Consider the following 115343-nt stretch of genomic DNA (forward strand, 5'->3'; position numbering starts at 1 on the left):
GCCACGGTCAGGCGCCCGCTCGTGGCGTCGAACCACGAGCCGCCGTAGGAGGAGCCGGCGGCCCGGCGTGCCTTCGGCGCCAGCGCGGTGGCGCTGTGTTCGGCGCTCAGCCGGGCTTCGGCCTGGGCCTTCGTGAGGCCGAAGTCGCGCTGCATGGCCTGGAGCAGGCCGGCCGAGGCGGGCGCGGGCGAGCCGGAGGCGGGGGAGGAGGCGTGCGCCGAGGCCGGAAGGGATCCCGCCCCGGCCCAACTGCCGAGGACGAGCAGCGCGGTGAGGCCTGCATGCCTGAGTCTGTTGCGTCTCATGGGGAGTTGTCCTTCGTCGTTCCAGTGAAGTGGAGGTGGAACAACCACGGTGTGAGAGCGCTCTCACGGGTCGTGCGGAGCTTAGCGGCGTCCGGTCAATCAGGTCCATGCCAAGTATGAAAAGTAGGGTTGTCCCCATAAAGAAGGCCGGTGTGGGGAGCATGCCCACGCCGGTGAGCCCGCCGGCCGCTCGACGGCCTCCAGCCGGGCCCGGTTGACCGCGATGCCGGTGTCGAAGCGGTCCGGCATGAACGTCGGGCGGTGGGTGGTGATCTCCCGCCCCTTGCGGACCGCGCCCGACGGCCAGCCCGGGGCCAGCGGGCTCCGCGCCAGCACACCCGGCCCGTACCGCTCGGTCACGGGCGGGACGTGGGCCTCGTCCCGGGTGGTGCGTCCGGCCCTGCCGAAGTCCATCGCGCCGAGCGCGAGCGAGCCGACCTGTACACCGGTGCGGCCCAGGGTGCGGTACTGCACGGCCGTGTTCCTCATCGCGGGACCGCGCCGACCGCACCGACCGCCGCACCGCTCCCGGGGCGCGCGGCCGGGGCCGGCCGCGCGCCCGGTCCCCCCGGGCGGGGCGATCCGCGCACGGCGGACCTCCCGGACGCGGTGGGCACGCCCCTTCCACCGGTGATCACCGGCAGGACGCGCGGCGCGCCCTCGGCGACCGCGGCCGGCCACGGCTGGATCCGTTCCGCGTCCGTGCCGTGGCGGTACGCGCCGGAAGCCGGACACGCCTGACCCCGGTGCGCCCCGCCCCGTCGTGTGACTCCGCCGGCCAGGGGTACCCCGCACTGAGCACGGGGAGGTACGGCGCACACCGCCGCGGACGGCGGGAGGTGCCCGGCCCAGGCGAGAGGCGGTGACCCGATGCCCGGTACGACGGACGACGCGGTCGATCTCCACTTCATCGGCAACGCGACCGTTCTGCTGCGTTACGGGCCGCTGACGCTGCTCACCGATCCGAACTTCCTGCACCGCGGCCAGTTCGCCCACCTCGGCTACGGGCTGGCCAGCCGGCGCCTGACCGAGCCGGCCGTCGACCCCCGGGAACTGCCCCGGCTGGACGGCGTCGTCCTGTCGCACCTGCACGGCGACCACTGGGACCGGCGGGCCCGCCGCCACCTGGACCACACGGTCCCGGTGGTGACGACACCGCACGCCGCGCGCCGCCTCAGGGTGTTCCAGGGCTTCCCCCGGACGGCGGGTCTGCGCACCTGGGAGGGGTTCAGCCTGCGGCGCGGCGGGGCGCAGGTCACCGTCACCGCGCTGCCCGGCCGGCACGCCGGCCACCCGGTGCTGCGCGGTCTCCTGCCGCCCGTGATGGGCAGCATGCTGGAGTTCGGCCCGGTCGGGCGGCCGCCCCGGCTGCGGCTGTACGTCTCGGGCGACACGCTCCTGTACGACGGTCTCGACGAGATCGCCGAACGCTTCCCCGCGGCCGACCTGGCCGTGCTGCACCTGGGCGGCACCCGGCTCCCCGGCGGATTCGTGGTCACCATGGACGGCGCGCAGGGGGCGGAACTCGCCCGGCGCCTCGATCCCCGTACCGTCCTGCCGGTGCACTACCACGACTACACGGTGATGCGCTCGCCGCTGTCCGCCTTCCTGGCCGAGGCCGGGAGGCTGGGACTCGGCGACCGGATCGTCCACTGCGGTCACGGCGGACGTGTCCGCCTGTCGGCCGCCCCCGGAGCGGTCCCCGTGGTCCTGTGACCCGGACCCGCACCGGCCGTGGCTCGTGCACGTGGCGGGCGCGGCGCCGCCGGACGGGCGGGCGCGGGCGTGGTCCCGGACCGCCGAGGCAGGAGAATGCCCCTGTCCCACCCGTTCGCCCAGTCGCAGGAGAGCAGAACGCATGACGACGCACGAACCGCCGCCCGGCCCCCCGGTGGCGCTCGGTACCTGGCCGACGCCGGTGGAACCGCTGCCCCGGCTGGCCGCCGCGCTCGGCCTCGGCGAAGCGGACCTGGTCGTCAAGCGTGACGACCTGACCGGCCTGGGCGGTGGCGGGAACAAGGTGCGCAAGCTGGAGTGGACGGTGGGCGCGGCCCTGGCGGAGGGCGCCGACACACTGGTGACCACCGGGGCACCGCAGAGCAACCACGCCCGGCTGACCGCAGCCGCCGCCGCACGGCTCGGCCTGCGCTGCACCCTCGTACTGCCCGGGGCAGCCGATTCCCCGCCCTCGGGCAACCTGCTGCTCGACGGCCTGCTCGGAGCCCGTCTCGTCTGGTCCGGCGCCCGGGGACGGGGGGAACTCGACGCCGCCGCCTCCGACGTGTGCACCCGTCTGCGGGAACGGGGGGCCAGGCCCGCGCTGATTCCGTTCGGCGGGTCCAGCGCGCTGGGGGCCCGCGGCTACGTCCGCTGCGGTGAGGAGTTGCGCCGGCAGGTCCCGGACCTGGACACCGTGGTCGTCGCCCTGGGATCGGGCGGGACGATGGCCGGTCTGGTCGCCGCGCTGGGGGCCGAACGCGTCCTCGGTGTGGACACCGGCGCACTGGACGACCCCGTCGCGGCCGTGCGGGCGTTCACCCCCGCCCTCGCCGGCGGAGGGGCCACCCGCGCTCCTCTGCGCGTCCGCCGGGACCAGGTCGGCGCCGGGTACGGCACGTTGACCGGACCCGTGAAAGCCGCGCTGACGCTGGCGGCCCGTACGGAAGGCGTCGTCCTGGACCCGACCTACACCGGACGGGCCATGGCCGGGCTGATCGCCGCGGCGCGCGATGGCTCCCTGCGGCCCGGCCGCAGGACCGTCTTCCTCCACACCGGAGGGCTTCCCGGCCTGTTCGGCCACAAGGAGGCGGCCGCCTGGGCGGGGACCGGAGTCTTCCCCGACCGGCCGTAGGGGCCGCCGGACCGGGTGACCGCGGGGCGTGGGGGAGCGGGGTGTGGGGGAGGGGGGCGCCCGCCGCACGCGGGCGGATGCGCACCGCTCCCTCTGCGCGCGGCGGGCGCACCGCGCGGGTGACGCCCGTCAGACGCGTACCGCGCGTCGGGCGGCCCGCACGATCAGGGCGGTGATCCCCGCGACCGCCGCGGCGCCGGAGAGGACCAGGGCGATCCGGCGGGCGGCGGGACCGGTGCCCGGGGCGAGGTCGCGCAGGCGGTCGAAGAGGCTGAGGGGCACGCCGCGCAGGGCGTTGCCCGGCGGACGGCGGGGCACGCCCGGGTGGGGACGGGTGGGAGCGGTCGCGCGCACGGCCTCCCAGGCCGCACCGATCCGCCGCAGCTGACGGTCGCTGAGGGCTTCCCGCATGCGGGGCAGGACTTCGTCCTCCTCGTCGCGGATGTCCTGGCGGATGAGCGAGAACGCCTCCTCGATCCACGCGGCGCGGCGGGGATCGTCGGGGTGCTTCTCGACCTCGGCGATCAGGTCGTTGATCGCCTGGTGCTCGTCCTCGACCCGGCCGGTGAGGTCCTCGCCGTCGGGGGCGAGGCGGCGCACGATCGGCCACAGGACGGTCTCCTCGGCGAAGGCGTGGCTGAACACCAGTTGCACGATGTCCTGCCACAGCTCCTCCCGCTCGCCGTCCTGGACGCCGGCGGCGGGATAGCGGTTCATCATCGCGTCCAGCCGCGCGTGGTCGCGGCGCTGGCGCAACAGGATGCTGCCGGCGCCTCCGAGCACGTCGGCGTCCCGGCGGGCGATCGAGGTCGTCACGATTCCACCTCCTCCGCGGAGGTGCCCCCGGCGTCGTCCCCGGTGTCGTCCTCGTCGTCGGGGGCGTCGGCGGTGGTTCCGGGCTGCGCGCCCTCCTCCTCGGGGTGGACGTCCTTCTCGCCGGTGACCTGCTCCAGCGGATGGGACAGTTCGTTCTCCTGCGGGTTGCTCATGTCGACTCCTTGCACGGCTGTGCGGCACCGGGTTCCCAGGATGGGGGACCCAAGACGCCAATCGTCCCTTTTGTCGCACCGGACCTTTCGCCGTGCACCGGACCTTTCGCCGTGCACGGGACGAATGCCGGGTCCCCGGGGACGTCACCCCCTCCTCGTGGGGACTCCTCGCGTCGAGCGGGCCGTCGGTGCGGCGGAGTCGTTCGCGGTCCGGCCCGCAGCTCCGTGTGGCGGGGGAGCGGTCACCCCATGGGGTAGAGTCCGCGCCCGAACGGCAGCATCGTAGGCGCGCCAACGGAGTGTCCGGTCGAGGGCCGGGTACGCGCACGACCGAGAAACGCCGGACACCGGCGAACACGACGAAAGATCCCCACATGGTCATCCCGCTTAGGAATCAGGCGGCAGATGAGCAGGGCACGGAGAAACACACCGCGTTGCGCTACGGCGCGGTGTGGGATTCCGGCGCGGCCCGTGCCGCGGACGCACGCCAGGCCCTGCGCGCCTTTCTCGCCTACGCCCCGCGAACCGGTCGCGATCCCCTGCCGGGCCCCCTGGCCCTGGACGCCGAGCTCGCCGTCAGCGAGCTGGTCACCAACGCCGTCCGGCACGCCCCGGGCCCCTGCGGGATGACCCTGAGGCTGTCCGGTGAGGAACTGGCCATCACCGTGTGGGACACCTCCGCCGAGGAGCCGGTGGCGAGGGGCGCCGACCCGCGCCGCGTCGGCGGTCACGGGCTGCACCTGGTGCACGCGGTCAGCGACAGGGTCGTCGTCGCACCCCACCCCACGGGGAAGCAGGTCACCGCCCATCTGCGTCTGGCGCCGGGCCACCGCCCGGGCGCCCCGGCCGAGCCGTTCTCCCGGTCCCCCGCACCGCGGATCGCGGCGGGCAGCGTGGCCCCGTGACCCGGGGCGCCCGGTGCGGGGACCACCGCTCCCGAAGCGACCGCCGTCCCCGCGGGTCCGGTGACGGGCGTGCCACGGATGTCCGGAAACGGCAACACCCACCCCGGGCCGTACATCCCCCCGGGTCGTCGGCCGGTCTGCTCCGGTGACCGATGCGCCGTGGACACCGTCCCGCGGCCGCACGACGACAGGAAACGGGGTCATCATGTTCCGTACCACCCGTACCAGCCGCGCGACCAGTGCCCCCCGCTCGTCCCGCCGCCTGACGCTCGCCGCCGCAGGAGCGGCCGCGGCCTTCGGCCTCTCCCTGGCCGTGGCCGCTCCCGCCACCGCCGCGGACACCGCCGACCGGTACACCGCCGACGAGATCCACACCTACCTGGAGGACTTCTACGGCGAGCACGGACCCGACGCGTTCGCCCGCAAGTACGGCGTCTCCTCCTACCTGAAGGAGAGGATGGCCGACAACGACACGGGCTACGACCTGCTGGTCTGTGCGCAGAACGACCCGCTGTCCATCGACGTCGGCCCCGTCGTCACGGCCCAGTCCGCCGGCGTCGGCTGGGCCACCGTGACGACCCACTGGGGCAGCACCGGCGAGGACACGGCGACGTTCACCGCGTACGTCATGCTCGACGCCACCCGGCCCATCCTGCTGCAGGACGTCGACTGCGGTTTCGGCGGCTGACCGGGACCCGCAGGGACACGCCGCCGCAGGCCGGTGCGGGGGAGGGGGAACCGCGTGACTCCCTTCGTACCGCGCGTGGCGCATCAGTCCGCCGGCCCCGGGTAGCCGGTCGCCCAGCACCGCTCACCACCACTTCGGAGACGTCATGGAGCAGAAGGACCCGGACCGGCCGGTCAATCGTTACTGCAAGGCCTGCGGGACACCCGCCGGTGACGCCGTGGTGTGCCGGCGCTGCGGGAGCGTCCTGACCCTGCCCGACGATGCGGGACTGGTGGAGGACGAGGGCGCCGCCGTACGGCGGGACTTCGAGGGGCGTGGCGAGTAGCGGGCGCGGACCGTGCCCCCGGTGACCGGCGGGGGTGCCGCCCGGCCCGGGAACCACCCGGCTCGGCAGGGTGAAGGTGCCGGTCATGACGGGCGCGCACCGGGGTAGACGCGCCGCATGACCCACCAGACCGATCACTCCCTGGCACCGAGGGCCGTGCAGCAGTTGCGCCGGGTCCGCGCCTTCTACCTGGCAGCCGCTCTCCTGTGGGCGGTGTCGGCCTTCTGGGAGGGATGGTGGCATCCCGGTGGCCGGCAGATGTGGGTGTCCGTGGCCTTCCTGGTGATCTTCACCGCCCTGCTGGCCATGACCTCCTTCTGGCTGCGGGGCCGGCCGGTCGCCACCCCCCGGCCGGGCGGAGTCCGCCCGGCCGACTACGCCGCCTAGTAGCACCGCGACGGTGCTTGTGCCGGGGCCGGCCGGTTCGGGGACCGCGCCCGCGTCGCCTGCGGCGACCGATGCGGGCCCGGTACTGCCGGCGTCGCCGGTGCGACCAGTGCAGGACGTGGTCGACGGGTGCGGGCCGGCGGTCGGTGTGCCGGGTGGTCAGCCGTCCGATCCCGGCCGGGTGGTGGGGGATGAGCGGGAAGGATCCGTTTCCGCCTTCCCGCCGTCCGGCCGGCGAGCGTGCCGTCCGGCCGGCGCCTGGCCGTTCCTGCACCGGAGCGCAGCGATCAGCCCCCGCACGCAGGCCGGCGCCGACCCACGCGGCTCCGTCCGGTTGCACCGGCGCGCCCACCGCTCGCGCACCGCGTCCGGTCCACGCGTCCACGCGCTGGCATCCGCGAGGCCCCCGCCGACAACCGCCCCCGGTCCGTCCAGGTCGCCCAGGACGTGATCAGCCGACGGTGGGACACCGTCGAGGCGGATCCCTGACCACCCGTCACCATCGACCCGGCGCGTATCGGGCCGTTGTCCGACTCGGAGACTCATCCGTGGGAACCCGGTGCCCCGCTGAGGCACCGTCTGCTGCACCTCCGTCAGCGTAATCGACGATATCCTCTGCGTGAGGAGCACATCGCCGCTCACGAAGCATGACGTTCCGCGCAGCCAGTGCTGCAAGGCTCCCAACAATCAGGACGGGAATCATGACAATCACTGTGGGAATCAACGGCTTCGGCCGCATCGGCCGTAGCTACTTCCGCGCCCTGCTCACCTCCGGCGCCGACATCCGCGTGGCCGCGGTCAACGACCTGACCAATGCGCAGACCCTGGCGAACCTGCTGAAGTACGACAGCGTGTACGGGCCGCTGCCGCAGCAGGTCGTGGCGGAAGGCTCATCGATCAGGGTCGGGGACACCGTGGTCGAGGTCCTCAGCGAACGCGACCCGGCGCAGTTGCCCTGGCGCCGCCTCGGAGTCGACGTCGTCATCGAGTCGACAGGCGTGTTCAACGACGCCGCCAAGGCCCGGGCGCACATCGACGCCGGGGCCTCGAAGGTGGTCGTCTCCGCTGCGGCGAAGAACGCGGACCTCACCCTCGTCATGGGTGTCAACGACAACCTGTACGACCCGGAGAGGCACACGATCGTCTCCAACGCCTCGTGCACGACGAACTGCCTGGCTCCCATGGCCCGGGTGCTCGATGACGCGCTCGGCATCGAGTGCGGCACCATGACCACGATCCACGCCTACACGCAGGACCAGAACCTGCAGGACGGCCCGCACCCCGACCCCCGGCGCGCCCGTGCGGCCGGCCTCAGCACCATCCCGACCACCACCAACGCCGCCAGCGCGATCGGCCTCGTGCTCCCCAGCCTGAAGGGCAAGCTCGACGGGTACTCGGTGCGGGTTCCCGTCCCCGTCGGCTCGCTGACCGACCTGACCGTCCGGGTGGCCCGCGAGACGACGGTGGAGGAGGTCAACTCGCTGTTCCGCAAGGCCGCGGACGGCGAACTCGCACGGATCCTGCGCTACACCGCGGACCCGGTCGTCTCGGCGGACATCGTCAGGGACCCGGCGTCGTGCATCTTCGACTCCCTGCTCACGCAGGTTGTCGAGGGGCGCCACGTACACGTCTTCGGCTGGTACGACAACGAGTGGGGATTCTCCAACCGCCTCATCGACACGACCCAGTTGGTCGGCGGCGCGACTGTGTGACGACCCCGCCGAGCTCGCCACGGCGAGGGAGGCGGCAGGCGTGCGGTCGGCCGCGCCCCACGGCGACGGCAGGATGCCCGCGGCCAGGGTCCGTGCCCGCCCCGCCGGGGAGGAGGACTTCCCCGCGCCGGACGCCGTCTTCGACGAGACGTTCAAGACGCCGTTCCCCGCCCGGACGACCGTGCGGGTGCGTCTTCCCGGCCGGTTGTCCATCGAGGCCGACCTGCTCGCCGTCGCCGGCTGGAAGCCGATGAAGATGTGGGGTGCCGGCCCTGCCGCGTGAGCGGCGGGGCCGGATTCGTGGTGGGGCGAGCGGGGCGGTGGGACCGCCGGGCCGGACGTGGGGGAGGGATGCCGGGAGTTGATCCCGGCCGGGAGTGCGTTCGCTTTCCCGGCCGGGCGTCGGGGCCGGCTGTTTCCGGCGGGGAGGTTCGCGGCCATGTGTCCCTCGGTTGTCCCCCGGCGAACGGGCGGCCCGGCACGGCCCCGCCGGCTCGCACGGCGGGGCCGGGGAGGCGGCGCGCGGGTGACCGGCGCGAGAAGGCGGTGGAGGCACTGGCCGTGGAGCCCGTGCGTCCCGTGGTGGCCCGTGTGGTCCGTGTGGTCCGTCCCCGGTGACGGCTACTGGGGACGGCAGCGCATGTGCCCGTCTTCGAGCGCATCCGCACCTGGCGTGATGGACGCGGCTTTCTCCTCGTGCGAGTCGTGCGGCCCTGCCGTGCCGGGGGCCGCCGGGCTGGATCCGTATTCGGGTCGGCTTGGAAGGAAGCTCATCGCTGGAAACCGCTGCCGTGCCCGTTCTTCGTCGCCGGCTCGCTCGACCGCATCGGACGACGGTCCCGGGCGAACGGTTCAGGCATCGGATTCGCATGCGAAGAATTACGGCTTACAGTGGCTTTTCCGATTTTTCATGCATCGCTCTGTAACGTACGAGTACGCTCAAATTACGATGGGTGGCAGAGGGCGTCCCATGGAAAGTGCCAGGGGAATGGGCTACACTGACGCCAGTCCGGCTGCCGTCCTCTCTCTGGCGCACGCCGGACAGGGCAGTATCTGTTACCGCTTCGCCAGCAAGACGGAGCTGATGGCCAAAGCCGTCCTCAGGTCCGTGACCCAGTTGCGCAGTCGACCCCGCCGCTGACGGGCGTGTGGAAGTGAATTTTTCGTAGTTCCTCGGAAACTGTGTTGGAGCGATTCTCCAGCATGAGATGAGCGGGGATTCAACTGATGACCGACCAGACAGTCGACCCTGTTGCAGTCACCAGTGAGGTGGCCGACTCCATTCCTGGCTGATCACGGCCCCGTAGCCGGGCAGCTGCTCGCGGCGGTGCTCACGGAACCCGGTGGGATCGGTCCCGCGGCGTCCGTGGGGAGCCGTCGACCAGTCCGTACACGACCTGTTCACCGCGCGACGGTGGCGGTTCCGCGCATCGTGCCGGAGGGCGACCGCACGACATTCTTTCCGCGTTTTCCATGTCCGGCGTGCTTGCTTGCGATGAGTGCGTTCCGGGATCGCCGCCTCCTGGATCGGGCATTCATTCCGGGAATGCAGGGTTGTCTTGTCAAGGAAGGTAAACCGTATAAGTCCGCAGGCAAGAGGAATCGGTGAGTAATTTCCCCGGGGTTAGTGGACTGTTCTTCCCGCCGCTCTCGGAGAATGGCTCCGGCATTCCCCCGGACGTCGCGCACACGCGTGCCGGCCGTAACAATCAACCTGTATCGACTCGACCGGTTAAATGCTTGACTGAAGCTTATTGACATAAAAATTTATGCATGTGAACATGACAGCATGAAGGAACTTCTGAGCTTACCGTTCGAAAATCCGGACATCATCGGCATCGCGCCCCAGATGCTCGCCTTGCAGAAGGAGGGGCCGATCGCCAAGGTGCGGACCGCCGGTGAAGACGCCTGGCTGGTCACCCGCTACGACGAGGTGAGGACGCTGCTCGCCGACCGCCGGCTCCGTCTCAGTGACCCCAAGCCGCAGCCGTCGGCCAAGAGCGCGGCCAGGAACTTCATGGTCGCGCTGATGGCCGGGGACGACCACGAGACCGAGCCCACCAGACATGCGCAGATGCGTGCGCTGCTCGTGCCCCGGTTCTCCACGCGCCGGATGCGCCTGATGAAGACCCGGATCGAGCACCACGTGGACGAGCTGCTCGACCAGTTGGCCGCCAGCACTCCGCCGGCCGACCTGCACCACGCGCTGTCGTTTCCGTTGCCGACCATGGTGGTCTGCGATCTGCTCGGCGTGCCGTTGGCCGACCGGGAGCGGTTCGGACAGTGGGCGAGAGGCACATTCGACCAGAGCGACAACCAGCACTCGGCGAACACCTTCCAGCAGGTTGTCGATTACATGATGGAACTGGTGGCGCGCAAGCGAACCGAGCCGGGCGACGACCTCCTGTCCGAACTGATCGCCGAGAAGGGCAGCGCACTGTCCGACGCGGACATCGCCCACTTGGGCAACGCCGTGCTGTTGTTCGGCTACGAGACCACCATCGCGCGCATCGACCTGGGCGTCCTGCTGCTGCTGCGCAACCCGGCCCAGCGTGCCCTGCTGGTCGAAAAGCCCGAACTCGCACCGGCTGCGGTCGAGGAGATCCTGCGCCTGGGCGTCGGCGGCAACGGATCCAACGCGCTGATACCCCGCTACGCGCACGGCGACATCACCGTCGGCGAGACGGTGATCCGGACCGGGGACGCGGTGATGCTGGCCATCGGCGCGGCCAACTACGACGACCGGGCGTACCCCGGTGGCGAGCTGTTCGACGTGACCCGGCACAAGCCCAAGTCGCACCTGGCGTTCGGGCACGGCGCCCGGCACTGCATCGGCCGCACACTGGCCCGGATCGAACTGACCGCGGTGTTCGAGCGGCTGTTCCGTAAACTGCCCGACCTGCGGCTCGCGGTACCCGAGGAGTCGGTGCGCTGGCAGGAGCACCGGATCACCGGCGGGTTCGACGAACTCCCCGTCACCTTCTGAATGGCATTGCACGAGCGGAAACACAACTGTCCACCGTTCACGGCCATGGGCGGCACGTATCGCGAGACCGGTTCGAAGCTCACGAATTGGCCGTGGTGGTCCTTCCCGCACGTTCAGTGCTCCAGCCGTCGATCATGATCGGGCGTGGTGAGGTGCTGCCCTTCGTGATCGCCGAGCCGCAGCACGGGGTGGTGGACCGTGCCGATGCCGTCGAGCCCTCCTGGTTCCACCAGCCGTCTCCCGGCGGCGCAGTGAACAGCGCAATCCGCGGTGGTCGCCCGGCGCGGGCTGGGCGATGCTCCACACCGGCGCCGGGTTCGTGCCGGCCTCCCGGCGCGTCCGGGACCGTCGGCCGCCGCGGTGGCCGGACTCCCTCGACCCCCAGCGGTTCCGCCCCGACCCGGGGGGCAAGGACCTGCGACGGGCCCGGGAAGACGGCCTCGAGCGGGGCGCCGCACTGTTCGACGGGGGTGACGGAAAGCGGAGCCGGTGCGTCTGTGCGGATCCGGCGGGACACCCGTCCCGTCTCGTCCGCGCTGTGTGCGTTACCGCTGTGCGGCCTCGCCGTTCCCGAGTTCCGCCAGCCGGGTCAGGGCCGGGAGGGCCGCCGCGATCGCCTGGCGTTCCTCGGGCGTCAGCTGGACGACGAGGCGGTGCAGATGGCGGCTGCGGTCCTCGTGCCGGGCCTCGCCGATCCTGCGGCCGGCCTCGGTGATGTGGACCAGGGCGGCCCGGCCGTCCGCCGGGTCCGGGCGGCGTTCCACGAGTCCGTCGCGTTCGAGGCGGGTGACCAGCTGGGTGAGCCCCGGCTGGCTCATCTGTTCGGTTCTGACCAGTTCGGTCAGCCGTCTCGGGCCACCGACGGCCAGGGTGTCCAGCACGGAGAGCGTCGTGAACGACAGCTTCTGCACGGCGGGAAGCCGGATGTAGTAGCGGTTGAAGCTTTCGATCGCCCGGGTGAGGCCACCGATGTCCAAGTCGGTGTCGTGCGCGGTGCGCTTTGCAGGAGTCACCCTAGAAATGTATCGCAAGATTATATAAGCTCTTGATCGATCGATTTGCTAGAACATTGTCTGGCGCGTGGTCTGTGACGGATCACAACGCGCCGGCACATCATCGACCTCAGGAGCGACGGCGCTCCAGTGCCACTGGACCGTCCGGTGAGGGACACACCCATGACTGTGCGTGTCGGTATCAACGGTTGCGGAGAGGTGCGCACGACGGCCCATTCGCCCGCCTACCCCTCCCCGCTCACCCAACCGCCCCTCTGATCGGTCCAGCCCCCACCATCCTGAACGCCGGCACCGGCCGTCCCCCGTCACCTCCGTCTCACCCGGCGCCATCGAAGTCGTCGGCCCACCCGGATGTTTGACGCTCCTTCCCCCACGCACAGACGTCACGAGGACAAGGAACCATGACGGACACCTTCAGCGACTACGTCGACTGCACGCCCCTTCTCGACGACCGTGAGGCCCTCGACCGGTTCTACGACGAGCACGGCTACCTCTATCTGCGCGGGGTCCTGGACGGCGAACTCGTGCGGACCGCCGCCGAGCAGATGCTCGAGGGCCTGATCGCACTCGGCCACGCCGCCCCCGGCACCACGCTCGAGACCCTCACCATCGATTCCTTCGAGGCGGTCGACGAGGTGGCGATGCACGACTACGTCAAGTACGACGACCTGTGGAACCACCCCTCGACCCTCAAGGTCTGGGAGAAGGCATTCGGCGAGCCCGTCTTCGTCTTCAAGTCGACGACGATCCGCTACTATCCCTCCGCCGCGGGCTCCGAGGAGCCGAGCTTCCTGACGCCACTGCACCAGGACGGCTTCTACATCGGCCCGAACAAGGACTTTCGTACCGCCTGGATACCGCTGCTCGCGACGGCCCGCGGCATAGGCGGCGTCGCCGTCGCCGACGGCAGCCACAAGAAGGGCCCGCGCGAGCACGTCGTCACCGAGAACTTCCGCCGCTTCGGCCATGCCGTGCGCGGCATACCGCAGGAGGAGTTGGACGCGGACGAGCAGCTTCTGTTCTCGCCCATGGAACCGGGTGACGTGCTCCTCTTCCACGCCTTCATGTGCCACAAGTCCATCCCGAACGTCTCGGTGGACCCGGCCGGCATGCGGATGTCGATGGACACCCGCATCCAGCCCGCCTCCTCGCACCGAGGGTTCAACGCCCTGACCCCCTGGCCGGAGTCCGCGAAGGACTCCTCCAAGGGAATCATGTCCAAGATCACCGGAACTCCCACCACCATCGAGTGACATTGTTACCTCCACACCCGCCTCAACCGTCCCCCCACAAACGCCTGGGTAGGCAGCGCATGACGAAACGCGAGGGCCTCTCCCCTCTGAAGGAGCCCAACGCGACACCGGAGTCCCCGGCCGGCACACAACCGGTCGCCGCGGGGCTCAGTGGCATCGCCCTCGTGGTGGTGCTCACCGGATACGCCCTGTCCATCGTGGACGCCTCCATTGTCAACGTGGCGCTGACCTCGATCAGCGACGACCTGCACGGAGGCCCCGCCGCACTGGAGCTGGTGGTGTCCGGCTACGGCCTCACCTACGCCCTCGGCCTGGTGCTGGGCGGACGGCTGGGCGACGCCTTCGGCAGACGGCGCCTGTACGCCTGGGGACTCGCGGCGTTCACCGTGACCTCGGCGCTGTGCGGACTCGCCCCGACCATCGAGTTCCTCGTCGCGGCCCGGCTGCTGCAGGGCGCCGCCGCCGCCATGCTCGTACCGCAGGTGCTGGCGACGATCCAGGCGGCCACCAAGGGCCAGGCGCGCGCCCGTGCGATCGGCATGTACGGCGCGACCGCGGCCCTCGGCATGGTCGTCGGGCAGATCCTGGGCGGACTGCTGGTCTCGCTGGACGTCGCCGGGATCGGCTGGCGGTCCGTCTTCGCGATCAACGTGCCGATCGGAGTGGCCGCGCTGCTGGCCGTCCGGCGCGTCCCCGCGACCAAGGCCGACGCGAAGCCGGGCTTCGACCTGGTGGGCACCGTGCTGTTCGGCGTCACCATGGTCTGTGTCCTGGCCCTGGTCGTGGCGGGCCCCGACCTGGGCTGGCCGCTGTGGCTGTGGTCGCTGCTCGTGGTCGCCGCGGTGGGGGTGCTGGCGCTGGTGCGGGCCGAACGCGGGCTGGAGGCACGGGGCGGCTCACCGCTGCTGTCGCCGTCGGTGCTGTCCCATCCGGGGATGCGCAGAGGGCTGGCGGCGATGGTGCCGTTCTCGGCCGGCTTCGGCGCCTTCCTGTTCGTCTACGCGCTGATCGCACAGGGGCACTTCGGCCTCGACGGGCTCGCCTCCGGCGGGGTGCTGACGCCGTTCGCCGCGGCGTTCTTCGTGGTGACGCTGTTCACCCCCAGGATCGCTGCGGCCATGGGCGGCCGGATCGTCACCCTGGGCGCCCTGATCCAGGGCACGGGCCTGCTGCTGCTGGCGCTGGTGATCCGGCTGGGCTGGCCGCACCCCTCCCTGGCGCTCGTGCTCGTCGGGATCGGCCTCTTCGGCGTGGGCGCGGCGCTGATCGGTCCGACGCTGTTCCGGACGATCCTCGCCGATGTACCCCCCGCGCAGGCCGGCATGGGCAGTGGTGTGCTGGTGACCAGCCAGCAGATGGCGACCGCGCTGGGCGCGACCGTCGGTGGAACCCTCTACGTCTCCCTGGCCGGCTGGCTGTCGACGGCGTCGGCGGTCGTGCTCGTTCTCGCCCTGTTGGCGTGTTTCTCGGTGACCGTTTTCGTGATCAGTCTGAAGCTTCCCGACCCCAGCTGACGCCCACTCCTCGAACGGCGCGATCTGATCCAGACCTTCTCGTCGGCAACGGCGCGCCGTCCTCCGGCGCGCCCGCGCGCAGAAGCGGAGACAGCCAAGTGCACTTACAGACAAGGACGGCCGTGGTGACCGGCGCGGCCAGCGGCATCGGCCTCGCCCTCAGCGCCCGCTTCGCACGGGCCGGCGCCGGCGTGGTCATGGCGGACGTCGAAGGCGACGCACTGCACCGCCGGGCCGCCGAACTCATCGAACAGGGCGCTCAGGTCACCGCGGTGACCGCCGACCTGACCGATCCGGACGCCGTCGAGCGGCTCGCGGACACGGCGTTCGACCTGCTCGGCGACATCGACGCGGTGTGCAACAACGCCGGGGTCCTCGGCCCCGTGGGGCAGCCCCTGTGGGAGGTGCCGCTGGAGCGGATGCGGCAGGTCTTCGAGGTGAACCACTGGGCGCACGTCCTGGTGGCCCGCGCCTTCGTCCCCCGGCTGCTGGAACGCGGCCGGCCCGCCCACCTGATCCACACCGCCTCGATGTCCGCCTTCGTCGTCGGCGCCGGCAGCGCCGCCTACGCCGCCTCCAAGCACGCCGACCTCGCGGTCGCCCGCAGCCTGCGCGCCGATCTGCGGGGCACCGGGATCCGGGTGTCGGTGCTGTGTCCCGGCCGGGTCGACACCCCCATGGTCCAAGGCCTGACGGCCCCGCGCGGCGCGGGCGGCGACACCTCGGTGAGCGCCGAGGACGTCGCCGGACTCGTGTGGGAGGCCCTCGGCTCCGACCGCTTCTACCTCTTCAGCAATCCCGACGCCCCGCTGCGGCTACGCGATCAGTTCGACGACGTATGGCGTCATGTTTCCCTTCCACCCCCTTCCCCCGAGGAGGAGCTGTGGCCCGCGCCGAAAGCGACGACCGTAGCGATGAAACACTGACCATCGACCTGGAGGCGGTCAGGGAGAAATACCGGCAAGAACGCGACAAACGCAGCGTCGGCCGCACCTACCAGTTCGCGCGCGGTGACTTCAGCCGCTACGCGCGGGACCCCTACACCGAGCGGCGGGAGCGCGAGCCGCTCACCGACGAGGTGGACGTCGCCGTCATCGGCGCCGGCATCGGCGGCCTGCTGACCGGCGCCCACCTGCGCAAGGAGACCGGCCTGGAGCGCATCCGGCTGATCGACGAAGCCGGTGACGTCGGCGGCACCTGGTACTGGAACCGCTTCCCCGGCGTCCGCTGCGACGTCGAGAGCTACATCTACATGCCGCTGCTCGAAGAGATCGGCACGATACCCACCGAGAAGTACTCCACCGGGCCCGAGATCTTCGCCCACCTCCAACGGATCGCCCACAAGTACGACCTCTACCGCGACGCCCTCTTCCAGACCACCGTCACCGAGCTGCGCTGGGACGAGGCCGCCGGGAGGTGGCTGGTGAGCACCGACCGCGGGGATCTGATCCGGGCCCGGTACGTGGCCATGTCGATCGGTCTGATGCACCGTCCCAAACTCCCCGGGCTGCCGGGCCTGGAGACGTTCGCCGGGCACTCCTTCCACACCAGCCGCTGGGACTTCGACTACACCGGCGGTGACAGCACCGGCGGCCTGACCAAGCTGAGGGACAAGAAGGTCGGCGTCATCGGCACCGGCTCGACGACCATCCAGCTCGCCCCGCACCTCGCCGAGTGGGCCGAACAACTCGTCGTCTTCCAGCGCACCCCGGCCGCGGTCGACGTCCGCGGCAACCGGCCCACCCCGCCCGACTGGGCGGACAGCCTCGAACCGGGCTGGCAGCAGCGCCGGATGGAGAACTTCCACGCGCTGACCTCCGGCGTCCCGCAGGACGAGGACCTGGTCCAGGACCGCTGGACGCAGACCACGGCCAAGCTGGCCGCCGCGATCCTGCCCACCGGCGACACCGGGGGCGACCCGAAGGAGCGGGCGCTCGCGGCCGAGCGGGCGGACTTCCTCAAGATGGAGGAGCTGCGCGCCCGCATCGACAGCGTCGTCACCGACCCCGCGACCGCCGCCGCCCTCAAGCCGTACTACCGCGTGTACTGCAAGCGGCCCTGCTTCCACGACGGCTACCTCCAGACCTTCAACCGGCCCAACGTGACCCTGGTCGACACCCAGGGGCGGGGCGTGGAACGGCTCACCCCGGCCGGGGTGGTCGCGAACGGCCGGGAGTACCCGGTCGACTGCCTGATCTTCGCCACCGGCTACGAGCACGAGTTCGCCGTCCCGTACACCGACCGCGCCGGCTACGACATCGTCGGCCGCGACGGCGTGAAGCTGTCGGAGAAGTGGGCGGACGGGGCACGCACCCTGCACGGACTCCAGGTGAACGGCTTCCCCAACTGCTTCATCCTGTCCAAGGTCCAGGCCGGCCGCCACGTCAACATCGCCTACATGCTGGGCGAGCAGACCCGGCACCTCGCGCACATCGTCAAGTGCGTCGAGGAGCGCGGCCACCGGGTCGTGGAGGCCTCCGAGGCCGGTGAGAAGGAATGGGTCGAGGAGATCCTCCGGCTCGCCACCAACGACATCGACTTCCTCGAGAACTGCACGCCCGGCCTCTACAACAACGAGGGCGACCCGAGCGGACTGCCCCTGCTCAACTCCAGCTACGGCGGCGGCTCGGTGGAATTCGTGAACATCCTCAGGCGCTGGCGCGAGGCGGGTGACCTCGCCGGCCTCGAACTGCGCTGACCACTCCCCCTTTTGCGAAAGGCGGCAACGCCCATGGACGTAACGCCGATACCCGGCGCCGCTCTCGGCGCCGTCGTGCACGGCGCCCGTGTCGCCGGCGACATGGACCAGACCCAGTTCGAGGAGATCTGGGCGGCGCTCGACGCACACCTCGTACTCGTCTTTCGCGGCCACGAGACCCCCTCCTACGAGGAGTTCCTGGCCTTCGGCCGCCGCTTCGGGTACATCCCGAAGACCGGTCTGACCAGCGGTGCCCACCCCGACCACAACGAGATCCTGATCGTCTCCAACCTGGTGGAGGACGGCCGCAAGATCGGCGTCGGCGACGCCGAGTGGATGGGCTGGCACACCGACTACTCCTTCCGCCCCCGCGTCTCCCAGGTCGGCTTCCTGGAGGCCGTGGAAGTGCCGTCGTCCGGCGGCGGGGAGACCCTCTTCACCGACATGTACGCCCTGTACGAGTCGCTGTCGCCCGAAGAGCGCCGGCGCCTGCACTCCTACCGGGTCCGCCACGCCCTGCGCACCGGGTACGAGGAGACCATCGAGGAGGAACTCCAGGGCGAGGTGTCCCTCGGCGAGAACACCGAACGGATCCAGCCCGAGGACGGCACCTCCACCATCCACCCGCTGATCGCCCGCAATCCGCGCACCGGCCGCCAGTCGGTCTACATCAGCACCCTGAACACCAAGCGGATCGTGGACCTCGCCCCCGACGACAGCCGCAAGCTGCTCGACGAACTGCTGTCGCACGCGGGCAAGCCCCAGTACACCTACGCCCACACCTGGCAACCCGGGGACATCGTCATGTGGGACCAGCTCGGCACCATCCACGCCAAGCAGGCCTTCGACCCGGCCGAACGGCGCATCATGCGCCAGGTCGTCAGCATCTTCGACGACCCGACCGACCCCTGGCGCGCGGAGGTCGCCGCATGAGCACCGCTCCCGCCTGCCTCAGCCACAGCCGGACCACGATCACCCCGGCGCTGCGGGCCGCCGTCGACCGGCTCGACCACCGCTCACGTCACCAGGCGGCCTACCACTTCGGCTGGATCACCGCCGGTGGTGCGCCCACCAGAGCCGACGCCGGCAAGGCCGTACGGCCGGCGCTCGCGCTGCTGTCGGCCGAGGCGGTCGGCGCACCCCCGGAGGTCGCCCTTCCCGGCGCCGTCGCCGTGGAGCTCGTGCACAACTTCTCCCTGGTGCACGACGACCTGATGGACGGCGACGAGGAGCGCCGCCACCGGCGCACGGTGTGGAAGCTGTGGGGCCCCTCCAGCGCCATCCTGACCGGTGACGCGATGCTGGCGCTCGCCCAGGAGGTGCTGCTGGACACCGGGCTGCCGACGGCGGCACCCGCCGCCCGCCTGCTGGCGCGCACCACCCGGCACCTGATCCGCGGCCAGGTCCAGGACCTGTCCTTCGAACAGCGCTCGCACGTCACGGTCGAGGAGTGCGTCGACATGGCCGCCGGCAAGACCGGCGCGCTGCTGTCGGCGAGCGCCGCGATCGGCGCCGTCCTCGCCGGGGCACCGGAGACGACGGTGGACGCGCTGGCGCTCTACGGCGACCAGGTCGGCGTCGCCTTCCAGCTCGTCGACGACGTTCTCGGCATCTGGGGCGACCCGGCCGTCACCGGCAAGTCGGTCCACTCCGATCTGCGCTCCCGCAAGAAGTCCCTGCCGGTGAGCCACGTACTGAACCAGGACGGTCCGCTCAGCGACGAGCTGGCCGCCTGGCTCACCACCCCCGGCGAACCCGACGAGGAGGAACTGCGGCGCGTGGCCGGCCTGATCGAGGGCGCCGGCGGCCGGGACTGGGCGCTGGCCGAGGCCGCCCGGCGGATGGCGCTGGCCGAGGACGCGCTGCGCAGCGTCGAGCTGGACGCCGGCGCGCGGGAGGAACTCCTCGCGCTCGGGCGGTTCGTCGTCGACCGCGAGGCCTGAGACCGGGCCGGCCCCGTACCCGCGTGCCCCTTTCCGACTCCTGACCCTCCGACCAGCGCAGCACCCCCGCCAGGGCACCACCATGCCCGCTGCCACCCCCGCAACCCACCCCCAAGGATTCCCCCCATGCCCCAGGACGTCGACTTCCACATACCCCTGCCGGGCCGGCAGAGCCCGGACTACGCGCGGGCCGACGCCGAGCAGCTCGCCTGGCCGCGGTCGCTCGGGCTGATCAAGTCCGAGGCTGCGGCGGCGCGTCACCTGCGCGGCGGCTACGCCGACCTGGCTTCCCGCTTCTACCCGCACGCCACCGGCGCGGACCTGGACCTGGGCGTCGACCTGATGTCGTGGTTCTTCCTCTTCGACGACCTCTTCGACGGGCCGCGCGGCGAGAACCCGCAGGAGACCAAACAGCTCACCGACGCGGTCGCGGCGGCGCTGGACGGTCCCCTCCCCGACACCGCGCCCCCCATCGCCCACGGCTTCGCCGACATCTGGCGCCGCACCTGCGAGGGCATGACACCCGCCTGGTGCGCGCGCAGCGCCCGGCACTGGCGCAGCTACTTCGACGGCTACGTCGACGAGGCGGAGAGCCGCTTCTGGGACACGCCGTACAACTCCGCGGCCCAGTACCTGGCCGTGCGCCGGCAGACCATCGGGGTGCAGCCGACGGTCGACCTCGCCGAGCGCGCGGGCCGCTTCGAGGTGCCGCACCGGGTCTTCGACAGTGCCGTGCTCTCCGCGATGCTCCAGATCGCCGTCGACGTCAACCTGCTGCTCAACGACATCGCCTCGCTGGAGAAGGAGGAGGCCCGCGGCGAGCAGAACAACATGGTCATGATCCTGCGCCGGGAGCACGGCTGGTCCAAGGACCGCAGCGTCGCCCACATCCAGAACGAGGTGCGCGCCCGCCTTGAGCAGTACCTCCTGCTGGAGTCCTGCCTGCCGCAGGTCGGCGACATCTACCGGCTCGACGAGGCCGAGCGCGAGGCCCTGGAGCGCTACCGCAACGACGCCGTGCGCACCGTGATCCGCGGTTCCTACGACTGGCACCGCTCCTCGGGCCGCTACGACGCCGAGTTCGCGCTCGCCGCCGGTGCCCAGGGCTACCTCGAGGAGCTCGGCAGCACCACGCACAAGCACCACGCACCCTCGCCCGGCCGTCGCGGCGGCACCGCCCTGTCAACGGATCAGTGAAGACCGGAAGTTGAGGACCGAATGACTGAGCAGACCACCTTCTCGGCGGGAGCGGCGCCCGGGGCGCTCCCTGTCGTGGGACACGCCCTCCAGATGATGCGTCACCCGGTGAACTTCATGACGTCGCTGTCGGCCCACGGCGACCTGGTCGAAATCAAGATCGGCCCCACCACGGCCTACGTCCCGACCCACCCCGAACTGCTGCGGCACGTCCTGACCAACGACCGCATCTTCGACAAGGGCGGCGTCTTCTACGACCGAGCCCGTGACATCGCCGGCAACGGCCTGGTCACCTGCCCGTTCGCCGACCACCGCCGCCAGCGCCGGCTGATGCAGTCGGCGTTCACCCGCGGCCAGCTCAAGCGTTACGCCGAGGCCATGCACGCCGAGATCGAGGACACGACGTCGCGCTGGCAGGACGGCATGGTCGTCGACGCCTTCCCGGAGATGTACGGCATGGCCCTGCGCACGGTCGGCCGCACCCTGTACTCCACCCCCGTCAGCCCCGAGATGGCGGCGCAGGTGGAACGTTCCTTCGACGTCGTGCTCAACGGCCTGTTCCGGCAGATGTTCCTGCCGGCCTCGATCCGCCGGCTGCCCCTACCGTCCCAGCGCCGCTACCGGAGCAACCTGGACTTCCTGCACGAGACCACCCAGCGGCTCATCGACGACTACCGCAGCTCCGACACCGAGCGCGACGACCTGCTCGCCGCCCTGCTCGCCTCCCGCGACGACGACGGCGGCCGGCTCGGCGACAAGGAGATCCACGACCAGGTCATCACCGTCATGGCGGCCGGCACCGAGACCGTCGCCGGTACCCTCACCTGGGTCTTCTACCTCCTCTCCCAGCACCCGGAGATCGAGGCCGCGCTCTACGACGAGATCGACACCGTCCTCGACGGCCGCGCACCTCAGTGGGACGACCTGCCGAACCTCTCCCTGGTCGACCGGATCATCTCCGAGACGCTGCGCCTGCACCCGCCGGCCTGGCTGTTCACCCGCCTCACCGCCTCCCCGACCGAACTCGCGGGCCGCCGGCTGCCCGCCGGCTCCACCGTCGTCTTCAGCCCCGCCGCGGTCGCCCAGTACGAGGACGCCTTCGACAACCCCAAGAAGTTCGACCCCGACCGCTGGCTCCCCGACCGCATCGCGCCGGCCGCCCGCCACGCCTACGTGCCGTTCGGCACCGGTGCCCGCAAGTGCATCGGCGACCTCTACGCACGCACCGAGGCCACCTTGGGGCTCGCCACCATCCTCGGCCGCTGGCGGGTCACCTGCGAGCCCGGCATGGACATCCGCCCGGTCCCGCTGGCCACCGTCTACCACCCGCGCCGGCTGCGGCTGAGGCTGGACGCGCGCACCCCGCGCCGGACGGCCTCCGCCGTCCCCGCACCGGCCGGGGGTGACGCGGCGTGAGCGCGGGGAACGTCGTCCTGGCCCAGCCGCGCGGCTTCTGCGCGGGCGTACGGCGCGCCATCGGCATCGTCGAGCGGGCGCTGGACCTGCACGGGGCACCGGTGTACGTGCGCAAGGAGATCGTGCACAACCACTACATCGTCTCGGAGCTGCAAAAGCGCGGCGCGGTCTTCGTCGACAGCGAGGAGGAGGTCCCGCAGGGCGCGGTCTGCGTCTTCTCCGCGCACGGCGTCTCCCCCGGAGTGCGCTCCGCCGCCGCCGGCCGGCAGCTCGAAGTCATCGACGCCACCTGCCCGCTGGTCTCCAAGGTCCACCAGGAAGCGGTGCGCTTCGCCCGCGACGGGCGCACCATCCTCCTCGTCGGGCACGAGGGCCACGAGGAGGTCGAGGGCGTCCTCGGCGAGGCCCCCGACCGGATCGTCGTCATCGAGACCGAGGACGACGTACGACGCCTCGGCCTGCCCGACGACACCCCGGTCGCCGTCCTCACCCAGACCACCCTCTCGTTCGACGAGACCGAGCGCGTCGTCGAGGCCCTGCGCGCCCGCTTCACCGACCTGATCACCCCCGGCGACGACATCTGCTACGCCAGCCAGAACAGGCAGAACGCCGTCAAGGACCTCGCACGCGACAACGACCTGGTCCTGATCGTCGGCTCGCACAACTCCAGCAACTCGCTGCGCATGGTCGAGGTGGCCCGCGATCACGGCGCCGCCGCCCATCTGGTGCCCGACGAACAGCACCTCGACGCGGCCTGGCTGGAGGACGTGTCGTCGGTCGGCATCAGTGCCGGGGCCAGTGCCCCGGAGATCCTCGTCGACGGGCTCGTCGCCCGGCTCGCCGAACTCGGCTTCGACCGGGTCGAGCTCCAGCGGGGCATCGCCGAGGACGTCGTGTTCTCCATGCCCGGCCGGCTGGCCGACCCGGTCACCGGCCGCGTCCCGCAGACACCGCTGGCCGGCGAGGTCTCGCCCGCACCCGGTGGGGCGCGATGAATCCACCACTGGAGAAAGAGGACTGCGCCATGCCACGCCTGGAGGAAATCCGAGGGCCGGAGGACGTGCGTGCCCTGTCCCCGCAGGCGGCCCGCGAACTGGCGCCGCAGATCCGGCGGCTGCTGGTGGACACCTGCACCGCCAACGGCGGCCACCTCGGCCCCAACCTCGGGGTCGTCGAACTGTCCATCGCCCTGCACCGCGTCTTCGACTCCCCCCGCGACAAGATCCTGTGGGACACCGGCCACCAGTCCTACGTCCACAAGATCCTCACCGGCCGCGCCGAAGCCCTCGCCACGCTCCGCCGCACCGGCGGCATGTCGGGCTACCCCTGCCGCGCCGAGTCCGAGCACGACGTCATCGAGAACTCGCACGCCTCGACCTCCCTGTCCTGGGCGGACGGCCTCGCCCGCGCCAACGCCCTGCTCGGGCGGGGCGACCGCGCCGTGGTCGCCGTGGTCGGTGACGGCGCGCTCACCGGGGGCATGGCCTGGGAAGCCCTCAACAACATCGCGGCGGCCCCCGAACGCCCCGTCGTCGTGGTCCTCAACGACAACGGCCGCTCCTACGCCCCCACCGCCGGCGCCGTCGCCGGACACCTCGCCGACCTGCGCGCGGGCGACGCCCCGCAAGCCCTGTTCGAGAACCTGGGGCTCGCCTACGTCGGCCCGGTGGACGGCCACGACATCGAGGCGGTGGAGACGGTGCTGCGCGAGGCCGTCGCCCTGCGCAAGCCCGTGGTGGTGCACTGCGTCACCGAGAAGGGCCGCGGCCACCTGCCCGCCGAGCAGGACGACACGGACCGCTTCCACGCCGTGCGCGCCGCCTCCGCCCGGAAACCGGGGGGCGCACCCAGCTGGACGTCCGTGTTCGGCAGCGAACTGGCCGACCTCGCCGCCGACCGGCCGGACGTGGTCGCCATCACCGCGGCCATGCTCGACCCGACCGGGCTCAGCGAGTTCGCCCGCCGCCACCCCGAGCGGGTCATCGACGTCGGCATCGCCGAACAGCACGCCGTCACCGCCGCCGCGGGCCTCGCCCTCGGCGGGGTGCACCCGGTCGTCGCGCTGTACGCCACCTTCCTCAACCGGGCCTTCGACCAGCTCCTGATGGACGTGGCCCTGCACCGCGCCCCGGTCACCTTCGTCCTGGACCGGGCCGGTGTGACCGGCGACGACGGCCCTTCGCACAACGGCATGTGGGACCTGTCGCTGCTGAACCTGGTGCCCGGCCTGCGACTGGCCGCCCCACGCGACGCCGCCACCCTGCGCCGCGCCCTGCGGGAGGCCGTGGCCTGCGACGACGGCCCCACCGCCCTGCGCTTTCCCAAGGGCTCCCGCGGAGCGGACATCCCGGCCGTGGACGTCTATGCCGAGCTGGACGTCCTGCACCGCGGCGAGCGTCCCGACATCCTCCTGGTCTCCGTCGGCGCCATGGCCGCCACCTGCCTCGACGTCGCCGAACGGCTGGCCGAACGGGGCGTCGGCGTCACCGTCGTGGACCCCCGCTGGATCAAGCCGGTGCCGCCCGAGCTGACCGTGCTCGCCCTCGACCACCTGCTGGTCGCCACGGTCGAGGACAACGGCCGGGTCGGCGGCGTCGGGGCGGGCGTCGCCCAGGCGCTGAGCGACGCCAAGCCGGGCCTGCCGGTGCACGTCTTCGGCATCCCGCAGCGCTTCCTCGACCACGGCTCACGGGCCGACGTCCTGGAGGCCAGCGGCCTCACCCCCCGCCATCTCACCCACGCGCTGCTGGAGGCCCTGCCCTCCGGACGGCAGGCCCGGCAGGGAGCCCCCGCCTCCCTCGCCGTCGGCTGACGCCGGGCACCCCGACGGGCGGTCGGCGCCCACCCGCACGGTGACGATCCCGCCGGCCGCCCGTGACCCGGCTGCCCGCGGGGCGCGCCCGCTCCCGCCGCCGCGCCTTTCTCCAGCACTTCCACAGCCCTCAACGGCACACAGTCATCAGCCACCACCCGGTCCGTCCGGACCGGCCGACCATCTTGGGGAACTGTCATGCCTGTCGCTCTTGGAGTGCCGACGGTGCCGCCGAGGCTGGCCCGACGACGTACCAGCCGTCAGATCCACGTAGGGACCGTACCCGTGGGCGGCGACGCCCCGGTCTCGGTCCAGTCGATGACCACGACCCGCACGTCCGACATCGGTGCGACCCTCCAGCAGATCGCCGAGCTGACCGCCTCCGGCTGCCAGATCGTCCGCGTCGCCTGCCCCACCCAGGACGACGCCGACGCCCTCGCGACCATCGCCCGCAAGTCGCAGATCCCGGTCATCGCGGACATCCACTTCCAGCCGAAGTACGTCTTCGCCGCCATCGAGGCCGGCTGCGCGGCCGTGCGCGTCAACCCGGGCAACATCAAGCAGTTCGACGACAAGGTCAAGGAGATCGCCCAGGCCGCCAAGGACCACGGCACCCCGATCCGCATCGGCGTCAACGCCGGTTCGCTGGACAAGCGCCTGCTGCAGAAGTACGGCAGGGCCACCCCGGAGGCGCTGGTCGAGTCGGCCCTGTGGGAGGCGTCCCTGTTCGAGGAGCACGGCTTCCGGGACATCAAGATCTCCGTCAAGCACAACGACCCGGTCGTGATGATCGAGGCCTACCGGCAGCTCGCCGAGCAGTGCGACTACCCGCTGCACCTGGGCGTCACCGAGGCCGGCCCCGCCTTCCAGGGCACGATCAAGTCGGCCGTCGCCTTCGGCGCCCTGCTCTCCCAGGGCATCGGCGACACCATCCGCGTCTCCCTGTCGGCCCCGCCCGCCGAGGAGGTCAAGGTCGGCCTGCAGATCCTGCAGTCGCTGGGCCTGCGCCAGCGCGGCCTGGAGATCGTCTCCTGCCCCTCCTGCGGCCGGGCCCAGGTCGACGTCTACAAGCTCGCCGAAGAGGTCACCGCGGGCCTGACCGGCATGGACATCCCGCTGCGCGTGGCCGTCATGGGCTGCGTCGTCAACGGCCCCGGCGAGGCCCGCGAGGCCGACCTCGGCGTCGCCTCCGGCAACGGCAAGGGCCAGATCTTCGTCAAGGGCGAGGTCATCAGGACCGTCCCCGAGTCGAAGATCGTCGAGACGCTCATCGAGGAGGCGTTCAAGCTCGCCGAGCTGATGCGGCAGGACGAGGACGACGACTCCTCCGGGGCCGCCCCCTCCGCCGTTCGGGAGAGCGCCAAGTGAGCACACCGGCCACCGTCAAACAGCTCGACCGGGTCGTGATCCGCTTCGCCGGTGACTCCGGCGACGGTATGCAGCTGACCGGCGACCGGTTCACGGCGGAGACGGCCGGCTTCGGCAACGACCTGTCGACGCTGCCGAACTTCCCCGCCGAGATCCGCGCCCCCGCAGGCACCCTGCCCGGCGTCTCCTCGTTCCAGGTGCACTTCGCCGACCACGACGTCATCACCCCGGGCGACGCCCCGGACGTCCTGGTCGCCATGAACCCGGCCGCGCTCAGGGCCAACCTGGCCGACCTGCCGCGCGGTGCCGAAATCATCGTCAACACCGACGAGTTCACCCGGCGCGCCCTCGCGAAGGTGGGCTGGAGCACCAGCCCGCTGGACGACGCCACGCTGGAGGGGTACCGGGTGCACCCGGTGGCGCTGACCACGCTGACCGTCGAGGCGCTCAAGGACTCGGGACTCGCCCGCAAGGACGCGGAGCGGGCGAAGAACATGTTCGCGCTGGGCCTGCTGTCCTGGATGTACCACCGGCCCACCGAGGGCACCGAGAAGTTCCTGCGCACCAAGTTCGCCGGGAAGCCGGAGCTGGCCGAGGCCAACGTGACCGCCTTCCGGGCGGGCTGGAACTACGGCGAGACCACCGAGTCGTTCGCCGTCTCCTACGAGGTCGCCCCGGCGAAGCACGCCTTCACCCCGGGCCGCCACCGCAACATCTCCGGCAACCTGGCCCTCGCCCTGGGCCTGGTGGCCGCCGCCGAGCGCGCGGAGCTGCCGCTGTTCCTCGGCTCGTACCCGATCACCCCGGCCTCGGACATCCTGCACGAGCTGAGCCGGCACAAGAACTTCGGCGTGCGCACCTTCCAGGCCGAGGACGAGATCGCCGGCATCGGCGCGGCCCTCGGCGCCGCCTTCGGCGGCTCGCTGGCGGTGACGACGACGTCCGGGCCGGGCGTGGCCCTCAAGTCGGAGACCATCGGTCTCGCCGTCTCCCTCGAACTCCCCCTCCTGGTGGTCGACATCCAGCGCGGCGGACCCTCGACCGGTCTGCCGACCAAGACCGAGCAGGCGGACCTGCTGCAGGCGATGTACGGCCGCAACGGAGAGGCCCCGGTCCCGGTGATCGCCCCGCACACCCCGGCCGGCTGCTTCGACGCGGCCCTGGAGGCGGCCCGGATCGCGCTGACCTACCGCACCCCGGTGTTCCTGCTCTCCGACGGCTACCTCGCCAACGGCTCCGAGCCCTGGCGCATCCCCGACGTGGCCGGACTGCCCGATCTGCGCGTGGAGTTCGCCACCGCCCCGAACCGTCCCGACGGCTCCTTCTGGCCGTACCTGCGCGACCCCGGGACCCTGGCCCGTCCCTGGGCGCTGCCGGGCACCCCGGGCCTGGAACACCGCATCGGCGGCATCGAGAAACAGGACGGCACGGGCAACATCTCCTACGACCCCGCCAACCACGACTTCATGGTCCGCACCCGTCAGGCCAAGATCGACGGCATCGCCGTACCCGACCTGGAGGTCGACGACCCCTCCCCGGGCGCCCAACCCCGTTCGAGCGGGGGAGGCCCCACCGGTGACGCCGGGCTGCTGGTGCTGGGCTGGGGGTCGACGTACGGGCCGATCACCGCGGCCGTGCGTGAGGTACGGGCCGCCGGGGGCCGGGTCGCCACCGCGCACCTGCGCCACCTCAACCCCTTCCCCGCCAACCTCGGCGAGGTGCTGCGCCGTTACGACCGGGTCCTGGTCCCGGAGATGAACCTCGGCCAGCTCGCGCTGCTGCTGCGCGGGCGGTTCCTGGTGGACGTGCGCTCCCACACCCAGGTCTCCGGCATGCCGTTCAAGGCCGCGCAGCTGGCCGCCGTGATCGAGGAGAACCTGGAGGCCCTCGGTGCCCACTGACCTCGCGCTCACCGCGAAGGACTTCAAGTCCGACCAGGAGGTGCGCTGGTGCCCCGGCTGCGGGGACTACGCGGTCCTCGCCGCCGTCCAGGGCTTCATGCCGGAGCTGGGCATCGCGCGCGAGAACATCGTCTTCGTCTCGGGCATCGGCTGCTCCTCCCGCTTCCCGTACTACATGAACACCTACGGGATGCACTCCATCCACGGCCGCGCCCCCGCCATCGCGACCGGCCTGGCCTGCGCCCGCCCCGACCTGTCGGTGTGGGTGGTCACCGGTGACGGCGACGCCCTGTCCATCGGCGGCAACCACCTGATCCACGCCCTGCGCCGCAACGTCAACCTCAAGATCCTGCTGTTCAACAACCAGATCTACGGGCTGACCAAGGGCCAGTACTCGCCGACCAGCGAGCAGGGCAAGATCACCAAGTCGAGCCCGATGGGCTCCCTCGACGAGCCGTTCAACCCGCTGTCGCTGGCCATCGGCGCCGAGGCGTCCTTCGTCGCGCGCACGATCGACTCCGACCGCAAGCACCTGACGGACGTCCTGCGCCGGGCCGCCGCCCACCCCGGCACGGCCCTGGTGGAGATCTACCAGAACTGCAACATCTTCAACGACGGCGCCTTCGACGCGCTCAAGGACCCCGCCACCCGCGACGGCGCCCTGCTGCGCCTGGAACACGGCAAGCCCCACCGGCTCACCCCGGACGCCGACGAGGTCGTCCACGACGTCGCGGACCCCGACCCCACCGCCGCCTTCGCCCTCTCCCGGCTGCGGCACCCGACCCCCATCGGCGTCCTGCGCGACGTACGGCGCCCCGTCTACGACCGGCTGATGGACGACCAACTGGAGCGAGCCGTCGCCGAGCGGGGCCGGGGCGACCTGGCCGCGCTGCTGGCCGGCAACGACACCTGGACGGTCGGGGCCTGAGCCCCCGACGAGAACCGCACACCGACAGCGACACGAACAAGAGGAAACATCCGTGACCTACGTCATCGCCCAGCCCTGTGTGGACGTCAAGGACAAGGCCTGCATCGAGGAATGCCCCGTCGACTGCATCTACGAGGGCCGGCGGTCCCTGTACATCCACCCGGACGAATGCGTCGACTGCGGCGCCTGCGAACCGGTCTGCCCCGTCGAGGCGATCTTCTACGAGGACGACGTGCCCGGGGACTGGACGGACTACCACAAGGCGAACGTCGAGTTCTTCGACGACCTCGGCTCGCCCGGCGGCGCCAGCGGCCTCGGCCCGGTCGACCGCGACCACCCGCTCGTCGCCGGACAGCCGGTCCGCACGGCATGAGCCGGGCCGGAGGGGGCCGCCGGGCGGGGTCACCGTCCGGGCGCCGGGCGAGGCCGGCCTGACGCTGTCGGCGGGCCGCCGCCCGGACGGCCACCACGAACCGACCACCACCTTCCTGGCGGTCGGCCTCCACGCCGTGGTGCGGATCGCCCCCCGCACCACGGCTCACCGTCACCGTCCGGGGCCCCGCCCCGCCGGCGACGGCGGTCCGGCGCCGCGGGCAGTCCGCCCGATGGCCCGCGCCGCCGGGGTCGGACCGGCCGTCGCCGTCCACATCGGCAAACGCATCCCCGTCGCCCGCGGCCCGGCCGGAGGCAGCGCCGACGCGGCGGCCGCACCGGTGGGCTGCGGCGCGCCGCGGGGCCTCGGCCCCTACCGGGAGGAACTGCGCCTCCCGGCCGCCGGACCGGGCGGCGACGTCGGCTTCCCGCTGTACGGCGGGTCGCGCCGGGCCCGGGGCGCGGTGAACTCCTCACCCCGCCGGGACCCCCGGCACCGGGGTGTTCCACCGGGCCCTCGCGGCGTCCCCGCACGGCCTGGCCACCCCGGCGGCCCTCCAGGAGCGCGACCGGCTGAGGCGGACGCGGCCCGCCGACGGCGAGCGGCCGCGCCGGGGACGGGCGGCGGGCGGACGTCCCCCTGTGGCCGGCCGTCGCGTCGAGCACGGTCCCGGAGCCGTCGGGCCGGGTGCGGCTCACCTCGGGCACGGGCGGGTCCTGCGGGCCGACCGGCGGACGGCACGGCAGTGATCAGCCCCGGGCGCACGGGAGTGCCGCGCGCCCGGGGCTGATCACTGAGGACCCCTATGCGGGGGTGCCGGGGGGTGGCGACTCCACCGGGGCGACCGGATAGCGGTGGACGGGCGGCAGCCCGCGCAGCAGTCCCGGCCATACGGTGTCGAGGACATGCGCGCTCGGCGTGAACAGCGGTTGGGCCAGCGCGGGGAGATCGGCGACCTCGTGCCACTCCCAGCGGCGGATCAGCTGCGGTTCGGCGACGACCGGCTCACCGGTGTACGACGCGACGCGGACGGCGGCCGTCAACCGCGGCATCCCGTGCGTGGAGTCCATCAGCAGTGCGACGACCCGGGCCCCGGCGGGATCGGCGACCAGCCCCGTCTCCTCCGCCAGTTCCCGCACCCCGGCGGCGGCGAAGTCCTCCCCGGCGTCGTTCTTCCCGCCCGGCAGCTCCCACCCCCCGCGCTTCAGGGACCACCCCAGCAGCACCCGCCCCGCCGCGTCGGTGACGACGACCCCGGCCCCGGTCAGGGCGTGCGCCGAAGGCCGTCCCGGCGCCGCGCACACCACGGCCGTCGCCACCGGCTCCCGCAGTACGACGAACGCCGCCCCGTCCACGTCGTACCGCTCCACCACCCCCCACCCGGCGCACAGCGCCGAGATCTCGTCCTCGTCGAGAGCGATGCCCCGCTTGCTCCCGGGCACCCGTCCGGCGACCGGCGTGACGACACACAGGGCCCCGCCCGCCCGCAGCCGCTCCCGCAGCCGGTTCACGACCCGGGTCCGGTCCCGCACGAACGCCCAGCTGCGCCGGAACACGATCACGTCGTAGGTGCCGTCGGGCAGTTCGTCCCGTTCGACGTCACGGCACAGGTAGCGGACCCCCGAACCGGCCGGGGTGCTGCGCTCGGCGCGGGCCAGGGCCTCCGCCGAGAAGTCCACCGCGTCGACCGTGTAGCCGAGCGATCCGAGGAACCGGGCGAGTTCCCCCAGCCCGCACCCCACCTCCAGAGCCGTCCCGCCCCCGGGCGCCGGAAGCCGCTCGGCGAACAGCGCCTTCTCGGGCTCCCGCAGCTCGCGGAAGCTCCTGCCCGCGGCGTAGTGCGCGTCCCACGCGCCGGTGGTCGTGTCTCCCACGGTTCGGACTCCTCGTCGGTCGGGGGAAGGGAAGGGGGCGCCTCGGCCGTGCGACCGAGGCGGGGGCGGACACCGGGTTTCCGGCCGGCCGGCCGGTGCGGGGCAACGCGCCGGCACGAGGCACGGCGGCAGCCGCCGGGACGGCCCCGGCCGGGAACACCGCCGCACCTCGTCCGGTCCGCCCGCGCGGACGAACCGGGGGACCGGTGCGGCCGCTCCGTCACTTGGTCGCGCCCCGCGCGAAGCCGTTGTAGATGTAGCGCTGGAGGAAGAGGAACACGAGCAGGGTCGGGACGGATCCTGACCTCGCCCTCGTAGTCGGTGAGGGCCTCGAACCTCACCCTCACCCCGGGGTGGGTCTTGCGGAACTCGGCGGCGTACCGGGCCATCGTCCCGTTCTGGACGAGGTCGGTGCGGTGCGTCAGGGCCTTGACGGTGCCCGAGGCGTCGGCGGGGTCGGCGGGTGCCTTCGCCGTCTCACCGGACACCGCGCCCCGGCCGCCGCATCCCGCGGCGGTCAGGATCGCGGCGGCCGGGAACGCTCCTGCGAGCGCCTTCTTCTTCCCCATGTGCCCAGCTCCTTCAGGGGTGCGGCTCGGCTTTGCGGGTGGGATGTCGGCACTATGCCAGTCGCTTGTTAACCGGTAAAGCCGAGATTTCCAGCACCATGCCCAATCGTTACCGTTCGAGTACGCACGGTGGCGAAATCATGTGCGGAACCGGGGAAAAGGGTCGATACGAATGACTGGACCGGTTCATGGGCAGTGACTGGTCAGCAGGCTAGGTTGTCGGCCGTCGTCCGTCCCCGGGCCTGAGTCAGGCGATTGGAGCCGCAGCATGAAGGACGTCACCCCGCTCTCCGAGGGCTGGAGCCTGCGCCACGGAGGGGAACTGCTCGAGGCCGTGGTGCCCGGCTGCGTCCACACCGATCTGCTGGCCGCCGGGGTCATCCCCGATCCGTTCACCGGCCTCAACGAGCGCGAGGTCGCCTGGGTGGGCCGCCGCGCCTGGACCTACGTCCGCCACCTGGGCCACGACAGCGCGCACGAGCGCGCCGACCTGGTCTTCGACGGCCTGGACACGGCCGCGCGCATCACCCTGGGCGGGCGCCCGGTCGGCACCACCCGCAACATGCACCGCCGCCACCGGTTCGACGTCACGGGCCGCACCGGGCGGCTGGAGGTCCGCTTCACCTCCGCCTACGACGAGGCCGCGGCCGTGCGCGCCGTCACGGGGGAGCGCCCTAACGTCTATCCGGAACCGTCGCAGTACATCCGCAAGATGGCCTGCAGCTTCGGCTGGGACTGGGGGCCGACGCTGGTGACCGCCGGCATCTGGCGGCCGGTCCGGCTGGAGCACTGGTCCACCGCCCGCATCGCCCGCGTACGCCCGCAGGTCACCGTCGAGGAGGGCACCGGACGGGTCGAGGTGTGGCTGGAGGCCGAACGCACCCGGCAGGGGCGGGGGCGCACGCTGTGCGCCGAGGCCCGGGTGGCCGGAGTCCGTGCCGAGGCCGTCCTCACCGGCGACGAGACCGTGCTGCGCCTGGAGGTGCCCGGCCCGCGCCTGTGGTGGCCCCGCGGCTACGGCGGACAGCCCCTGTACGACCTCCACCTCACCCTGAGCGACGACGGGGGCCACCCGCTCGACACCTGGCACCGGCGCATCGGTTTCCGCACCGTCGAGCTCGACCGCTCGGCCGACGAGCACGGCACCGGCTTCACCCTCGTCGTCAACGGGGTGCGGATCTTCGCCCGCGGCGTCAACTGGATCCCCGACGACGCCTTCCCCTCCCGGGTCACCCCCGAGCGCTACCGGACCCGGCTCACCCAGGCCGCCGGGGCCAACGTCGACCTGGTGCGGGTGTGGGGCGGCGGGATCTACGAGGACGACGCCTTCTACGACACCTGTGACGAGCTGGGCCTGATGGTGTGGCAGGACTTCCTCTTCGCCTGCTCCGCCTACCCCGAGGAGCAGCCGCTGCGCGGCGAGGTGGAGGCCGAGGCCCGTGACAACGTTGTCCGGCTCATGCCGCACCCCTCGCTCGTGCTGTGGAACGGCAACAACGAGAACCTGTGGGGCTTCCGCGACTGGGGCTGGGAGGAACCGCTCGCCGGCGACTCGTGGGGCGAGGGCTACTACCTCGGCCTGCTGCCCCGCGTCGTCGCCGAACTCGACCCGACCCGTCCCTACACCGCCGGCAGCCCGTGGTCCGGTTCCTGGGACCACCACCCCAACGACCCGGCACACGGCACCCACCACTCCTGGGAGGTGTGGAACCGCCGGGACTACGCCGAATACCGGGCGAACGTGCCCCGGTTCGTCGCGGAGTTCGGCTGGCAGGCACCGCCCGCGCAGGCCACCCTGCGGCGCGCCCTGCCCGGTGAACGGCTCGCCCCGGACTCCCCGGGTATGCTCCACCACCAGAAGGCCGAGGACGGCAACGGCAAACTCGGACGCGGTCTCGCCCGTCACTTCCCGCTGCCCGAGGACGACTTCGACCGCTGGCACTACCTGACCCAGCTCGTGCAGGCCCGGGCGGTCGCGGCGGGCGTCGAGCACTGGCGCTCGCACTGGCCCGTCTGCGCCGGCACGATCGTCTGGCAGCTGAACGACTGCTGGCCCGTCACCTCCTGGTCCGCCATCGACGGCGACGGCCGCCCGAAACCCCTGTACCACGAGCTGCGCCGCGTGTACGCCGACCGGCTCCTTACCCTCCGGCCCGGCAGCGCCGGCCCGGTGCTCGCCGTGGTCAACCAGTCCGCCCAACCCTGGCGGACGGCGGTGACCCTGCGCCGGTGGGAGGCGGACGGCACCCTGGTCCACGAGGGGGTCCTCGACGTGGCCGCCGGGCCCCGCTCCGTCGTCCGGCTCCCCGTGCCGCGGGACCTGGCGCCGGACGGGCGGTCCGCGAAGGAGTTCCTGGTCGCCGACGCCGACGGGTTGCGCGCGCTGCACTTCCCGGTCCCCGACAAGGACTTCGCCTACCCCCGGCCCGCCTACGACGTCGGCCTCGAACCGGTGACCGGGCAGGGGGATAGAGTCGACGTCGTGGTGAGCGCCCGTACCCTCGTCAGGGACCTCCTGCTCCAGGCCGACCGGCTCGGCCCGGCCGCCGTCTGCGACCACGGCCCGCAGACCCTGCTGCCCGGCGAGCGCGCACGCATCCGGGTCGCCGGCTGCGGCCCGGTCGGCGTCCAGGACGTCAGGGCCGCCCTGTACTGCGTGGACGTGGCGTGAACGGCTCGGCGGAACGGGTCACCATCAAGGACGTCGCCGCCCGGGCCGGGGTGTCCAAGGGCGCGGTGTCGCTGGCGTTCAACCACAAGCCCGGCGTGTCCGCGGCCACCCGCGAGCGGATCTTCGAGGCGGCCCGGGAACTGGGCTGGGCGCCCAGCGCGACCGCGCGCAGCCTGTCCAACCAGCGGGTGGACATCGTCGGCCTCGCCCTGTGCCGGCCCGCGCGGCTGCTCGGTCTCGAACCGTTCTACATGGACTTCATCTCCGGCATCGAGAGCGTCCTGGCGGAACGGTCCTGCTCGCTGCTGCTGCGGTTGGTGCGCGACCTCGACGAGGAGATCGCCCTGTACCGGGCCTGGTGGGGCGGCTGGATGATCGCCGGGGCGATCCTGGTGGACTTCCGCGAGGACGATCCCCGGCTGCCGTCGCTGCGGGGCATCGGCCTGCCCGCCGTCGCCGTCGGCCACCCCTCCCTCACCGGCCCCTTTCCGGCGGTGTGGACCGACGACGCCTCCGCGGTCGCCGAGGCCGTCCGCTACCTGGCGGCCCTCGGCCACCGCCGGATCGCCCGCGTCGGCGGTCCGGCCGGGTTCGGCCACAGCGCCATCCGGACGCGCGCGTTCGCGTCCACGGCGCGCGAACTCGGGCTGGAGGAGGCCCGGCAGATCGCCACGGGCTTCGACGGGAAGGAGGGCGCCCGCGCCACCCGCTCGCTGCTGCTCGCCCCGGACCGGCCCACCGCCGTCGTCTACGACAACGACATCATGGCGGTCGCGGGCGCGGGCGTCGCGGCCGAGATGGGGTTCGCGGTGCCCGACGACCTGTCGCTGATCGCCTGGGGCGACTCCCAGCTGTGCCGCATCACCCACCCGACGCTGTCGGCGATGAGCCACGACGTGCACCACTTCGGGGCCGAGGTGACACGCGTCCTGTTCGACGTGCTCAACGGTGGCCACAGCGGCCCGCGCCAGGCGCCGACGCCCACGCTGACCCCCCGCGGCTCCACCGCCCGGGCACCGGGGACCGGGGCGTAGGCGGTACCCGCGCGCGGGGCCGCGCCCCCGTGCGCGCCCCCGCTCCCGCCGTTCTCCGCGCGGTCCTCACCGTGCCCGGCACCAGGGTGCTGCCGGGTGTTCCGCCGGGTCCCCGCGCCTCCCGGCGGTCCGCCGTCCCCGGACGGCGGTCACCGGGGTGTGGAGGCCGGGCGTGGTCGTTCACCAACGCGCTGCGCGTGGCGCTGGCCGGACAGGGCACGCTGGTCACGGCGCTGCACGTGGGCTACATGGACACGGACGTGACCGCGGACGTCACCGCCCCGAAGGCCGACCCGTCCAGGGCCGCGCGCGCGGCCCTGGACGGCATCGAGGCGGGGGCCCACGAGGTCCTCGCCGACGACCTCAGCCGCCGGGTCAAGGCCGGCCCCGCCGCCGCCCCCGCGGCCCTCTACCCGCAGCTGGCCGCCCACACCGGCTGACGGCGCACCGCAGGGCCCCCGGCCGCACGGCCGCGCCCGCCTCCCGGCCGCTCCCGCGAAGCCCGTACGCTCAAGCAGCAGCGGAACCGTCCGACCACCCCCGCGGACGCTCCGGCGGAACCACCGGCCGGGAGTCCGGGGAGCGGTGAAGGAGCAAGGGGAGTGACAAGTGGCGCCGAAACCGCACCGTGTGGGCGTTCTCGTGTTCGACGACATGAAGATGCTCGACCTGTCCGGGCCGGCGGAAGTCCTCAGCGAGGCCAACCGGTTCGGAGCGGACTACCGGCTGAGCCTGGTCTCGGTCGGCGGCACCCCGGTGCGCACGTCCATCGGTCTGCGGGTGCCGGTGGACTTGGACACGGCCTCGGCCCCCGCCTTCGACACCCTGCTCGTCGCGGGCGGTGACCTGCTGCCGGGCCGTCCCGTCGACCCGGGCCTGGGCGAGGCCGCGAATCGGCTCGCGGCGGGGGCCGGACGGGTCGCCTCGATCTGCACCGGGGCGTTCGTCCTGGCCGCGGCGGGCCTGCTGGACGGCAGGCGGGCGACGACGCACTGGCAGTACACCGCGCTGCTGGCCCGCGGCTACCCGTCGGTGCGGGTGGAACCCGACGCCATCCACGTCAAGGACGGGACGACCTACACCTCGGCAGGCGTCACCGCGGGGATCGACCTGGCGCTGGCCCTGGTGGAGGAGGACCACGGCCCCGGCCCGGCCCGGGACGTCGCCCGCTCGCTGGTGGTGTACATGCAGCGGCCCGGCGGGCAGTCGCAGTTCTCCGCCCCGCTCCGGGGCCCCGCCCCCCGGACCCCCGTCCTGCGGCGGATCCAGGACCTGGTGCAGGCGGACCCGGCCGCCGACCACGGCCTGGAGGCGCTCGCGGCCCGGGTCCGGGTCAGCCCCCGGCACCTGACCCGGATGTTCCGCGCCGAGCTGGACACCACGCCGATGAAGTACGTGGAACTGATCCGCTTCGACATGGCCAAGGCCCTCCTCGACGCCGGACACAGCGCCACCGAGGCCGCCGCGCTGTCGGGTTTCCCCAGCTACGAGAGCCTGCGGCGAGCCTTCGCCCGTCACCTGGGCGTGTCGCCCACCCGCTACCGGAGCCGCTTCGCCACCACGCGGCCCGTGCCCCGCCGTCGCGCGGAACCCGCCGGGCGGGACACCCGCCAGGGGCCGTGACCGTTTTCGAGGGCTTGTTGGCCGTCCGGTAGCGGACGCGGCGGCCGGATCCGGCGGAAGGTGGAGGCACGGCGAACACCGCCACCGTCCTCCAGGGAGGCCACCATGACCGAGAAGATCGCCGGCGTCGAGATCCCCGACAGCGAACTCGCCCGGGACGCCACCGAGCTGATCCGCGACACCACCCCGCCGCTCCTCTTCCACCACTCCCGGCGGGTCTACCTCTTCGGCAGCCTCCAGGCCCGGGCCCGGGGCATCCGGCCCGACCCGGAGCTGCTGTACGTGGCGGCGCTCTTCCACGACACCGGCCTGGTGCCGCCCTACCGCAGCGACGACCAGCGCTTCGAGCTGGACGGCGCGGACCGGGCGCGGGCGTTCCTGCTCGGCCACGGCGTCCCCGACGCCGACGCGGACAGGGTGTGGACCGCCATCGCCCTGCACACGACCCCCGAGGTGCCGCACAGGCTGGCCCCCGAGATCGCGGCCACCTCCGCGGGCGTCGAGACCGACGTGCTCGGCCTGCACCTGGCGAACGTCACCCGGGCCGAGATCGACGAGGTGACCGCCGCGCACCCCCGTCCGGACTTCAAGGAGCAGATCCTGCGGGCGTTCACGGACGGCTTCAAACACCGCCCCGACACCACCTTCGGCACGGTCAACGCGGACGTACTGGAACATTTCGTCCCCGGCTTCCGCCGCACCGACTTCGTCGAGGTCGTCCGCAACTCCGCCTGGCCCGAGTAGGCCGCACCGCGGTCGGCGGCCGCCGACCGCCAAACGGGCGGCCACGGTCCGCGCATCCCGGTCAACTGCGGTGACAACGATGTCTGTTACGAGGGTGGACAGGAGGAAAGCGGCGTGCTGTCATGCCTGAGGACTGCCTTTGCAACGTTGTAGCCGCCCGGGCCGACAGGCCGGCCCGGGCGGTTGAGCGCGGGTCCGTCCAGCCAGAATGCTGCCGTCCCGTATGGAGCGTGCCGTGCGACGACCGTCTTCCAGATCACTCCGAACGCCGCGCGCCCCCGTGCTCGGCTGCGTCATGGCCTGCGCGTCGGTGGCGCTCAGCCTGGTCTGCGCCGATGGCGCGACCGCGAACACCACCGGCCGGCCGGCCCGCACGTCCACGGTGACCGTGTCGGACGCCCGGTTCGAGGTGCTGTCGCCGACCCTGGTGCGCAGCGAGTACGCGGGGGACGGCCGGTTCGAGGACCGGGCCACCTTCAACGCGGTCGGCCGCGACGCCTTCACGCCGCCCCCCTACAGCTCGTCCGTCCGCGACGGCGTGCTGACGATCACCACCAGTGCCATGACGGTGCGCTACCGGGTCGGCTCCGGCCCCTTCACCGCCGACAACCTGACCATGGAGCTGACCGCGGGGCAGGACCGGGTGCTGGCGGCCCCGTGGCAGCGCCCCCCGTGCACCGTGGGGGCGCTGTGCGAGGCCGAGGACCAGTCGTACGACGGCCCCGGTCTCGCCGCGGACCACAGCGGGTCCACCGGCAAGGGCTTCCTGGCCGGCTTCGAGGTCGAGAACAACTACCTGTCCACGGACGTCGAGGTGCCGACGGCGGGCACGTACGAGTTCGCCGTGCGGTACGCCAACTCGGTCGGCAGCGACGGCCGGGACGACACCCGGACCCTCACCGCAGACGTGGACGGCGGTGCCGGCCGGACGCTGAGCCTCCCCCGTACGGGTGGCTGGAACTCGTGGGAGGTGGTGCGCCTGCCGCTGTCGCTGGGGGCCGGGCACCACACGGTGAAGCTCCGCCGGACCGCCGCGGACTCCGGGAGCGTCAACGTCGACAGCGTCGCCCTCCTGCCGTCCGGGGCCGCGTACCCCTCCAGGGCGGCGAGTGCCGTTCCGGGGTGCCGGTTCGGCACCAGCTGCGAGGCCGAGGACGCCCTGCTGTCGGGTTCGGCGACCATCGCCACGGACCACGAGGGGCACGCCGGGTACGGGTTCACCGCCGAACTCGACCAGGGGGCCGGCATCGCGGACCCGGTCGTGGGCGTGCCCGAGGACGGCACCTACCTGCTGCACCTGCGCTACGCCAACGGCACGGGCGGCGACGGTCGCCACCAGGCCCGCGACCTGCAGATCGGCACCGGGGGCGGCACGCACCGCACCCTCTCCCTGCCGCCGACGGACGACTGGGACACCTGGGCGTCGGCGTCCGTGCCGGTCGACCTGGAAGCGGGCACCGACAAGCTCACCCTGGACTGTCCGGGCACCTCCGACTGCCACGTCAACGTGGACACGCTCGCCCTGAGCCGCCCGGCGGACCCGGCCCCCGCGCCGCACCTGGCCCTGGGCGGCTACCGGCGCAGCCTCGACGGCCTCAACGGCGACAGCGACCCCACGCCCTGGACCACGCCGGGGCTGCTGCACCGGGACGGCTGGTACCTGCTCGACGACACGCCCTCCGCGGTCCGCGACACCGTCACGGGGAAGGCGTCGGCACGCCCCTCGCACGGCGGTCGGCCCTACCAGGACGGCTACCTCTTCGGCTTCGGCCACGACTACCAGCAGGGCCTGTCGGACCTCGCCACCCTGACCGGGCCGTCGCAACTGCTGCCCCGCTGGGCCTACGGCGTCTGGTACTCCGAGTACATCGACCGCACGGCGAGCGACTACGAGAAGACGATCCTGCCCGCGTTCCGGGCCGCCGACGTGCCCCTGGACGTACTCGTCACGGACACCGACTTCAAGTCGCCCAACACCTGGAGCGGCTGGAACTTCGACCCGGTCAAGTTCCCCGACGCCAAGGGGTTCTTCGACTGGTCCAGCGCCCAGGGGCTCCACAACACCCTGAACGTGCACCCCAGCATCCTCGGCTCCGACCCGCAGTTCGCGAAGGCGCAGGCCACGGCCAACGGCAAGCTGCGCAAGGGCGGTTGCGCCTCCGCGGCCGGCACGGACTGCTACACCTTCGACTTCGGGGACGCCGACCAGCTCAAGGCCTACCTCGACCTCCACCGGCCGATGGACCGGGCCGGCAACGACTTCTGGTGGCTGGACTGGTGCTGCGACACCTCACGGTCCTCACAGGCCGGCGTCACCCCGGACGCCTGGATCAACCAGAAGTACGCCGACCTCACCGCGGAGACCGGCGACCGGGGCTTCGTCCTGTCCCGCGCCTACGGCTCCCTGCAGGCCGGCGGCTACAGCGGCGGGGTCGGCCTGCCCACCGGGCCGTGGGCCGACAAGCGGACCACGGTGCACTTCTCGGGCGACACCACGTCCAACTGGGGCACCCTGCGCGCCGAAGTCGGCTACACACCGGGGGAGTCCGCCGCCACCGGCCTGTCCGCCGTCAGCCACGACATCGGCGGCCACAACGACGGCTACGGCATCCCCGGAGCCGAGACCTACACCTCCGACGGCCAGACCCACCGCACCACCAAGCTGCCCGACGACCTGTACGCACGCTGGGTCCAGTTCGGCACCTTCCAGCCGATCGACCGCCTGCACAGCAACCACAGCGACCGCCTGCCCTGGCAGTACGGCACCGAGGCGCGGCGGTCCGCCGAGAAGTTCCTCAGGCTGCGCGAGGCGCTGGTGCCCTACACCTACACCCTGGCACAGCAGGCCGCCGGCACCGGGGTCCCGGTCGTACGGCCGCTGTACCTGCAGTATCCGCAGGAGGAGACCGCCTACACCAAAGCGGACGGCGAGTACTTCTACGGCCCCGACCTCCTGGTCGCGCCGGTCACCACACCCGGCACCAGCACCACGACGCCGGTGTGGTTCCCCCCGGGACAGTGGACGGACTACTTCACCGGCCGCACCTACACCGCTCCCGCCGGGGGAGCCACGTACGACGTCGCCACCACCCTGGACACCATGCCGGTCTTCGTCCGCGCGGGCGGGATCGTCACCACACGGTCCGACGACGCGTCCAACGACCGGCAGGGTCCGCTGAACCGGATCGGCGTCACGGTCGCCGCGGGCGCGCCGGGCGCCTCCACCCTGTACGAGGACGACGGCACCGGCTCCGCCCCGGGCCGGGCGACGACGCGGCTGCGCTACACCGAGCACGACGGCTCCCGCCTGCTGCGGATCGGACCCGCCCGGGGTTCCTTCACGGGACAGGCGGCCCGGCGCGAGTGGACCGTGTCCTTCCTCGGGGTGGAGCGGCCGCCGAGCCGGGTGACGGCGGCAGGCGCGCGGCTGTCGGCCTCGGCCTGGCAGTGGGACGCCGGCACCCGCACCCTCCGCGTCACGCTGCCCTCGCACGGCGTGCGGGACACGGTGACGGTCGGATACCGGTAGCCCGGAACCGGAGCGGCCCCGGCGCACCCCGCAGAGCCTGAGTGCCGGGATGCGCCGGGGCCGCTCCGGCGTGCGGCCGTGCGGTCGGCGGCGGAGCGGCCCGGCAGGCGCCGGGCCGGACCCGTCGCCGCCCCGCGGCCGGGACCCGGCCGGCGAGCCGCGGTTCCAGGGCCCCCGCGGCCCCCGTCGCCGCCGAGCGCGTCGGCGTCACACCCGGGCGGCTCCGGTGACCAGCCGCGCGTACTGCAGGAGGCGCCCTTCGACCTGCTCCGCGGTGGCCGCGCCGGACAGGACGTCGATGCCGTACCCGTCCTCCAGCGCCACGAAGCTGCGGGCGAGGAAGTCCGACGGGGCGGCGAGGCGGAACTCCCCCGTGCCGGCGCCTTCGTCCAGCACGCGCTGGTACAGGCGCACCTGCTGGGCGACGAAGGCCTGCTGCCGCTCGCCGGCCGCCTCGCTGCGGAAGGTGACCGGCAGCAGCTCGTACAGCAGACGGCTCGTCGTCTCCGCCTCGCCCGGGAAGGGGATCCCGGACGCGATGCACGCCGCGAGCCCGGACCACGAGCTGGCGGATGCCTCCACCGCCTCGTGCCGCCGCAGCACGTAGGTTTCCGTACCCTGTTCGAAGACCGCGACCAGGAGGTCGTTGATGTCGGGGTAGTAGTACAGGACGGAGGCCGGAGTCACGCCCGCCTGGTCCGCTATGTCCCGCAGCCGCGCCTTGGTGAGGCCCCGCTCGAGCACCGTCTGCGCCGCCGCCCGGACCAGCTGCGCGCGACGGGCGGCTTGGTTGCGGGGGCGCGGCATGGGCCCATCTTCCCACGGTTCGGATCGGCTCTTGACACCTGCCGAATTCGTTAATGAAACTTCGTTTAACGAACCAGGAAGGCACCTCCCCCATGGCCTCACCCCTCCCACTCGCCCTCGTCCAGGCCGCCGCGCATCCCGCGGACGCGTTCGACTCCTTCGCCTCCGGCCTGGAACGGCTGGTCCGGCAGCGAGACGCCGTGCGTCTGTTCGTCTTTCCGGAGCTCCACCTCAACACCACCGCGCCCGGGGCCGGACCCGGTGACGGGGCGGCGCTCCCGGAGGACCTCGCCGAACCCCTGGACGGCGCCCGCGACCGGCGGCTGGCCGAGCTCGCCGCGGACCTCGGCGTCTGGCTCATGCCCGGCAGCTTCTACGAACGGGGCGGCGGGGACCGGATCCACAACACCGCTCCGGTGTACTCGCCCGCCGGCCGGCGCGTCGCCGCCTACCGGAAGATCTGTCCGTGGCGCCCCTACGAGACGACGGCGCCCGGCAACGAGTTCGTCGTCTTCGACATGGGCGAGTACGGGCGCGTCGGCATGTCGATCTGCTACGACGCGTGGTTTCCGGAGATCTCCCGCAACCTCGCCCACCTGGGGGCGCAACTGATCGTCAACCTCGTGCAGACGCCCACCAGCGACCGGGAGCAGGAAGTCGTGCTGGCCCGTGCCAACGCGATCACCAACCAGGTGTTCGTCGCGAGCGTCAACGCCGCCACCCCCACCGGCCTCGGACGCAGCCTGCTGGTCGACCCGGAGGGCCGGGTCCGCACGCAGGCCGTGGGCGCCGAGGCGTGCGTGCTCACCGACGTCATCGACCTCGCCGAGACCGACCGCGTCCGCCGGTACGGCACCGCCGGCCTCAACCGGGTCTGGGACCAGTTCCAGCCCGGAGACGCTCCCGTGGACCTCCCGCTCTACTCCGGCAGGATCGACCCGGACACCTGGGGAACCCGCCGCCTCGCGCACGCCCCCCAGGAAACGGCGGAACAGTCATGACGTCGGCCCCCGAGAACACCAGCCGGCTGACACCGCGGCTCGGCCTGCTGTCCATCGTCGTCTTCGGCCTGTCCTACATGGCTCCCGCCATCGTGGTCTCGACCTTCGGCGTCATCGCCTCCACCTCCAAGGGCGTGGCGCCCACCGCGTACGTCGTGGCGACACTGGCCATGACCCTGACGGCGCTGAGCTACGGCAAGCTCGCCCGCGACCACCCCGCCTCCGGTTCGGTGTACACCTATGCGCGCAAACTGCTCGGCTCACGCATCGGTTTCCTCGCCGGCTGGGCGCTGCTGCTCGACTACCTGTTCCTGCCCATGGTGGCCTGGTTGATCCAGGCCCTCTACCTCCACGTGCAGTTCCCCTTCCTGCCCACGTGGTGCTGGCTGGTCGCCGTCATCGCCGTCACCACGTTCATCAACGCGCTGGGCCTGCTCATAGCCGACCGCGTCAACAAGGTCCTGCTCGGTCTGACCGCGCTGGGGCTGCTCGCCCTCGTCGTCGTCTGCGTCCACACGATCGGCGGCGCTCCGGCGGAGGGCGGCGCGCACGCCCTGTGGAACCCCGCCACCTCGCTGGGGGCCGTCACCGCGGCGGCGGCGATCGCCGCGTACTCCTTCCTCGGCTTCGACGCCGTCAGCACCCTCAGCGAGGAGGTGCGGGACCCGCGTCGCAACGTCCCCCGCGGCATCCTGCTCACCGTCGTCATCGGCGGCGGCATCTTCTTCCTCGTCTCGTTCCTCCTGCAGTGGGTGCACCCGGGCGCCGTCTTCCACGACGAGTCGACCGCCGGGTACGAGGTGGCGCTGCAGGCGGGCGGCAAGGGCTTCGCCGATGTCACGAACGACATCAGTCTCATCGGCGGCTTCGCGTCCTGCGTCGCGATCCAGGCCAGCACCAGCCGTCTGATGTACGTGATGGGCCGCGACGGAGTGCTGCCCCGCCGGGCCTTCGGCCGGCTCCACCCGCGCACGGGCACCCCCCTGTTCAACCTGCTGGTCATCGCGGTCGTCGGACTGCTGGGCACCCGGCTGTCGCTCGACACCGCCACGTCCTTCATCAACTTCGGTGCCTTCCTGGCCTTCACCCTCGTCAACATCTGCGTGATCGCCGCGTGGCGGGCGCGCCGCCGGGCCGGGACCACCCGGCCCGTCCTCACCCACGTCGCCCTGCCGGTCCTCGGCGCCGTCGCCGACGTGTACCTGCTGAGCAAGCTGAACCACACCGCCATGGTCCTCGGCCTCATATGGCTCGCGATCGGTGTCCTGTACCTCGTCGTGCTCACGCGCGGCCTGCGCCGGGAGCCCCCGGAGCTGCACCTGGAGTCCGCCGACCTGCCGGTCGACGCCACGTCGCCCTGAGCCGGCGCGTGCGACCGGCCCCCGTGCGCGTGCGGGCCGGGCACCGGACATGCGGTGCCCGGCCCGCACGCGCGCCGCGCGCCTGGGCGTGCGGGACGCCACCGGGCGCCGCTCCACCACCGGGATCACGCCTCGCCGCAGCTCCCGTACCGGTCGCGACGGCGTCGGGGGCGACGGCGGTGGAGCGGGGTCACCGGGCCGGTCGGCCGGGTCCGGCCTCCGGTCCGGGCGGGAGGCCCTCCGGCCCGCGCCCCGCGGAGCGCACCATCCTGCGGTGCGGACCCTCTTGCTCTGAGTGTCATGTCACCGTCATGCTTGCGCCCGGGTGTCTACCCGCATAGATCCGTTCCATGGGCTCCACCTGACAGTGAGACACCGACCACTCGTCCCAGGAGGATCGATCCACGTGAGACCTCGTCATCCCCGCCGGCGCCGCCTCGGAGCCGTCGCGGCGTCCCTGGTCGTCCTGTGCACCGGCCAGGCCCTGAACGCGCTGCCGGCGACGGCGGCCCCGAAGGCCCCCGCCCCCACGTCCGTGGTCCTCGCGGCGCAGGACCACGCCGCACGGGCGGTGGCCGGCTCGCTCGCCGGCTCCGCCTGGCGTGCCCGTGTCCGCACGGCGGCGCTCACCTCCGACGAGGTGGCCGTCACCGCCCTGGCCGGTCGGGCCGGCGGCACCCTGAAGTCCACCCTGGCCGCGGCCGACCGCCGGATCGCCGCCGCCAAGGGCCTGGACGCCGGGGTCGGCCCGCTGCTGCGGCTGCGGCTGGGGGACGCGTCCATGCGCACCGCGCTGGCCGCCGGCGTCACCCCCTGGGTGGCCGCGGCCACCTCGGACGACGGCACCGCCACCGTCACCGCCTACGACAGCCGGGGCCGGACCCACGCGCTCGACGCCCGCAGGGTGCCCGCGCACCCGGTGTACGTGGTCGACATCGACGGCTCCAAGGCACTGGCCGCCGGCCTGGACGTCCTGGACGAGGAACTCGCGCGGTACGGCGTGGACTCCGCCGCGCCGGGCGCGGAGCAGGCCCCCGCGGGCCGCTCGCGGGAATCGGCGGCCGCCGCGGGCTTCTGGACCACCCGCATCTCCGCGGTCGAACTCTCCGACGACGAGGAACCCTGGGCCAAGGGCGACGCCGAGATCTACACCCTGGTCACCGGCTTCGGCCAGGACGGCAAGGTCCGGGTCGACCCCGTCGACATGCCGTACCTGGACGACGACGGCACGGTCTACCGGCCCAGCCAGGTCCTGGTCAACTGGTCGTACTACAAGTACGACCTGGCCGACGCCGTGATGATGGAGGAGGACGGCAGCACCAACTACCGCGACCTCGCCAAGGCGATCGCCACCGCCCTGCTCACGATCACCGACCAGGGCGCCTACGTCCCGCTGGTGACCGCGGTCCTGGACGCCATCCCGGACGACTGGTGGACGGACGATCCCGACTACGTCGACTCCTGGTACACCCTGGCCCGGAGTGACAGCGGCACCCGTTACGGTGCCCGGGGCAACGGCTGGATGACCGTGGAGCCGTACTTCGTGCAGGAGTTCTGAGACACGCGCCGACGGCGCGACGGGCCGGCGGGAACCACGTCCCCGCCGGCCCGGCCGCCCCGCGCGGTCACCGGTGCCACCCACGGGCACCAAGGGCCGGTGCAGTCCCGCGCGGACCGCCGGAACGTGGGCTCCCGGATCGTCGGGCGCGTACCCGTGGGGCCCCCGGGCGACGTCCGCGGTGATGCGCCAGCCGAGCCGCACGGCTCCCGGGCGTGACGCGGACGGCCCCCGGCGAGGGACGAGGGGGCGCGGGCCGGCGCGGGGGAGGGCCCACCGGCCCGTCACACGTGCGGTGGGCTCCGCCGGGCGAAGTCCGCCAGCCGTTCGGCGAAGACCTCCACGAGGCGGCGGAGCTCGTCCGGGCGTTCGATCACGAACGGGCGGTCCAGCGACGCGAGCGCGGCGGGCAGCCAGTCGAGCCGGTCCACGCGCAGGTCGACACGGGACCAGCGCTCCGCCCCCGGGTCCGCGCCGCCCGGGGGCGGCGATTCGGTCACGACCGCGACAGCGGCGGGAAGCCGGGTGTGGATCTGCTCGGCCGTCCCCCGGACCCGCAGGGTCACCTCGTACCGGTACGGGGCGGTGGCGAGCGCCGTCAGGACGCGCCGCGCCGGGTCGGGTCCGGCGGGCGGCTCGAACGAGCCGGGCAGTGTCCGCGCACTGGTGATGCGGTCCAGCCGGAACGTCCGGTCCTCGCCGATCGCGGGATCCGTACCCGTCACGTACCACCTGCCCGAGTGGGCGACGAGCCCGTACGGATGCAGCGTGCGTTCGCTGCGCCGGCCGTCGGCGGCGGTGTACCCGACGGCGACCGGCCGGTGACGGCGCACCGCGTCGGCGAGCGGGAGCAGGACCGTGGATGCGGGGGCGGCCGGCGCGACCGGCGGAGCCGTGAAGGAGAGGGAGCCGAGCACGGCGTCGAGTCGGCGGTCGAGCCGCTGCGGCAGCACCCGCCGGATCTTGGCCGCCGCCGTCTCGCCCGCCGCGCCCGCGGCCGTCATCAGGCCGGCCCGCCGGCCCGCGACCAGGCCGAGCAGCACGGCGAGCGCCTCGTCGTCGCCCAGCATGAGCGGAGGCATGCGGTGACCGGGGGCGAGCCGGTAGCCGCCGTAGCGGCCGCGCACCGACTCGACGGGCACGTCGAGGTCGAGGAGGTGGCCGACGTACCGCCGCACCGTGCGTGCGTCGACGCCGAGCCGGTCGGCGAGTTCGGCCACGGTCCGGACGCCGCCCGACTGCAGGAGTTCCAGCAGGGTGAGCACGCGCGCAATGGGTCGGGACATGCTTGAAGTCTCCCGCGGATACCGGGCGGATTCCGTCCGGTATCCGCCCTACCGTGCGGTCACAGGCACCGATCGACCGGGAGAGAACCCATGGACTTCGTCTCGATCCGCATCATCACGGGCGACGTCGCCCGACTTGTCGACTTCTACGAGCGCGCCGCCGGGGTGCGGGCGGACTGGTCCAACGAGGACTTCGCCGAACTCCGGATCGGCTCGGCCACCCTGGCGATCGGCAGCACCCGTACCGTCCCCCTGTTCGCGCCCGGCTCCGCCCGCCCGGCCGACAACCGCAGCGTCATCCTCGAGTTCCTCGTCGACGACGTCGACAGCGCCCACCGGAACCTGACCGGCTTCGTGGAGGAGTTCGTCAACGAGCCCACCACGATGCCCTGGGGCAACCGCGCACTCCTGTTCCGCGACCCCGACGGCAACCTCGTGAACTTCTTCACCCCCGTCACACCGGCCGCCGTCGAGAAGTTCACCCCCCGGCGGCCGGGGGCCCCGGCGGGTCCGGCGCCCTCGCGCCGCGGTGACTGACCGGTCGCGCCGCCCGAACCGGTCGCCCGCCCCGTACCGGCCACCGGCCCGCCCCGTACCGGCCACCGGCACGGAGGCGGCCCCGCCCGCACGTCCGGCACTCCGCGGCCGGTCCGGCACCGGCAATCGACGACAACTGGGGACATGTCGGCGTCATCGGCGCGCGTCGGCCAATCCCCGGTGTGTACAGAGCACTTGACCCACCAATTGGTTCAGTCCAATAGTGATACCGCTCCCCTCGTGTTCGAGCCACCCCACTTCCCACACAGGAGCCCCTCGTGCTCTCCCGCCGTACCTTCCTCACCGCAGCGGCGGCCACCGCTGCGGCTCTCCCCCTGAGCGCTCCAGGCACCGCTGCCGCCGCCCCCTCCGGTGCCACCGCCGCCTCGCTCCCCATCGCGCTCGCCAACAACTCCGGCACCTCGGCACAGGTCTACGCCTACATCTCCGGTGCCGACACCTCCGGCTGGCCCGGTTTCGTCGGTGCGGACGGACGCTTCCACCGGCTGCCCAGTCCGTCGTCGGTGCTGACCCCGGCGCCCGACTACGCCATTCCCCTGGGCGGGTCGGGTTCCGCGCCCGTCCGCCTGACACTCGGCGACTACGTGATCGGGGGCCGGGTGTGGTTCTCGACCGGGCGGAAGATCCAGTTCTTCGTCAATCCGCCGGGCGGCAACGGGGGCGTCCCCGGTCTGGTGCAGCCCGGCTTCACCAGCTCCGACCCCAACTGGAACACGAGCTGGACGTTCTGCGAGTTCACGTACAACTCGGCGAACCTGTACGCCAACATCAGCTACGTGGACATGGTGGCCCTGCCGGTGTCGATGGCGACCACCGGTGCCGCCGGCAACCAGTCGGTGCCGGCGCTGCCCTCGGGCGCGCTCGCCTCCATCGCCGCCGGGCTGCAGGCACAGCACGCGGCGGACGGCGCGCCCTGGGACCGGCTGGTGGCGACCGACTCCTCGGGCACGGTCCTGCGGGTGCTCGCGCCCTCGCACGCGCCGACGGACTTCGGCTCGTACTGGCAGCCGTACCTGGACCGGGTGTGGGACTACTACCGCACCCACACCCTCACCGTGGACGGCCAGGGCTCCATCGGCGCGTACTCGGGAACGGTCAGCGGTGACGTGCTGACCTTCGCCGGGCTCAACACCAACGGAGTGCCGTTCACCAAGCCCTCGGCGGCGGACATCTTCGGGTGCGCGAGCGGTCCGCTGTACAACTCGGGGGCCGACGCCCGCTCCGCCGTCGCGGCACGCCTGGCCGCCGCCCTCAACCGCTCCAGCCTCCTGGTCCCCGGAGGCGCGTCCCAGCCGAACGGGGTGACCCCCGCCCAGTACTACACGGAATCGGTCACCAACCACTACGCGCGTCTGGTGCACCGGTACGCGACCATCGGCTACGCCTTCCCGTACGACGACGTCGGCCCGACCGGTGCCGCCCCGGTGGACGGCCACCTCCAGGACGCGGCCCCCACGTCCTGGTCGATCATCCTCGGCCCCGGCTCCGGAGGGACGAACCCGCCGGGCGGTGGCGGCACGAGCGCGTACTCCACCATCCAGGCGGAGGGCTACGCCGCCCAGAACGGCGCGCAGACCGAGAGCTGCGCCGACACCGGCGGCGGCCTCGACGTGGGGTACCTCGCGGCCGGGGACTGGCTGAAGTACACCGCGGTGGACTTCGGCGCCTCCTCCCCGGCCCAGTTCGTGGCCCGGATCGCCTCGGGCGTGGGTGCCGGTGTCAGCGGCGCGATCCGGGTACGGGTGGACAGTGCCACCGGGCCGCAGATCGCCGAGATCGACCTCGGCTCCACCGGCGGATGGCAGGCCTGGCGCACGGTGCCGGCCAACATCACGGGGACGGTCACCGGGGTGCACGACGTGTACCTGACCTTCGCCGAGAGCACCGTGGACTTCGTCAACGTCAACTGGTTCACCTTCACCCGCTGACGCACACGGAGCACCCCCGCGCGCCCCCTGCCGCCGCCCCCGCGCGCCCCCTGCCGCCGCCCCTGCGCGCCCCCTGCCGCCGCCCCTGCGCGCCCCCTGCCGCCGCCCCCCCGCGCACGCGGGGGCGGCGGCCTTCAGCCGGGGAGCGGCCCCGCCCGTCCGTGCGGCACCGCTGCCGGGCCGCGGGCCGGTCCGGTCCCCGGCGCCGGGCGTCGTCACGAGCACCGCGCTCCAGCCGGCGGGCCCCCGGCTCACGCGGGGCGCGCCCTCACCGGTCCGCACCGTGCCGGGTGGACTCGTCCAGCATCCGGCGGAACGCGTGACCGGCCCTGAACGATTCGCCGTAGAGGTACGGTGCCCCGGCGCGGAGGGCCTCGGAACGGGCCGTGGAGGACAGGACCCCGCCGGTCGGCCCGCTGCCGCCGAACTGGAAGCCGAGCTGGGTCGTGTAGCACCGCGCCGCGGCGGTCTTGTCCGCCAGGACCGCGCCGATGTCGACCGTCACCTCGCCCGTCCCGCCGGACACGCCGTGCCGGGATCCGGTGTCCGGGGGCGGTGTGCGGGCGGCGTACGGCATGTCGCGCCACCAGCCGATCCGCGAGGAGGGCGCGGCGGCGGCGACCGCACGGGCGGCGAGCAGGTGGTCGACGTGGTCACCGATGCCCTGGGGAGCGAGGACGAGGTCCGCCGGCACGAGATGGCGGCGGAGCAGCCGCCGCAGTTCCGCCTCCACCCTGTCGCCGGGACGGGGAGGCCCGAAGAGCTCCCGCGGGCTGTCGTACCCGCGGTGCGGTGCCTCGGGCAGCGGGAGGTGGACCGGGGGGAGCGTGCCCAGCCGCCGCTGGGCGGCACGGTCCTCGGCGCGGCGCAGGGCCATGTAGTCCACGTCCGCGGGCAGTCCCTTGTCGAGCTGGGTGGACAGCGCGAAGGGGCCGGGATCGTCGACCGACGCGGTGAAGCAGGTGACGACCCGCACGTGCCAGCCCGCCCTGGACAGCACCGCCAGTGTCCCTCCGGCGGAGAAGACCGCGTCGTCCAGGTGCGGGCTGACGGCGACGGCGGTTCGGGGGCCGGACACGGGCGCGCTCACAGCAGGTGGGGTTCGCGGCGGAACCGGCAGGACAGGTCCACGGCGGGTTCCGCGCCGCTGCCGGCCGGACCACTGCGGGGCGCCGTTCCCGCCGGCCGTGCGGCGCGCACCTCCTCGTACACGGCGCAGATGCGCGCGGCGGCCACCGGCCACGACCACCGGGTCAGCACTTGCCGCAGCGCCGTGCGTGCCAGGCGGTGGCGCAGAGGGGCGTCGTCGAGCATCCGGCCGACGGCCGCGGCCAGGGCGTGGGGGTCGCGCGGGGGCACCAGCAGCCCGTTGAGGCCGTCGCGTACGCAGTCCACCACGCCGACCACGTCGGTGGACACCACCGGAAGTCCGCTCGCCATCGCCTCCAGGATGGTGTTGGAGAAGCCCTCGGCCCAGGTGGGGCTGACGAAGACGTCCCCCGTGCGGTAGACGGCGGGGGCGTCGTGGTAGCCGGTGGGGCCGAGGACCTCCACGGCGTCGGCCAGGTCGCGCCGCCGCGCCCGGCGGGTCAGCCGGTCCAGGTCGGGGCCGGTACCGGAGACGCGCAGCCGCAGCCGCCTTCCCCCGGCGCGAAGGAGCCGCACCGCTTCCAGGAGGTCCAGGACCCCTTTGCGGACATCGATCCGGCCGTGGTACAGCAGCACCGGCGGATCGCCGAGGGCTCCCGGCCGCCGTCCGGGCGCGGGGCGGAAGAGTGCGGTGTCGGTGGCTCCGGGGACCACCGTGAACCGCCCGGCCGGTGTCCGGTGGCGGGCGGCGACCTCGTCCCTGAAGGAGGCCGAGCCGATCAGCAGCGCCGGTGCGTCCCGCAGCACCCGGCGGATCGCCGTGCGGTGGGTGGTGCAGCAGGTGCCGACCCAGTGGCCGTCGCCGCCCTGGATGGAGACCACGGCCGGGACCCCGAGCCGCTCGGAGGCCTCCAGCGCGGCCAGCCCCGTCGGATAGCCGTACTGGGCGTGCAGGACGTCCAGGGGCGCGTGGGCGTGCAGGCCGGTGATGGTGTCGCGCAGTGCGGCGACGTCCGCTTCGAAGTCCGCCGGCAGCCCGTCGCCCACGGCCTGCTCGCCCAGGGACTCCAGCGCCACCAGGCGCACGCCGTCGGGGACCCGTTCGGGCGGGGGAGGACCGCCGCCGTAGACGGCGCGGCCCCGGCGGTCGCCGCGGTACTGGGACACCAGCGTGACCTCGTGGCCCGCTGCGGTCAGGGCCCGCAGCAGGTTTTCCGCGTAGGCGCTCATGCCCGACACGGCCGGCCAGTAGCGCCGCGAGACGAAGCAGATCCTCATCGTGCCCCCCGCGGTGCGCCGACGTGACGGGGGGCGGGAGGGCGCAGGGGTCCGCCGGCTCCGGCGCGCTCGGCGTCGCGCAGCGCCTCCAGCGCGGAGCGCACCAGGGTGTCGGCGCGGTGCGCGTCGCGGGAGAGCTCCAGGCTCACCAGCCCGTCGTACCGCACCGCGCGCAGCGCGCCGAGGACGGCGGGCAGGTCCATGTCGCCCTCGCCCGGGGCGCGGTGCTCGTGCCGGCCGTACGGCATGTCCTCCACGGCGACCGCGCCGAGGTCCCGGGCGTGCCGGACGACCGCCTGGTCCGGGGTCAGCTCTCCGGTGACCAGGCAGTGCCCGGTGTCCAGGGCCAGGCGCAGGCCGGGGACGAGGGCCGCCAGCCGGGACCAGTCGGCGCAGTCCTCGACGAGCATTCCCGGCTCGGGTTCGAAGGCCGCCACCGTGCCCCGCTCGGCCGCGTGCGCCGTGACGGCGCGCACCCCCTCGACCAGGTGGCCCCACGCCGTTCCGCCGGCGGAGGTGTCCGTGCCCGGCGCCGGGACGCCGGCCCAGAACGAGACCGCTTCGCTGCCCAGGTCGGCGGCGATGTCCACGCACCGGCGCAGGAAGTCCAGGCGGCGGGCCCGGCCGGCCGGATCGGCGGTGACCAGGGTCGGCTCGTGCTTGTGCCGCGGGTCCAGCAGGAAGCGCGCCCCGGTCTCCACGGTGCTGCCCAGGCCCAGGCGGTCCAGGCGCCGGGCCAGCGCCGCCGTGCGGGAGGCCAGGCCGGGGGCGAAGGGGTCGTGGTGGGCCACGTCCACGGTGAGCGCGACACCGTCGTACCCGGTGTCGGCCAGCAGCGCCAGCGCGTCGTGCAGACGGTGCGAGGTCATGCCGTTGGTGTTGTAGGCGTAACGGAGCCTGTCAGCGGGGGGTGTCATCGGGGCGCTCCTGCGGTGGTGCGGGCCAGCGCGTGCCGGTCGGGTTCGCGGTAGAGGGGGTACAGCGCCCCCACCGTCCGCCGCGCGGCGGCGACGTCGAACCAGGCGGGACCGCCCAGCCGTTCGCGTGCCCCGGGCGTCAGGTGCACCGGCCGTGCCCCGGCGCGGGGGACGGGCCCCACGCCGGCCAGCGGGTGCCCGCGCTCCGTCAGCCTGCGTACGCCGCGTTCGCCGATCCTCGCGTAGGACATGGTCTCCACCTCCATGCCGGGGACGAGCACCTTGACCGCGTGGGCTCCGGGACCGCCCGCGTCGATCACCAGGACGTCGAAGTCCGCCAGGCGCCGCAGCAGGTCCCCGAGGAGGACGGCGGGGTCGTCCAGCGAGCCGGGCGGCACGGTCGGCAGGCAGGAGAAGGGCACGCTGGAGCACCGGGACAGCACGGTGGGCTCCAGCAGCTCCCGCAGCCGCGGGGCGTCCAGGGCGGTCCAGGCCCTCATCGCCGACAGCGCTCTGGGCTCCTGCTCCGCCGGGGGCGAGGACAACTCGCGCTCGAGGTACCCGGGCGGGGCGATGCGGGCGACCGTCTCCAGCGGGCCGTGGGAGAAGACTTTGCGCGCGCGGGAGGAGGCGTACTCCGTCAGCGCCTTGCGCAGCGCCGTCTCGCGGTCCGGGTGCGCGGCCTCGCCGCACGCGGTGAGCACCAGCGCTGCCGCGCCGTCCCGGGTACCCGGCGCGTCGTCCGTGCCGACCACGTGGACGTCGGCCAGGCCGAACTGGGTGGAGGCGAGCTTGGGCAGCACCCGGACGCCCGCCTCCCGCAGCCGGTCGAGGACGCGGCGGGTGACCGGGTCGCCCACCTCGTCCAGGTCGATGACCACGCCCTCGTCCATCGCGCGGTGCGCGGTGGCGTTGCCGTCGCGCTGGAGGATCTCCAGCAGCGCGTGGGACAGGGCCCGCTCCCGGGTGTCCCCGGCGCCCAGCCCGTTGGTGACCGGCGTGGTCAGCCAGCCGCCGGGCGGGGGACCGCCGGGCAGGTCCGAGGTGCAGGAGGCGGCGAACTCGGCGGGCACCATGACTTCCTCACCGGTGCGGTGGCGGCGCGCGGGCACCCACTCCAGGGGGCGCTCGGGGCCGTAGTCCGCGCCGGCCGGCAGCACGAGGCCGACCGGGTCGGCGACCCGGTCCCGGCCCCGCGCGCGCACCAGTTCCGCGTAGGAGGCGCGGTGGCGTTCGGTGCGGGCCAGGTGGCGTGCCAGCAGCACCTCCTCGGCCAGTTCGCCGTAGGCGCCGGCCCGGGCCCGGGCGAGGTCCGCCCCATACCCGCAGGCGCTCTTGCGGATGCCGGCGGCGTCCAGGTGGTCGGCCGAGACGACCGGCAGGCCGGTGCGGTCGGCGGCGCTGATGTCGAAGTCGTGCTGTGCGCCGGGGGCGAGCGCGTTCCGGTAGGCCCTGACCGCCGGGTGCTCGCCGGCGGCGCTCACCGGCCGGCTCCCAGCGGGAGCGCGGCCGTGTCGGGCCGGCCGGCCAGCTGGTGGTCGAACAGGCGTAGGACCTCCGCGGTGGTCACCGGGGCGGCGAACTCGAACGGGGTGGCCACCGCCTCGAAGTCCAGTGCGCCGATCACCGAGCGGTAGTGGCGCACCTCGTCGTGGGAGAGCGGTATCCGGGCGTGGTAGGCCTTGTGGCAGGACAGGGCACGCGGCACGGTGCCGTCCAGGTCGACCTTGAGGGCGTCGCCGCAGAACAGGATCCCGCGGCGCGCGTCGTGCAGCACGCAGTGGCCGGGGAAGTGGCCGCCGGTGCGGTGCACGGTCAGTCCGGGCGCCAGTTCGAGGCGCTCGTCCACCGGCCAGGTGACCCGGAACGCCTTCGTCCACGCCAGGTCCTGCACGCCGACGGCCACCACCGCGGGGGCGAAGTGGCGCTGCAGCTGCCACAGGGCCCCGTAACCGTGGACGTGACTGGCGCCCAGCCGGGTGACGCCGCCGAGCCGTTCGATCTCGGCCAGCGCCCCGGGCGGGTAGTACGGGGCCCCCTCCCAGGCGACGTTGCCGCCCTCGGCCTCGATCAGCCAGCCCGTCGAGCCCAGGCCGAAGGACGGCAGGGCGCGGAATGCGGTGACGCCCGGCACGGGCCGGTGCCAGTGCGCGGCCAGCAGGTCCCCGACCGCCTTCTCCCCAAGGATGTGCCAGCCCTCCTCGGGCAGTTCGTTGCGCACGTCGCAGCAGACCGGGCAGGCGGGCGGGGTGGCGAACCACTTCTGCCAGTGCCCGCAGTTGGCGCAGGCGTACATCGTCAGGGTCATCGTCGGCCTTCCTCGGCGGTGGACGGCAGCGGGGCCGGCACGGGGGCCGCGGGAGCGCGCGACAGCGCCTCCAGCAGGAGCCGGTGCAGGGCCAGGTCGCGGTGCAGCGGCCACGGCCAGGCCCGCCGCACCGGGCAGCCGGCGCGCACCGCGACCGCGGCCGAGGAGAACTCCCCGACCTGGACGGCGAAGGGGGACGTCCCGGTGGCGAACGGCACGGACGCGCGGTGCGCGGTGTCCGCGCGGGTGAGCCACAGCTTCCCCCGGCGTCCTGGCCGAGCGTGTCGACGGCGGTCAGCTGCCCGCGGGTGCCGGTGACCTCCAGCCGGCGGCGGGGCAGCGTGTCCGGGGTGTTGTAGGCGACGTGCAGGCAGACCAGGACCCCGCCGCCGGTGCGGCCGGCCAGTACGGCGCCGTCGTCGACCGGGTAGGGGTGCACCCGGTGCTGCACCAGCGCCGTCAGCTCCGCCACGTCGTCCCCTCCGAGCAGGACGCCCACCAGGTCCAGTCCGTGCGGCGCCAGGTCCAGGGCGGCCCCGCCGCCCGCCCGCTCCGGATCGGCGCGCCAGTTGTCGTGGGGGCGGCCGTCCGGCGACCAGGCGGGCGGCAGCCAGCAGCAGTAGGTGATCCGCACCGCGGTGACCGTCCCCAGCGCCCCGGACGCCACCACCTCCCGCGCGGCCCGGTGGGCCGGGTGGAAACGCTGGTCGTAGGCGGTCGCCGCCAGGATCCCCGCCCGGTGGCAGGCGGCGACCAGCCGCTCGGCGTCGGCGAGGTCGGCGGCCAGTGGTTTCTCGCACAGCACCGCGGCCCCCGCCGCGGCGGCCGTCGCGGCCGCGCCGCGGTGGGCGTGGTTGGGCGTCGCGACGTACACCGCGTCGGGTCGGTGCACGGCGAGGAGGGAGCCGAGGTCGGCGGCGGTCGGGACGCCGGGCGCCCGGGCCGCCAGCCGGGCGGCGGCGGCCGGGTCGGCGTCGGTCACGGCGACGAGCCGGGGTACCGCGCCGGCCCCGGTGCCGGCGGCCGCCAGCAGTCCGGGCAGGAAGTGGTCCCGGGCCACCCAGCCGCATCCGGCGACCGCCCACCGGCACACGGCGGCGGGGGAACCCCGCCCGTCCGCCGCGTTCACCATCGCTCCGGCAGGTCCAGAAGCACCCGGTGGCGGGCCAGATCGGCCACCTCCGGCGTCAGCCGTCCCACCGCGGCGTCGGCGAGCAGGGCGCGGGAGAGGCCGACGCGGTCGGGCAGGTAGGCGCGGGCGCCGGGCCCGTACTCCTCCCGCCAGCGTTCCCCGGGCCAGTGCAGCAGACCGTCGTGGTACAGCGGGTTGGGACGCAGCGGCCGTCCGGGCACGGGCCGCTCCGGCGACAGCGGACCGTACCCGGGCGGCGGGGGCGGGACGCTCACCAGGGCCATGGCCTCGCAGCCCGTCAGCGCCCCGGCCGCGCGCGGCCGGGGGAGGGCCCCCGTCAGCGCGGCGCGGGTGAGGTCGGCGTCGTCGTAGCAGACCGCCCCCGGCAGCAGCGCGCACCATCCGGCCGGACTCAGCGGCAGTCCCAGGACCGGTCCGGGCACCAGGGAGTTGTGGCAGTGCCCCAGGACGACCCCGCCGCCGGCGGCGTACGCCAGCGCGCGGCGCACCACCTCCTCCTTGCGGGGCAGGAAGTACAGCGCGTCGTGGCACGCCACGTAGGCGGGACGGCCCGGGGAACGCAGCGGCCACGGCGCGGTGACGTCGGCGCACACCAGCCGCGCCCGGGGGACGACGAAGCGACGGGCCAGCCACAGCTTGGCGAAGACCACGTCGATCCCGGTCACGTCCCGGTGCCCGCGCAGCCGCAGTTCCCGCAGCAGGTGCCCGGCCCCGCACGCCAGCTCCAGCACCGGCAGGCCGGCGGGGGAGTGCCGGGCGGTCAGGGCGAGCACGGCCAGCCAGGTCGGATCGCTCCACCGGTGCAGGAAGTACGCCCCGACCCGGCCCATGCCCAGCAGTCCCACCGCCTCGCGCAGGGTGCCCGCCCCCAGCGCGGCACGCAGCGCGCCCGGGGAGGGGGCCGGGCCGTCCCACCAGTCGTCGGAGTCGGCGAGCAGGACGAGCGCGGCACCGTCCGGATCGCCCTCCTCCATCCGGCGCACCGCCCGCCGACGCAGCTCCTCGCGGCCGGTGCGCAGCCAGGGGATGCCCGCCACGACGGGCCAGCGCCGTTCGCCGTCGGACAGCAGTCCGGGACCGCAGGACCGCAGCGGGGCCCCGTTGCCGGGGCTGACCAGGTCCGCCGTGCCCGGTGCCGCCGCCCCCGCGACCCTCCTGTCCCCGACCGCCGCGGGACCGGCCGCGGCGTTCCCGGCCGCCGCGCGGTCCGCCGGGCCCCTCATGCCGTCCCCGCCGCGTCCAGCACGCTCCGGTGGAAGCCGGACACCGCGCACGGGTGCACCAGGTCCAGGTCCTCCAGGGCCTGCTCGGCGGTGAAGGCGGCGGCCCGCGCGTGGTGGCGGACCTGCAGGACGCGGTCGAGGACGTCGGCGGCGTGGAAAGCCCGTGCGGCCGGCGTGCCGGCCCCCTCGCGCAGGGAAAGGAGGTGTTCCACGCGCGCGGCGAGGTCCTCGGGCAGGGCGGCGAGCTGCTGCCGCGCCAGCCGTGCGAGGACCGCGGGCAGGTGGTCCCCCAGCAGTTCCTCCCCGGCGAGGCCCGCGTCGGGCAGTACGGCGTTGTGCAGGTGGTGCGCCAGGCCGAGCAGGAAGACGTCACCGGGCGCGGCGCCGAACGCCCCGGCCAGCAGCACCCCGTGGACCGCCACCGCCCAGCAGTGGTCGCCGTGGCTCTCGGGCGGCTCGACCATCAGCCGTGGTCTTCCCGGGCGGGTGGCGCCCGCCCGGGGCTGGGCGCACAGCGCCGCCGCGAACCCGGGCGGCGGATCCCCGTACGGATCCGTCACCAGGTCCGGCAGCGCCTCGACCAGCAGACCGCACGTCACCGGGTCCATCCGGTCCGCGTGCTGTGCGACGGACCGCTCCAGCACGGCCACCGCCTCGTCGGCCGTCAGCCCGCACCGCCGCAGCACCGCACCGTCGATCCCGGCCAGACGCGCCCCGGCCACGGCGGCCGCGCACTCGCGCACGGCGATCCGGCCGGGGTCCCCGTCCCGCACCAGCTCCGCCCACGACCGGCAAAAGGCCCGTTCGGCCATCGAGGCGCCGCTGCCGGCCGTGCGCACCCTCTTGAGGTCGCCCACCTCGCGCAGCAGCGGGACGACCGCCCGCACCGCCTCGCGCGGTACTTCCCCCTCCCGCTGCGCGGGACGGGCCGCGGCCTGCGTCACGACCGTCCGCCCGTCGCGGCCCGGCCCCCGCCGTCCAGCCAGTCCAGCAGCGCCTGTTCCTGACGGTGCAGGGCGTGCTCCGGGACGCTGCCGTCGGCGGTCATCGGGGCCTTGAAGAAGAACCCGAACTGCTCCTGCACCCCCCGCTCCCCACGGCGCCGCGCCTCGGCCAGCAAGCGGATCAGCTCCAGCACCAGCGGAGCGGCCAGGACGGAGTCCCGGCACAGGAAGTCGATCTTCATCTGCATCCGGTGGCCGAGGAAGCCCACGAGGTCGACGTTGTCCCACGCCTCCTTCTCGTCGCCGCGCGGCCGGTAGAACTCGATGCGCACCTGGTGGTCCTCCACCGGGTAGCCGAGCAGCGCGTCCAGGACCGACTCCTTGGTGGCCGTCTTGCTGGCCAGCGAGTCGGGATCCTCCAGCGCCCGGCCGTCGCGGTTGCCCAGCAGATTGGTGGAGTACCAGCCCTCCACCCGCAGCGCCCGCGAGCGCAGGGCGGGGGCGAGGACCGTCTTGACCATGGTCTGCCCGGTCTTGCCGTCCTTCCCGGCGATCGGCACGCCCTGCCGTTCGGCCAGGTGCGTCAGGGCCGGTACGTCGGCCCCGCAGCTGGGGGTGAAGTTCAGGTACGCCATGCCCTCCCGCAGGGCCGCGTAGGCGTAGAGCATGGCGGGGGTGACCGCCTCGTCGCCCGTGTCCAGTGCCGCTTCGAACGCCTCGGTCGAGGCGAGGGCGGGCGACGCCGGGTCGGGCAGGCGCTCGGTCGAGGCGAGGTTGACGACGACCACCTCGTCCAGGCCCTGGGCCCGCCGAAAGCGCCGCAGGTCCTCCCGGATGCGTTCCGTGCGCTCGCGCGGGCTGTCGAACGACACGACGTTGGCGCCGGTCACCGCGCGGCAGTAAGCCGGGTCCGCCACCGCCGGCCACGGCCGCAGCTGCTGGAGCCGGGGGGCCGCGGCCTCGATCTGGGCCGGTTCGAGGACGCGGTGCAGGTGCGCCGCCTTGGCCAGGTCGTCCGGCGAGACGTCCCAGCCGCCGAACACCAGTTCCTCGTAGGGCACCAGGTTCGTGCGCGACGCCAACGGCAGCCCGTCCCGGCCGCAGATGCCGAGCCTGAGCAGTTCCACCCCGGCCACGGCGGTGGTCGCAACCGCCCCGCCCAGTCCCACGACGGCGGCACCCAGCCGGCCCGCCGGAGTCCCCGGGCGCTCGTGCCGGACGGATCGTCCCTCGGTCGCTCCGTGCATCGCTCTCTCCGTTCGCCTCGCCGACGGGACACGGCCGGGCTCCGGTCGAAGGGTGCCGGGCACGGCCGACGGTCCCGCGCGGTCCGCGGAAGCCTCTTCGCGCGGCGGTCCGATCACCGCAGCGGCGCCGCCCAGTCTTCACGCGGCCGCTGACGGGCGCACCCGTGGGAGGACATCGCGGTTCCGCGGTTTCGTCCTCGTCCGTACGGCGGACGGGCGCGGAACTGGGCCGATGCGCGCGTGCCACCACGCGGCCGAACGCCCGGACGGGGCGGCCGAACGGGTGATCCCCTCGTTCGAGGTGCCGGGTGGTGCCGGTGGCGAGGACACTCGTGCCGGGATGCCGGGATGCCGGGATGCCGGGGCGCCGGGGTGCCGACGGGCCCGGGCCGTCCCGTCGGGCGGAACAGCGCCTCCGCGTTGCCGGAGGCGGCCCCGGAACGGTCCGCGGGACGGGGGACGCCGTCGAGGAACCGCCGGACCGCTGCCGCGTCGGGCCGGTGGAAGGACGGTCGGCGGAGAAGAGCGCCCGGTCGGCGCCGGTGAAGGCGGGGGTGTCGCGCAGCGGGCTTCCTGGAGCATTCCGCTGCTGGTGGTGCGGACGTCGGTGGTGAGGCGGTCGAGATCCGGCGTCCGGGGTGCTTGGCGGTGCCCCTGCCCGGCGTTCCGCCAGGGGTGGTCCGGCCTCGGGGAACATCGGTACAGCGGTTGGCGCTGGGATTGATCATGGTCACGGTGTGAGTGCGCCGACCCGGTTCTCGTACCTCGCGGCGGGCCTTGCGCTGGGCTGGCACTGCGGGAAGACCCTGGCCGCCGTCGAGCGGCTGGCAGTGGGCGAGGAGCTTGCGGTGTACGGCGGGGACGGCGCTGACGCGCAGGGTGTAGCCCCGGCCGCGCCGTACGGTCGTCCCCTGGTCGAGCGCGACCCGCTCGGCGGGCTCCAACTCGGCAGCGCGGAGGAAGTCGGCGACCCTGCCCGGCATGTCGAGCGTGACCGGCAGCTCCGCGGCGGGCTCGCCCTCCTGACTGGCGGTGTGGTCGGGCAGGAGGTCGGCGACGGCGGTCCGGATCGCGCCGCGGCTGACACCGTGGTCGCGAGCGAGAGCGGCGATGGAGCGGCCTTCCAGGTACGCGGTGCGCACGTCACCGGCCTTCGTGGCCGCGGCGGCGGGACGGCGCCCGGCCTTCGCGCCCTTGGCCTCGGCGGCGCGCAGCCCGTCGTACGTCAGCTCGCGCTGGAGGTCGCGTTGGAGTTCGCCGGCGGCGGCGAGGGTCTGCACCATGAACTTCACGGTGGACAGCAGCTCGCCGGTGCGCGGGTGGCGGGCGGTGAGGTCCATGGCGGAGAACGCGCCGTCGTGGATGCGCAGGGCGAGCTGGTCGCGGTGCAGGACTTCGAGGACGTCGAGGATGTGCTGGTTGCCGCGTACGAGGCGGAACATCTCGGAAATGTGCACGGTGTCGCCCGGCCGCGCGTAGGTGAGCGGCTCGCGGAACTTCGGCCGCTGGAGCGGGTGGAGGCGGCTGGGGGTACCCGGGTCCTCCTCGAAGACGATCGGGTCCTCGATTCCTGCCTCGGCGAGGACGAGGTCCTGACGGGTGGTGGACTGCTGGTCGGTCGACACCCTCTTGTAGACGAGATTGGCCACGCTGTTCCCCGCTTCTGCCGCCGCATCGGACCTCGGGTGTCATCTGACCCCGTCGTCAGCCGTCATCGGATCCCATGGGATCGCAGCCGCCGTCAGGTCCCGGAACCACTGGGTTCATTGGACGTCAGCCGTGCCTGTCGTCATTCGATCGTTTGCCGACACAGGGCCTATTTCTGGCGATGCCCGCGGGGGCTTGCAACAGCGTTCGCTCAGTCCTCGGGCCTGGGGGCGAGGGTGATGAGGGCGGTGGCGATCTGGTCGAGGCGGGCAGGGGCGAGGGCGTAGAGAACGTAGTAGCCCTCGCGCTGGGTGGTGGTGAGTCCTGCCTGGGTGAGCTGATGGAGGTGGCGGGAGGTGACGGAGGGGGACAGGCCGAGGAGAGAGGCGAGTTCTTGCGTGGTGCGGCTCTGGGCGGCGAGGTGGGTGACGATCCGCAGGCGTGGGGCGGCGGCCAGAGCCCGGAGCGCGGTGAGGGTGTCTTCCTGACTGGCGGGGCGGGCGGTCGAGGCGGGCGCGAGGGGCAGAGCGGGGTAGGTGATCCGCAGGGGCCAGGGGGCGTCGCAGGTGACGCGGACGTGGGGCCAGACGTAGTGGCTGGCGGTGAACGTCACGGGGTGGTCGCGTGTGACGGAGATGTCGTGGTCGTGCGGACGGTCGAGGCGCAGGGTCCGGCGGCCGGGGTCCACGCGGATCTGGGGAGCGAGGGTGCGGAGCATCGGGAACAGGCCGTGGTGGGCGATCCGGGCGCCTGAGCGGGTGATCGACTCGTACAAGGAGGGCTCGATGCGCTCCCACTCCTGGGCGAAGGCGGCGTCCCAGTAGTCCTCCAGCACGGTGAGCGCGTCGTCGAGGACGGGGAGGGGGTCGGTGAGGATGCCCTCCAGGCGTGCCGCCCGGCTTGGGTCGCTGTTGCGGTACTCGGTGAGTACCGCGTCGCGGGTGGCGCGGTCGTCGACGAGGTCGTCGCCGGTGTGGCGGGTGGTGTCGACGAGCGTTCGGGCGAGTTCGGCGGCCAGCAGAGCGGGCGGCAGGCCCCGTACGGCCGCGAGCTGGTCCGCGAAGTCGGCGTCGTGATCACCGGTGCGGCTTTCGAAGAGGGCGGGGATGTAGTCGGCCACGACGAAGTCGTGGCCGCGCATACGCCGGCGCAGGGCGGCGGGCAGGCGGCGGCACCGCCTGACCCAGGGGACGTGCAGGGCGTGGTGGCCGGGGTCGGTGAGGACGTGCCAGGAGTGGACGGCTTCGAGCAGGGGGGAGACGGAGAAGGCGATGTCCTCCTCGACCGTCTCGGCGAAGCGCAGGGTGATCACGATTGCAGGATTTCACAATCAGTTGATCGGAACCGGTCGTCCCGGTCAGGCTCAGGAGCGGATCGCGCGCCGTCCGGCCGCAGGTCGACTCCCCTCCGTTTCGAGCAAAGGCTGCAGGTGACTCCATGACTACGCCCGAAGCGCCCTGGCAGGCCGTACTGGACTCTGACGGCTGCCCGTACACCGTCCACCAGCATGCCGCCGCGCACAGTGTCGCCGAGCGCCAAGCCCTGCCTTTCCCCTGGTCGCAGGCGGTGAAGACGCTCGCCTTCGCTACGTCGGACTTCCCGCTGTTGCTCGTGGTGCTGCGGGCGGAGGATCGGGTGGACTTCGCCCGTCTGGCGGCTCTTTCGGGCACTAGCCGTTCCCGGCTGCGCGCGGCGGACGCCGGCCTGCTCGCCGCGGAGGGCCTGGTGCCCGGTGGCGTGCCTCCGGTCAGCCACCGGCCCGGGGTGCCGTGCCTGATCGATGCCGCGGTCGCCAACCCAGGCCGGCCCGTCTACTGCGGTGCCGGATCGGCCGACCGCACCCTCCAGATCAACTCCGCCGACCTGGCCCGCCTCCCCCGCGCCCAGGTGGGCGCCCTCTCTCGGTAGCCGTCCCACCTGCGCGCCGGGCCCACCCCTCGTCACTGCTCACACCACCGCACCGCCCTTCGCCGGTTGCGCGGCACAGATCAGGAAGTCCCAGCTCATGGTGAAGACGGAAAGCCTTCTCGCGTTCGCCGCGATGTCCCTCGTCGTGATCGCGATCCCCGGCCCGAGCGTCCTGTTCGTCGTCGGCCGCGCCCTCGCGCACGGCCGCCGCACCGCACTCGCCACCGTCCTGGGCAACCTCCTGGGCTGCTACGCCCTCGTCCTCGTCGTCGCACTCGGCGTCGGCGCCCTGGTCCAGAGCTCGACCACCGTGTTCACCGCCGTGAAGCTGGCCGGCGCCGTGTACCTCGTCTACCTCGGCGTCCAGGCGTACCGCCACCGTGGCCGGCTGCGCGCCGATCTGACGACCGGGCAGGGCGAACGGCGCGGTGATCTGCGCACCGTCCTGGACGGCCTGCTGGTGGGCGCCACGAACCCCAAGGGCCTGGTCTTCTTCGCCGCGGTCCTGCCACAGTTCGTGAACCACGACGCGGGGAACATCCCGTTGCAGATGATGGTCCTTGGCCTGATCCCGGCCGGGATCGGCCTGGTCTGCGACACCGTCTGGGGCCTGGGTGCCTCGGCGGCCCGAACCTGGTTCGCCGGCTCCGACCGGCGCCTGTCGATGATCGGCGGCGCGGGCGGCATCGCACTGATCGGCCTCGGGCTCGCCGTCGCCACCACCCGCCACTGACCCCGCTGCAACGTCCACCCCGCGCGTCCGGCGGTGCGAGCGCCCCGGCTCCGCCCGCAGCCGCCTGCCTGTGAGTCTCCAGTGCCGTCGTCTTCGTCCAGCTCCGGCGCGTCCGGGTCGCGCAGCGGGCGCAGGGCGCCGGCTGCCGGGGTCGAGGCGGTGAAGCTGTAGCGGCCGAGCAGGTTGGGGTTGCGGTGCTTGAGCGGGGACAGGCGGGCGACATCCTCGTCCTGGATCTCGTGGTCTTCGGCGCGGAGCCGGCCGACGGCGGTGTCGATGTACTGCGTGGTCCACAGCACGATGGCGTTGAGGACCAGGCCGAGCGCGCCGAGCTGGTCCTCCATCCCGTCGCGGTACGCCTGGTGGATGGTGCCGCGCTTGCCGTGGCACACGTCCCGCGCGAGCGTGTGGCGGGATTCCTGCACGGTGAGCTGCCGGTTTCATCTGCCGCCGGTAGGTGTCGTCGACCGGTCGACCACGCGCAGCAGGTGCTCGGTCTTGGCGATCCGCCCGTACTCCGCGAACGCCGCCCCGAGCGGCGTCGGGCGGCCGTCGCGGCCGAACATGCGCAGCAGGTCGTAGGCGCGGACCTGGTTGGTGGCCAGGGAACCGGCGACCTTCAGCATGTCCGGCCAGTGCGTGATCACCTTGTTCAGGTTGACCCGGTTGCGGGCCAGGTCCTCCACCGCACCGTAGGTGCCCGTCTCGACGCCGGGCATCGTGGCCCGCCAGAACCGCTGATCGTCCAGGTCGCGGAAGCGGGGGCTGAAGTTGTGGCCGAGGATCTTGAACAGGCCGAACACCATGTCGAAGTACGAGGCGTGGTCGGTCGCCACCATCTCCGGCTTCACCCCGCCGTCCAGGTTCAGCAGCGCGTCCAGGATGTGCGGGGAGTCGCGCGGGGTGCCGGGGACGACCATCTGCCCGATGCCCGCGACCTGGTCGTTGACGGCGTTGAGCCAGGTGATGCCGCGCTTGAACCCGAAGTGCTTCGGCGACGGGGCGGCGTTGATGGTGCGCACCGGCACCTGGAAGCGCAGCCCGTCCACGGAGGCGAGCAGCCCGTCGCCCCAGGAGCGCGCGATCGGGATGCCGGCCTGGGCGGCGATGAGAGCGGCGTTCGCCGTGGCGATGGTGTCGGCGCGCAGGTGGTACTGGTCGACGTGCACGAGCCGGGCGCGGGTCAGGGCCTCGTAGCCGGGGTTGACCACCGGGGCCAGGCCGATGTTGCACGCCTCGGACACCAGCAGCGCGACTACCGAGGTGGGCAGGTCCTTCATCCGGGTGGTGCCGTCGCCGAGGTGGACGAAGGCGTCGAGGAACCCGGTCCAGGCGTTCACCTCGAACAGCAGGTCCGGCAGGTCGATCTTCGGGAGCATCTTCTCGACTCGCTGGCGCAGCCAGGTCAGGGACTTCGGTTCGCCGAGGGCGCCGAGCTTGTCGACGTTCAGCTTCACCCGCCCGTCGCCGGCCACCTCGATGGAGACCTTCGCCGCCGGACCCGCCTCCTCCAGACGTTCGGCGAGCTGCTTCCATCCGGCGTCCAGGCCCCGCACCAGCTCCGCCAGGTGCTCGGTGACGGGCATGTCCAGGCTCAGGGCCGCCAGGACGTCCTCCTCGACCGCGTCCCAGCCGGGCCCGTCCAGCAGGCGGGCCCGCGGGTTGGACCAGCGGTGCGACCGAGCGGCGAAGACGTCGCGGTTGTTCAGGGCCCGGTGCAGCTGCTCCAGCACGCACACACGTACGCGTCCCGGTCCACCGCGCCCTGCGGCAGATTCGGATTGGCGTACACCGCCTTGCGCCACGCCGGCGGCACCAGCTTGTCGTCCACCTCGCGCGGCAGCAGCGGCTTGATGCCCACCTTCCGCCGCGCCAGCGCCGGAAGACCCCGCACCCCGGCCAGGACCCGCTTGCCGGCGCTCGCCGCGTCCAGCGCCTTCGACTCGCCCAGCAGCGCGAGGAACGGGCGCACCGTGGCGTACCGGATCGCGAGCGCGGCTCGCATGGTTACCTCGGCCGAGTTCTCGTCCTCGGGCACCAAGGTCACCACGGTGGCCGCCGCGGTCGTCACGGCGGCGCGCGGGGCGATCTCCTCCAGCGCCGCCCACAGCGCGGCCACGTCCAGGTCCGCGCCGTGCTCCTCGACCAGCTCCAGCTCCTCGACCATCACCTCCCAGGCGCGGGCCACCAGCCGTGACGCCTTCTCCAGCTGCGGCAGCGTGGACAGCCGCTCCTTCTCCGTCTTGCGCTTCGCCGTGTTCGGCAGCCGGGTGGCCATCAGGACCTGGAACAGGTCCAGGGCCTCGTCGATCGCCTTCGCCTCCAGGTGCCGCATCACCGCGGTGAGCATCGCCGTGCGCTTCGGTTCCGCCGCCCGCTCCAGCAGCGGTGCCTTCGACCCCAGCGCGTACCGGGCCAGCGCCGCCATCCGGTTCGGCGGGATCTGCGACAGCCGCAGCCGCCCGAGCCGGTACGCGCCGATCTCGTCCACCCGCTCCAGCGCGCGGGCGAACGCCGTGCCCGTCGTCCCCCTCCACCCGTCCACCGCACCACCGGGACGCCCCCGACGCGGGGCGGGACGCGGCTGTTCGATCCTACGAACTTGGCGCGCACCGGGTTACCGCTCCCGCCGAAAACTGATAGGAAACTTTACTACCAGCCAGGTAAGGTCCGCCCTTCCTCCGCCCTGGAGTCCTTGTGGTGCACGCAGGCCGCGAAACGACAGTCCCCGCACGCCCCTCCCGGCGCACCGCCATCGCCGTGCTCGGCGCCGTCGCCTCCGGCGCCCTGTTCAGCGCCTCGCGCGTCGCCGCGGCGCCGACCGCCGCGCCCGGCCTCGACGACCCGGCGAAGAAGGAGATCGCCATGCAACTGGTCTCCAGTGCGGAGAACTCCTCGCTCGACTGGAAGGCCCAGTACGAGTACATCGAGGACATCGGCGACGGCCGCGGCTACACCGCCGGCATCATCGGCTTCTGCTCCGGCACCGGCGACATGCTCGACCTCGTCCGGCTCTACGCCGACCGCCGGCCCGGCAACGTCCTCGCCGGGTACCTGCCCGCGCTGCGCCGGGTGGACGGCAGCGACTCGCACGACGGCCTCGACCCGAACTTCCCCGGGGACTGGCGCAAGGCCGCCCAGGACACCGTGTTCCAGCGGGCCCAGAACGACGAACGCGACCGCGTCTACTTCGACCCCGCCGTCTCCCGCGGGAAGTCGGACGGCCTGCGCGCACTCGGTCAGTTCATCTACTACGACGCCACCGTCATGCACGGCGACGGCGACGACCCCACCAGCTTCTCGGGCATCCGCGCGCGTGCCCTGCGCACCGCCAAGCCGCCGGCCCAGGGCGGCAGCGAGACCGCGTACCTCAACGCCTTCCTCGACGCCCGGGTGTGGGCGATGGAGCAGGAGGAGGCCCACAGCGACACCAGCAGGGTCGACACCGCACAGCGGGTCTTCCTGCGCAAGGGCAACCTCGACCTCGACACGCCGCTGGACTGGAAGGTGTACGGGGACGGCTACCACATCGGCTGATCCGCTCCGGCCTGCCGTGCCGGAGCCGTGCCGGCGTCCGGCAGGACTGGGGCACCGCGCTCGGCTATCACGCGCAGGGCCTGTGGAGCGCCTGGGCCGAGCGCCTGCGCCACCGCACCGTGTCCTGCGGGCACTTCACGGCCGAGGAGGACCTGCGGCCGATTCGCCGCCGAGATCCGCGCGATGGCCGGCCGCTGACGCACGGCGGCCTCCGGCCCGGAGCCCGCGCCGGTCCGCGCCGGGCCCCTCCCGCCGCGGACCGGCCCGGCGCACCGGCGCGCCCGTCGTCCCGTCCGCCCGTCGCGGCCCGGGCAGGCGGCGGAGCCGTGCCTGCGGTGTGCGGCGGACGACCCCGCCCGGGCCCGGCGTCCTGAGCGGCTGCCCGGGCCGCCGGGGCACCTGCCGCGTCGGCTCACGGCCACCGCTGCGGCCACCGCCCCCGCCCGGGCACCCGGCTGCGGTGCGCGGCCGAAGGCCCCGGGCGGCGGTGCCGTGCGCGTGCGATGATGCGCCGGTGCCCGAACTCCTGACCGACCGGCCGCGGTTGCGGCCCCGGCGTGACGACGGTCCCGATCCCCTCGCCGGGGTGTGCGCGGACCCGGAGGCGGTGCGGTGCGCCGGCGACGGCTCCGTGCGCACGCGGGAAGGGGCGGCGGGGCCGGCCCGGACACGGTCCGAGCGGGAGGAACGGGCCCACCGTAACGGAAGGGACCACCGGATCATGCACGCCACCGCGGCCCGCGACCTGACGGAGGTGCCCGGATGACCGGCACCGAAGAACCCGTCCTGCTGCACATCAGGGGGCGGTCCGCCCGCATCACCCTCAACCGGCCCGGGGCGCTCAACGCCCTCGACCACGAGATGGTCCGCCGCATCACCGGGGCGCTGAGCGCGTGGGAACAGGATCCGGCGGTGGAGGGGGTGGTCGTCACCGGTGCCGGGGAGCGGGGCCTGTGCGCGGGCGGCGACATCCGTGCCATCCACGACGACGCCCGCAACGGCGACGGAGCCGCCTCCGCCGCCTTCTGGCGTGACGAGTACCGCCTCAACGCCCGCATCGCCCGCTACTCCAAGCCGTACGTCGCCGTCATGGACGGCATCGTCATGGGCGGCGGAGTCGGGCTGTCCGCACACGGCAGCGTCCGCATCGTCACCGAGCGGTCCCAGGTCGCCATGCCCGAAACCGGCATCGGCTTCGTTCCCGACGTCGGCGGCACCCATCTGCTCGCCCGCGCCCCCGGCGAACTCGGCACCCACCTCGCGTTGACGGGCGCACGGATCGGCGCCGGTGACGCCCTGTTCTGCGGGCTCGCCAACCACTACGTGGAGTCCGCGGCCCTGCCCCGGCTGCTCGACGACCTCGCCGACCTGCCCGTAGGGGACGTCCTCGCGCGCCACGTACAGGCGCCGCCCCGGGGGCAGCTGGCCGACCGGCGCGAGTGGATCGACTCCTGCTACGCCGCCGGGACGGTGGAGGAGATCGTTCAGCGACTGCTCTCGCACGGCGATCCGGACGCGAAGGAGACCGCCGGGACCCTGCTCGGCAAGTCGCCCACCGCCCTCAAGGTCACGCTGGCCGCGATCCGCCGCGCCCGGCGCCTCGGCTCCCTGGAACGGGTCCTCGACCAGGAGTACCGCGTCTCCTGCGCGGCCCTCGGCACACCCGACCTGGTGGAGGGGATCCGCGCCCAGGTCATCGACAAGGACCGCAGTCCGAGCTGGTCCCCGGCGACCCTCGCCGAGGTCACCGACAGCGACGTGGAGCGCTTCTTCGCCCCGCTCGGCGGCCGCGAACTGCGGCTGGCCGGACCCGGCACCTCGCCGGAGACGGTGCGGTGAGCAGGACCGCCGCCCCGGTGGCCCCGGGCACACCGGCTCGTCCACGGCCACGGAACGGCCCGGCCGCCGGGCGCGCCGGTACGACCTCGGAACCGCCGCGCCGGAGGTGTGGCGACCGGTGACGGCGGCGGCCTCACAGCGCGCGCAGGCCCCGGTCGGCGAAGGCGATCAGCCACTCGAAGCTCTCGTCGACGTCGGCACTCCACCGGAAGCCGTCGGCCGCCTGCAACGTGGCGAAGCCGTGGCAGAGGCTGCGGAGCATGCGCAGGGCGTGGTCCACGTCGGCCCCCTCGACCTCGTAGCCGCGCAGGACCGCCGTGAACGCGTCCAGCAGCCGCTGTCCCGCGGTGGCCAGCGGATCGTCCGGGCCGGACGGTTCCACGCCGATCGTCGCGGCGTACCGGCCGGGGTGCTCCAGGACGAAGGCGCGGAAGGCGCGTGCCGCGGCCGCCAGGGCGTCGCGGCCCGCGTATCCCCGGACCGCGCCGTCGACGGCGTCGGCGGCCTCGTTCAACGCCAGGACCGCGATGCGCCGGTTGAGGTCCTCCTGGCCGTCCACGTGCTTGTACAGGGACGGGGTTCGCACGCCCACCCGCTCGGCCAGCGACCCCATCGTCAGGTTGGCCAGGCCCACCTCGTCGGCGAGGGCGGCGCCGGCCGCGACCACGGCGGCCGGGTCCAGGCCGGCCCTAGGCACGAGCGGCGTCCGAGCCGAGGAAGGCGAGCACGAGCGGGACCACCCGGTCGGGGAACTGGTCGTGCGGGTAGTGCCCGGCGCCCTCGATCATCTCGAGGCGACCGAGGCCGGCCGGCAGGGCGTCGACGATCGCCGAACCCTCGGCGTGCGGGTCGGCCCAGTCGGGGTCGAGCGTGCCCATCACGACCAGGACCGGGCAGCGGACGTTGCCGAGCTGCGCGCCGGCGTCGGTCGGGGCGCTGCGTCCCATGCGCTGCATGGCCTTCATCCGGCCCGGCTCGCGCAGCAGGGAGTCGATGCGGCCCAGCCGCTCGGCCCAGTCGGCCGGCTTCACCCCGGGGTAGGCCACGTCGAGGTACGAGCGCCAGAGCGGCACGCTGCCGAACGCGCCCGCGCCGAGCAGGCGTAGCATGCCCTGCCTGAAGCGCCGCACCCGCAGGTCGCCGAGACCGATCGACTGCTTGCGGGTGAACGGCGCCAGCTCGACGACCGCGGTGATCAGCGCGGGCTCCCGCGCCGCGGCGATGGTGGCGGCGCCGCCCGAGACGGAATGGCCGACGAGCACGGCCGGGCCGCCCAGGTGGCGGATCACGGCGAGCAGGTCGCCGGCGATGGCGGTGCGGCTCCAGGACGGCCAGTCGACACCGGACTCGCCGCAGCCGCGCAGATCGACCGCGGCGACCCGGTGGCCCGCCGCCACCAGCGCCGGGACGACAGCGCGGTAGGCGGCGCGGCTGTCGCCCATGCCGTGCGCGAGAACGATCAGCGGGCCGCGTCCCGCCACCTCGTACGCGATCGTGCCGCCGTCCACGGCAAGGTACTCGGTCATGACACCCCTCAGATCTGGCTAACCCCGTTAGCTATAAGCTAATACAATTAACCAAACTTGTCAACGGCGGAGTGCCGCGCGCAGAGCGAAGGTGCCGGGGTGCCTCCAGGACAGCCCGATCGTGTCCGGTACCGGCGCGCGCCGGCGCACGGGGCCGGGAACCCGGCTCCGTGGAACGCGGTGCCCTCCGCGAGGACGGGTGCGGCGGCCGGACTCAGTCCGTCGACGAGACCGGCGCCCGGCCGTCGACGGGGACGCCCAGCCGGCCGGCCACGGCGGTGAGGGCCGCTCCCAGGGGGAGTGCGACCCGGGTGAGGGCGTGCTGGTCGCCCCGGGTCGGGTCCCGGTTGACGATCAGCACCGGCTTGCCGGCCCGGGCCGCTTCGCGGACGAACCGGAGTCCGGACATCACCGTCAGCGAGGAGCCCAGGACCAGCAGCGAGGCCGCTTCACGGACGAGCCCCCGGCAGTGCTCGACCCGCCGTGGCGGGACGGCTTCGCCGAAGAACACCACGTCCGGTTTGAGGATGCCGCCACAGACCGCGCAGGACACCACGCGGAAGTCCCCGACCTGTTCGTCCGTGAGGTCGGCGTCACCGTCCGGGTTGATCCCCGCGGTCACCGGCGCGAAGCCCGTGTTGGCCTCCTCCAGCCGCCCGGCGAGTTCGCGGCGCGGGCTCAGGGCGCCGCAGGAGAGGCAGACGACCCGGGCCAGGCTGCCGTGCAGTTCCACGACGCCGCCGCTGCCGGCGGCCTGGTGCAGGCCGTCGACGTTCTGGGTGATCACACCCGAGAGGAGGCCGTGCCGCCCGAACGCGGCCACGGCCCGGTGCCCGGCGTTGGGGCGGGCGCGGCCGAAGGTGCGCCAGCCCAGGTGGCTGCGCGCCCAGTACCGGCGCCGGGCCCGGGCGCTGGTGGTGAACTCCTGGTAGGTCATCGGGGTGTGCCGGCTCAGGCTCCCGCCCTCGCCCCGGTAGTCGGGGATGCCCGACTCGGTGGAGATGCCCGCCCCGCTGAGGACCAGCACACCGCCGGCGCCCAGCGCATCGGCGACCGGCGTCAGGTCCGTGGTGCCCGGGGGCAGGTCCTCGGCAGGGGTCCAGCTCAAAGTGGGGCGCATGCGCATGCCGCCAGGGTACGGAACGGGCCGTCTCCGCCCGGCCCGGATCGTCACGGGCCGGGCCGGGCGGGCGTATCGGCCGGTCGCCGTCCGTGACGAGTGACGGCGGCCCTCCTGCCCACGGGGCCTCGTGACCGGCCGCAGGGGCTGTGCCCCGTCGTGCCGGTGGTCGGCCGAATCGCCTGTGTCGCGGGGGAAGGTCCACCGTCACCGGGGTGTCCGGGCGTGCTCAGGGGAGGGAGGGCCCGGGGTGGACGGGGCAGGAGCCGGCGGGCTGAACCCCTGTCCGCGCCGGCTCGGCCGGTGCGCCGCCGCCGGCCGAGCCGGGCGCCGGCCGGGACGGAGCGGGTGGTCGCGCCGACGCGGCCTCACGCCTCATCACCGGCCCCGCCCGAGGAGCGGGGCTTCGGGACGGGTGATGCGCCCGCCGGCGCCGGAGCTCCTCACCGTCACCACCGCACCCCGCAGTGGCGAGGCACGAGCCCGTGCGGGCCGGGCTGTGCTAAGACCTCGGTTCGAGGGGCATACGGGAGGCACGCGGACGGCGTACGGCGCCGGTGTCCGGCAGCGGCAGGGACGTCCGATCAACGAGGAGGCGGCGACATGACGGGCCGGAAACGCCGGGACAGTCCGGGCACACGGCCCCCGGCTGCATCCGATGCCGTCCTGACCCGGGCGTTGGAGGCCTTCGGCACGGGAGCGTACGTCGTCAACCAGCGGGGCCAGATCCTCGCCGTCAACACCCGCGCGGCACGGCTGCTGGGCAGGCCCGCCGGGGAACTGCTCGGCCAGGACGCCCACGACCTGCTCCACCGGGACGCCCACGGCCGGCCGGTCCCCGCGATGCAGTGCCGCATGCGGCAGGCGTTCCACGCCGGGCGCCCGGCCCAGGCCGATGAGGACTACTTCGCGCACGCCGACGGCTCCCTGCTGCCCATCTCCTGGATGATCACCCCCTACGCCATCGGCGACGACCGGACCGGCACGCTGCTGGTCTTCCACATCCGTGAGCGGACGCGCCGGACGGGCTCACGGACGGAGCGTGCCGCCGAGCCGCTGGGCGAACTGGAACGGCTCGCCCTGCTGGCGGAGACCACCACCCACCTGACGTCCACCCTGGACGTCGACGAGGCGCTGCGCCGGCTGGTGGCCCTGGTCGTACCCCGGTTGGCGGACTGGGCCGTCATCGACCTGATCACCGAACGTGACGAGGTGTGGCGCACGGCCGTGGTCCAAGCCGACGGTGACCACCTGGTGCACCACGAGGACCTGCAGGGGCCGATGCCCCCGATCCCGGAGGAGTCGCCGATGCCCCTGTCCCGGGCCCTGCGCGGCGTCGCCTCCACCCTGGTCGGCCCGGACACCTACCAGCAGACCCCGGACTCGGGCATCGCCGTGGAACAGCGCCGCCTGTTCGACGCCACCGGCATCCACTCGGCGGCCATCGCCCCCATCCGCAGCACCCGTGACGTCCTGGGCGCCCTCACCCTGGGCCGCGCCAAGAAACCGGGGAACTTCACCACCGCCGACCTCCCCCTGATCGAGGACATCGCCCGCCGCGCCGGTCTCGCGCTGGACAACGCCCGCCTCTACCAGCGCCAGCGCGCGGTCGCCGAAACCATGCAGAACCACCTGCTGCCCCAGATGCCCCAGGTGCCCGGCCTGCAGATGACCGTCCGCTACCTCCCCGCCCCCGATGCCTCACAGGTCGGCGGCGACTGGTACGACGCCTTCACCCTGAGTGACGGGGCCACCGCCCTGGCGATCGGGGACGTGGTCGGCCACGACCTGGAGGCCGCAGCCGGCATGGCCCAGGTGCGCAACATGCTGCGCGCCTACGCCTGGGCCGAGGAGGAACCGCCCAGCCGGATCGTCGAGCGGCTGGACGAGGCGATCATGCGTATCACCGACGTCACCATGGCCACCGTGATCCTCGCCCGGCTCGAAGAGGCGGACGACGGTTACTGGCAGCTGACCTGGACCAATGCGGGCCACCCGCCGCCCCTCCTGATCAGCCGGGACGGACTCGCCCGTTTCCTCACCGACGGCCACGGCCTCCTCCTGGGCACCGGGATGCGCACGCCCCGCACCGATGCGACGGCCCTCCTGCCACCCGGCTCCACCCTGGTGCTGTACACCGACGGCCTCATCGAGGCACCCGGCCACAGCATCGACACGGGTCTGAACCGGCTGCGGCAGCACGCCGCCGCCCTCGCCCACCGCCCCCTCGCGTCGTTCACCGACCAGCTCCTGCGCCGTGTCCGTCCCGTCCGCAACGATGACGACGTCGCTCTCCTGGCCCTTCGCCCTCCCACCGAGGGGACCGGACACATCGCCACCAAGCGGTGAGCGGCGCCGCCGGCCCACCGGCCGTTCCCGGGCAGTGCCACCGTGCCGGTCGCGCGGGCGGGGGACACGTACACCTGCCGGCCATCGGTGCGGCAGCGCCGGCTCGCCCCGTCCTTCCCGCGGACCGACCGGCGGAACAGCGCCGACGCCGTTCGATCCAGCCGTGCCACAGCCACGGGCGGCGCTGGAAAACGCCCGCCGGGTCCGTGCCGGCTGGTCCCGGGCCGGTGCTGTGACCGTGGGAGAAGGACGTGCGGGGGCGCCTGCGGAACAAGTGTGCGAAGTGGCGGTGGGAGCGCTCCCGGTCGTGGGGCGGGGCTCCGGGCCGGCCGGAGCCCCGCCGAGGGTCAGCCGGTGGGGAAGGAGTCGGGAGTACTGATCCGGTTCTTGAGCAGTGCTCCGGACTCGGTCAGCACGCCGCTGCTGCTGTAGTCGCCGCCGTCGCAGGTGCCCGGCTGGAGCGCCGCGCTGCTCTCGTTGGCGTCGGAGTAGGTCCAGTTGGCGTAGCTGATCTTCAGCTGATCGAGCAGGTCCAGCCAGGCCGTGGTGCTCGCCCGGTCCATCGCTCCACCGCCGGTGGCGCTCACCGTGCCGAACTCGGTGACGAACAGCGGCAGTTGTGAGGCCGCCCGGCTCACCGCGGCGCGGTAGGCGTCCTTGTGGCTCGCGGCGTAGAAGTGGAACGTGTACATGATGTTGGAGGCGTTGACGGGGTTGTTGACGACCTCGCTCTCGTTGGAGCCGTCCGAGACCCCGAGCGAGGACCAGCCGCGGGTGCCGACGATGACGACGGCGTCCGGGTCGGCGGCCCGGATCACCGGGATGACCTGCTCGGCGTAGTTCTTGATGGCCGCCCAGCTCACGCCGTTGGGCTCGTTGGCGATCTCGTAGATCACGTTCTTCTTGCCGGCGTTGCGGGCGGCGACGGACGCGAAGAACGTCTTCGCGCGGTCGAGGTTGTAGTTCGGGTCGCCCGGCGTCAGGGTGTGGAAATCGATCAGTGCGTACATGCCGCGGGCCTCGGCCATGTCGACGAGGTCGTTCACGCGGCCGGTGAAGCCCGCCGGGTCGGTCTCGTAACCGCCCTCCTGCACGTACATGGCGATGCGCAGCAGGTCCGACCTCCAGTCCTTCGCCAGCGCGTCCATGGAGGCGGCGTTGTAGCACTTGCCGAACCACTGCAGGCCGTGCGTGCTCATGCCCCGCAGCTGTATGGGGCGGTTGTGCTGGTTGCACAGGTTCACGCCGCAGACGTGGAGCTGTCCGTTGACGCCCACGGGGGTGCCGTCGTCCGAGGTGGGCGGGGGCTCCTCGACGGAACCCGTACAGGCGACGCCGTTGAGCGTGAACGCCGTGGGCTTCGGGTTGGCGCCCGTGAAGGAGCCCACGAATCCCAGGTCGGTCGCCGCGCCGGTGGCCAGCGTGCGGTTCCAGTCGACGCTGGCGGCCGTGACCGCGGAGCCGGACTGCGACCAGGTGGCGCTCCAGCCCTGGACGACCTTCTGTCCCGCGTCCGGCATGGCGAACTTCAGCGTCCAGCCGGTGACGGGGGCGCCCAGGTTGGTGATCTTCACTCCGGCCTGGAAGCCGCCCTGCCACTGGCTGGTGGTCGTGTAGTCGACCCTGCAGCCGGTGGCGGCCACCGCCTGGGGGCCGAACAGCGCGGTGAGGCCCAGGACCGTCGCGCAGGTCGCCAGTAAGGCCAATAAGCGTTTCAAAGCGTTCCTCCTCGGGTGGAGCGGGAACATCGGGATGGGAGCGCTCCCAAAACCCATCGGCCCGAGACCGTACACCGGCGCGTCGGTGCGCGTACAGACATCGGACCGCCGAACTGCGCGGCGGCGCGCGGCCTTCGCCCGGACGGACGCCGCCGGGCGGGCTTCCGTGATCGTGCGCACGGTGCGTTCACGGAGCGCGGCAGCGTTCGGCGGGACGGGGGCGGACCGGCCTGGTCGAGACAGCGCAAAGCGGCCGCGTCGGCTTTCCGGCTCTCGGCCGGGCCGAAGACGCCGACCACCGGAGCCTCGGAGTTTTGGTGCGCCGGGCGGAAGATCACGTCAACGGCGACGGCGGCCTGTTTCTCCGGGAACCGGCATTCGCGATGGCGATCCGCAGCAGCGGGGTGGAGAAGTCGTTCACCGGTGCACGCAGCCCGACGTGCTGGGCGACGGCCCTGCCTTCCAGCCTCTCGCGTTCAGCCGCGTACGCCTCCTCACCGCGACGGGCCGCACGGCCGGTCAGGGTCCCCAGGTACACGATGGTGACGCAGGGACGGCGGCCGCCGCGCTCCCAGACGTCCTTCGCCTCCTGGCTCCGGGCGAAGACGCGTGCTGGACGTAGTGCAGTTTCTCCTGCCCGGGCTCGTCGTCGAAGGTGAACGCGCGCGAGTCGCTGAAGCCCGTGCACCGTCCGCCCGCGTCCCTCACGAGCACGTCGCCGGCGAGGGGGGCGGACAACCGGGCGGACCGAGCCACCGGCCGGACCACGTCGCGGGGGAGGCGAGGAGCAGCAGGCGGAGGACGAGCCCGCCGGTGGTTCGTGCCGGCAAGGTGTGCGAACGCGGACCGCAGGGGCCGGCGCCCGGCACCGGCCGGTCGGGGGCCACGGGACCGGCGGCACCGGACGCTTCGTCACCGGCGTGCAGCTAGGTGCACAACAACTTGCTGCACACGGCACGGGTGGCGGGCGGCCTCACGCATGGGGCACCGTGATGCACGTGCTCGCCGGACGGTCGCACCACGACGGGACCACCGCCGTCGCCGGCCCGATCAGCCCTTCCGAAGAGAGCACCCGGGGGATCCGGGGTCCGCCCGAAAGATTCGTTGCCGACGCACACGCATGCGCTGAGTAGAACGAATTGAGGAACGATGCAGAGTCTTCACATGCCGACCGAGGAACGAACCGACTCCGTGCCGGGACGGTTACCGCCGAACGGCATAGGCGGGCAGTACCGCGCACATGCGGCGAGCACCCCCGGCGAACTCCTGCGCGCGCTGCCGCTGACCGATGCCGCGGCGCGCTCGGTGGGCGCCGGCCGCCTGATGACGCGCCGCGTACTGAGTGGTGACGACGACCGCCTGCTCGTGGTGGTCGGTCCGTGCTCGATCCACGACGTGGACGCCGGTCTGGCGTACGCCAAGTCACTGGGTGAACTCGCCGCCGGCCTCGCCGACGACCTGGCGGTCGTCATGCGGGTGTACGTCGAGAAGCCGCGCACCACCGTCGGCTGGACCGGACTGCTCGCCAACCCGGCGCTGGACGGCAGCCTGGACCTCGACCGGGGGCTGCGCACCGCGCGTGCGCTCATGCTGGAGATCGCGGAACTGGGGCTGGCCATCGCCACGGAGTGGTTGAGCCCGGCGGCACCGGCCTACCTGGCCGACCTGATCTCCTGGGGGGCCATCGGCGCGCGGACCGTGGAGAGCCAGGTCCACCGGCAGCTGGCCAGCGGCCTGCCCATGCCCGTGGGCATGAAGAACGGCAGCACCGGCTCGGTGGGCGTCGCCGTCGACGCCGTCCGCTCCGCGGCCGCGCCCCACGCCTACCTCGGCTTCGACCGGGACGGCAGGCCGGTCACGCTGCGCACGAGCGGGAACCCCGACTGCCACGTCGTGCTCCGGGGCGGTTCGGGCCGGCCCAACTACCGCCCCGAGGACGTGCGCGAGGCGGTGAACCTGCTCGCGGCGGCCTCCCTGCCGACCGGCCTGGTGATCGACGCCAGCCACGGCAACAGCGGCAAGGACCACGAACGGCAGGCCATGGTCGCCCGTGAGATCGGGGCCCAGGTCGCGGCCGGTGACACGAACATCCGCGGCGTCATGCTGGAGGGCTTCCTGATCCCCGGGCGTCAGGAACTCGGCCTCGGCGAGCCCGTGTTCGGCCAGAGCATCACCGACGCCTGCATGGGGTGGGACACCACCGTCGACGTGCTCCGCGATCTCGCGGCGGCGGCCCGCGGGCGCCGTGCCACGACGGCCGCCGCACGCTGACCCGCTCGTCACCGCACCCCCCGTGACTAGCCGGAAGGAACAGGAAGTGAGCGTGCTGGACATCCCCGCGCTGGGACCGGCCGGGCCCTACCGGACGCGGAAGCGCACCACCGTGGCGGACGCCTCGGGCGTCCCCGCGCTCGAACTGGCCTCGGTCCCGGGGCTGGTCGTCTCCCACTGGATCGACCAGCTGCGCGCGAGCGCGCCGCTGCCCGTCGCGGAGGCGGCGGCCGTGCTCGGCAAAGCGGCCGACGCCTTCGAGGACCAGGAGATCCTCGGAGACGACCTGGCGGCCCACGAGCGACGCGTGTCGGAACTGACGGGCACACCCGTCACGGTCGTGCGCGAGTGCGACCGGCTCATCACGGCGACCCTGCGCGACGTGGGACGGATGCCGTCCTCGGCACGGCCCACGGGCTGCGCCCCGGTGGGCACCGCCGCGGCCGGCGCACCGGCGGCGGGTGCCGCCTGGTGCCGCACCGGCGACGTCTTCGCCGTGCAGGCGGCGGGCAACAGCCCGGGCGTGCACGCCATGTGGCTGGAGGCGCTGGCCCTCGGCTACCGGGTCGTCGTCCGCCCCTCCAACCGGGACCCGCTCACCCCCCTCCGCCTCGTCACCGCACTGCGGCGGGCGGGCCTGCCGAGCGCGCAGCTGGTCCTGGCACCGTGCGACCACGCGACGGCGGACCTGGTCATCGAGCGCTCCGACCGCGCCGTGGTGTACGGCGGGCAGGCGGTCGTGGACAAGTACCGCAACCGCAGCGACGTCCGGCCGCAGGGCCCGGGCCGCTCGAAACTGGTCGTGACCGCCGACGCGGACCGCGGCACCGGGCTCCGCCTGGCCCGCACGGGTGCCCTCTACCACGCGGGGACCGCGTGCACCGCGACCACGGGCGTGCTGGTCGAACAGGACGCGGCGGGATTCGCCGGTGAGCTGGCCGCCGCCCTGGCGGAGGCGGCACCGGCCCGGCCGGCGGACGACGCCGCCCTCCTGCCGTGCATGCCGCAGGCGGAGGCGGAACAACTGGTGACGGCGGTGCTGGACCGGGCGAGGGGCGCGGTCGTGCACCTGGCCCCGAGGGTGGAGCGGCTCGGCGGGGCGGGCTCCCTGTCGGCCGTGACGCCCGCGGTCGTGGAGCTGGCGTCCGCGAGGGACCCGCTGCTGTCGTACGAGATGCCGTTCCCGTGCGTGTGGGTCGCCCCCTTCGAGCGCGGCGCCCTGGACGTCCTCGACGGCTCCCTGGTGCTGTCGCTGCACACCGGGGACCGGGGACTGCTCACCCGGGCACTGGACCTCACCTCGGTCTCCAACGTCTACCGGAGCAGGCCGACCTCCTGGACCCACCCGGACGTACCGCACGACGGCTTCCTCGGGGAGTTCCTGATGCGCGCCAAGGGCCTGGCCCACGCCGACGAGAAGAGGAGTGACACGTGAAGATCAATTCCAGGAGCGACCTCGACTTCATGGAGCGGATCCAGCAGGAGGTGACCGCCCACCGCCGCGCGTCCCGCTCCGACGAGGCCTACTACACGTCCAAGCTGGGCGAGGTCTGGCACCGCGCGCAGCAGACGTCCGCCTACGCCTCGCTCGGCGCGTTCTCGATGCGGGCCTTCCTGGAGCTGCCGGCGACCTCCAAGGAGGACCTCAAGGCCCGGCCCCTCGAATACCTGCGGGTGCCGGTCGACGCGGGCCTGAAGTACTACCAGACCACGGGCACGACGGGAGTGCCCACGCCCACCCCCCGCACGGCCCGGGACATGATCGCCAACACCGTCTCCGTCGCCGAGGCGTGGCGGACGATGCTGGCGGACCGCGGTCACCGTGCGCTGATCATGCTGCCCTCGGACATCGTGCCGGTGGCCGACCTCATGGTCGGTGTCTGCGAGTTCCTGGGCGTTCCCCACGTCAAGGCCTACCCGTACACCACGGGGATCTCCGACTGGGACCGCATCGTCGGACTGTGGGAGGTGTTCCGGCCGACGGTGCTGTTCGTGGCGCCCGGCGTGCTCCTCGAGTTCACCCAGGTCCTCAAGAGGCGCGGTCTGCTGTCCCGGCTGCGCGAGTCCGTCGAACTCCTCATGCTGCTCGGGGAGGTGAGCACCCCCGAGCTGCGCGCCATGGCCGGGCAGTGGTGGAACGCGCGCGCCTACGACGCGAGTTACGGCAGCACGGAAAGCGGCACGCTGGCCGCGTGCTGCGCGCAGGACCGGCTGCACCTGCTGCGCGGCGCCAACCACTTCGAGATCGCGGACGAAGAGGGCATCGCGCCCGCCGAGGCGGGCCGCGACGGCCGGCTCGTCGTCACCCCGCTCAACAACGACGCCCGCCCCCTGCTCCGTCTCGACATGGGCGACGAGGTGTCCCTGTCCGGCGGCTGCCCCTGCGGCGACGACGCCCCGGTGGTGACCGTCCACGGCCGGGGCAGCGACGGCACGGAGATCAAGGGCAGCCGGGTGCGCACCCGCGACCTGGAGGGCGTCGTCTACGCCCACCGCGACGTGATGGGCTACCTGATCGAGGTTACCGAGGACGGCACGTGGGCCAGACTCCTGCTGGAGCGGGACCCGGGCACCGACCGGGACGCCGAGCCAGCGAAGAACGACCTCATCCAGCGGCGCACGGACGAACGCCTCGGCTTCCGCTGGGACGAGGTCCGGTTCGTCAACCGGCTGCCGGTGACGACCAAGAGCGGCGGCTCCCAGAAGAGCTGGAAGCGCTCCAACTTCCGGGTCGTCGGCGAGGTGGTGCCGGCATGACGTACGACATGCTGCAGCGGTCGTCCGGCATCGTCTCCGGGGAGTCCGACCTGTGGTGCACCTACGCGGCCGTGCGCACCCTCGCCTGGCTCGGCCGCACCGGTGACCTGCCCTCTCCCGAGACCGTCGCCGCCTTCCTCGCCTCCCGGCAGAACCCCGACGGCGGGTTCGCGTGGTCCTCCGGCATGAGCTCCGACGCCTGGGCCACCTACTACTGCACCCAGGCCCTGGCCGACCTGCCGGCCGGCAGCCGCGGCCCGGTCCGCGCGCCGAGCTCCGACTGGGTGCGCAGCACCGCCCACGCGGACGGCGGGTTCGCCATGACGCCCGGCCAGACGTCGGACGTGTGGGCCACCTACTACGCCGTACGCACCCTGGTGGAGATCTACGGCGAGCGCCCGCCGGAGGAACTGTTCGGCTGGCTGGCGGCGCTGCAGGCCGAGGACGGCGGACTGGCCTGGAGCCCCGCCCACGCGAAGGACGGCACGTCCGACGCGCGGGCCTGTTATTACGCCGTCACCGCCTGGAGCACGGCCACCGGCGGACTCGGTCCGCTGCCGTGGGACCGCGAGCGGCTCACGAACTGGCTCAGGGACCGGCAGAGCGCGTCCGGCGGGTTCACCTTCCAGGCGGGCGACGGGACGGACTGCCTGTGGGCGACGTTCCGGGCCGTCAGCGCCCTGAGCCGCCTCGGGGAGGCCCCGCGGGACCCCGAGGGCTGCATCGCCTGGATCCGGTCCCGGCTGCGGCCCGGCGGTTCCTTCACCCGCTGGCCCGGCTACCCCGTGGCGGACGTGTGGGCCGCGTTCTGCGGGGTGGGGGCGCTGCGGGAACTCGGCGCCGCACTGGACGACATCGCCGACGCGGTGGTCGCCACGGTGCTGTCCTTCCGCACGGGGCAGGGCGGCTTCACCTACCGCACCCCCGAGCTCGCCTCGGACGTCCTCACCACCTCCGCCCACCTCGTGGCCGGCCGCCTCCCGGACGCCGCGGCCCACGACGCCCTGCGGTGGACGGAGAGCTGCATGATGCCCAACGAGGACGGCATCATGTACATGCCCGGTCGGGGGAGTGAGGTGCGGTGCACCCTGTGGGCCCTGTCGGCGGGGGCCTTCGGGGACGACGCCCCGGCCCGCTCCAGGATCGCGGACTGGCTCACCGGTTCCATCCAGAACCCCGACGGCGGGTTCGGTTACTGGGAGGGCCGCGCCTCGGACATGGTGTCGACCTGCTCGGCCGCCGAGATCCTCCACCGGACCGGCGGGAACCGCCCCGCCGACGCCCTGCGCGGCATCGCCGAGTACGTGGCCACCTGTGAGACGGCGCCCGGCCGGTACGCCAACGTCCCCGGCGGTCGGCCCACGCTGCGGGCCACCCTGCAGGCCCTGCGGGCGCTGCGGCGGGCGGGCGGGGCCGACGGCGCTCGCGTCGACGAGGCCCTGGCCCGGCACAGGGTGCGCGGCGGCGGGTACGCGAACGAGAGCAACCGGGTCCCGGACCTGCTGAGCACCTACGAAGCCGTGCTGACGGCGGACGCGTTCGGCATCGAGTGGGACGCCGGCCACCTGTCGCGCTTCCTGGACAGCGTGCGCACGGCGGACGCCGGGTTCGCCTGGACCCCCCTGATGCCGACGAGCGGCGGCCCGCTTGCCGACTGCCTGGGACGGCGCCTGGAGCTGCGCCTGTCGCCCGAGCGGCACCCCCTGCCGCCGCTGGCCCTCTCGTGAAAGGCACGTGACCTTGCCGACCGTCGAAGTGACCAGCAACCCGTTGACCCCCTCCGCACGGCTGAGGGCCGCGCTGCGCCTCACCCGGTGGATGACGGCGCACGGTTCGAACGCCGCGCACGTCGTGGTCTCCTTCCACGCGGCGGAGCCCATGGCGTACTTCGCCGGCGGCATGCCGCTGACGACCTACGAGGACGGCACGGGCCAGGACCGGCGCGCCCGCTGGGCGTCCGTCGTGTGCCACGTCCATCCCGACCGCGACCACGACTACCGGACCGAACTCGCCCACGAGATCGGGGAGGCGCTCGGTCTCGACCCGGACGGCGCCCACCTGACGGTCCGGTTCCAGCCCACCCAGCCCGACCGGGTGTTCTACCTGGAAGCGGGATCGATGACGAGCGGCGGCCCCGCACCGGCCGACCGTGGCCGAGAGAAAGGTTTCCACCATGCGCACCACTGACCGGACCGAGATCAGCGCCCGCGTCCTGGCCCTCCTGGAGAAGCGCTTCGGCGACGCCGCCCGCGCGCTGCCCGCGGACGCGGAGCTGTCCAGCGCGCTGCCGGGCTTCGACAGCCTGGCGGCCCTGGAGTACGTCAACGCCGTCGAGGGCGAGTTCGGCATCGAGGTCGACTTCGTGGGGGACGACGTCCGCTACTGGTTCAGCACACTCGACCGGACCGCCGAGTACGTGCGCGAGTGCGTCGAGGACCGGGCGGCATGACGCGGACGGCGACCCGTTCCGCGGGGAGCCGGGCCGGACGTGTCGGGATCCCCTTCGACACGTCCGGCAGCACGGGGGTCGCGCGCCGCTGGTTCCGGCTGCCCCGGCAGATGGAGCGCGAGGTGGAGCTGATCGGCACGCACCTCGTCGGCCCGGTCGACCACGTGATCAACTACGCCCCGCCGCAGCACCTGTTCGGCGCCCTGTTCGGCCAGTGGCTGCCGCGCATGGCACGGGTCCCCGTCCACCAGGCGTGGACCGATCCGTTCGCGCCCCTGCCGGTCCCCTCCGGCGCGCGGGTCCTGGTCGTCTGCATCCCGATGGCCTGGAACCTGCTGCACCGCAGCCGGCCGGCGCTGGAGCGCGCGCGCTCGGTCGTCGCCCTGCACAGCTCGGCGGCCCCGCCGCCGGCGGCCCACCGGCTCGTCCACCGGGCCGCCCCGCTGCTGCGGGCGTACGAACTGCTGGGGTCGACCGAGACCGGGGCCATCGCCCACCGGCCGGTGGCCCCCGAGGGAAGCGGCGCGGCCCCGTGGCAGGCCCTGCCCGACGTGACCCTGCTGCGTCCCGCCGCCGCGTCGGCGGGGGAGACGGCGGAACTGGTGGTCCGCAGCCCGCGGCTGGCCCGCCCGGAGGGCGGGACGCGGCCTCCCGCCCGGTGGGCCACCGGTGACCTGGTGGAGTTCACCGGGGCCCGTTCCTTCCGGCTCGTCGGCCGCAGCGGCTCCCTGATCAAGGTGAACGGCGTCAAGGTCCACCTCGCCCGCATCGACGAGCGGCTGAGAGCTCGCCTGCCCCGGGCGGACTGCGTCGCGCTGCCCCGGCCCGGCGACCCGCTCGCCGGGGAGGGCTACGCGGTCTTCTGGTCCGGCCGGCACAACGGAGTGGACGTGGCGGACATCAGGGCTGCCCTGCGGGACTTCCCCAGCCCGTCGCAGATCGTTGAGCTGGCGGCCGTACCGAGGACCGTCAGCGGCAAACCGGACCGGGCCGCCCTGCTCGCGGCGCTCCGGCCGAGCCCCGCGCTCCTGTGAGAGCGCGGTACTCCTTTCGAACGACACACCATTGGAGGGTTCGACTCTGTCCAGGTTGATCGTGGTGACCGGCGCGAGCGCCGGCATCGGAAAGGCCACGGCGAAGCGGTTCGCCGAGAACGGCGACAAGGTGCTCCTGATCGCCCGCCAGGAGAAGCGGCTCACCGAGGCGGTGCGGGAGATCGAGTCGGGCGTGCCGGGAGCCGATGTCCAGCCGCTCGCCCTCGACATGTCCGACTCCGGTTCGGCGGACGCCCTGCGGGACCACGTCAGGTCCACGGGACTGCCCGTCGGCGGTCTGCTGTGCTGTGCGGGCGCCGTGCCGCCGTCCGAGGGCACGGACGGCGACGACGTGGGAGCGGTCCTGACGGAATGGCAGGACGCGTACCGTTCGAACGTCCTGACCTCCGTCGTCGCCGTGGAATCGCTGCTCCCCCTCATGGCCGACGGCGGCGGCATCGTGCTCTACAGCTCCATCGCCGCCTACCGGGGGTCCGGCGGGACGGGCGGCTACGGCGCCGCGAAGGCCGCCCTCCACTCGTACGTCCACTTCCTCGCCACGCGCCTGGGGCCGCGCGGCATCAACGCCAACGCGATCGCACCGGGTTACGTCGCGGGCACCGACCTCTTCGGTGACGGCCTGCCCGCCGCGCAGGAGAACAAGCTCGTCCGCCAGACCGCTCTGGGGCGCGCGGGCGATCCCGCGGACATCGCGGAGCTCGGCTTCTACCTGTGCTCGAAGCCCGGGGGCTACATCACCTCGCAGATCCTCCAGATCAACGGCGGCTCCCACCACGGCGTCTGACGACGCGCCGCCCCCGACACCCGACCACGACCGAGAAAGCACGGTGACACGCCATGAACGCCCGCGAACAAGCCGACGCGCACGTCCGAGCCATGATGCGCTGGCACTTCGACCCGGCGACGGGCTCCCGGTACTGGCTGGAGCGCCGCGACCGGCTGGGCTTCGACCCGGTCGAGGACGTGCGGTGCGTCGACGACCTGCTGAAGTTCCCCAACCTGGTGGACGAGCTCCGGGACGTCCCGGTGGAGGACCTGATCCCCCGGGGCCTGGACGCCACGGAGAAGGTGTTCGCCGTGTACGAGAGCGGCGGCACCACGGGGGCGCCCAAGCGCTTCGTGATGTTCGAGGGCTGGTTCGACCAGTACATGGAGTGGGAGAACTCCCACTACCCCGACGACGGCACGGGACACGCGCTGGCCGTGGCGCCCAGCGGACCCCACATGCTCGGCGAGTACTCCCGGCGCATCGCGCAGGCCAGGGGCGGCATCCGGTTCTCCGTCGACCTGGACCCGCGCTGGGTCAAACGCCTCATGGCCGCCGGTGACACCGCCGGCGCCGCCGCCTACGTCGAACACCTCGTCGACCAGGCCGAACTGGTCCTGCAGTCGCAGGACATCGCCTTCCTGATCACGACGCCCCCGCTGCTCGCCCGCATGGCCGAACGGCCCTCGGTCCGCACGCTGATCCAGGAGAAGGTGCGCCTGGTGCTCTGGACCGGAGCGCACATGGACCCCGACACACTGGACTACCTGTCCACCGAGTTCTTCCCCAAGGTGCGGTTCAGGGGGTCCTACGGCAGCACCTCCGTCCTCAGCGGCACGGTCCAGCGGCCCGACCCGGAGGGCACGGGCGGGACGGTCTTCGACTCGTACGCCCCCTTCGTCCTCTACCGGGTGGTGGACCCCGCCACCGGTGAACCCGTCCCGTACGGATCGGAAGGGGCCGTGGTCATGAACTACCTCACCAAGTACGGCCTCGTGCCCAACAGCCTGGAGCGCGACCTGGCCACGCGGGTCCCCAGCCCCACGGGAGCCGGGGACTCCCTGCGGGACATCCATCCCGTCGCCGAGGTGGACGGCCAGAAGATGATCGAGGGCGTCTACTAGGGACGCTCTCCTCGATTCCGGGAGGAGCACTGTCGATGCCGCACGTGCCCACGGTCCGGCACCTCGAACTCGACGGAACGGGCCTGTCACCCCGCTCGGTCGCCGCGGTCGCGCGCCGTGACGGCGGCGGAGCACGGGTGACGCTCAGTGAAGCGGCCGTCAAGCGGATGCACGCCTCCGTCGGCCTCAAGGAGACGCTGCTGGCACAGGAGATCCCGATCTACGCCGTGACCACCGGCTTCGGGGACAGCTGCGTCCGGCAGATCTCGCCGGACAAGGCACACGAACTCCAGCGCAACCTGGTGCTCTACCACCTCAACGGCGTAGGGCCCGCGGCCGTGCCGGCGGTCGCCCGGGCGGCGATGCTCATCAGGGCCAACGCACTGGCCAAGGGGGTCTCGGCGATCCGGCCGGAGGCCGTGTCGATGCTGCTGGAGTGCCTCGACCGGGACATCCTCCCGCTGATCCCGGAACGCGGCTCGGTCGGCGCCAGCGGCGATCTGGTTCCGCTGTGCTACCTGGCCGCGGCACTGATCGGCGAAGGGCAGGTGCTGCACCGCGGCACCGTGCGGCCGGCCCTCGACGCCCTGCGCGAGGAGGGCGTCGAGCCCCTGCGGCTCGCACCGAAGGAGGGCATCGCGCTGATCAACGGGACCGCCTTCGCCACCGCGTACGCGGTCCTGGCCGCCGCGGACGCGCGGGAGCTGGCCTTCACCGCCGAACTCGCCACGGCCATGACGCTGGAGGCGCTGCACGGCAACGCGTCCGCGCTGCACCCCTTCATCCACGCGCACAAGCCGCACCGCGGCCAGGTCCGCTCCGCCGAGGTCGTCCGCACCCTGTTGGCCGGATCGCGGCTCGCCACGTCCTTCGACGACATCCTGATGCGCCGCGAGAGGCTGGCCGGGCAGAGCTACCTCCAGCTGAACGAGCGGATCCAGGACAAGTACTCGGTGCGCTGCGCCCCGCAGATCATCGGGATCGTCCACGACACGCTCGACTGGGCGGAGGAATGGCTCAGCACCGAGATCAACTCAGCCACCGACAACCCCCTCTTCGACGCCGAGGAGTTCGGGCTCCACCTCGGTGGCAACTTCTACGCGGGCCATGTCGGGCAGGCCATGGACAGCCTGAAGACCGCAGTGGCCAATCTGGCCAACCTGCTCGACCGCCAGCTGGCACTCGTCGTGGACGAAAAGTTCAACGAGGGGCTGCCGCCCAACCTGGTCGTCGCACGCCGTCCGGACGATCCCGAGGCGGGGCTGCACCACGGGTTCAAGGGCATGCAGATAGCGGCCTCGGCCGTCACCGCCGAAGCCCTCAAGCAGACGGGTCCGGTGTCGGTGTTCTCGCGCTCCACCGAGTCGCACAACCAGGACATCGTCAGCATGGGCACCATCTCGGCCCGTGACGCGCGCACCGTCAACGGCCTGGTCCGCGAAGTGGCGGCCATCCACCTGCTCGCCCTGGCCCAGGCGGTCGAGCTGCGCGGCGTCGCGCGGGCGTCGCCGGCCGTCCGGGCGGTGCACGGGCTGATCAGGGAGCACAGCGCCTTCGTCTCCCGCAACCGCCGGCTGGACCAGGACATCGCGGCGGTGAGCCGCCTGATCGAGACGGGGGCCCTGCGGCGCGCCGCGGGGTTCGCCGACGAAGACCTCACCTGAGACAACCGAAGCACCGCGACGGGGCGGTGCGTGACCGAGGAGTTCCTTCACATGACCAAGAAGAGGTTCGCCCTGTTCGGCGCCGTCGGCACCGCGGTGCTGGCGCTGGGAACGTCCTGCGTGCTGGCCGTTCCCGCACAGGCCACGTCCGAGAAGGTCATCGACCTGGCCATAGGGAACGACGGGGTCGTGCAGACCGATGTCGGCACCCCCGGGCTGAGCGTCGGGGACGAGTTCGTGTACTCCGACAAGTTGTTCCAGAACGGCAAGCAGGTCGGCGAGGACGGCAGTTCCTGCCAGGTGACCAAGCTGGACGGCGCGAAGGTCACCACCAACTGCGTCCTGTCGGTGCAGCTGCCGGACGGGCAGCTCACCGCGCAGTCCCTGTGGACCAAGGGCACCGACACGGTGCGGATGGCCGTCACCGGCGGCACCGGCGCCTACCGCGGCGCCACCGGCGAACTGACCTGCAACGACATCCAGACCCCGCGGGAGACCTACCACATCGTTCTGGACAGGTGAGCGTCACCCCGGCACCGGCGGTGTCACCCCCCGGCCCGCTCGGAGTACGCGGCCTCCCTGGGGCTGGCCATGTCCAGCAGCAGCATGGCGTCGTGGTCGGGGGTGCCGGGCATCGCGTGGTAGGTGACGAGGCGCTGGCCGTCCGTGCGGAAGATCGCCATGACCTCGAAGTGGAGGCACATCGAACCGACCTCCGGGTGCTGGAAGTGCTTCTGGCCGCCGCTTCGCGCCTGTACGTCGTACCGCTCCCACAGTCGGGCGAACTCCGGGCTCTTCACCACCAGTTCGCCGACGAGCTGGGCCAGCTCCGGCATGTCCGGGTCGGCGCCCGCCATCGCACGCAGGTGGGCGGCGCTGTGCGCCGCCATCCGCTCCCAGTCGCGGTACAGCTTGCGGCCCATGGGGTGCAGGAACATGTAGCGGGTGATGTTGCGGCGCTCCGGCGGCCAGTCCGTGATGCCCGGGAAGAGGCGCAGCCCCGGCCGGTTGGCGGCCAGCAGGCCGTTGACGCGGCTGACGACGTACGCCGGTGCCGGGCGCAGCGTCTCCAACAGGACGCGGACCGACTCCCGCACGGTGTGCGCCGGGTCGGGGGACGGTGCCGGGGCCTGGCCCGCGGCGAGCGCCACCAGCTCGTGCAGCCGCTGCAGTGCGTCGCCGGACAACTGCAGCGCCTCGCCCAGCGCGGTGACGACGGCGGGTGAGGGCCGTGTCTCGCGACCGCGCTCTAGGCGCGTGTAGTAGTCGACGCTGACCCCGGCCAGCGTCGCCAGCTCCTCCCGGCGCAGTCCCGGAGTGCGGCGGATGCCGGTGCCGGCCGGCAGCCCCACGTCCTGCGGGCGGATCTGTCCCCGCCGAGCGCGCAGAAAGCGTCCTAACTCAGTGCCTCCACTCATCCGTCCATTGTCGCAAAGGACCGTGCGGGAAGGGGGGCCGTATCACGGCCAGGAACACCGTTCCCCCCACGGCCCGGTCTGCCGGGAGCCGCACACGCCGGGCACGCTGGTGCCCGACTCCCTCTTTTCCGTCCTTCCAACCTTCCGTTTTCCATCGCCGATCCCCTGTCCGGCAGGGGCGGCGCAGTGAGGAGCAGTGCACGATGAGCGTTATGCGTTCCGGGGCGGACGCCGGACAGACGAGGAGCGAGGGCATCCGGAGCGGGCCGGAGCAGGCCGGTTCCGCCACCGCGGCCCTGACCGCCGCCGTCCTCGGCTTCTTCGTGATCACCCTCGACGTCTCCGGCGTCAACGTGGCGCTGCCCGCGATGGGGGACGACCTCGGGGGTTCCCTGTCGGGGCTCCAGTGGGTCGCCGACAGCTACACCCTGATGTTCGCGGCGCTGATGCTCTCCGCCGGCGCGCTCTCGGACGCGGTCGGTGCGCGGCGCGCGTACGGCTGGGGGCTCGCCGTCTTCACCCTCGCCTCGCTGGCCTGCGGGGTGGCGCCGACGCTCGGGACGCTGACGGCGGCGCGCGTGGTGCAGGGGAGTGCGGCGGCGGTGATGGTGCCCACCTCGCTGGCGCTGATCCGGCAGGCGTTCCCCGACCCGGAGGCGCGGGCGCGCGGCATCGCTCTGTGGACGGTGGGCGGCGCGGTCGCCATCGCCGCGGGACCCGTGCTGGGCGGGCTGCTCACCACCGAGTGGAGCTGGCGCGTGGTGTTCTGCCTCAACGTGCCCGCCGGGCTCGCCGGTTTCCTGACGCTGATGCGGGCGGCGCGCTCCCCGCGCCACCCCGCCGTGTTCGACCCGCCGGGGCAGCTGACGGCGGTCCTGGCGCTGGCCGCGCTGACCTTCGCCGTGATCGAGGGCGGCCACCACGGGCTCACCCCCACGGTGCTGGCAGCGGCCGGGGTCGCGGTGCTGGCCGGGGCCGGTTTCGTGGCCGTCGAGGCACGGCGGCCCACGCCCATGCTGCCGCTGGAGTTGTTCCGGCAGCGCGGCGTCACCGTGCCGGTCATCGCGGGCTTCGCCTGCAACGCCGCCTTCTACGGCGGGGTGTTCGTGCTGAGCCTGTTCTTCCAGGAGCAGCGGGGGCAGTCGGCCTTCTCGGCCGGACTGATGTTCGTGCCGATGGCGGTGATCACCGCCAACTTCAACTACCTCTCGCCGCGGGCCGTCTCCCGGTACGGCCCGCGGGCGGTGGTCGTCGCGGGGCTGCTGGTCGGGACGGTCGGCTGCTGCGGACTGGCCGCTGTCGACTCCGGCACGCCGTGGTGGCTGATCGCCCTGCCGATGATCCCGCTGGGCATCGGCGGCTCCCTGGCCATGCCGGCGCTGACCTCCCTGATGCTCGACAGCGTCGCCGCCGAACGGGCCGGCACGGCGGCGGCGCTGCTCAACACCAGCCGCCAGACGGGCGGGGCGCTCAGCATCGCCGTCTTCGGTGCGCTCCTCGCGGGCGACTTCGCGCCGGGCATGCGGGAGAGCCTGCTGCTCGCCGCCGCCCTGCTGGTGGCCAACGCGCTGGGCGCGGCCGCACTGCTGCCGCGGCGGTGAGGAAGCGGCGGGTGCGGCCGCGGCGGGCACGCCCCCGCGCACCCGCCGCACACGCGGTTCTCCCGCCGGCGGACCGGACGCCGCCCGCGGCGCACGCCCGACCGGCCCCGGGGACGCGGGGCGGCCGCCCGCCCGTCCGGGCGATCGCGCCCGGACGGGCGGGCGGCCGCACTCCGCCACGGCGTCGGCCGACCACGACCGTGCCGTTCACGGACCGTCTTCCGCTGCGTCCAGCACTGCCTGGGTGACTTCTTCGGGCGTGCGGCCGTCGGTGGCCACGACGGTGGTGGCGACCTCCTCGTACAGGTGCCGGCGGGCTTCCATCAGCTCCCGCCACTGCTTGCGCGGGTTGACCGCCAGCAGCGGGCGGGCCGCGTTCAGCCCGGTGCGCCGCACCGCCTCCTCCACCCCCATCGACAGGTAGACCACCCGCTGCCCGGCCAGCAGCGCCCGCGTGCCCGCGTCCAGCACCGCCCCGCCGCCCAGCGCCAGGACCCCCGCGTGCCCGGCCAGCGCCGCACGCACCGCACGCCGCTCCAGCGCACGGAAGGCCGCCTCACCCTCGTCGAGGAAGATCTCCGCGATCGTGCGGCCCCGGGCGGCGACGATGTCGTCGTCGGTGTCCCGGTAGCCCACCCCCAGCCGCTGGGCCAGCAACCGCCCGACGGTGGACTTGCCCACCCCCATCGGCCCCACCAGCACCAGCACCGCCACCGCACTCACCGGATGCGCAGACTGTCGAGGTAGGAACGCACATTGCGGCGGGTCTCGGGCACACTGTCCCCACCGAACTTCTCCGCCACCGCATCGGCCAGCACCAGCGCCACCATCGCCTCGGCGACGATCCCCGCGGCCGGCACCGCACACACATCCGACCGCTGGTGATGGGCCTGCGCCGCCTCCCCCGTGCGCACGTCCACCGTCGCAAGCGCCCGCGGCACCGTCGCGATCGGCTTCATCGCCGCCCGCACCCGCAGCACCTCACCCGTGCTCAGACCCCCCTCGGTACCACCCGAGCGCCCCGAAGCACGCCGGATGCCCTGCGCCGTGCCCACGATCTCGTCATGCGCCTTCGACCCCGGCACCCGGGCCAGCGCGAACCCGTCACCGACCTCCACACCCTTGATCGCCTGGATCCCCATCAAAGCAGCCGCCAGCCGCGCATCCAGCCGCCGGTCCCAGTGCACGTGCGACCCCAGCCCCACCGGCACCCCATAGGCCAGGACCTCCACCACCCCGCCCAGCGTGTCCCCCTCCCGGTGCGCCCGGTCGATCTCGGCGACCATCGCCTTGGACGCCCCGGCATCCAAACAGCGCACCGGATCCGCATCCAGCCTCTCCACATCGGCCGGCACCGGACACACCCCGTACGGCGCCCTGGCCGAAGCCAGCTCCACCACATGGGAGACCACCTCGACCCCGGCCGTCTCCTTCAGATAGGAACGCGCCACCGCACCCAGCGCCACCCGCGCGGCGGTCTCCCGCGCCGACGCCCGCTCCAGGACCGGACGCGCCTCGTCGAACCCGTACTTCTGCATACCCGCCAGATCCGCGTGCCCCGGACGCGGCCGGGTCAACGCGGCATTGCGCGCCAAAGCCCCCAACACCTCCGGATCGACCGGATCGGCCGCCATCACCTGCTCCCACTTGGGCCACTCGGTGTTGCCCACCATCACCGCCACCGGCGAACCGATCGTCAACCCGTGCCGGACACCACCCAGGAACGTGACCTCATCGCGCTCGAACTTCATCCGCGCACCACGGCCGTACCCCAACCGCCGCCGCGCCAGATGATCCGCCACCATCTCCGTGGTGACCGGCACGCCGGCGGGAAGACCCTCCAGCGTCGCGACGAGTGCGGGACCGTGGGACTCCCCCGCGGTCAGCCAACGCAGCCTGCTCAACGGTGCTCCTCCGTCATGTCGGTGGTACGGGCGGGAAATTGCGTGAATGCGTCACCGGAATGGAATGCGAAGCCCATCGTGCATTCCGCCGCCGGGCGGAATCGCCGGCACGGTCGCGGCGGGAAAGGACAACCGGCGCGGGAGCGCGGGACCGCTGTGCGAGGGCCGCCGGGCCCGTGGATCGACCGCGTAGCCGCTGCCACGCGATCCGCGTGACCGGCCGGGCCCGCGCCGTGCCGCCGCAATGTTAACGTGCGCCCTTCCGGGGCGCGGGTGTGCAACAAACTGCACCACAACTTGCTGCACCGGACGGCGATGGCGGACCGCGCGCTCCGAAAGGCAAGCTGCTTGTCGTGAATTCCTGCGGCGTCACCGGTTCGGCCGGGGCGTTCCGACGGAGACCGAAGAGCTGCCCGTAGCCCCTTTCAGTCGAGGGAAACAGGATCACCATGCCCACTACCCCCGCCCTTTCCCTGCCCGCCAAAGGAGCACCGTTCACGCTGACCGCCATCGAACGGCGCCCGCTGCGCGCCAACGACGTCCGGATCGACATCGCGTTCTGCGGCATCTGCCACACCGATCTGCACTTCGGCCACGACGACTGGGGCGGGACGTTCTTCCCCCTCGTGCCCGGACACGAGATCACCGGAGTGGTCCGCGAGGTCGGCGAGGCGGTCACCGCCTTCGCACCGGGGGACCGGGTGGGGGTGGGCTGCATGGTCGGCTCCTGCGGGAAGTGCGCCCCCTGCGCGGCGGGCGAGGAGCAGTACTGCGTCGAGGGCTTCGTCAAGACCTACTCGGCCCGCGACCACGACGGATCGGTGACGCAGGGCGGTTACAGCCGGTCCATCGTGGTGGCGGAGCACTTCGTGCTGCGCATCCCCGACGCGCTCGAACTGGACGGCGCGGCCCCACTGCTGTGCGCGGGCGTCACCGTCTACTCCCCCCTGCGCCGCCTGCGCACGGGTGCGGGCATGCGGGTCGGTGTCCTCGGCATGGGCGGCCTCGGACATCTCGGCGTAAAGATCGCCGCGGTCATGGGGGCCGAGGTCACGCTGCTGGGCCGGTCGCCGGAGAAGCGGGACGACGCCCTGGCTTTCGGTGCCGCACGGTTCGTGGACACGCGTGACAACGGACAACTCGCGGGCCTCACCGGCTACTTCGACCTGCTCCTCAACACGGTGCCGGCCCCCCTCGACCTGGACGCCTGGCTGGGGCTGCTCGGCCTGGGGGGCACGCTCGTCAACGTCGGGGCCCCCGCCGACCCGGTCGCCTCGTACAACACGTTCTCACTTCTGGCCGCCCGCCGCGGCATCGTGGGCTCCTCCATCGGCGGCATCCGCGAGACGCAGGAGACGCTCGACTTCTGCGCGAGGCACGGCATCACCGCGGAGATCGAGCGGATTCCGGCGGCCCGGGTCCCGCAGGCCTGGGAGAACCTGTCCGACGCCCGCTACCGGTACGTCATCGACATCGCCACGCTCGGCACGCCCTGACCCCCGGGGCCCCGGCCGGGCGGCACGGCACGCGGGGCGGGCGCTGCGCCCGGCAGCCGCCCGCCGAACACCCTCCGCTCCCCGCCGGGTCCGTCGGCGGACGCCCCGGCCGCAGCACGCGTCACGCCACCGGTCCGCGTCACGCGGCCGCCTCCCGGCTCCGGTGGCATCGCTCCTTCCCCCTCTTCACCGCGCGGTACGCGGCCGGCGCCGGCCCCCGTCCGTCCCGCACTCCCCATGGGCCGTACACCGTCCCGTTCCGGTCGAGCCGGGTCCGGCACTGCTCCGGCCGGTTCCGAACACAGCAGTTACGGAGGCATATCGCATGTCAGTCCAGCGAGTTCCCGTACTCGTCGCCGGTGGCGCCTACACCGGGCTCACCACAGCCCTGAGTCTTGCCGCACGGGGTGTGCGCCCCCTCCTGGTGGAGCGGCGTCCGGGTGCTTCCACGCTGCCGAAGGCGTGGGGTCTGAACACACGCTCCCAGGAACTGCTGCACACCCTGCCCGGTGTGGGCCGGCGCCTCGAGGCGGCCCTGGGGGACGCGCAGTGGCCCCGCATCAGCCACGGTGTCTGCCTGGCCGACCCCGAGCGGCGCTTCCTCGACCCGGAGGCCGGACAGCCCGACCCGCGGCAGCTCTCCCCGGTGCCACCGCTGGCCTGGATCTCACAGGCCCGGGTCGAGGAGATCCTCCGGGTCGGCGCCGAGGAGGCGGGCGCGGAACTGCGCCACGGCACCGAGGTGGTCGCCGTCGTCCAGGACGACGAGAAGGTCACCGCGACGCTCCGGGAGGTGTCCACCGGCCGGGAGTACGTGGTCGAGGCGGACTACCTGGTGGCGGCCGACGGGAACACGAGCCGGGTGCGGGACATGCTCGGCATCGCCGTCGAAGGCGGCGGGACGATCGGCCACATGTACATCATCACCTTCGAGGCCGACCTGACGCGGTACGTGAAGAAGGGGGCGGTCGAGGTCATCGGGATGCCGGGCAGCGGATCCAGCTTCATCCTGGACGGCTCCGAGCGGCACACCCTGTGGGTCGACTACTTCCCCGAGCGCGGTGAGACGCCGCAGGACTTCACCGAGGAGCGTTGCCTGGAGCGGATCCGCCGTGCCATCGGCGACCCCGGGATCGACGTCACCTTCGTCAACGCCCGCTTCTTCCCCATCAACCACAAACTGGCCGAACGGTTCCGCGACGGTCGTGTCTTCCTGGCCGGCGACTCCGCGCACGCCTGCCCGCCCAACGGAGGACAGGGCGGCAACCTCGCCATCCAGGACGCCTACGACCTGTCCTGGCGGCTGGCGCTGGTGCTCACCGGCGAGGCCGGCCCCGGCCTGCTGGACACGTACGAGACCGAGCGCCGCCCCGTCGTCAACATCACGCTGGAGCGTGAGGTCGAGCTGGCGAAGATCTCCGAGGGCCGCGTGCCCGCCAGTTACAACCCGGCCGACCCCAACGCCCCCATCCCCATGCCCAAGGAGTACCTCGGCTTCCGGTACCACTCCGCCGCGGTCCGCACCGAGGCCGACGACGACGGCAGCCTCCAGGAGGATCCGTGGCACCCCACCGGGCGTCCCGGGGGACGTGCCCCGCACGTCGTCCTGACCGAGGGCACGCGGGAGCTGTCCACGCACGACTTGTTCGGGCGCGGGTTCGTGCTGCTGGCGGGACAGGAGGCCCCTGACTGGGTCGTCGCCGCGGAGAAGGCCGCCGGCACGCTCGGGATCACCCTGGACGCGCACCGCATCGGCGAGCGCTTCACCGACCGCGACAACACCTGGTGCGACCGCTACGGCGTCGAACCGACGGGTGCCGTGCTGGTCCGTCCCGACGCCGTGGTGGCCTGGCGCGGCAGGAAGGCCGCGGACGATCCGGAGGGGGAGCTGACGGCGGCCCTCACGGCGGTACTCGCGCGCTGACCGGCCCGGGGGAGGGGCGCGCCCCGGCAGTCGCCGGGGGCGCGCAGAACGAGGGGCCGCGGGGCCGCTTCCCGCGGTCCCAGGCCGTCCCGAGCCGTGTCCGGCTCTCCCGGGCGGGGCCGGGACGGCCGCGCAGTCGGCCGGCCGGGGCCTACCACCGCACGGGTCGAGGGCCTTCCGGCCCGGCGCGGACGCCGCGATCCGCACCGGGCCGGAAGGCCCTCGACCCGTCATCGGCACGCCCGCGGGGCAACCGGCCGCAAGGGCGGGTGGACCGGCGTCGTCGCCGCACCGGAGCCCTGGGTGCCGAAGGGCCCGCCGACCGGCGGTACGGCGGTCGGCCGCCGGACGCCGCCCGGTTGCTCAGCCCGTGCCGCGGTCGGCCCCCGCCATCGCGGAGCCGGCCACGAGCATGTGGTCGCGCACCATCCAGCCGGCCTGGAACCGGCTCTGGGCTCCCAGGTCGCCGAACAACTCGGCGATGTACTTCCGGCACGTCCGCACGCCGATGCCCAGGCGCTTGGCCACCACCTCGTCCTTGTAGCCGGCGGCCAGCAGCTGCACGATCGCGGTCTTCGTCTCCTGGGTCAGGCACTCCGGGAGGCGGTTGTTGCCGCCCGTCCTCTCGAAGACGGCGCTGGTCGCCCAGGCGCTGACCACCATGTGCACCATGAACTCCACCAGGGCCTTGTGCTGGACCCTGTGCACCCTGTCCGTGTCCTCGTCGTCGAACAGGAAGGCCACGGAACGGTCGAACACGATCAGCGGCGGCAGGGACGCGGCGGTGGTCCGCACCTCGCCCCCCGAGGCGAAGATCCGCTCGGTGCACTCGCGCACCTCCGCGTCGTAGCGGGACAGGTGGGGCAGCAGCACCCGCACGCCGACCGCCGGTGCCAGCGGCTCGCCGTCCCGGCACACCACGTCCCGGGCGAGGGCGGAGGTTCCCCGGCCCAGGGGCTGCACGGCGAGCACCTCCTCGGTGCAGCGCCGCACGGCGACCGCGAGGGCGTCGCGGATGTCGGTCGCGCCCTCGACGGTGACCACGGGTCCGGGGCCTCCGTCCTCGTCGTGGGCGCAGAGGCCGGAGAGCGCGTCGAGCTGACTGCGCAGTTCCTCCAGCTGGGCCTGCCAGGCGTCGATGACGCCCGAGAGGGGTTTGGCGTAGTGGAGCCTGACGGTGTCCGGGTGCACCGCGGTCCAGTCGCTGCGGTCCTCCGCCCTGGACCGCGCCAGCTTCATCCGGCTCAACCGGGACAGCACGCGCTCCGTCCGGCCCGCACCCCATCCCAGGCTGCTCGCCACTCTGTCCGGCCGGGCCCCACCGGTGGTGATGAGGAACCGATAGGCCGCCAGTTCCTCGTCACCCATCTGCGGAACGATCTGGGCGATGTCCATGAGTCTTCCCCCTCACCTGCTGCGGCAACGGTAGGCAAAGGATAAACACGAGAGCACTTATGGACGCAAGTACATGTTTTCATGGAGAGCGCAAACGAGTAAATGTAACAAATGTCCGGCTATTGAGGGCTCGAAAACAGGTTTATGCGAAGAGTTGGGGGACATCCCGGGCGATTAATGGTCTCCGGTGTATTTTTGGATCCCACCTCGATGGATCGCCTGACTCGCCTTGGAGCTTGGAGTCGTACATGCGTACAGAGCTGTCGAGCACGATGCCCGTCGCCATCATCGGCATGGGGTGCCGGTTCCCGGGCATCGGGAGCGTCGACGACCTGTGGGACGTTCTCATCGACAACACCGACACGGTGACCCCGGTACCGCACGACCGCTTCGACGTCGACCACTGCCACGACACCTCTCCCATGACCCCCGGCCGGACCGTGTCCCGGCACGGCGGCTTCCTCACCGACCCCTTCGGCTTCGACGCGGCGTTCTTCGGCGTCTCGCCCGCGGAGGCGCGCGACATGGACCCGCAGCAGCGGCTTCTGCTGCACGTGGTGTGGGAAGCCCTCGAATCGGCCGGGATACGCCCCTCCCGGCTCGCGGGCAGCCGGAGCGGTGTGTTCGTCGGGCAGGCGACCTCCGAGTACGCGGACACCGATCCCCGTGCCGACGAGCCCGACGTCCACGGCATGGTCGGCAGCCGGCTGCGCGCCGTCACGGCCGGCCGCGTCTCCTACGCGCTCGACCTGCGCGGGCCGAGCGTCGTACTGGACACGGCATGCTCCTCGTCACTGGTCGCCGTGCACGCCGCACGGCAGAGCCTGCTCACCGGCGAGAGCGACCTGTGCGTCGCCGCCGGTGTCAACATCATCCTGTCCCCCCACGACTCCATCGCCTACTCCCAGGGGGACATGCTCTCGCCCGGGGGCCGTTGCCGGTTCGGTGACGCCCGTGCCGACGGGTTCGTCCGCAGCGAGGGCGTGGGCGTCGTGGTGCTCAAGCGGCTGGACGATGCGCTGCGGGACAACGACCCCGTGCGCGCCCTCCTGCTCGGCAGCGCGGTCACCAACGACGGCGCCGGCAGCGGGCTGCTGCTCCGCCCGTCCGTCGAGGGCCAGGCGGACATGCTGCGCGAGGCCTGCGCCAGTGCCGGCGTCAAACCCTCGGAACTCGACTACGTCGAAGCGCACGGTACCGGAACGCGGGTCGGGGACGCGGTGGAGCTCAGGGCGCTCGCCGAGTCGGCCGGGCAGGGGCGGGCCGCCGGGAGACCGCTGCTGACCGGGTCGGTCAAGACCAACATCGGTCACGCCGAGGCCGCGGCCGGCATCGCGGGCCTGATCAAGACGGTGCTGATCCTCCGGCACGGCGTCGTCCCGGCGTCGCTGCACCTGGACGAGCCGCACCCCCTGCTCGGTCAGGACGGCTTCCCGGTCCGCGTGGTGACCCGCAACCAGCCGCTGACCGCGGCCGGTCCCCGCGCCCTGCTCGGCGTCAGCTCCTTCGGCCTGTCCGGGACCAACGCCCACGTGGTCGTCGGCGCCCACGTCCCCGAACCCGCACCCGCCACCGACGACACCGTGACGGACACCGGCCCCCACCTGCTGGTGCTCAGCGCGCGGACGGCCGGCTCCCTCCGCCGCCTGGCCGCGGACTACGCGGCCTACCTCGGTCCCACCGGGGCCGGGCGCCGGCACCGGCTCCGCGACATCTGCGCGGCCGCTGCCACGGGGCGCGACCCCCACCCCCACCGGCTGTGGGTCGTGGGCGACGACCACGACTCGCTGTCCCGGCGGCTGCGCGCCCTCGCCGACGGCGAGACCCTCCCCGACGGGGGAACGGCGGACGCGGGATCGTCGTCCGACAGGCGGATCGTGTTCGTCTTCTCCGGGCAGGGGGCGCAGTGGGCGGGCATGGGCCGGACGCTGTACCGCTCCTCACCGGCCTTCCGGTCGGCACTGGACGCGTGCGACCGGGCCGTGCGCGGGGAACTCGGCTGGTCGGTCCTGGACCGGCTGACGTCCGACGCTGAGTTCCCCACGGACGTGGACGTCGTCCAGCCCGTCCTGTGGGCCGTGCAGGTCGCCCTCGCCGCCGCCTGGCGCGAACGCGGCGTGCAGCCGCACCTGTGCATGGGGCACAGCATGGGGGAGGTCGCGGCCGCGCACGTGTCGGGCGCCCTGTCCCTCGACGAGGCGGCCGCGGTGATCTGCCGGCGCAGCCGGCTGATGCAGCGCACGGCCGGCCGTGGCGCCATGCTCGTCGTCGAGCTCTCGGCCGCCCGGGCCCGGCAGCGCGCCGAGGCCTACGGCGACGCCGTGTGCGTGGCGGCCGAGAACGCCCCCACCACGACCGTCCTCGCGGGCGATCCCGCCTCCCTGGCCGCCCTGCGGACCGAGCTGGAACGGGACGGCGTCCTGTGCCGCCCGGTGAAGGTGAACGTGGCCTCCCACTCACCCCAGATGGATGCGGTGCGGGACGACCTGTTGCGGGAGCTGTCCGGACTCTCCCCGACGTCCGGCGGGACGGGCATGGTCTCCACCGTGTACGGCCACGAGGTCGAGGGCCCGCAGCTGACCGCCGCCTACTGGGTCGACAACCTGCGCCGTCCCGTGCGGTTCGCCGACGCGCTGCGCAGGGCGGCCCAGGGGACGGACAGCGTCTTCCTGGAGGTCGGCCCCCATCCCGTCCTGCTCGCCGCCATGGACGACACCCTCGGCGCGGCCGGCGTCGACACCGCCGCGGTGGCCTCGCTGTACCGCGCCGGTGACGAGCCCACCGAGCTGGCCCGGGCGGCCGGCCGGCTCTTCGCCCACGGCGGGTGGGTGGACTGGCGGCGGTGGTACGGCGGCGGCCCGCGGCACGTGCCGTCGCTCCCCACCTACTCCTGGGACGCGGTGCGGTACCGGCGCGATCCGGCCGTCCCCACGGCCGTCCAGCGGGCCGGCGCCCGCCAGGTGCGGCGGATCGACCTCGGGGCGTGGGGGGCGACCGCGGACTGGGGCGACGGCGTGGCGGTCCACGGGGTTGCGGCCGTGCCGCCCGTCGCCTACCTGGCGGCGATGCTGGAAACGGCGCAGGAGGCCGACCGCGGCGCGCCGCTGGAACTGCGGGACGTGCGGCTCGGGGACGCGTGCGTGCCCCTCGACGCGGCGGGCGACACGGTCCTGCACGTCGCGCTGGACGGACACCGGCAGGGCGGCGGTGCGGACCCCGCCGTGACGGTGCGGGCCTCGGTGCGGGGCGCCCCGGACTCCGTCCTGTGCGCCTCGGGACGGATCGTCAGGGCGGAGGGCGGCGGGGCCGGTCCCGTGGCCCCGGACACCCTCGACGCCGCGCTCGCACGGTGCCGGCACTACCTGGGAGCACAGGACTTCCCCCTGCTGGCCCGGCGCCACGGACACGACATCGCGGAACCGTTCCGGGGGCCGGAGCACCTGTGGCGGCGCGACGGCGAGGCCGTGGCCCGCGTGCGGCTGGCGAAACCCCTGCCGCACGTCGGCTGGGAGACGGGCCTGCAGACGATCCTGGCGGCACGGCCGGGAGCCGTGTCCGGCCGGGACGACGCCGCCCATGTCCCCGTGTCCTTCGACGCGGTCCGGTTCCACGCGGAACTGGAACCGGAGTTCTGGAGCCTGAGCACCGTGCGGGCCGAGGACGGCGGGGCCTTCCTCCTGGCCGACGTCCTGCTGATCGCGCCGGACCGCCGCGTCCTGGCGCGGTTCTCCGGCATCCGTCTGCGACGGCTCGCGCAGACGTCCCCCGCGGGCCCGCCGCTGGCGCGCGTGTCCGCGCTCGTGCCGGCCGTCACCCAGCGGTGCGCGGTGCCGCTCACCCACCTGGCCAGGAAGGTGGCCGGCGCGCTCGGCGCCGGAGCCGTCGCCAGGCCGCCGCGTCCCGCCGCGGCGCCCCGCTTCGCCGGGGACCGGACACCGGCGGCCGCGCGAACCGCCACGGACGCCCCCTCCCGCGCGTCCGCGCCCTCGTCCCGCCCCCGCCGTGCCGAGGACGCCGCGGAAGCCCTCGTCGAGTACTCCGCGGCCCTGCTGGGCATGCGCGCGTCGGACATCGACGAGCGGCTGTCCTTACGGGAACTCGGGCTCGACTCCCTCATGGCCACCCGGCTCCGCCAGCACCTGCAGCGCGGTCACGGCACGGAGATCACCGCCGGGCGGCTCCTGGGCACCGAGAGCATCGCCGACCTGCGCAGGAGTCTCGTCCGGCACGGCGCACAACCGTAGCTCGCGCGGTACGGGGGCGCGCGATGCCCGGCCCGGCCGCCCTGCGGGCAACCGCCGTGCGACCGTTGCCCCGCGGCAGCGGGGCAGCAGTAAAATTGCACCGTGGTATAAAAAACTGCCGCCGAATGCACGACGCTGCCCCGACGAGGCCGACCGGGCTCGGGCCCCCCACCCTCGCCGTCGGGGCATGCCACTCGGACTCGGTGAGTTCGACAGGAACAGGAGGGACGGAATGGACTCGCGCGCGACAACGCCGCCGCCGCCGGTCGGCCGCCGGGAACGCAACAAGCAACGGGTCAGGGAACGTCTCTACTTGGCTGCGATCGAGCTCTTCGTGGAGAAGGGGTACGACCACACCTCCATCGACGAAATCGCGGAACGGGCCGACGTGGCGCGTGGCACCTTCTTCAACTACTTCCAGCGCAAGGAAGACATCATCACCACCTGGGGGGAGAGGAGGCGCGCAGCGCTCGTGACGGGCCTCGACGAGGACAGCGTGTTCACGCCCAGTTCGATCGCGCGGCTCCACCGGTGCATGGCCGTGCTGGTCCGCATCAACCAGGAGGAGCCGCAGCTCACCACGGCCATGCTCACCGCCTGGGTGAAGGCGGGCCGGCCGATCCTGGAGGAGCCGTACGTCGCGGAGGTGTTCGCCAGGATCGTCGACAGCGGGATGCGCCAGGGGGAGCTGGACCCGGGGATGTCGCCCATCATCGTCGGCAACGTCCTGCGCGACGTCTATCTCGGAGCCCTCTACCGATGGGCCAACCGGTCCTCGGGGACGACCACGTCACTGGCCGAGGAACTCCAGCAGATCCTGCGGCTCCTGCTCGGCGGCATGACCGGGACGAAAACCGCCTGACGGGCCCGCGCGGCCGCGGGCCGACGCGGGCGGGGCCGGCGGGCCACCGGCGGCCCCCGCCCACGTGGACGGCTGCGTGCCGGTCCCCGTGTCATCGCGGCGCCTTCCGCGGTGGGCCCCGGCACCGGTCGGGCGGGCCGGGGCGTACCCGCCCGACCGGGCGTACCCGCCCTCGGGCGTGGGCGGTGGACCGCACCTCCCGCACCCCGTCGACCACCGCGAACGCGCCGTCGCGCAGGTCGGCCCCCTTGCCGTCGAGGGTGATCGGGGCCGGCGCGGGCCCGGACCGTTCCGGGGCGGTCACCCCGGGCAGGCGCGCCAGGAGGACCGGCCGGAACCGTCGACCGGGTGCGGTGCGGCGGTCGCGCACCACCGGTGACCGGCGGACCGCACCGGGCGCCGTACCCGCTCTCCTCGAAGCCCGGCGCGGCCCCTCGGAGGCCCGTCGCCGTGCGGCGCCCTCGCCTCCGCGCCGGTCCCGAGCCGGCGTGATTCCGCCCGCCACCACATCCTCCGCACCGGTGGCGCGGGGACCCTCCCGCACGCGGGGTTGTGGTGAACACGACAGGTCTTTACCATCCGGTGACGCGATCCGAAGAAGTGTTGTCCAGGCGATGGGGCCCCGTGCACGGCCCGCAAGGCCGGTGGCGTCCCTCGGCCGACCATGCCCGAGCACCTCACCACCTCCGACGGCCCCCTTCCCGGGCCTCGGACGCCCGTGCCGCGACGTCTTCTCCGCGGCCCCGGAACCGCATTGGAGGATGCCCATGCGCGCTCTGCCCCCTCTCCTCACCCGGAGAGCCCCCCTCGCCGCCCTGATCGCGGCGGCGGTCGCGGGCGCGGGAGCCCCGGCACCCGCACACGCCGCCCCGGCACTGCAGGAGGTGATGTTCGTCGGCAACAACTGGGAGGGCACCGCCGACGTCATCAAGGCCCGCGGCGACTTCGCCGGGATCGGCCGGATCAACGTGATCCCCGACAAGAACCAGCGACTGGCCGAGATCTACCTCAATCCCATCAAGCTGGCGTTCTTCCTGGGCATCCGCCAGACCGCGGGCGAGGGTCACGACCAGTTCGTCGACGACATGTACGCCACCCCCGACGGCACCGCTCTGGTCGCCTCGCGACCCAGCTTCGCCGACGTCGTCTCCATCGACCTGGCCACCGGCAAGCTGAAATGGCGCTTTCCCGTCTCCGGCTTCCGCTCCGACCACATGGCCGTCTCCCCCGACGGCACCAGGGTCGCGGTGTCGGCCTCGACCTCCAACACCGTCCACGTACTGGACATCGACACCGGCAGGGAACTCGGGAAGTTCGGCACCGGGGACAAGCCGCACGAGAACGTCTTCACCAAGGACGGCAAGTACGTCTGGAACATGGCGATCGGCGAGGTCAACAACGACTTCGACGACCCGTCCCAGGACGTCCTCAAGGGCGACCGGAAGATCACCGTCGCCGACACCGGCACGTTCAAGGTCGTCAGGACCGTCGACATGCGCCAGCGGCTGGACGCCGCCGGTCGCTCCGACCTGTCCGACGCCGTCCGCCCGGCGGTGTTCACCCCGGACGAGTCCAAGCTGTACTTCCAGGTGTCGTACTTCAACGGGTTCGCCGAGTACGACGTCGCCACCGACAGGATCACCCGGATCAAGACGCTGCCGAAGAATCCCGCGACCAGCGACGACCGCACCGCGTTCGTCAACGACTCCCGCCACCACGGGCTGTCGATGAGCCCGGACGGCGGCAAGCTGTGCGTCGCGGGGACCATGGACGACTACGCCACCGTCGTCGACCGGACCACCCTCCAGGAAGGACCGCTGGTGACCGCCGCCAAGCCCTACTGGGCGACCGTCAGCGGCGACGGCACCGCCTGCGTCATCTCCGAGAGCGGCGCCGACCAGGTCACCGCCATCAGCTTCGCCACCGGCCGGAAGATCGTCTCGGTGCCCGTCGGCGACCACCCGCAGCGGGTCCGCCTCGCCCGCGTCCCCGTCGGCTGGACCAGCCCCGCCGGCTGACGCCGGAGCGCCGCAGCCGGGCCGTGGTCCAAGCGCACGAGGAGCGCTTCGACGGCGCCCGGCCGCCGCGGCCCCAACCGGCACCGCGACCGTGCCCGGCACCCCCTTCCGCCGCCGGCTCGACCGGCTCCCACACGACCGGCCTCCTCCCACCGCACTTCAGCCTCCGACACCACCCCCACCCCATCACCACACCCACCGCCAGTGCCGGTGGCGGACCCGCCACCGGCACCATCCCGGTACCGCGTCGCGCGGCCCGCTGCCGGAGCCGCCCCGCGGCGGCACACGTGACATCCCCGCCGGCCCGCGGCCCCCGGCCTCGACGGCCACTGCGCCGAACGACCCCGGCCGCTCCGCCGGTCAGGTCCCGGACTCCTCCTCCGGCCACCGCCACACGCCGGGTGCACCCGTCCCGGCCCTGGTCCCGGGCGGTTCCATCGCCCCGTCCGCGCCGGGGCCGCGTCCCCGCGCGAGTCCGGGGAGCCGCTCGGGGCAGCGGACGGCCGCGGCGGGTCCCGGAAGGCGGCGGTTCCGCCGGATCACAGGTTGATCATGTGCCCCGCGATGCCCTCGACGGCTTCCTTTACCGCCTCCGACAGGGTGGGATGGGCGAAGATGTTGCGTGCGACCTCGTCGGCGGTCAGGTCCCACATCTGCGCCAGCGTCAACGCGGGCAGCAGCTCGGTGACCTCGGGGCCGATCATGTGGGCGCCCAGGATTTCGTTGTGCCGGGCGTCCGCCACGATCTTCACGAAGCCGGCGCCCTCGGCCATGCCGCGCGCCTTGCCGTTGGCGGAGAAGGGGAACTGCGCCACCTTGACGTCGTACCCCAGCTCGCGGGCCTGGGCTTCGGAGTGGCCGAAGGAGGCGATCTGCGGCTGGCAGAACGTCGCCCGCGGGATCATCGCGAAGTCGATCTCCTGGGTCTCCGCACCCGCGATGGTCTCGGCCGCCACGACGCCCATGGCCTCGGCGGTGTGCGCCAGCATGAGCTTGCCGGTCACGTCGCCGATGGCATAGACCCCCTGCACACTGGTGCGTCCACGGGCGTCGACGGCGATCGCGCCCCGCTCGGTGAGCTCCACCCCGGTGGCCTCCAGGCCGTAGCCCTCGATCCGGGGCGCGAAGCCGAACGCGGCCAGCATCCTGTCGGCCTCGAGCACCCTGGCCTCGCCGCCCGCGGCCGGGCTGACGGTGACCCTGACGCCCGAGCCGGTGTCCTCCACCGCGTCGACCTTGGTGGACAGCAGGACGTCGACCCCCAGCTTGCGGTAGTGCCGCAGGAGTTCCTTCGAAACGTCGGCGTCCTCGGTCGGCACCATGCGGTCGAGGAACTCGACGATGGTCACCTTCACGCCGAAGTTCTTGAGGACGTAGGCGAACTCGACACCGATCGCGCCGGAACCGCCGATGATGACCGAGTCCGGCAGGTTGTCGTCGAGGATCTGCTCCTCGTAGGTGACGACGTTGGCGCTCCTGCTCATGCCCGGCAGCATCCGCACCTGCGCACCGGTGGCGATGATGAGGTCGTCGCAGGTGTACGACGTCGTCGCGCCGTCCTCGCCGGTGACGTCCACCGACTTCGGGCCGGTGAGGACGCCCCGCCCGAACACCTCGGTGATCTTGTTCTTCCGCATCAGGTAGTGCACGCCCTTGGCACTGGCATCGGCCACCGAGCGGCTGCGCCGATGGGTGACGGCGAAGTCCATGGTGGCATCGCCACTGATTCCGAAGGTCTTCTTCTCCTGGGTGAGGAGGTGGGCGATCTCGGCGTTGCGCAGCAGTGCCTTGGAGGGGATGCAGCCGACGTTGAGGCACACACCGCCCCAGTACTTCTCCTCGACGACCGCAACCGACTTGCCGAGCTGGGCGGCGCGGATGGCGGCGACGTATCCACCGGGACCGGCACCGAGGACGAGAACATCGTAGTGAGTCACACCCTCAGCCTACTGACCGGTCCGAGGCGGGCCGGTGCCGGACGTCTGCTCCCGTGAGCCGGGTCCCGGCCCGCCCTCCGTGCGGCGCTCCCTCTCCGCCCCGTCTTGTGAGGGGGCTGAAGGAGCCCCACCACGACCGTGATACTAATACCGGTATAAGTATTGGATGGACGTGTCGCGGGGAGCCGAGCACATGGTGGAGATCAAGACCGACGCCGCACTGGACGCGATGCGGGAAGCCGGGCGCGTGGTGGCCCGGGCCCTGGCCGCAGTCCGGGAAGCCGCCGGCGTGGGGGTGTCCCTGCGGGAACTGGACGAAGTGGCCCGGTCGGTCCTGGCCGAGGCCGGAGCCGGCTCCCCGTTCCTCGGGTACCGGCCGTCCTTCGCCCCGGTCGCCTTCCCGGCCGTGATCTGCACGTCCGTCAACGACGCCGTGTCGCACGGCATCCCCACCGGCTACCGGCTGTGCGACGGCGACCTGGTGAGCATCGACTGCGGCGCCCGGCTCGACGGCTGGGCGGGCGACGCGGCCATCACCTTCACCGTCGGAACGCCACGCCCCGGCGACCTCGATCTGATCGACGCCACCCAGCAGGCCCTCGACGCCGGCATCGCCGCCGCCCGGGTGGGCAACCGCATCGGCGACATCTCCCACGCCATCGACACCGTCGCCCGCAAGGCGGGCTGCGGCATGCCCGCCGACTTCGGCGGCCACGGCATCGGCCGCCGCATGCACGAGGACCCCCACGTCCCCAACCGCGGCCGCCCCGGCCGTGGCTTCCCGCTCCGCCACGGCCTGGTCCTCGCCATCGAACCCATGCTCATGGCCGGCGGACGGAACTCCTACCGCACCGACACCGACGGCTGGACCCTGCGCACCACCGACGGCAGCAGGGCCGCCCACATCGAGCACACCGTCGCCGTCACCGACCAGGGCTCCCGGATCCTGACCCTGCCCTGACGTTCCCCCCGGGCGCCGCCGGGTCCGGAACCGGACCGTTCGGTGCCCGACGGCACACCCCCTGCGTCGTGCTCCCCCGTGCGGCGGAAGGGGTGGGGGACGGACAGGCCGCCCTGCCGGATCGCAGCGACGGCCGGGACCCGGGCCGCGGACCCGGCCGTGAGGCCGACCGCGCCGCCGCCGCCCGTACCGCGCGCAGCCCCGACCACCGGCCCGCGGACGGGGGAGGACCTCCGGGCCGTGGTGTTCCGTCCGCGGCGGTACGACCGGCGTGTGACGGGCGCTGCCGTACCGGGAAGTCCTCGAAGAAGGTGCGGCAGGGGATGTCGAGAACGGCCCGGCGGCTCCGTCCCGGGAGCGGACGCGACCGCCGCGGCCGTGCCGCACCGGGGAGACCCGGCATGACGATCCGGCGGACGGGCAACGTCCTCATCGTTGTCGACGGCCTTGACGCTGTCGGGGTCCGGTGGCACGGGGCGCCGCCCACGGGTGGTCAGGCGGGTGGCGGCGTCCGGGATGACAGCGAATTGGGGCCGGGCATCTCATGGGGGTATGGACGCCATCGACTTCTCCGACGACCTGGTGCGGACGCAGCACGCCTTCAACGCCACCTACGAAGCACTCGCCGCGCCGCAACGCGGTGACACCACCGCCCTGCGCCGCCGCCTGCTGCGCCTGTCCGCACGGCTGTGGTGGCACCCGTGCTGGAACGCCGCGCGCTCGGTGCCGGCGGCGCGTGCCGAGCTGCGACAACTGGCCCGCACCCGTGCGGCCGCCCGGGAGCGGGTTGCGCCCACTGTTGCGCGACCCGGCGAACCGGCCGAGCGGGAAAGCCCTCGCGGAGCACCTCGTCGCGGTCCCTCCGAGCCGCGGTGATGTCCCACCGGCCGGAGCCGGTGGCGGCCGACCGCCCGGTTCACCGCCCCGACCGCGGTTGCCGGCCGGATCACTCCGTCACGGGCGGGCACTGGGCGAACAGGTGGACGACGTCGCGCCGGCGCCGCTGCCGTGGCGCGCCCCGCCGGAACGGGACCGGAGCCGCGCCGCCCGGCCGGGCGGCTCAGAGGGGGCCCGCCCCGGGGGAGCGGCGGCCGGGCGCGACGGCGGCCGGGACGCGCTCCAGGACGCCGCCCGCGAACACGTCGTACAGCGGCAGCGTCTCCAGGTGGACGTAGCCGATGTGGCAGTCGCAGACGGCCAGCGGGCACGGCCTCGGGCGCAGCGCGGCGCGGTAGGAGCCGTCGTAGAGGTTGCCCAGTTCCGCGCGGACGAAGTGGCAGCGGCGGACGGTGCCCGCGCCGTCGACCGAGATCACCGACTCGCCGGTGCGGCAGGGCAGGCCGGCACTGGCGTGCGGGGTGCGGCTGTAGGGGAAGAGGGGGTCGAGCGCGGTCCACTCGTCGGCCTCGGCGTCCCCGTAGGTGTGCCCCTCGGCCGCGTTGATCCACAGGTAGACGTGCGCGGGCAGGTCGGCGCGCAGCCGGCGGGCCGCTTCGAGGTGGCCGGGCAGCCCGACGACGCCGACGCTGAAGCGGACCCCGCGGTCGGCCAGGTCGTGGCACTTGGCGAGGAAGCGGTCGTAGGGGGTCTGACCCGGGTGGTACGTGCACCACAGGGCGAGGGTGCCGAGGTCGGCCCCGGCGAGCCAGTCCGTGCGGCAGCTGAGGTTGGTCTGGACGGCGACGCGGCGGACGTGCGGCAGGTGGGACAGCTCCGCGAGGGTGCGGCGGTACCAGGAGCGGACCAGGCCCTCGCCCCACGGGGTGAACAGCAGGGAGAGGCGGTCCCCGCACTGCGCGCCGGCCCACCGCGCGAAGCGTTCCAGGGCGGCGCGGTCGGCGCGCAGCCGGTCGGCGGAGTCGCGCCGCTTGGCGAACGGGCAGTAGGGGCAGTCGTAGTCGCAGGAGGCGAGCGGGCCCCGGTACAGCAGGGTCAGGTCCACGGCGGCCGGTCACTTCCTCGCGTAGGCGGCCATGGCGGCCCGCACGGCGGGGGAGAACAGCTCCGGGCCGACGGCGTCGGAGTGGGCGAGCCCCTCCGCGGTGAGCCGCAGGCGCCCGGGGGCGGTGTCGTCGAGCCAGCCGCGGTCGGCCAGGACACCGAGCTCCGCGCCGAAGTCGTCGGCGGGGGCGCTGCCGAAGCGGGCGCGGTAGTCGCCGTCCTCCAGGCCCCCGGCCTGCAGCAGGGACTGCAGGAGGTGGCGGCGCCGGGCCTCGCGGGCGTCCATGCGGTAGCCGACCTCGGCGTGGGCGAAGTCGGTCGAGGCGACGTAGTCGTCGATGATGCCGCGGATCTCGTGCATGTCCACCGCGTAGTCGAAGGAGTAGTGCAGGCCGGCGGTGTAGGAGCGGGCCCCGCAGCCCAGGCCGATCATGCCGTCGCTCTGGCACGCGTAGTCGTCGGCGCCCTGCGGCGGGGCGTCGGCCCGGCGGAACATGCGCATGGACCGCTGGACGTAGCCCTGGGCGAGGAGGTGGTCGCGGCCCGCGCGGTACAGGCCCAGCCGCTGTTCGTCCCACGCCGGGTCGGGGCCGGTGCGGTGGCGGTCGAGGCCGGTCAGGGGCCGGACGTACAGCGGGTAGAGGTACAGCTCCTCGGGCCGCCAGGCCAGGGCCGCGTCCAGGGAGTGCCGCCAGGTCCGCTCGGTCTGCCCGTCGATGCCGTAGATCAGGTCGATGTTGAGCACCGGGACGCCGGTGTCCCGGATGCGGCCGAGGGCGGCCTCGACGTCGCGGCGGCGCTGCGGGCGCACGGCGGCCCGGGCCTCGGAGTCGACGAAGCTCTGGACGCCCAGGCTGAGCCGGGTGGCCCCGCGCTCCGCCAGGACGGCGAGGCGGTCGGCGGTGGCCGTGGCGGGCGAGGCCTCGACGGACAGGGGGATCGCGCGCAGGCCGGCGCCCATGCGGCGCTCGGCGATGTCGCACAGGCGCTCCAGTTCCGCCGCGGTGAGGAAGGTGGGGGTGCCGCCGCCGAAGGCGGCGGTGGCGAACCGGACGCCGTCCGCGTCCCCGAGGGCCTCGCGCACGGCGACGGCCTGCCGCTCCAGGGCGTAGAGGTAGGCGCCGACCAGCCCGTCGGGGGCGCCGATGCGGGTGAAGAGGTTGCAGAAGCCGCAGCGCACCTCGCAGAACGGGATGTGCAGGTAGAGGCAGAGGGCGCTTTTGTCCTCCGCCGCCCACAGCGACTTCAGCGCGGGACGCCCGGGGAGCCTGCGGTAGGCGGTCTTGTGGGGGTAGGCGTACACGTAGTGCTGGTACGGCGTGGCCGGGCGGGCGGCGGTCACCGGGCGGCCCCGGCGGGGCCGAGGAAGAAGTGGGCGTACGGCACGGTCCACACGGATTCGTGGCCGAGGCGGTGGCCGGTGTAACCGTCGTCGCCGTAGGCGGTGCCGTGGTCGGAGCAGACGATCGCGAAGCAGCGGCGCCGGGAGCTCGCGGCGGCGAAGAGGCGGCCGATGTGCCGGTCGACGTACTCCAGCGCGGCGGCGTGCGTCTCGCGGCTGTCCCCGGCCCCGCGGGTCGCGCCGGGCAGGTGGAACCAGTTCGGCTGGTGCAGGGCGGAGACGTTCACGAAGAGGAACAGCCTCTGCTCGCGCGGGAGTCCGGCGATGACGTGCTCGGCGCGGGCGACCTGGTTCTCGAAGGAGTGCGGTGAGGTGACTCCGAACCCCGGTTCCCAGTGGGACTCGTGGAAGAGGCCGGGCAGCACCGAGCCGAGCGGGCCCTGCTTGTTGAAGAAGCCCACGCCCCCGATGCACACCGTGCGGTAGCCCGCCCCGGCCAGCCCGGACACCAGCTCCGGGGCGTCGTAGACGAAGGTGCCGTCGGCGGTGGTCTCGCTGCCGGCGAAGCTCGCCGCGAACAGGCGCGGGTGCGGCCCGGGAGCGGCCGGGGTCGGCAGGAAACCGGCGAAGATCGCCTGGTGGGAGGCGTAGGTGAAGCTGCCCGGCGCGTGGCGTTTCTCCCAGCGGCCGCCGGGCAGGTGCCGGGCGAGGTTCGGGGTGCGGCCCTCGGCCGCCAGCTCGGCGGCCACGTCGTGGCGCAGCGTGTCGAGGGTGACGAGGAGGAGGTCGTGGTGGCCGACCACCTCGTTCATGTCGGGCTCAGGCATGGGGCGTTCCTGTTCTGTACGGGTGGAGCGGACCGGGCCGGGCGACCGCGCGCAGGACTGCCGCCACCTGCGCGCCGTAGGTGTCCAGGCCCTCGGCGCCGCTGCCGGGCAGTCCGGTCAGCCGGGGCAGCAGGTCACCGAAGGCGTTGACCTCGCCGACGAGGGCCCTGCGCCATCCGACGGCCGGCAGCAGGTCCACGCCGACGCACAGGGTGCGCGGGAAGCAGGACGCGGCCCGCTCGCACACCCCCAGCACGTCGGCCCAGCGGGCACCCGCCGCCTCGACGGCCCGCCGGGCCGCGTCGAGGTCGCCGCGGCCGCCGCCGAGGTGGAGGTTGGTCAGCGGCGAACGGCTGGTGCGCACCACCGCGTGGGTGGCCCGGCCCGCCACCACGACCACCCTCAGGTCGGCGGTGCGGCCCCCCTGGGAGGCCTTGGGCAGCCAGCGCTCGACGTGCAGGCCGTCGGGCGCGAGCGCGTCGACGACGGCGGCGAGGTCCTGTTCGCGCTCGTAGCGGCGCACCCTGAGGGAGTTGTGCAGACGGCCGTCCGCGGTGAGCTCCACCGAGGTGGTGGCCCTGATCCGGCCCCTGCCGCTCTCGACGGCCAGGACTCCCGAGGCGGACGAACCGTGGGCGGGCTTGACGAAGAGCCGGGGCATCCGGTGCTCGCGCATCAGCGCCCGCACGTCGTCCCAGCCGCGCACCGGCGCGCCGTTCGGGCCCGAGGTGGGGGAGGCGGGGACGGGGACCCCCGCGCCGTCGAGCACGCCGTGGCAGCCGCGCTTGTCGAACAGCACGGCGAGGTCGCCGGGGTCGGCCAGGCGGATCCCGCCCCGCAGCCCGCGCAGGGCGGCGGTGAACCCCGCGTACCAGCGGGCCGAACCCTCCACCCGGGTGGGGTCCGAGGCGCCCCGCAGCAGGCGGTCGACCTCTGCGTTCCCGCCGGGGGTGTCGACGCGGACGATCTCGTCGGCGGCGAAGTCCGCCCCCCGGTCGCGCAGGACGTCCCTCCAGGGCACGACGCGCGGGGCGGGCAGGCCGGCCGCGCGCACCGCGTCGGCGAAGAGGGACACCCGGCGGTCGTCCGGGTTGCCGACCACCGCGAAGCGCGGCCGGGAGGGGGACACCGCCCGGACCGCGGGGGGTGCGCTCACTCGCCCACGGCGACGTAGCGCCAGACCGTGCCGTCGTCCTCCGTCTCCTCCTCCGCGTCGGCGCGGTCGAGGTCCACCTCCACGCCCGCGGGCTCCAGGGTCTGCCGGATCCGGTCCTCCAAGGGCCTGCTGAGGTAGTGGTGGTGGAGGTCGAGCTTCTTGAGGTGGGTGAGGGGCCGACCGCCGAGGAGGGCGCCGGCGCCCTCGTCGGTCAGCACGCCCATGGACAGGTCCAGCACCTCCAGCCGCTCCACGAGGGGGGCGGAGGCGACGGCCGCGGCCACGGCGTCCTGCATCTCGCTGTTGCGCAGGGCCAGGTGGCGCAGGCGCGGCAGCCGGGCGCCGGACAGGAGGGGTTCGAGGTCGGCGGCCTCGCTGTCGCCGCCGTAGTCGGGGGTGCCCAGCCACAGGTCCAGGTGCTCCAGCGCGGGCAGGTCGCTGGCGCCGATGCCGCGCACCACCTCGGCGGGCAGCCCGCCGCTCTCCACGACGAGCCGGCGCAGCGCGCCGTGGCTCAGGGCGGGGAACCGCAGTCCCGTCCCGCCGCGCACACCGAACTCCTCCAGGGCGGGGAAGCCGGCCAGGAGCGGGGTGACGTCGGTCTGCTGGATCCAGGAGATCTCGCACTCCTCCATCACCATGTCCCCCAGGAACAGCGCGCGCAGCGCCGGGAAGCGGTCCCGGGCGGCCAGCAGGGCCTCGATCACACCGGACGGCGTCGTGTCGTAGGCCTCCTCCCAGGCGCCGACGATCAGGGCCCGCACCCGCGTGGTCTCGACGGCGGCGCAGAAGCGCGCGAAGGCCGCGGTCCAGTCCTCGTCGCCGTCGTACACGTCGGCGCCGATCCGCCAGGCGCAGGCGTCGGGTTCGGGCAGGCCGTCCGTGCCCGCGCCGGGGCCCGGGAACGTGTGGGCGGGCAGCCGGTACAGCGTGTGGAGGTGGTCGCCTATGGTCATGCGGCTGCTCCTGCGGAGGAAGGGGGTGCGGTCGGTGGTGCCCGCAGTTCTACCAACAGCCACTGACAACGCCCGTCGGCGGGGCGGGTGCGGGGCGTCGTCGGTGGCGGTCCCCGCGGTCCCGGTCATGGGGCAGGGCCCCGCGCGGCCGGTGATCAGGTGGTCTCGCGGACCACCAGTTCGTTCGGCATGATCACCGGACCCCCGGGACCGCCCTCGACGAGGCCCAGGAGCAGGCGGACCGTGGCGGTGGCCTGGTCGGCCATCGGACTGCGCACGGAGGTGAGCGCCGGACTGGTGTAGGCGGCGGCCTCGATGTCGTCGAAGCCGACGACGGCCACGTCCTCGGGAACCCGGCGGCCCGCCAGGCGCAGGGTGCGCAGGGCCCCGATCGCCATCAGGTCGTTGGCCGCGAACACCGCGTCCAGCGCGGGATCGTCCTCCAGGAGCTGCTGCATGGCCTCCGCGCCGGAGGCCCTGGTGAAGTCGCCCAGCGCCACGATGGAGCGGCGGCCGCTGTCCCGCAGCGTCCGGCGGTAGCCGTCGAGGCGCTCGCGCGCCTCGAACAGGTCCAGTGGTCCGGTGACGGTGGCGATCCGGCGCCGGCCCCGCTCCAGGAGGTGCTGCACGGC

General features: G+C 73.3%; 91 protein-coding genes and 6 pseudogenes (2 of these 97 running past the window's edge). 59 read left to right on the forward strand and 38 right to left on the reverse strand.

Features of this window, described 5'->3' with window-relative positions:
* Window positions 1–305, reverse strand: partial view of a S1 family peptidase gene (locus QQY24_RS29445; RefSeq protein WP_301975745.1) — the 5' portion only. Its footprint begins 859 nt before the window's first position; only the first 305 of its 1164 coding nucleotides appear in the window; it begins with the start codon at window positions 303–305; its stop codon lies beyond the left edge, outside the window.
* A gap of 180 nt (window positions 306–485) precedes the next feature.
* Window positions 486–683: pseudogene (locus QQY24_RS29450) on the reverse strand (aldo/keto reductase); the annotation flags it as partial.
* Between the two features lie 492 nt (window positions 684–1175).
* On the opposite strand from QQY24_RS29450, the gene QQY24_RS29455 reads away from it, so the two are divergent.
* Together QQY24_RS29455 and QQY24_RS29460 are read left to right on the forward strand one after the other, a co-directional pair.
* On the forward strand, window positions 1176–2021 hold the full coding sequence (locus tag QQY24_RS29455) for an MBL fold metallo-hydrolase (protein WP_301975746.1): 846 nt from the start codon (window positions 1176–1178) through the stop codon (window positions 2019–2021).
* 142 nt (window positions 2022–2163) lie between these two features.
* Window positions 2164–3156 (forward strand): pyridoxal-phosphate dependent enzyme, encoded by a 993-nt coding sequence (locus tag QQY24_RS29460; protein ID WP_301975747.1) that lies wholly within the window; start codon window positions 2164–2166, stop codon window positions 3154–3156.
* Between the two features lie 129 nt (window positions 3157–3285).
* Here the strand turns inward: QQY24_RS29460 and QQY24_RS29465 are convergent, their stop codons facing one another.
* Entirely contained in the window at window positions 3286–3972 is a 687-nt protein-coding gene (locus QQY24_RS29465; RefSeq protein ID WP_301975748.1) for a hemerythrin domain-containing protein, read from the reverse strand.
* Window positions 3969–4145 (reverse strand): hypothetical protein, encoded by a 177-nt coding sequence (locus QQY24_RS29470; protein WP_301975749.1) that lies wholly within the window; start codon window positions 4143–4145, stop codon window positions 3969–3971. The genes QQY24_RS29465 and QQY24_RS29470 overlap by 4 nt, the downstream gene beginning before the upstream one ends.
* A 374-nt stretch (window positions 4146–4519) precedes the next feature.
* On the opposite strand from QQY24_RS29470, the gene QQY24_RS29475 reads away from it, so the two are divergent.
* From QQY24_RS29475 to penM, 7 genes are all read left to right on the forward strand, one after another.
* Window positions 4520–5050 (forward strand): ATP-binding protein, encoded by a 531-nt coding sequence (locus tag QQY24_RS29475; RefSeq protein WP_301975750.1) that lies wholly within the window; start codon window positions 4520–4522, stop codon window positions 5048–5050.
* 205 nt (window positions 5051–5255) lie between these two features.
* Window positions 5256–5738 (forward strand): hypothetical protein, encoded by a 483-nt coding sequence (locus QQY24_RS29480; RefSeq protein ID WP_301975751.1) that lies wholly within the window; start codon window positions 5256–5258, stop codon window positions 5736–5738.
* Between the two features lie 145 nt (window positions 5739–5883).
* The gene (locus tag QQY24_RS29485; protein WP_301975752.1) at window positions 5884–6063 is read left to right on the forward strand and encodes a hypothetical protein; all 180 of its coding nucleotides are present in this window, start codon (window positions 5884–5886) and stop codon (window positions 6061–6063) included.
* 117 nt (window positions 6064–6180) lie between these two features.
* Window positions 6181–6450, forward strand: a complete 270-nt coding sequence (locus tag QQY24_RS29490; RefSeq protein ID WP_301975753.1) for a hypothetical protein — start codon at window positions 6181–6183, stop codon at window positions 6448–6450.
* A 701-nt stretch (window positions 6451–7151) separates the two neighbouring features.
* Window positions 7152–8162 (forward strand): type I glyceraldehyde-3-phosphate dehydrogenase, encoded by a 1011-nt coding sequence (gene gap, locus QQY24_RS29495; RefSeq protein ID WP_301975754.1) that lies wholly within the window; start codon window positions 7152–7154, stop codon window positions 8160–8162.
* Window positions 8163–8202: 40 nt separating this feature from the next.
* Window positions 8203–8445, forward strand: a complete 243-nt coding sequence (locus QQY24_RS29500; RefSeq protein ID WP_301975755.1) for a hypothetical protein — start codon at window positions 8203–8205, stop codon at window positions 8443–8445.
* Between the two features lie 1506 nt (window positions 8446–9951).
* Window positions 9952–11148, forward strand: coding sequence for a pentalenolactone synthase (penM, locus tag QQY24_RS29505; RefSeq protein WP_301975756.1), 1197 nt, complete (start codon window positions 9952–9954; stop codon window positions 11146–11148).
* Between the two features lie 545 nt (window positions 11149–11693).
* Here the strand turns inward: penM and QQY24_RS29510 are convergent.
* The gene (locus tag QQY24_RS29510) at window positions 11694–12161 is read right to left on the reverse strand and encodes a MarR family winged helix-turn-helix transcriptional regulator (protein WP_301975757.1); all 468 of its coding nucleotides are present in this window, start codon (window positions 12159–12161) and stop codon (window positions 11694–11696) included.
* A gap of 401 nt (window positions 12162–12562) precedes the next feature.
* Here QQY24_RS29510 and ptlH point away from each other — a divergent pair, with 401 nt between their 5' ends.
* The 14 genes and pseudogenes from ptlH (at window position 12563) to fdxA (ending at window position 29564) form a co-directional block, all read left to right on the forward strand.
* On the forward strand, window positions 12563–13414 hold the full coding sequence (gene ptlH / locus QQY24_RS29515; protein WP_301975758.1) for a 1-deoxypentalenic acid 11-beta-hydroxylase: 852 nt from the start codon (window positions 12563–12565) through the stop codon (window positions 13412–13414).
* A gap of 59 nt (window positions 13415–13473) precedes the next feature.
* Window positions 13474–14928: an MFS transporter gene (locus QQY24_RS29520; RefSeq protein WP_301975759.1), complete on the forward strand. Its 1455-nt coding sequence runs from the start codon at window positions 13474–13476 to the stop codon at window positions 14926–14928.
* Window positions 14929–15026: 98 nt separating this feature from the next.
* On the forward strand, window positions 15027–15854 hold the full coding sequence (ptlF, locus tag QQY24_RS29525; RefSeq protein ID WP_301975760.1) for a 1-deoxy-11-beta-hydroxypentalenate dehydrogenase: 828 nt from the start codon (window positions 15027–15029) through the stop codon (window positions 15852–15854).
* Window positions 15812–17626: a neopentalenolactone/pentalenolactone D synthase gene (gene ptlE, locus QQY24_RS29530; protein WP_301975761.1), complete on the forward strand. Its 1815-nt coding sequence runs from the start codon at window positions 15812–15814 to the stop codon at window positions 17624–17626. The genes ptlF and ptlE overlap by 43 nt, the downstream gene beginning before the upstream one ends.
* 33 nt (window positions 17627–17659) lie before the next feature.
* Window positions 17660–18559: a neopentalenolactone/pentalenolactone F synthase gene (gene ptlD / locus QQY24_RS29535; protein ID WP_301975762.1), complete on the forward strand. Its 900-nt coding sequence runs from the start codon at window positions 17660–17662 to the stop codon at window positions 18557–18559.
* Window positions 18556–19569, forward strand: a complete 1014-nt coding sequence (locus QQY24_RS29540; RefSeq protein ID WP_301975763.1) for a polyprenyl synthetase family protein — start codon at window positions 18556–18558, stop codon at window positions 19567–19569. Before ptlD ends, QQY24_RS29540 begins: the two co-directional genes overlap by 4 nt.
* Window positions 19570–19695: 126 nt before the next feature.
* On the forward strand, window positions 19696–20766 hold the full coding sequence (gene ptlA / locus QQY24_RS29545) for a pentalenene synthase (RefSeq protein ID WP_301975764.1): 1071 nt from the start codon (window positions 19696–19698) through the stop codon (window positions 20764–20766).
* A 21-nt stretch (window positions 20767–20787) separates the two neighbouring features.
* Complete coding sequence (gene ptlI, locus QQY24_RS29550) at window positions 20788–22182, forward strand: pentalenene oxygenase (protein ID WP_301975765.1); 1395 nt, start codon at window positions 20788–20790, stop codon at window positions 22180–22182.
* Entirely contained in the window at window positions 22179–23177 is a 999-nt protein-coding gene (gene ispH / locus QQY24_RS29555) for a 4-hydroxy-3-methylbut-2-enyl diphosphate reductase (RefSeq protein ID WP_301975766.1), read from the forward strand. Before ptlI ends, ispH begins: the two co-directional genes overlap by 4 nt.
* A 29-nt stretch (window positions 23178–23206) precedes the next feature.
* Entirely contained in the window at window positions 23207–24994 is a 1788-nt protein-coding gene (locus tag QQY24_RS29560) for a 1-deoxy-D-xylulose-5-phosphate synthase (protein ID WP_301975767.1), read from the forward strand.
* Between the two features lie 198 nt (window positions 24995–25192).
* A complete protein-coding gene (gene ispG, locus QQY24_RS29565) occupies window positions 25193–26362 on the forward strand; it encodes a flavodoxin-dependent (E)-4-hydroxy-3-methylbut-2-enyl-diphosphate synthase (RefSeq protein ID WP_301975768.1) in 1170 nt (389 codons plus the stop codon).
* A gap of 14 nt (window positions 26363–26376) precedes the next feature.
* A pseudogene (locus QQY24_RS29570) lies at window positions 26377–28263 on the forward strand (2-oxoacid:acceptor oxidoreductase subunit alpha); the annotation flags it as partial.
* Window positions 28253–29191 (forward strand): 2-oxoacid:ferredoxin oxidoreductase subunit beta, encoded by a 939-nt coding sequence (locus QQY24_RS29575; protein ID WP_301975771.1) that lies wholly within the window; start codon window positions 28253–28255, stop codon window positions 29189–29191. The pseudogene QQY24_RS29570 and the gene QQY24_RS29575, both read left to right, overlap by 11 nt.
* A gap of 52 nt (window positions 29192–29243) precedes the next feature.
* Window positions 29244–29564 (forward strand): ferredoxin, encoded by a 321-nt coding sequence (gene fdxA, locus QQY24_RS29580; RefSeq protein ID WP_301975772.1) that lies wholly within the window; start codon window positions 29244–29246, stop codon window positions 29562–29564.
* Window positions 29565–30367: 803 nt separating this feature from the next.
* On the opposite strand, the gene QQY24_RS29585 is transcribed toward fdxA, so the two are convergent.
* Window positions 30368–31438: an NUDIX domain-containing protein gene (locus QQY24_RS29585; RefSeq protein ID WP_301975773.1), complete on the reverse strand. Its 1071-nt coding sequence runs from the start codon at window positions 31436–31438 to the stop codon at window positions 30368–30370.
* A gap of 837 nt (window positions 31439–32275) precedes the next feature.
* Between QQY24_RS29585 and QQY24_RS29590 the strand changes: the two genes are divergently transcribed.
* From QQY24_RS29590 to QQY24_RS29615, 6 genes and pseudogenes are all read left to right on the forward strand, one after another.
* Window positions 32276–34678 carry a glycoside hydrolase family 2 protein gene (locus QQY24_RS29590; RefSeq protein WP_301975774.1) on the forward strand — a complete coding sequence of 801 codons (2403 nt, stop codon included), beginning with the start codon at window positions 32276–32278 and terminating at the stop codon, window positions 34676–34678.
* Window positions 34675–35712: a LacI family DNA-binding transcriptional regulator gene (locus QQY24_RS29595; protein ID WP_301975775.1), complete on the forward strand. Its 1038-nt coding sequence runs from the start codon at window positions 34675–34677 to the stop codon at window positions 35710–35712. Before QQY24_RS29590 ends, QQY24_RS29595 begins: the two co-directional genes overlap by 4 nt.
* A 173-nt stretch (window positions 35713–35885) precedes the next feature.
* Window positions 35886–36152: pseudogene (locus tag QQY24_RS29600) on the forward strand (short-chain dehydrogenase); the annotation flags it as partial.
* A gap of 190 nt (window positions 36153–36342) precedes the next feature.
* A complete protein-coding gene (locus tag QQY24_RS29605; RefSeq protein WP_301975776.1) occupies window positions 36343–37335 on the forward strand; it encodes a GlxA family transcriptional regulator in 993 nt (330 codons plus the stop codon).
* A gap of 105 nt (window positions 37336–37440) precedes the next feature.
* Window positions 37441–38079 (forward strand): HD domain-containing protein, encoded by a 639-nt coding sequence (locus tag QQY24_RS29610; protein WP_301975777.1) that lies wholly within the window; start codon window positions 37441–37443, stop codon window positions 38077–38079.
* A gap of 295 nt (window positions 38080–38374) precedes the next feature.
* On the forward strand, window positions 38375–41608 hold the full coding sequence (locus QQY24_RS29615) for a TIM-barrel domain-containing protein (RefSeq protein ID WP_301976386.1): 3234 nt from the start codon (window positions 38375–38377) through the stop codon (window positions 41606–41608).
* 207 nt (window positions 41609–41815) lie between these two features.
* Here the strand turns inward: QQY24_RS29615 and QQY24_RS29620 are convergent, their stop codons facing one another.
* Window positions 41816–42415, reverse strand: a complete 600-nt coding sequence (locus QQY24_RS29620; protein ID WP_301975778.1) for a TetR/AcrR family transcriptional regulator — start codon at window positions 42413–42415, stop codon at window positions 41816–41818.
* A 92-nt stretch (window positions 42416–42507) separates the two neighbouring features.
* On the opposite strand from QQY24_RS29620, the gene QQY24_RS29625 reads away from it, so the two are divergent.
* From QQY24_RS29625 to QQY24_RS29635, 3 genes are all read left to right on the forward strand, one after another.
* Window positions 42508–43416: a carbon-nitrogen hydrolase family protein gene (locus QQY24_RS29625; RefSeq protein ID WP_301975779.1), complete on the forward strand. Its 909-nt coding sequence runs from the start codon at window positions 42508–42510 to the stop codon at window positions 43414–43416.
* Complete coding sequence (locus QQY24_RS29630; RefSeq protein WP_301975780.1) at window positions 43413–44777, forward strand: APC family permease; 1365 nt, start codon at window positions 43413–43415, stop codon at window positions 44775–44777. Before QQY24_RS29625 ends, QQY24_RS29630 begins: the two co-directional genes overlap by 4 nt.
* A gap of 406 nt (window positions 44778–45183) precedes the next feature.
* Window positions 45184–46335, forward strand: a complete 1152-nt coding sequence (locus tag QQY24_RS29635; protein WP_301975781.1) for a DUF3103 family protein — start codon at window positions 45184–45186, stop codon at window positions 46333–46335.
* A gap of 284 nt (window positions 46336–46619) precedes the next feature.
* Here QQY24_RS29635 and QQY24_RS29640 read toward each other — a convergent pair whose 3' ends face one another.
* Window positions 46620–47621 carry a YafY family protein gene (locus QQY24_RS29640; protein ID WP_301975782.1) on the reverse strand — a complete coding sequence of 334 codons (1002 nt, stop codon included), beginning with the start codon at window positions 47619–47621 and terminating at the stop codon, window positions 46620–46622.
* 90 nt (window positions 47622–47711) lie between these two features.
* On the opposite strand from QQY24_RS29640, the gene QQY24_RS29645 reads away from it, so the two are divergent.
* Both QQY24_RS29645 and QQY24_RS29650 read left to right on the forward strand, forming a co-directional pair.
* Window positions 47712–48158, forward strand: coding sequence for a VOC family protein (locus QQY24_RS29645; protein ID WP_301975783.1), 447 nt, complete (start codon window positions 47712–47714; stop codon window positions 48156–48158).
* 278 nt (window positions 48159–48436) lie between these two features.
* Window positions 48437–50107 carry a beta-1,3-glucanase family protein gene (locus QQY24_RS29650; RefSeq protein ID WP_301975784.1) on the forward strand — a complete coding sequence of 557 codons (1671 nt, stop codon included), beginning with the start codon at window positions 48437–48439 and terminating at the stop codon, window positions 50105–50107.
* A 268-nt stretch (window positions 50108–50375) separates the two neighbouring features.
* On the opposite strand, the gene QQY24_RS29655 is transcribed toward QQY24_RS29650, so the two are convergent.
* From QQY24_RS29655 to QQY24_RS29705, 12 genes and pseudogenes are all read right to left on the reverse strand, one after another.
* Window positions 50376–51185, reverse strand: coding sequence for a PIG-L deacetylase family protein (locus QQY24_RS29655; protein WP_301975785.1), 810 nt, complete (start codon window positions 51183–51185; stop codon window positions 50376–50378).
* Window positions 51186–51193: 8 nt separating this feature from the next.
* Window positions 51194–52474: a glycosyltransferase family 4 protein gene (locus QQY24_RS29660; RefSeq protein ID WP_301975786.1), complete on the reverse strand. Its 1281-nt coding sequence runs from the start codon at window positions 52472–52474 to the stop codon at window positions 51194–51196.
* Window positions 52471–53391 carry a sugar phosphate isomerase/epimerase gene (locus QQY24_RS29665; RefSeq protein ID WP_301975787.1) on the reverse strand — a complete coding sequence of 307 codons (921 nt, stop codon included), beginning with the start codon at window positions 53389–53391 and terminating at the stop codon, window positions 52471–52473. Before QQY24_RS29665 ends, QQY24_RS29660 begins: the two co-directional genes overlap by 4 nt.
* Window positions 53388–54875: a YcaO-like family protein gene (locus QQY24_RS29670; RefSeq protein ID WP_301975788.1), complete on the reverse strand. Its 1488-nt coding sequence runs from the start codon at window positions 54873–54875 to the stop codon at window positions 53388–53390. The genes QQY24_RS29665 and QQY24_RS29670 overlap by 4 nt, the downstream gene beginning before the upstream one ends.
* Window positions 54872–55699, reverse strand: coding sequence for an MBL fold metallo-hydrolase (locus QQY24_RS29675; RefSeq protein WP_301975789.1), 828 nt, complete (start codon window positions 55697–55699; stop codon window positions 54872–54874). The genes QQY24_RS29670 and QQY24_RS29675 overlap by 4 nt, the downstream gene beginning before the upstream one ends.
* Complete coding sequence (locus QQY24_RS29680; protein ID WP_301975790.1) at window positions 55696–55917, reverse strand: hypothetical protein; 222 nt, start codon at window positions 55915–55917, stop codon at window positions 55696–55698. Before QQY24_RS29680 ends, QQY24_RS29675 begins: the two co-directional genes overlap by 4 nt.
* A gap of 77 nt (window positions 55918–55994) precedes the next feature.
* Window positions 55995–56831, reverse strand: a pseudogene (locus QQY24_RS34885) (Gfo/Idh/MocA family protein); the annotation flags it as partial.
* Window positions 56825–58075 (reverse strand): bifunctional 2-polyprenyl-6-hydroxyphenol methylase/3-demethylubiquinol 3-O-methyltransferase UbiG, encoded by a 1251-nt coding sequence (locus tag QQY24_RS29685; RefSeq protein WP_301975791.1) that lies wholly within the window; start codon window positions 58073–58075, stop codon window positions 56825–56827. The gene QQY24_RS29685 and the pseudogene QQY24_RS34885, both read right to left, overlap by 7 nt.
* Window positions 58072–59019 (reverse strand): hypothetical protein, encoded by a 948-nt coding sequence (locus QQY24_RS29690; RefSeq protein WP_301975792.1) that lies wholly within the window; start codon window positions 59017–59019, stop codon window positions 58072–58074. Before QQY24_RS29690 ends, QQY24_RS29685 begins: the two co-directional genes overlap by 4 nt.
* Window positions 59016–60266, reverse strand: coding sequence for an inositol-3-phosphate synthase (locus QQY24_RS29695; RefSeq protein ID WP_301975793.1), 1251 nt, complete (start codon window positions 60264–60266; stop codon window positions 59016–59018). Before QQY24_RS29695 ends, QQY24_RS29690 begins: the two co-directional genes overlap by 4 nt.
* Window positions 60267–60379: 113 nt before the next feature.
* Entirely contained in the window at window positions 60380–61915 is a 1536-nt protein-coding gene (locus QQY24_RS29700) for a recombinase family protein (protein WP_301975794.1), read from the reverse strand.
* 209 nt (window positions 61916–62124) lie between these two features.
* Window positions 62125–63225 carry a DUF5937 family protein gene (locus tag QQY24_RS29705; RefSeq protein WP_301975795.1) on the reverse strand — a complete coding sequence of 367 codons (1101 nt, stop codon included), beginning with the start codon at window positions 63223–63225 and terminating at the stop codon, window positions 62125–62127.
* A 125-nt stretch (window positions 63226–63350) separates the two neighbouring features.
* On the opposite strand from QQY24_RS29705, the gene QQY24_RS29710 reads away from it, so the two are divergent.
* Together QQY24_RS29710 and QQY24_RS29715 are read left to right on the forward strand one after the other, a co-directional pair.
* Complete coding sequence (locus tag QQY24_RS29710) at window positions 63351–63821, forward strand: aminoacyl-tRNA deacylase (protein WP_301975796.1); 471 nt, start codon at window positions 63351–63353, stop codon at window positions 63819–63821.
* Window positions 63822–63918: 97 nt separating this feature from the next.
* Window positions 63919–64554, forward strand: a complete 636-nt coding sequence (locus QQY24_RS29715; RefSeq protein ID WP_301975797.1) for a LysE family translocator — start codon at window positions 63919–63921, stop codon at window positions 64552–64554.
* A gap of 227 nt (window positions 64555–64781) precedes the next feature.
* Here the strand turns inward: QQY24_RS29715 and QQY24_RS29720 are convergent.
* Both QQY24_RS29720 and QQY24_RS29725 read right to left on the reverse strand, forming a co-directional pair.
* Window positions 64782–66140 (reverse strand): annotated as a pseudogene (locus tag QQY24_RS29720) (transposase); the annotation flags it as partial.
* 119 nt (window positions 66141–66259) lie between these two features.
* Window positions 66260–67099: a hypothetical protein gene (locus QQY24_RS29725; RefSeq protein ID WP_301975798.1), complete on the reverse strand. Its 840-nt coding sequence runs from the start codon at window positions 67097–67099 to the stop codon at window positions 66260–66262.
* Window positions 67100–67251: 152 nt separating this feature from the next.
* Here QQY24_RS29725 and QQY24_RS29730 point away from each other — a divergent pair, with 152 nt between their 5' ends.
* The 3 genes from QQY24_RS29730 to QQY24_RS29740 all read left to right on the forward strand — a co-directional run bounded on the left by QQY24_RS29730 (window position 67252) and on the right by QQY24_RS29740 (window position 69930).
* Window positions 67252–68091, forward strand: coding sequence for a chitosanase (locus QQY24_RS29730; RefSeq protein WP_301975799.1), 840 nt, complete (start codon window positions 67252–67254; stop codon window positions 68089–68091).
* A gap of 514 nt (window positions 68092–68605) precedes the next feature.
* Window positions 68606–68857: a hypothetical protein gene (locus tag QQY24_RS29735; RefSeq protein ID WP_301975800.1), complete on the forward strand. Its 252-nt coding sequence runs from the start codon at window positions 68606–68608 to the stop codon at window positions 68855–68857.
* Window positions 68854–69930 carry an enoyl-CoA hydratase/isomerase family protein gene (locus QQY24_RS29740; protein ID WP_301975801.1) on the forward strand — a complete coding sequence of 359 codons (1077 nt, stop codon included), beginning with the start codon at window positions 68854–68856 and terminating at the stop codon, window positions 69928–69930. Before QQY24_RS29735 ends, QQY24_RS29740 begins: the two co-directional genes overlap by 4 nt.
* A gap of 133 nt (window positions 69931–70063) precedes the next feature.
* Here the strand turns inward: QQY24_RS29740 and QQY24_RS29745 are convergent, their stop codons facing one another.
* The 3 genes from QQY24_RS29745 to QQY24_RS29755 all read right to left on the reverse strand — a co-directional run bounded on the left by QQY24_RS29745 (window position 70064) and on the right by QQY24_RS29755 (window position 72582).
* Complete coding sequence (locus tag QQY24_RS29745) at window positions 70064–70597, reverse strand: TetR/AcrR family transcriptional regulator (protein ID WP_301976387.1); 534 nt, start codon at window positions 70595–70597, stop codon at window positions 70064–70066.
* Window positions 70598–70619: 22 nt separating this feature from the next.
* Window positions 70620–71456, reverse strand: coding sequence for an alpha/beta fold hydrolase (locus QQY24_RS29750; RefSeq protein WP_301975802.1), 837 nt, complete (start codon window positions 71454–71456; stop codon window positions 70620–70622).
* Window positions 71457–71670: 214 nt separating this feature from the next.
* Entirely contained in the window at window positions 71671–72582 is a 912-nt protein-coding gene (locus QQY24_RS29755) for an NAD-dependent protein deacetylase (protein ID WP_301975803.1), read from the reverse strand.
* A gap of 597 nt (window positions 72583–73179) precedes the next feature.
* On the opposite strand from QQY24_RS29755, the gene QQY24_RS29760 reads away from it, so the two are divergent.
* Window positions 73180–74925, forward strand: a complete 1746-nt coding sequence (locus QQY24_RS29760) for a SpoIIE family protein phosphatase (RefSeq protein ID WP_301975804.1) — start codon at window positions 73180–73182, stop codon at window positions 74923–74925.
* 347 nt (window positions 74926–75272) lie between these two features.
* Here the strand turns inward: QQY24_RS29760 and QQY24_RS29765 are convergent, their stop codons facing one another.
* A complete protein-coding gene (locus QQY24_RS29765; protein WP_301975805.1) occupies window positions 75273–76643 on the reverse strand; it encodes a cellulase family glycosylhydrolase in 1371 nt (456 codons plus the stop codon).
* Between the two features lie 334 nt (window positions 76644–76977).
* Window positions 76978–77181: a hypothetical protein gene (locus QQY24_RS29770; RefSeq protein ID WP_301975806.1), complete on the reverse strand. Its 204-nt coding sequence runs from the start codon at window positions 77179–77181 to the stop codon at window positions 76978–76980.
* Between the two features lie 611 nt (window positions 77182–77792).
* Here QQY24_RS29770 and QQY24_RS29775 point away from each other — a divergent pair.
* The 11 genes from QQY24_RS29775 to QQY24_RS29825 all read left to right on the forward strand — a co-directional run bounded on the left by QQY24_RS29775 (window position 77793) and on the right by QQY24_RS29825 (window position 89251).
* Complete coding sequence (locus QQY24_RS29775) at window positions 77793–78914, forward strand: 3-deoxy-7-phosphoheptulonate synthase (RefSeq protein WP_301975808.1); 1122 nt, start codon at window positions 77793–77795, stop codon at window positions 78912–78914.
* Window positions 78915–78960: 46 nt separating this feature from the next.
* Window positions 78961–80349, forward strand: a complete 1389-nt coding sequence (locus QQY24_RS29780; RefSeq protein WP_301975809.1) for an aldehyde dehydrogenase family protein — start codon at window positions 78961–78963, stop codon at window positions 80347–80349.
* Window positions 80346–81671, forward strand: coding sequence for a phenylacetate--CoA ligase family protein (locus QQY24_RS29785; protein ID WP_301975810.1), 1326 nt, complete (start codon window positions 80346–80348; stop codon window positions 81669–81671). Before QQY24_RS29780 ends, QQY24_RS29785 begins: the two co-directional genes overlap by 4 nt.
* On the forward strand, window positions 81668–83398 hold the full coding sequence (locus QQY24_RS29790; RefSeq protein ID WP_301975811.1) for a prenyltransferase/squalene oxidase repeat-containing protein: 1731 nt from the start codon (window positions 81668–81670) through the stop codon (window positions 83396–83398). Before QQY24_RS29785 ends, QQY24_RS29790 begins: the two co-directional genes overlap by 4 nt.
* Window positions 83399–83405: 7 nt before the next feature.
* Window positions 83406–83858: a hypothetical protein gene (locus QQY24_RS29795; protein ID WP_301975812.1), complete on the forward strand. Its 453-nt coding sequence runs from the start codon at window positions 83406–83408 to the stop codon at window positions 83856–83858.
* On the forward strand, window positions 83845–84120 hold the full coding sequence (locus QQY24_RS29800; RefSeq protein WP_301975813.1) for an acyl carrier protein: 276 nt from the start codon (window positions 83845–83847) through the stop codon (window positions 84118–84120). The genes QQY24_RS29795 and QQY24_RS29800 overlap by 14 nt, the downstream gene beginning before the upstream one ends.
* Window positions 84117–85154 carry a class I adenylate-forming enzyme family protein gene (locus QQY24_RS29805; protein ID WP_301975814.1) on the forward strand — a complete coding sequence of 346 codons (1038 nt, stop codon included), beginning with the start codon at window positions 84117–84119 and terminating at the stop codon, window positions 85152–85154. Before QQY24_RS29800 ends, QQY24_RS29805 begins: the two co-directional genes overlap by 4 nt.
* A 61-nt stretch (window positions 85155–85215) precedes the next feature.
* Window positions 85216–85959 carry an SDR family NAD(P)-dependent oxidoreductase gene (locus QQY24_RS29810; RefSeq protein ID WP_301976388.1) on the forward strand — a complete coding sequence of 248 codons (744 nt, stop codon included), beginning with the start codon at window positions 85216–85218 and terminating at the stop codon, window positions 85957–85959.
* 53 nt (window positions 85960–86012) lie between these two features.
* On the forward strand, window positions 86013–87065 hold the full coding sequence (locus QQY24_RS29815) for an AMP-binding protein (protein WP_301975815.1): 1053 nt from the start codon (window positions 86013–86015) through the stop codon (window positions 87063–87065).
* 35 nt (window positions 87066–87100) lie between these two features.
* On the forward strand, window positions 87101–88729 hold the full coding sequence (locus tag QQY24_RS29820; RefSeq protein ID WP_301975816.1) for an aromatic amino acid ammonia-lyase: 1629 nt from the start codon (window positions 87101–87103) through the stop codon (window positions 88727–88729).
* A gap of 51 nt (window positions 88730–88780) precedes the next feature.
* Window positions 88781–89251: a hypothetical protein gene (locus tag QQY24_RS29825; protein WP_301975817.1), complete on the forward strand. Its 471-nt coding sequence runs from the start codon at window positions 88781–88783 to the stop codon at window positions 89249–89251.
* A gap of 23 nt (window positions 89252–89274) precedes the next feature.
* Here QQY24_RS29825 and QQY24_RS29830 read toward each other — a convergent pair whose 3' ends face one another.
* Window positions 89275–90147: a helix-turn-helix transcriptional regulator gene (locus tag QQY24_RS29830; protein ID WP_301975818.1), complete on the reverse strand. Its 873-nt coding sequence runs from the start codon at window positions 90145–90147 to the stop codon at window positions 89275–89277.
* Window positions 90148–90350: 203 nt separating this feature from the next.
* Between QQY24_RS29830 and QQY24_RS29835 the strand changes: the two genes are divergently transcribed.
* Complete coding sequence (locus QQY24_RS29835; RefSeq protein ID WP_301975819.1) at window positions 90351–91748, forward strand: MFS transporter; 1398 nt, start codon at window positions 90351–90353, stop codon at window positions 91746–91748.
* Between the two features lie 207 nt (window positions 91749–91955).
* Here the strand turns inward: QQY24_RS29835 and QQY24_RS29840 are convergent, their stop codons facing one another.
* Together QQY24_RS29840 and aroC are read right to left on the reverse strand one after the other, a co-directional pair.
* Complete coding sequence (locus QQY24_RS29840) at window positions 91956–92435, reverse strand: shikimate kinase (protein ID WP_301976389.1); 480 nt, start codon at window positions 92433–92435, stop codon at window positions 91956–91958.
* A gap of 32 nt (window positions 92436–92467) precedes the next feature.
* Window positions 92468–93652 carry a chorismate synthase gene (gene aroC / locus QQY24_RS29845; RefSeq protein WP_301975074.1) on the reverse strand — a complete coding sequence of 395 codons (1185 nt, stop codon included), beginning with the start codon at window positions 93650–93652 and terminating at the stop codon, window positions 92468–92470.
* A gap of 449 nt (window positions 93653–94101) precedes the next feature.
* Between aroC and QQY24_RS29850 the strand changes: the two genes are divergently transcribed.
* Window positions 94102–95148 (forward strand): NAD(P)-dependent alcohol dehydrogenase, encoded by a 1047-nt coding sequence (locus tag QQY24_RS29850; RefSeq protein ID WP_301975820.1) that lies wholly within the window; start codon window positions 94102–94104, stop codon window positions 95146–95148.
* Between the two features lie 325 nt (window positions 95149–95473).
* Window positions 95474–97072, forward strand: coding sequence for an FAD-dependent monooxygenase (locus tag QQY24_RS29855; protein ID WP_301975821.1), 1599 nt, complete (start codon window positions 95474–95476; stop codon window positions 97070–97072).
* Between the two features lie 363 nt (window positions 97073–97435).
* On the opposite strand, the gene QQY24_RS29860 is transcribed toward QQY24_RS29855, so the two are convergent.
* Window positions 97436–98467: a hypothetical protein gene (locus QQY24_RS29860; protein ID WP_301975822.1), complete on the reverse strand. Its 1032-nt coding sequence runs from the start codon at window positions 98465–98467 to the stop codon at window positions 97436–97438.
* A gap of 248 nt (window positions 98468–98715) precedes the next feature.
* Here QQY24_RS29860 and QQY24_RS29865 point away from each other — a divergent pair, with 248 nt between their 5' ends.
* The 3 genes from QQY24_RS29865 (at window position 98716) to QQY24_RS29875 (ending at window position 105591) form a co-directional block, all read left to right on the forward strand.
* Window positions 98716–102711, forward strand: a complete 3996-nt coding sequence (locus QQY24_RS29865) for a type I polyketide synthase (protein ID WP_301975823.1) — start codon at window positions 98716–98718, stop codon at window positions 102709–102711.
* A 313-nt stretch (window positions 102712–103024) separates the two neighbouring features.
* Window positions 103025–103573 (forward strand): TetR/AcrR family transcriptional regulator, encoded by a 549-nt coding sequence (locus QQY24_RS29870; protein ID WP_301975824.1) that lies wholly within the window; start codon window positions 103025–103027, stop codon window positions 103571–103573.
* Window positions 103574–104340: 767 nt separating this feature from the next.
* Window positions 104341–105591 (forward strand): YncE family protein, encoded by a 1251-nt coding sequence (locus QQY24_RS29875; protein WP_301975825.1) that lies wholly within the window; start codon window positions 104341–104343, stop codon window positions 105589–105591.
* 539 nt (window positions 105592–106130) lie between these two features.
* Here the strand turns inward: QQY24_RS29875 and lpdA are convergent.
* The gene (gene lpdA / locus QQY24_RS29880) at window positions 106131–107528 is read right to left on the reverse strand and encodes a dihydrolipoyl dehydrogenase (protein ID WP_301975826.1); all 1398 of its coding nucleotides are present in this window, start codon (window positions 107526–107528) and stop codon (window positions 106131–106133) included.
* Between the two features lie 193 nt (window positions 107529–107721).
* Between lpdA and map the strand changes: the two genes are divergently transcribed.
* The gene (gene map / locus QQY24_RS29885; protein WP_301976390.1) at window positions 107722–108489 is read left to right on the forward strand and encodes a type I methionyl aminopeptidase; all 768 of its coding nucleotides are present in this window, start codon (window positions 107722–107724) and stop codon (window positions 108487–108489) included.
* Window positions 108490–109041: 552 nt separating this feature from the next.
* Window positions 109042–109269, forward strand: a pseudogene (locus QQY24_RS29890) (hypothetical protein); the annotation flags it as partial.
* A 280-nt stretch (window positions 109270–109549) separates the two neighbouring features.
* Here the strand turns inward: QQY24_RS29890 and QQY24_RS29895 are convergent.
* The 6 genes from QQY24_RS29895 to QQY24_RS29920 form a co-directional block, all read right to left on the reverse strand.
* On the reverse strand, window positions 109550–110431 hold the full coding sequence (locus QQY24_RS29895) for an STM4011 family radical SAM protein (RefSeq protein ID WP_301975827.1): 882 nt from the start codon (window positions 110429–110431) through the stop codon (window positions 109550–109552).
* A 9-nt stretch (window positions 110432–110440) separates the two neighbouring features.
* Window positions 110441–111772 (reverse strand): STM4012 family radical SAM protein, encoded by a 1332-nt coding sequence (locus tag QQY24_RS29900; RefSeq protein WP_301975828.1) that lies wholly within the window; start codon window positions 111770–111772, stop codon window positions 110441–110443.
* Window positions 111769–112584, reverse strand: a complete 816-nt coding sequence (locus tag QQY24_RS29905) for an STM4013/SEN3800 family hydrolase (protein WP_301976391.1) — start codon at window positions 112582–112584, stop codon at window positions 111769–111771. The genes QQY24_RS29900 and QQY24_RS29905 overlap by 4 nt, the downstream gene beginning before the upstream one ends.
* 7 nt (window positions 112585–112591) lie before the next feature.
* The gene (locus tag QQY24_RS29910; RefSeq protein ID WP_301975830.1) at window positions 112592–113755 is read right to left on the reverse strand and encodes an STM4014 family protein; all 1164 of its coding nucleotides are present in this window, start codon (window positions 113753–113755) and stop codon (window positions 112592–112594) included.
* Complete coding sequence (locus QQY24_RS29915) at window positions 113752–114711, reverse strand: STM4015 family protein (RefSeq protein ID WP_301975831.1); 960 nt, start codon at window positions 114709–114711, stop codon at window positions 113752–113754. The genes QQY24_RS29910 and QQY24_RS29915 overlap by 4 nt, the downstream gene beginning before the upstream one ends.
* Window positions 114712–114866: 155 nt before the next feature.
* On the reverse strand, window positions 114867–115343 hold the 3' portion of the coding sequence (locus tag QQY24_RS29920) for a LacI family DNA-binding transcriptional regulator (protein WP_301975832.1). Its footprint extends 516 nt past the window's final position; only the last 477 of its 993 coding nucleotides appear in the window; its start codon lies off the right edge, out of view; it ends in the stop codon at window positions 114867–114869.

It is taken from the genome of Streptomyces sp. TG1A-8 (assembly GCF_030499535.1).
Taxonomy (GTDB): Bacteria; Actinomycetota; Actinomycetes; order Streptomycetales; family Streptomycetaceae; genus Streptomyces.

What these genes read in the sequence shown, in the direction of transcription:
- QQY24_RS29455 (WP_301975746.1), top strand. Translation starts at nt 1,176, where the DNA reads ATGCCCGGTACGACGGACGACGCGGTCGATCTCCACTTCATCGGCAAC.
- QQY24_RS29460 (WP_301975747.1), top strand. Translation starts at nt 2,164, where the DNA reads ATGACGACGCACGAACCGCCGCCCGGCCCCCCGGTGGCGCTCGGTACC.
- QQY24_RS29470 (WP_301975749.1), bottom strand. Translation starts at nt 4,145, where the DNA reads ATGAGCAACCCGCAGGAGAACGAACTGTCCCATCCGCTGGAGCAGGTC.
- QQY24_RS29475 (WP_301975750.1), top strand. Translation starts at nt 4,520, where the DNA reads ATGGTCATCCCGCTTAGGAATCAGGCGGCAGATGAGCAGGGCACGGAG.
- QQY24_RS29480 (WP_301975751.1), top strand. Translation starts at nt 5,256, where the DNA reads ATGTTCCGTACCACCCGTACCAGCCGCGCGACCAGTGCCCCCCGCTCG.
- QQY24_RS29485 (WP_301975752.1), top strand. Translation starts at nt 5,884, where the DNA reads ATGGAGCAGAAGGACCCGGACCGGCCGGTCAATCGTTACTGCAAGGCC.
- QQY24_RS29490 (WP_301975753.1), top strand. Translation starts at nt 6,181, where the DNA reads ATGACCCACCAGACCGATCACTCCCTGGCACCGAGGGCCGTGCAGCAG.
- gap (WP_301975754.1), top strand. Translation starts at nt 7,152, where the DNA reads ATGACAATCACTGTGGGAATCAACGGCTTCGGCCGCATCGGCCGTAGC.
- penM (WP_301975756.1), top strand. Translation starts at nt 9,952, where the DNA reads ATGAAGGAACTTCTGAGCTTACCGTTCGAAAATCCGGACATCATCGGC.
- ptlH (WP_301975758.1), top strand. Translation starts at nt 12,563, where the DNA reads ATGACGGACACCTTCAGCGACTACGTCGACTGCACGCCCCTTCTCGAC.
- QQY24_RS29520 (WP_301975759.1), top strand. Translation starts at nt 13,474, where the DNA reads ATGACGAAACGCGAGGGCCTCTCCCCTCTGAAGGAGCCCAACGCGACA.
- ptlD (WP_301975762.1), top strand. Translation starts at nt 17,660, where the DNA reads ATGGACGTAACGCCGATACCCGGCGCCGCTCTCGGCGCCGTCGTGCAC.
- QQY24_RS29540 (WP_301975763.1), top strand. Translation starts at nt 18,556, where the DNA reads ATGAGCACCGCTCCCGCCTGCCTCAGCCACAGCCGGACCACGATCACC.
- ptlA (WP_301975764.1), top strand. Translation starts at nt 19,696, where the DNA reads ATGCCCCAGGACGTCGACTTCCACATACCCCTGCCGGGCCGGCAGAGC.
- ptlI (WP_301975765.1), top strand. Translation starts at nt 20,788, where the DNA reads ATGACTGAGCAGACCACCTTCTCGGCGGGAGCGGCGCCCGGGGCGCTC.
- QQY24_RS29560 (WP_301975767.1), top strand. Translation starts at nt 23,207, where the DNA reads ATGCCACGCCTGGAGGAAATCCGAGGGCCGGAGGACGTGCGTGCCCTG.
- ispG (WP_301975768.1), top strand. Translation starts at nt 25,193, where the DNA reads ATGCCTGTCGCTCTTGGAGTGCCGACGGTGCCGCCGAGGCTGGCCCGA.
- QQY24_RS29590 (WP_301975774.1), top strand. Translation starts at nt 32,276, where the DNA reads ATGAAGGACGTCACCCCGCTCTCCGAGGGCTGGAGCCTGCGCCACGGA.
- QQY24_RS29610 (WP_301975777.1), top strand. Translation starts at nt 37,441, where the DNA reads ATGACCGAGAAGATCGCCGGCGTCGAGATCCCCGACAGCGAACTCGCC.
- QQY24_RS29615 (WP_301976386.1), top strand. Translation starts at nt 38,375, where the DNA reads ATGGCCTGCGCGTCGGTGGCGCTCAGCCTGGTCTGCGCCGATGGCGCG.
- QQY24_RS29620 (WP_301975778.1), bottom strand. Translation starts at nt 42,415, where the DNA reads ATGCCGCGCCCCCGCAACCAAGCCGCCCGTCGCGCGCAGCTGGTCCGG.
- QQY24_RS29625 (WP_301975779.1), top strand. Translation starts at nt 42,508, where the DNA reads ATGGCCTCACCCCTCCCACTCGCCCTCGTCCAGGCCGCCGCGCATCCC.
- QQY24_RS29630 (WP_301975780.1), top strand. Translation starts at nt 43,413, where the DNA reads ATGACGTCGGCCCCCGAGAACACCAGCCGGCTGACACCGCGGCTCGGC.
- QQY24_RS29640 (WP_301975782.1), bottom strand. Translation starts at nt 47,621, where the DNA reads ATGTCCCGACCCATTGCGCGCGTGCTCACCCTGCTGGAACTCCTGCAG.
- QQY24_RS29645 (WP_301975783.1), top strand. Translation starts at nt 47,712, where the DNA reads ATGGACTTCGTCTCGATCCGCATCATCACGGGCGACGTCGCCCGACTT.
- QQY24_RS29660 (WP_301975786.1), bottom strand. Translation starts at nt 52,474, where the DNA reads ATGAGGATCTGCTTCGTCTCGCGGCGCTACTGGCCGGCCGTGTCGGGC.
- QQY24_RS29665 (WP_301975787.1), bottom strand. Translation starts at nt 53,391, where the DNA reads ATGACACCCCCCGCTGACAGGCTCCGTTACGCCTACAACACCAACGGC.
- QQY24_RS29675 (WP_301975789.1), bottom strand. Translation starts at nt 55,699, where the DNA reads ATGACCCTGACGATGTACGCCTGCGCCAACTGCGGGCACTGGCAGAAG.
- QQY24_RS29685 (WP_301975791.1), bottom strand. Translation starts at nt 58,075, where the DNA reads ATGAGGGGCCCGGCGGACCGCGCGGCGGCCGGGAACGCCGCGGCCGGT.
- QQY24_RS29695 (WP_301975793.1), bottom strand. Translation starts at nt 60,266, where the DNA reads ATGCACGGAGCGACCGAGGGACGATCCGTCCGGCACGAGCGCCCGGGG.
- QQY24_RS29710 (WP_301975796.1), top strand. Translation starts at nt 63,351, where the DNA reads ATGACTACGCCCGAAGCGCCCTGGCAGGCCGTACTGGACTCTGACGGC.
- QQY24_RS29715 (WP_301975797.1), top strand. Translation starts at nt 63,919, where the DNA reads ATGGTGAAGACGGAAAGCCTTCTCGCGTTCGCCGCGATGTCCCTCGTC.
- QQY24_RS29740 (WP_301975801.1), top strand. Translation starts at nt 68,854, where the DNA reads ATGACCGGCACCGAAGAACCCGTCCTGCTGCACATCAGGGGGCGGTCC.
- QQY24_RS29750 (WP_301975802.1), bottom strand. Translation starts at nt 71,456, where the DNA reads ATGACCGAGTACCTTGCCGTGGACGGCGGCACGATCGCGTACGAGGTG.
- QQY24_RS29755 (WP_301975803.1), bottom strand. Translation starts at nt 72,582, where the DNA reads ATGCGCATGCGCCCCACTTTGAGCTGGACCCCTGCCGAGGACCTGCCC.
- QQY24_RS29760 (WP_301975804.1), top strand. Translation starts at nt 73,180, where the DNA reads ATGACGGGCCGGAAACGCCGGGACAGTCCGGGCACACGGCCCCCGGCT.
- QQY24_RS29775 (WP_301975808.1), top strand. Translation starts at nt 77,793, where the DNA reads ATGCAGAGTCTTCACATGCCGACCGAGGAACGAACCGACTCCGTGCCG.
- QQY24_RS29790 (WP_301975811.1), top strand. Translation starts at nt 81,668, where the DNA reads ATGACGTACGACATGCTGCAGCGGTCGTCCGGCATCGTCTCCGGGGAG.
- QQY24_RS29800 (WP_301975813.1), top strand. Translation starts at nt 83,845, where the DNA reads ATGCGCACCACTGACCGGACCGAGATCAGCGCCCGCGTCCTGGCCCTC.
- QQY24_RS29805 (WP_301975814.1), top strand. Translation starts at nt 84,117, where the DNA reads ATGACGCGGACGGCGACCCGTTCCGCGGGGAGCCGGGCCGGACGTGTC.
- QQY24_RS29815 (WP_301975815.1), top strand. Translation starts at nt 86,013, where the DNA reads ATGAACGCCCGCGAACAAGCCGACGCGCACGTCCGAGCCATGATGCGC.
- QQY24_RS29820 (WP_301975816.1), top strand. Translation starts at nt 87,101, where the DNA reads ATGCCGCACGTGCCCACGGTCCGGCACCTCGAACTCGACGGAACGGGC.
- QQY24_RS29825 (WP_301975817.1), top strand. Translation starts at nt 88,781, where the DNA reads ATGACCAAGAAGAGGTTCGCCCTGTTCGGCGCCGTCGGCACCGCGGTG.
- QQY24_RS29830 (WP_301975818.1), bottom strand. Translation starts at nt 90,147, where the DNA reads ATGAGTGGAGGCACTGAGTTAGGACGCTTTCTGCGCGCTCGGCGGGGA.
- QQY24_RS29835 (WP_301975819.1), top strand. Translation starts at nt 90,351, where the DNA reads ATGAGCGTTATGCGTTCCGGGGCGGACGCCGGACAGACGAGGAGCGAG.
- QQY24_RS29840 (WP_301976389.1), bottom strand. Translation starts at nt 92,435, where the DNA reads ATGGGGGTGGGCAAGTCCACCGTCGGGCGGTTGCTGGCCCAGCGGCTG.
- QQY24_RS29850 (WP_301975820.1), top strand. Translation starts at nt 94,102, where the DNA reads ATGCCCACTACCCCCGCCCTTTCCCTGCCCGCCAAAGGAGCACCGTTC.
- QQY24_RS29855 (WP_301975821.1), top strand. Translation starts at nt 95,474, where the DNA reads ATGTCAGTCCAGCGAGTTCCCGTACTCGTCGCCGGTGGCGCCTACACC.
- QQY24_RS29860 (WP_301975822.1), bottom strand. Translation starts at nt 98,467, where the DNA reads ATGGACATCGCCCAGATCGTTCCGCAGATGGGTGACGAGGAACTGGCG.
- QQY24_RS29865 (WP_301975823.1), top strand. Translation starts at nt 98,716, where the DNA reads ATGCGTACAGAGCTGTCGAGCACGATGCCCGTCGCCATCATCGGCATG.
- QQY24_RS29875 (WP_301975825.1), top strand. Translation starts at nt 104,341, where the DNA reads ATGCGCGCTCTGCCCCCTCTCCTCACCCGGAGAGCCCCCCTCGCCGCC.
- map (WP_301976390.1), top strand. Translation starts at nt 107,722, where the DNA reads ATGGTGGAGATCAAGACCGACGCCGCACTGGACGCGATGCGGGAAGCC.
- QQY24_RS29905 (WP_301976391.1), bottom strand. Translation starts at nt 112,584, where the DNA reads ATGAACGAGGTGGTCGGCCACCACGACCTCCTCCTCGTCACCCTCGAC.
- QQY24_RS29915 (WP_301975831.1), bottom strand. Translation starts at nt 114,711, where the DNA reads ATGACCATAGGCGACCACCTCCACACGCTGTACCGGCTGCCCGCCCAC.